Genomic DNA, 115343 nt, shown 5'->3' on the forward strand with positions numbered 1-115343 from the left:
AGGGGTGGTGCCGGCCATGGAAGCTTTAGGCATCACCTCCCGGACCATCCATCTGAACGAACAGCACGGGGTTGCCGTGGTCCTTTCCCTCATCAACAGGAAACTTGAGGATAAATACGGCCCTGCCTATGAAAACAAAGCGACGGATGCCGATATCCTTCAGGCAGCGGAAGAGGTTTCCGACCGGTTTGTCTTCACCATCCATACCCCGGTTAAAGCAGGCCATGACCGCTTTGGAGTTTCCATATATAAAGATCTGGTAAATCCGTTCTGTGAACGGATTTTGAACCTTCTGGCACTGGAAGAGGAAAATCGTTTTGTCTATAATTTCACCGCGATGGCCATGAAGCTGAACCGGGCCACCAACAGCGTCAGCCGTCTGCACAAGGAAGTAACCCAAAAACAGTTCCCCCAGTATGCGAAGAAAATTACCGCCATCACCAACGGCGTACACCACCTTACCTGGACCAGTGACGCCAAGGCGGAGCTGTACGACACTTTTCCGGAACTGAACAACTGGCGGCTCGACCCGAGCGTTTTCGCCGGGGCAAAATCATTGCTGGGCAACAAAAAATTCCGTACCTACTTCGAACAGGCCGGTTTTGAAGACACCAAAAAACTCATCGATTACGTAAATCAGATGCTTGTCGCCCACCGCAACCAGCGGCTGCAAACCTGGATAGACCCTCCGAATTATCTTTCCTATCTGGACGAGCGGGAAAGCACACTGACCCCAAAGGTCTTTACCCTTGGCTTTGCCAGAAGATTTTCGACCTACAAACGGGCGGACCTTATTTTTGAAAATCTGGAGCGGCTCGCCACCATTGTCAAAGAAAACAACTGGCCGGTGAATTTTATTTATGCCGGCAAAGCCCACCCCTCTGATGAACCTGGAAAAGATCTGATCAAAAACATTCTTGCCGTGCAGGAAGAGCTGTACAAAAAAAGCAATGGCCTTGCCAAGCTTGTTTTTATTCCCGGCTACGACATGCACATAGCCAAGATGATGGTGGCGGGAGTACACGCCTGGCTGAACAGCCCAAAACGTCCCTTGGAGGCAAGCGGAACCAGCGGCATGAAGGCCGCGATGAACGGGATTCCCAACCTCAGCATCATGGACGGTTGGTGGGTCGAAGGGTATCACGATGGCCAGACCGGGTGGAAGTTCGGCTACGAAGATCCCATCAGCCATGAGCATCTCAGCGAGCTACGGACCTCCCTGCTCTATGCCGAGGACTCCGCCTCTTTTTATGAGCTGCTCCCGGAAATTCTCCGTTCCTATTATGATCCTGCCATGCATGACCATTACCTAGACAAATGTATCGCCAACCTCATCCTGAACTGCCCGATCTTCAATACCCATCGCATGGCCGCAGAGTATGTCGACCGCTATCGCCTGGATCTTTCTGCGGCGGTTCTCCAGAAAATCAAAAAATTCCGCGCTCTCTACAACAGCGAACCGGCACACTGAGTCCTTTTTTTTGCCGACATCGTTTGTTGCGATGCCACAAATCTTTTTTCCGCCGGAGAATTCTTTAGTTAAGTTACAGACCTTCCTGCCGATGAGGTTATCAGGGAAGTACGTAACCAATGCGGGCGACCATCGCCTGACGCCTTAAGGTAGCGTAGACAGCAGCCCTGAGTAAATGGGGGAAGGACATGCCAAACACCATCAATCCAGGCCTTTTGCACACAGCCTGTCCCGCCTCACGTTGCACGGTCGGCAGAGGGGATGGGAGAGTGGCGCTGAGCAGCAGCATCCAGCAATCCACCCGCATCACCATCCAGACCGATGAAGGGGATATTGTCACCTTTTCCGGGATGCTGCAAAACCACCAGGGATTGCAGGCCAGGGAATGGTTGACCCCGATGAGTTCGGGGCAGTCCATGAGTTCTTTTTCTTCCCGCAGTGAGACAATGGCAGTCTCGCTGAAAGGGGATCTCAACCCACAAGAGCTTGCCGATATCGCGAATCTGATCACGGACCTCACCGCCATCGCCTCCTCTTTTTTTACCGGGGATTATGGAAAAGCCATGCAGGATGCCCTGGAGATCGGCGACATGGGCTCTCTCTCGGCCATGTCCGCCTCATTCAGTCAGCGGATAAGCCAACAAACGCGCATAACCGGCACACACCCGATCCCTGCTTCTTTCGACGACATGGCAGAGAGCCTGCGGCGGGAACTCCCGCAAACGGAGACAGATGGGGAGGGCGGGCGGACAAGTTACTCTGCGCAGATGAAGGCACGCTGGCAACAAATACTGACAGCCCTTGCCGAGGGCGAACCTGAAAAACCGCCCCCCACGAAAGAGGCCTCCGCTGTGGGTACAAAGGAAGAAGCCGCCCTGCGCATGTTCAGCCGCTGGCAGCAGGCATTGGAAAACAACCCTGGCCTAAGCCCATTCATCGGGCCATTGACGGAAAAGGCCATGGTCAGGGCATCGGCGCACCAGCCTGCGGGACAGCATCCGGCAACGGCAAAGGGATACAGTGACTTACGTCAGGCCTTTCAGCGGCAGCATGACAACTGGCTGCATGCCAACACGCTGCCCGAGAAGCCTGGGCAGACCGTGAACATTTGAGCAGATCCGGCGATCTTTAAAAATCCTGAAATTCCTCATCCTCAAAGGGGATAACCTGTTCCGGCTTGACCTTGCCGGTCTCTCGCGGAGCGGTCTTCCCTTTCCCCTTGCCTGAGGGAAGCTTCTTTTGCCCTTCATCCTCCGCGAGATCAGGGCTTTTTGTCGGTCGAACCAGCAGATTCGCGCCCTTGCCCTCCGAAGCCGGCAGAGCGCCGGCGCTTGCCCGCTTTGTCCCGCCCACCATCCGGAGAAGTTCGTTGACCGTCGCCTTCATCACCTCAGCCTGGGCATTCAGCTCCTCCGAGGCCGAGGCCGTTTCTTCGGCATTGGCGGCATTCTGCTGCGTCACGCTGTCAATATGGCTGATGGCCTTATTCACCTGACCGATGGCCCTGGACTGCTCGCTGGTGGAGCCGGCTATTTCGCTCACCAGGGCGCTCATCCGCTGCACGGACCGGGTGGCCGCGGTAAATGAGTCGCTGGTTTCCGAAACCAGATCCGAACCGGCATTGATCTTCTGCACCGTGCCGTCGATGAGGCTTGAGGTGTTTTTGGCAGCTTCCGCGGCGCGCATGGCCAGATTGCGAACCTCGTCGGCAACCACGGCAAACCCCGCTCCGGCCTCGCCGGCCCTGGCCGCCTCAACCGCGGCGTTCAAGGCGAGAAGATTGGTCTGAAAAGCAATTTCATCAATGGTTTTCACAATCTTCTGGGTCTGGGTGCTGGCAAAGGAAATTTCCTCCATGGAGGCGGTCAACTTTTTCATGGAGGCATCGGCAGCCAGCAGTACCTGGTTCGCCTCCTTCATGAGGATATCCGCCTGACCGGCATTTTCCGCATCCTGCTTGGTCATTGCCGCCACTTCTTCGATCGAGGCCGAAGTCTCTTCCACCGAGGCGGCCTGTTCCGATGCCCCCTCGGCCAAAACCTGGCTGGATGAGGATATCTGGCCGGCCGCGGCGGCAACCTGTTCAGCGCCATCGGCCATCCGGTTGGCAACCATCGTCAAAACCGAGGTAATGGCCCGGGCCAGAAAAAAAGAAAGAAACAGCCCGAACCCGACGGTGACGAAACCGAAGACCGAAACCAGGAAACGGGTCCTCTGGGCGGCGTTTACCATGACCTCGTCGGTCATGATATTGTTGCGGGCCTCGGCGCGGATTTTCCCCAGAAGTTCCTGCACGGCCAGCACGGAGGGCACGGTCTGTGCCGCATAGATATCCTTGGCCTTCTGCATGCCGGCAATCTGATTTTCCGCCTCGGTCTGCAGATCCCAAAGGACTTCGATGGTGGCGTTGAGATGCTTGAGCGTTTCATTTTTCAAGAGCGCGCCGGCATCATCAAAACGCTTGGCCGCGAGCAGCTCCTTGAGCCTGGCGCCGGAGGCATGCATGGCATCGTGGCTTTCATGAATCGAATCAACCGATTCCCGGTAGTGGGCGCTGCCGTTTTTATAAGCCTTCCTGGCCTGCTCGGACCCCAGCCACTTGCCGAGCATGCACTTGGCGGGATCGGTCTCGAAATTCCCGATGGTGGTGCTGCGGGCGAGCAGCGCATCCATTGCCTTGCCGGCCCAGCCCAGGTGGGCCGCCTCGATGGCGACCAGTTTCGCCGGGAGCATCAGGTCTCCCTGGACAAAAACCTCTTTGATGGCGCTGGCCGAATCGTGAAGATCCTTGTGGGGTTTTTCAATACTCTTCAGCAGCGGAGCAATGCTGGGCACCAGAATTTCCGCCCGTTGCCGCTCCTCGCCGTAAAGCCATTTGCCGAAGCCGCATTGAGTGTGGTCGGTTTCCACATGCAACTCGGTGACATTGTCATCATTCAAAAGCGCATTGACGCCAGACACCCAGTTGAGGTGGTCCACCTCCTTCTGGGCAAGCAGGCCATCGAGTTTGTTGCCGAGAATCACATCCTCGGCATTGCCGACGATCCTGCCCACGCCGAAATAATTCGCCGTCACGATAACGACCAGGAGAGCCAGAATCACCGCAAACCCCGCGGTTATTTTTTTGGCAATTGTCATCTCTTTCCAGTTCATCGCACACCCCTTCCATTGAATAACGCCGCCAGTGGCCGTGGCAATCAGCCTGCACATATGGCAGCCGCAACCATGGGCGGCAAGCCGCTCATTCCCTCCCCCCATCCTGACCGACGGCAAGAATACCCATTAAAACCCATTTGTTTTCAGCCGGTATTTGGGTATTTTATATACCATACCCCCTTCACTTTCTACAGGAGATTTCCGCATGTGGTCTTCAAAAGACGTCTACTATATTTCGGACAGCACCGGTATTTTAGCCACCAATCTTGGCCAGGCCCTCATCTGCCAGTTTCCGGAGATCAACTTTCACGAAGAAAAATTCCCCTTTGTCCTCAACATCGAAGAGGCGCAAAAAACCCTGGCTTACATCCTGAAACAGTCAACCGGCAGACGCCCCCTGATCTTCAGCACCATCATGAACCAGGAGGTTCGCGCCATCTTCGATTCCCCCGAGGTGGAACTTTTCGATGCCTTTGAAATCTTCATGGAACGGATGGAAAACTGCCTCGAAGCCAAGGCGTTGCGGGTGCCGGGCTTTTCGCGGCATATCGACAACCTGACCATGGCCAAGCGGGTTGAAGCGATCCACTATTGCCTGGAGCATGACGATGGCGTCAAGACCCATGAACTGGATGAGGCGGATGTCATTCTCCTTGGCGTCTCCCGTTCAGGCAAAACCCCGGTCAGCGTCTACCTGGCCACTCAGATGGGCCTCAAAGCGGCCAATTTCCCGCTCACCTCGGAATACCTCGATGAGTACCGGCTGCCGGACGGGGTCGCGCGCAACAAAAAACGGGCCGTCGCCCTCACCACCACCCCGGAACTCTTGCACAGCGTCAGGGAAAAACGCTACTCCGACAGCAATTACGCCAAGCTCTCCACCTGTATTGAGGAACTGGAAAAAGCGGAAACCATATACCGAAGCTACAAAATCCCGGTTGTCTCAACGGCCGGGAAGTCCATCGAGGAGATCGCCACCCAGGTTTCTCAGGAATTGGGCCTTTCCAAAAAGCCGGCCTCGCTGAACAGCAAATCGTGAAGAGGTTTACAAAAAAGCGAAGGCCGCGGAAAAAATCGCCGCCTCAGCCGATACTCCCGGCGCGACCAGCAAGGGCTGCGCAAACTCCCGGAGCCCGGAACTGAAACGGCCGAGTCTGTAGAGTTCGCCAAAAAGAAAGGAAGGGACGCCGGCGCCGAAGCCGCCGACCCGCTCCGCCCCGCGCCGGACATTATCGATGAGGCGGGCCGGTTGAAAAAGGTGGTAGGGGTGACGTTTCACCTCTCCCCCATGGGCCGCCAGGGCGGAGAGCAATCTTGCCACGTCATGCGCGGCAAGACCCAGGAGACAATTCGGCGCGGCAAGGGGGTGCCAATACTCGCTTTCCGCCGTAATGACAACCCCATCCTCCTGCTCGGAATATCTTCGCAACGCCGCCAGCACGAGATGATGCACCCCCACATGGGTCGGATGCATATCGTCGTTATGGGGAAAAACAACAAGGTCCGGCCGAAGACGGCAAAAAAGAGCGCAGAGCTGCTCCACCATCCCCTGCCAGCGGGCGGGCTCCTGCCCCCTGGTCCAGGGGGTTACGCCGGTAAACCCAGTCCCTCCTCCGGCCAGCTCAAGGGCAAACCCCAGGATTTCACAGGATCTGCGAAGCTCGGCCAGACGCCTCTCCGCGGCGCTCGTATCACTGCCAAGGGTGACCGCCACATTGGTGACCCGCGCCCCGGTCTCTTTCAGCATGCGCAATGGCAGGCCGCCCACCAGGGCCTCATCGTCGGGGTGCGGGGAACAGAGGAGGATCCGCCGCGGCTTTACGTCCGTCCTTGGCGATCCGGCTCTCTTATCCGCCCCGCCGGCAACTCGACCCTCCTCGCCCAGCCTTTCCAGAAACGGGGCTGCAAAGCGGTTGACATAGTCAAGCCATCCTGAAAATTCCTCGCTGTTTTTCATCCCCTTACCCACAGTCAATGATGTGCAGAGGCTCTGCCCTGCCCAGCTCCCCGTGCCCCGAACGGATATGCCCGATATCGCGCCAGTCCCGGCCTAGCAGACCGGCGCCGTATGCATCCACACTCACAGGATCGTAACCGGCAACCAGCTTGTTCACCGGCGGATTGCAGGTCGGCCCCCAGAGATGCGCCTCGCTCATGCCCACGGTCGCATCAAGGATGGTGAAGTCCGGCTTGCGGTAGCGATTCAGGTCGCAGATCGCCTCCTGAATCCTCGTATGGAATGCCGCTTTCTTCCAATGGCCTCCCTGTTGATAATGGGAGGGAGGCGCCAGGCCCATCATGTTCTTCATGGTCAGAGTGACCCCTGCCAGGCTGTGTGCCTTCAACACCGGCACCGAGAGCAGAAAACCATCCAAGGCGAGACGGGGAAGATACATCCGCGGGAAACGACGGTAACCTGGCCTTTCCAGACAGAGCAAATCCTCGCTGTTCAAATCGACAAGGCCGACCCCAAGTTCTTTCGCCATCCGGGTATAACCAAGGGCGGAAAAAACCTGCCAGCTGTCCTCGTCCTTGGCGCCAACCCCTTCGGCCACCACAATGTTCAGGCCCGGGAGATGTTTCCGCAGAAAGACGATGATGGCGGCCACCAGGGCCACGGGCGTGGTGATGGGCGGCGGCAACGCCTCGACCAGATTGGGCTTGATCAGAAGCAGGTCCCGGCCCACCAAACGCGCACAGAAATCGGCGGCGGCAAGAAGAGCGGCAACGGAAGCTGACCAGTCCCGGTATTCACGGACAAAGACCTTGCCCGCATCACCTTCCAGCATCACCATTCCCTCCCCGGCCCAATCCGCCCCGCCCTGGAGCAGGGGTTCCGGCCGTGAGCGCCGTTTTACAAATTATTCTTTGCATGGACGGCGGTTAATTCTGTATGATCAAATTTTGGCGGACGTTACAAGTACCCTTGCCGGTCACAATAAATCAAAGATTTATACCGCAATCCTGGTTGTAATCGCGCCCTGTTGCGATTTCAACCAATTTGAACACTTGCTTCCGGATAAAAACAACTTCATGAATTGGCGAATAAAGATCCTGGCTGATATTCCCTTGGAAATTCGCCATAAACCCAAAAAGCGCGCCGGAGTCTGTTGTGTCTAAACCACTTTCCAGCCTGCTCCTTTTCCTGGTGGCAATCCTCTGCCCTGGCCGTGCGCTTGCCTTCCAGCCCCACGAATATTCAGGACTCTATATCCACCAGCTTGCCCATTTTTTCCTGATCGCCTCCCTGTTCTTTTTCGCGGTAAAAGCCCAGCACAGCCGGCACGCCTCGTCAAAGGGGTGGCACTCCATACTGATCGGCGCCTGGCTCCTCATCATCTGGAACATGGCAACCATGGGGGGGCATTTTCTTGACCTCTACATCTCCGAGGACTCGCTGGTCCGCCTCCCCGGGGAGAAGGTGCCTTCGATTCAGCTTGCCAGCTGGAAGGAGGTGCTGTTCTATCTCCTGAAGATGGACAACTTCATTGCCGTACCGGCCATGCTCTTCATTTATCGGGGATTGAGCATGTTCAGAGAGAGCCGGCCCGCCCAGAGCGCCGGATGAGTGAAGCCCCATGACCACCTTGAGCCTGCTCCCCATCTGGATCGTCGATTTTTTGGGCGCCGTTGCCCTGATCGTCATTTCCGGCCTCTGCCTGCGGAAGGCCCTGGCTCTTGTCAACGCCGAACGGGAAAACCCCTTGGCCATCTTTCTCCTCTGGTTTTGCGGCGCCATATTCACCCTGGCCCTCTCCCGTTCCGTCGGCCATATCCTGAAGCACCTCCTTTCCATGTCGGGCAACCTGGATATCTGGCTGTCGCTGGAACCATACAGCGGCTCCATCAACACCATGGCGTTCATTGTAATTGCCTCGGTGACCCTCTTTTTTGACCGCATCGAAACCATCATGTCCCGCATGGCCCGCGACAAGGAAAAAATAGAAAAAAACAGCCAGGCGCTCCTCCACCTCAACAAAGACATCGAGGCGGTCATCGCCGAGCGCACCAGGGCAAGCATGGCGTTGCGCATCGCCCACGAGGTTCGCAACCCCATCACCATCATCGGCGGCATGGTGCGCCGCCTTCTCAATACTTACCCGGATGAAAAGGAAGGCAAATTGAAGCTGATCCACATCCTGGACCAGTCCCGCAAGCTGGAAAACCTGGTCAGCAAGTTTGAAACGGTACGACCCGAGGCCAGAAAAATCTTTGCCCCCCTTGAGCTGAACCCCATTGTCGCGGATTCCGTTGAATCGTTGCAGAAAGACGCCACGAGCAAGGATGTCGGCCTGCTGTTCTTTCCAAGCCCCACCCCGCTTTTCTTTCATGGCAATGCCTCTCTCATTAAGATGGCGATTCTCCATCTGCTGCGCAATGCCCTTGAAGCCTGCGGCAAAGGGTGCGCCATCCGGGTCCGCACGAAGATGACCCCCGAAGGAGGGCAACTTGCCATCAGCGACAACGGCCCCGGTATCCACAAAGACCTCCTGGAGGTCATCTTCGACCCCTACCTGCGCCTGCACCGTCAGGCCACCGGCCTGGGCCTGCCATATGTCAAGCAGATCATCAACGAACACATGGGCACCATCGAACTGAGCAGCGAAGAGGGCAAGGGTACCACCGTGGTCATTGTCCTGCCCAGTCACCTGGGCGAACTGGCCGGTTCCTCCGGCGGGAACTACCACATCTGACCGGATCTCCCCCCCCGGACGCCTTCGTATCGCACCTCCTTACAATGAGCAACCGGCGGGCCGTGAATACTCAGCCCCTCGCACAGCGGTCTGTCCGGTGGGAACAGCGCGGGCCGCCTATTTTTTTCTTGCGTCTTTGCGCCTCCGCGTTAAACTCTCCGGCTCCACGGCCCCAGTAACTTTCATTCCAGACCGTACTCGGAAAAACATGCTTGCCATCAACCAGCTTTCCATCCAGTTCGGCACAAAACATCTTTTCAGGGATGTTTCCGTCCGTGTCCACCCCAATGAAAAAATCGGTCTGGCAGGGGTGAACGGCGCCGGCAAATCCACCCTGCTCAAGATCATGGCCGGCGTGCAGCATGTGGACGACCGGGTTATGACCCGGGCCAAAAACATAACCCTCGGCTATCTCCCCCAGGAAATCACTTCCTTTCCGCCGGGCCGGACCCTGTTCGCCGAAGCGGAAACCGCCTTTGCCGATGCCCTGGCCGTACAGAAGGAACTGGAGCAGGTGAACATACGTCTGGGGCAGATCGCGGCGGAAAGCAGCGAATTTGCCGAAATCCTCCGCAGGCAGGGCGAACTGCAGCATCGCCTGGATGAGTCCGACATCTTTGTCATGCAGTCCCAGATCGAGAAGGTGCTCCTTGGTCTGGGCTTTTCCCAGGCGGATTTCAGCAAGGAGAGCAACTCCTTTTCCGGCGGCTGGCTCATGCGCCTGATGCTTGCCAAGATCCTTCTCGCCAAACCCGACCTGCTGCTGCTGGACGAACCCACCAACCATCTGGACATCGAGTCGCTGACCTGGCTTGAAGATTTTCTCAGGAACCACCGGGGCGCCATGGTGATCATCTCCCACGACCGCGCCTTTCTCGACAACCTTACCACCATAACCTGGGAGCTTTCCCTGGGCGAGCTGACCGTCTACAAGGGCAACTATTCGCAGTATCTGGTGGAAAAGGAAAACCGGATGGCCATCAAGCGGGCGGCCTATGAAAACCAGCAGGCGAAAATCCAGCAGACCATGCGTTTTGTCGATCGTTTCCGCTCGAAATCCACCAAGGCAAGTCAGGTGCAGAGCCGTCTCAAACAGCTTGAGAAGATGGAGATCATCGAACTCGACGCCACCGAGAGCACCATTTCCTTCCGCTTCCCGCCCTCGCCCGCCAGCGGCAGAACCGTCCTGGAGGTGGAAAAACTCAACAAAAGCTTCGGGGCGCTCAAGGTTCTTGCCGATCTTTCCTTTGTCCTGCAACGCGGCGAAAAGATGGCTGTGGTCGGCGTCAACGGCGCCGGCAAGTCAACCCTGGTCAAGATGCTGGCGGGACTTGTCAAACCCGATGACGGCGTTATCCGTTTCGGCCACAATGTGACTGTTTCCTACTTCGGCCAACACCAGGCCCAGGAGCTTGACCCGCGCTTCACCATCCTGGAAACCCTGAGCCATGTAAGCAATGAGCTGACCGTGACCCAGAGCCGCTCCCTGCTCGGCGCCTTTCTCTTTCGCGGGGATGATGTGGACAAAAAGGTCGGCGTGCTTTCGGGCGGGGAAAAATCAAGGGTGGCCCTGGCCAAGATGATCGCCACCCCGGCCAACCTCCTGATCCTGGACGAGCCCACCAACCACCTGGACATCGTTTCCCAGGAGGTGCTGCAGGAGGCGATGCGCCAGTATGACGGCTCCATCATCGTGGTTTCCCACAACCGCTATTTCGCCAACTCCTTTGTCGGCAAGGTGCTCGAAATCAAACAGAGCCACGGCACCATCTTCGACGGCAACATCGATTATTACCTGCACAAGACGCACAGCGAAGCCCCCCCTCCGGTGCCGGCCAAAGGCCAGGCAGTCGCCGCTGCCTGGCCGGAACCTGACCGGCAGCCGAAAAAGGGCAAGGAGGCCCGCCGGCAACAGGCGGAAATGCGTCAGCAGAAAACCAGGGAGCTTGCCCCCTTCAAAAAAACGGCAACTCGCTGCGAACAGGAGATCGACTCTCTGGAATCCCGCAAAAACCAGTTGGAACAGGCCTTGGCCGACCCGGAGTTATACAGGGATCAGGAGAGATTCGCCGAACTGAGCAGTGAGTACGGTTCCCTTGCCAGGAAGCTGGAAAGAACCTACGGCGAATGGGAACAGGCCCAGGCCAGGATCGAAGAGATCGAAGAGCGCTATGGATTGGAGCAAGACGCCTGATAAAACGCCCGCCGAAACCTGAATATCAGCGGACGGCAAAAAGGTCGATTCCTCCGCCCTTTCATCCTTCGGCCTTCTTCCTTGGCGCATGCAGCGAATCTCAATGCCACGAGTCCCCATTCCCCTTCTTTTTTCGGCTGGAAAAAACACGCAACTCTCTTGACCACCGCTTCAAATCCCAGTATCTTCAGCGCTTGCTTGCAGGTGATTACCCCCTCCACCTCTCCATCCGCGTGGCTTCTTCCATCTGCGACGCAATGCCCACAATGATGCAATCCATTCTTTTTATTATTTTTTTCATCTTTCGGAGGAGCAGTATGAAAAAAATGTACACCGCTTTAAAAATGATGATGGCCCTTGGACTTGTCACCTCTCTCACCATGAGCTCGCCGGCCTTTGCCTCCGGCGGCGGACATGGCGACGCCCCGGCCGCCCCGGCCAAGAGCGGCGAAGAAACCATCAAGGCAGCCATTGCCGGCAACGATCAGTTCAAGACGCACAACGACAGCCATCATTTCGACGCCTTCCAGACCGGGCAGGCCCCCAATCTGACCGTCATCACCTGCTCGGACTCCCGGGTGCATACGCAGCTCTTCGGCATGCAGCCGGATAATAACGTCTTCGTCATCCGCAACATCGGCAACCAGATCAAGAACTCCGAGGGCTCCGTGGATTACGGGGTACGCCACCTGCCCACCAAGGTGCTTCTCGTCATGGGCCACTCCAGCTGCGGCGCGGTCAAGGCCGCCATGGGCGATTACTCTGGAGAAACTCCCGGCATCAAGGCCGAGCTTGATGCCTTGAAACCGGTGATCGCCGCCGAGGACAAGTCCGGTGACGCCAACACCCGCTGGGGCAAGAATGTCGAGCGCAACGTCGATTTCCAGGTCAAGACCGCCATGGAACTCTACAAGGACAAGATCGCCAGCGGCGAACTGACCGTGGTCGGCGGGGTTTACGACTTCAACGACCTCTACGGCAAGGGCCGCGGCACCCTGGTGGTCACCAACATCAACGGCGAGAGCGACCCCAACAGGATCATGGCCCACCCGGTGCTCAAGGAACTCGCCAAGGGAGAGGTTGTCAACCATGTGGGGAGCCTTGCCCCGGGGCTCTAACAGTGACCGACCATTCCATACGGCAGCAGATTGAGGAGCGCGAGGCCGCAAGCCTCGCGCCCTATGCGGCGTTGAGCCGCGACAGTAAAGGCCGGATGCGGCAGGAAGAGGAATGCCCGATCCGCGGCGCTTTTCAGCGTGACCGCGACCGCATCATTCATTCAAAATCCTTCCGCCGCCTCAAGCACAAGACCCAGGTCTTCCTGGCCCCCACCGGCGACCATTACCGCACCCGGCTCACCCACGTGCTCGAAGTGAGCCAGATCGCCAGGACCATCTCCGTGGCCCTGCGCCTGAACGGCCATCTCACCGAGGCCATCGCCCTGGGCCACGATCTCGGGCACACTCCCTTCGGCCACGCGGGTGAATCCGTCTTGAACCAGCTCTACCCACGGGGGTTCCGCCACTACGACCAGAGCCTGCGCGTGGTGGACATCCTGGAAAACAAGGGCAAGGGTCTGAACCTCACCTTCGAGGTCCGCGACGGCATTGCCAAGCATTCCAAGGGCAGAAGCGAAATCCTCCCCGCCGATCTCTCGGAGCTGCCCGCCACCATGGAGGGCCGGGTGGTACGCATGGCGGACATCATCGCCTACGTGAACCACGACCTGGACGATGCCGCCCGGGCCGGGGTGATCAGCGAAACGCAGATCCCGGCCAACCTGCAAAAACTCTTCGGCACCAGCCATTCCCAGCGGATCTGCACCATGGTCAACGATCTGGTCGTGCAGACCGCAAAGGCCGGAGGTGAACGGCTGACCATGAGCCCGCACATCATGGAGGGCATCACCGAACTGCGCGGTTTTCTCTATGAGAACGTCTACGAAACCAACCGGGTGCACGACGATTTCGTCAAGGCCATGAAGGTGCTGCGCGAACTGTACGAGTATTTCATCAGCACCGACGAACACTGGGAAAGGGTCATCGATTACGACGAAACAACCCCGCGCGAACAGATGGTCTGCGACTTCATCGCCGGCATGACCGACCGCTATGCCCTGGATCTCTACACCAACATTTTTCTTCCCAAACCATGGAGCGTGATGTAACCGATGAGCATGAACGGTTCCGAAAATACCCCGGCAAGCCATGAACTGGCCAAGGCCTACGAGTTCAAGGAGGTTGAGGCCAGGTGGTACAAACGCTGGCTTGAGCAGAAAAATTTCCAGGCCACCATGGAAGAAGGCAGACCCTCCTTTTCCATCGTCATCCCGCCGCCCAACGTCACCGGCGTCCTCCATGTCGGCCATGCCCTGAACAACACCATGCAGGATGTCCTGGTCCGCTACAAGCGGATGGACGGTTACAATACCCTCTGGATACCCGGCACGGACCACGCCGGCATCGCCACCCAGAACGTGGTGGAGCGGCAGCTTGCCACCGAGGGCAAAAGCCGCCACGATCTCGGCCGCGAACAGTTCATCGAACGGGTCTGGCAGTGGCGCGAGGAGAAAGGCGGCACCATCATCAATCAGCTCAAACGCCTGGGCTGCTCCTGCGATTGGGAACGGGAACGCTTCACCATGGACGAGGGGCTCTCCCGGGCGGTGCGCACCGTCTTCGTCCGCCTCTTCAAAGAGGGGCTCATCTACAAGGGCGACTACATCGTCAACTGGTGTCCCCGCTGCCATACCGCCCTGGCCGATGACGAGGTGGAGCACGAGGACAAGGCCGGCAAGCTCTACCATATCCGCTACCCCTATGCCGACGGCTCGGGCCACGTGGTGGTGGCCACCACCCGGCCGGAAACCATGCTGGGCGACACCGCCGTGGCCGTGCATCCGGACGACGAGCGCTACAGCCATCTGAAGGAAATCGGCATCCGCCTGCCGCTCACCGACCGCATCATCCCGGTGGTCTATGACCATCATGTCGAACGGGAGTTCGGCACCGGCGCGCTGAAGGTCACCCCATCCCACGACCGCAACGACTACGAGATCGGCCTCCGCCACAACCTCGAACGGATCAAGGTCATGGACGACTCCGGGTTCATGAACCAGGCGGCCGGCCCTTACGCGGGCCTGGACCGCTTCGCCTGCCGGGAGAAGGTCGTCGCCGATCTCGCGGCCCAGGGCTTTCTGGAGAAGATCGAGGATTACGACCATGCCGTGGGCCAGTGCTACCGCTGCAAGACCGTGGTCGAGCCCACCACCTCCCTGCAGTGGTTCGTTTCCGTGCGTCCCCTGGCCGATAAAGCGGTGGCCGCGGTGCGCGACGGCCGCATCGCCATTCATCCCAAGACCTGGTACAACACCTTCTACGCCTGGATGGACAATATCCGCGACTGGTGCATCTCCCGTCAGATCTGGTGGGGCCATCAGATCCCGGCCTGGACCTGCGAGGCGTGCGGCCAGCTCATGGTCGAGGAGGAGGCCCCGGATCTCTGCAGCCAGTGCGGGTCGAACCGACTCAGTCAGGAAAGCGACGTGCTGGACACCTGGTTCAGCTCCGCGCTCTGGCCTTTCTCCACCCTGGGCTGGCCGGAAAAGACCAGGGAGCTGCGGTTCTTCTACCCCACCTCGGTGCTGATCACCAGCTTCGACATCCTCTTCTTCTGGGTGGCCCGGATGATGATGATGGGCATCCACTTCATGGGCGAAGTACCCTTCAAGGACGTCTACCTGCACGCCCTGGTCCGGGACAAGCACGGCAAGAAGATGAGCAAGTCCACCGGCAACGTCATCGATCCGCTGGTGGTCATGGCCGAGTACGGCACCGACGCCCTGCGCTACACCCTCACCGCCTTTGCCGCCCAGGGCCGGGAGATCAAGCTGGCCGAGGAGCGCATCGAGGGTTACCGCCACTTCATCAACAAGGTCTGGAACGCCTCCCGTTTCGCTCTCATGCACATCAGCGAATGCGATTCCGCCATCGGCAGGGATCTCGATCCCGCGGGACTTTCCCTCCCGCACCGCTGGATCCTCCACCGCCTGAACCAGGCGATCCGCGAGGTGCGGCAGGCCTTGGACGACTACCGTTTCAACGATGCCGCCTCCGCCATTTATCAGTTTGTCTGGAGCGAGTTCTGCGACTGGTACCTGGAATGGATCAAGGGCGATCTCTATGGCGGCGACGAAACGCGCAAGGCCGCCGGCCGGGCGGTGCTGCTGACGGTGCTGGAGCATATTCTCAGACTTCTGCACCCCATCACCCCCTTTGTCACCGAAGAGATCTGGCATGTCCTGCCCGGCAACCGGACCAGCATCATGGTCGAACCCTTCCCCGTCGCCGATCCGGCCTGGGAGGACCAGGCAGCGGCCGCCTCGGCCGAACTCTTCATGGGCATGGTGGGCGGTCTCCGCAATATCCGCAGCGAGATGATGCTCCACCCCTCCGCCGAGATCGAGGCCCAGATCATCTGCCACGACCCGGCCAGGGCCGCGAGCCTCGCCGCCACCCTCGACTCGTTGCAAAGCCTGACCCGGGCCAAGGCCATCGAGATCAAAAACAAGGGCGACCGCCCAAGGGGCGCGGCCTCCTTCCTCTACACCGACATCGAGATCTACGTGCCGCTGGCCGGCCTGGTGGACGTGGACAAGGAGCTTGCCAAACTCCTGAAGGAACAGGCCAAGGTCGAGGCGGATCTGGCCCGTGCGCAGGGCAAGCTCAGAAATGAAAAGTTCATGGCCAACGCCCCTGAAGAGGTGAAGGCCAAGGAGCGCGAAAAGGTGGCGGAGCAGGAAGGAAAGCTGGAGAAGATTAAGGCCGGCATGGCCCGGCTGGCTGAGCTCAGGGCCTGAAATTCAAGGCCGGCGAACAGCCGATCCAGGAAATACAACGCGCGGAAGGCGACCGGAACATGAGGCAGCAGTCATTGCGGAATATTGCCCACCCGGCGGAGCAAATCCTGGAAGCCGTCAATCAGGGGCTCTATGTCACCGATCTCGAACGGCGCATCGTCTACTGGAACGAAGCGGCGGAACGGATCACCGGCTGGGCGGCGGCGGAGGTGGTGGGCCGGGCCTGCAAAGACAGCATCCTCGTCCATACCGACAAGGACGGCCGACAGCTCTGCGGAAAGGAGAGCTGTCCCCTGCACCGGGCCATGGTCACAGGCAACCGTTCCACCGTGCCTTCCCTGGTTTTTGCCCAGAAAAAAGATGGAAGCCGCCTGCCGGTGCAGGTCAGCGTCGCCCCCATTCGCGATGGACTGGGCACGATCATCGGCGGGGTGGAGGTTTTTCAGGATCTGTCCCACCAGGCGCGCGATCTTGAACGGGCGCGGCAGATCCAGGCGCTTTCCATGACTCTGCCGGTCAACGATGATCCGCGCCTGCGCTGGACCTGCCATTACGCGGCCCACGATATCGTGGGAGGCGATTACTTCACGGTGGAACGGCTGGCCCCGGACCGCTATGCCTTTTTGCTCGCCGATATGATGGGACACGGAGTGGCGGCGGCTCTCTACGCCATGCATCTCCATTCCCTTTGGGAAAGCAACCGCGAGTTGCTCAACCGGCCGGCCGCCTTTCTCGCCGCCCTGAACCGCAACCTCTGCCAGCTGGTTCGGGACGGAGAGTCCTTCGCCACCTGTCTTTTCGGCCTGCTTGACCCGGAAGCCAGGCAACTTTCCCTTTGCGCGGCGGGCGGTCCCGCCGCCCTGCTGACGCGGGGAAGGGAAACCCGGCAGCTCAAAACGGCGGGGCTGCCCCTTGGCGTGATGCCGGAGGCCGCCTATGAGGAGACCCATATTGCCCTCCAACCGGACGACGGGCTGCTCTTCTGCACCGATGGCGCCCTTGAAATTTCCGGAACAGACGGCAGATTACTCGGCAGCCACGGGCTGGCGAATCTGATCGGCCTCCACGGTTTTCCGGATACCGAAGTGAAGATGCTGCACCTCACCGAGGAAATGCTGCGATTTTCAGGCAATATCCGTTTCCCTGACGACCTGGCCATCCTGGCCGTCCGCTGCCTCACCCCGAGCCCGTAAGCCTTTCCGGCCCGCCTCATGTCCACGGAAGCAAACTCCTCTCCCCCGCCCCGCCCCTGCCGTGAGCACACGATCCGCACCTCGGATCACGCCCGGATCGACCGTTTTCTGGCCGAGATCTATGCCGCGATGGAGCCCGCCCTCCTCGCGCAGAACTTCGTCGATCCGGAATTCCGCATCTCCATGGTTCTGCGCGAGGCCGTGGTCAATGCCTGGCTCCACGGCAACCGGAAAAACCGCGCCAAAAAGGTCACCGTCCGCTGGCAGATCAAAAAAGAGGAGCTGACTCTTGAAGTTATTGACCAAGGGAAAGGCTTTCCCCTCCAGAGCATCCCGGACCCACGCGCCTGCGAAAATATCGGCAGGAGCCGCGGCCGTGGCATCGCCATCATCACCTGTCTTGCGGATCGGGCATCCTGGCAAGATCGGGGCCGGCACCTGACCGCCGTCTTCGCAAGGCTGCCCGCCGCCATGAATAAGCACTGAATCGAACCACTGCTTCCCGGCGAATCAGGGAAGAGGATTTGATAAAGAGAATTCTTCACAACTTTCCCCCGGTGTGCTTAAATGGGAGAGACCAGCATAAATTTCAGGCCTTGCGCAACCCGATGTTACCGTCAGCAAATCCCCTTGGCCGGCCAAACAAAATCCAATAAGAAGCGGAGAAAGACCATGCCCATGACCTGCGAAATCAGCCAGCAGGGAGAGACCGTGTTATTCACCCTGTCCGGAATCATTGACGAGGAGGGCGCCATGACCCTCAAACGGCAATTCAATGCCCTCAAGCACGCCGAGGTCAGGGAGCTGGTCATCGACCTGGCCGGGGTCAGCCAGATCGGCAGTTCCGGCATCGGCAAACTGCTCCTGTTCTACAAAAACATGGCGGCCCGTAAAGGGACAGTCCGCTTGGCCAGGGTGCCAAGGCCCATTCATGAGCTGTTCACGGAACTGCGGTTGGATACCCTTTTTCCCATGAGTGCCGGCACCTGAAGCGTCCGGACCGCATGCGGCATCCCATTCGAGAAGGAGAAAAACATGGGTTGGAAGAAGTTGAGCGTCAACCAGAAGATCACCCTTGCCTTCGGTCTTGTTCTGTCTCTGTTCGTGGCCACCGGCGTGGTCACCTACCTGGGCGTCAACCATATCATCGGCGATGCCGAGGAGGTCATCATCAGCAACCAGTTGGACGGGATCCTGGCCCAGCGCGAGGTGGACCACCTGAACTGGGTCAATCAGGTCAATGCCCTGATCGTCGATGACAGCGTCACCACCCTGCAGGCGGAAACCGATGACCACAAATGCGGCTTCGGCGCCTGGCTCTTCGGTGAAGGACGCAAGCAGACGGAACAACAGTTCCCGGCCCTGGCGCCTCTCCTGCAGAGCATCGAAAAACCCCACCGCGAACTGCACCGGACCGCGGTCGCCATCAAGGAGCGGTTCCGCCCCGAGGATCGCGGCGCGGCCAGGGAAATCTTCCTCACCCGGACCCTGCCGGCCCTGCGTGAAGTACAGAGACTGCTGAGGGAAATCCGCGCCACGGCCAGGGAGAATGTCCTCACCGACCAGGACATGCTTGCCGCCGCTGCCGTTACCAAGTACAGCGTTGCCGCCCTCACCCTGGTCTCGCTGCTCGCGGGCATGTTCCTCTCCTACCTCACCGCTTCCGGGTTGAGCCGGCTCCTTTCCCGCCTCACCGGCATTATTTACGAAAACTCTCAACGGGTGGCAGCGGCAGCGGCCCAGATATCACTCACCAGCGGCGCCCTGTCCGAGGATGCGTCGAAACAGGCCGCCGTGGCGGAAGAGACTTCGGCAGCCCTGGTTTCCATGTCTTCGGGAAGTCAACAGACGGCGGAACTGACCGCCGGCAGTGAAAAACTGATGAATGAAAACATCGAAAAATCCGGGCAGTCTCTTCGCGCCCTGGTCGACCTCACCCACAACATGGACCTCATCGAGCAGGACAGCGACAAAATCGGCCAGATCATCACCACCATCGGCAGTATCGCCTTCCAGACCAACCTGCTGGCCCTGAACGCAGCGGTTGAAGCGGCCAGGGCCGGCGAGGCAGGCGCAGGCTTCGCGGTGGTTGCGGACGAAGTGAAAAATCTGGCCATGCGCGCGGCCGCAGCGGCCAAGGACACCCAACTGCTGCTGGAAGGGACCATGCAGCGCCTCGCCCAGAGCACCAATGCCCTGAAAAATGTGAACAACGACTTTGAAGGCATTATCGAATCCGCCACGGGGATCGGCGATAAAAACACCGCCATCACCTCGGCCACCCGGAATCTCGCCGAGCAGATCGGACAAATGCAGGAAGCGACAAACTCCCTGAGCAGCGCCACCCAGCGGGTGGCCGCCTCTTCCGAGGAAACGGCCGCGTCCTCGGAAGAGTTGTCAGCCCAGGCAAAGGAACTGGAAGCAGTGGTCGGAGAGCTGACCCAGGTTGTTTTCGGCGCCGGAACTTCGCGGCGGAACCCCGCCGTTGCCGGTTAAAACGCTGCCGCCTCCGGCCATGGAAATGGCGAGCGCCCATGTGGGAGACACAATGTTCCCGACCGGAGCAGCCGCTTCAGTCGTTGCGCTCATCCACCTTTGGCGTCTCAATGGGGAAGGTGATGGTAAAAGTCACCCCCTGCCCTTCCGGATTATTGGCGACGACGATGCGACCGCCGTTATGCTGCTCCACCAGCCGTTTGGTGATGGCAAGCCCCAGACCGGTCCCTTGGGATTTGGTGGTGAAAAACGGGTTGAATATTTTCGCGAGCGACTCGCTCTCGATCCCCTTCCCATTATCAACAATGGAAACTTGCACGAACCCCTCGGGCGCCGGCCCGGTCCGTACGGATATAACGCCTTGTCGCCCGGGCACCGCCGAGATGGCATCCGCGGCGTTGAGGATCAGGTTGAGAAAAACCTGCTGCAACTGGGACGGATCCGCGACGATGCGCGGCAGATCGGCACAGAGGTCCTTGGTGATTTCGATCTTCCGTTCCGCTTCTTCCTTGCCATTGCCCCGGGGACTTCGCAGGGCGTACCGCGCGGATTTGATGGTTGCTTCCAGCACCTGATTGACATCCAGAGACACCATCGCGGGCTTCGGCGGACGGGCATAGTTGAGCAGCCCTTTAAGCAGAGCGGTGATTCTGTCGATCTCATCCATGACCCGGCCAAGAACCTCTTTGTCTTCCGGGTCAAGGGGAGCCTCTCTCCTGAGCACCTCCATGGATACTTTAATCCCGGCCATGGGATTTTTTATTTCATGGGCCATGCCGGCTGCAAGTTCGCCCACCACGGCCAGCCGTTCCGTTTCCTGCAATTTGTTGCACTGTTCTTTCAAGGAGGCTGCCATCTCATTGAACGAAGCAGCCAGCTCCCCGAACTCGTCCTTCAGGTTTTCCTCTATCCGGTACTGCATTTCCCCGCATTTTATTTTTCGGGTCGCCAGTAAAAGTTCCGCCACAGGACCGGTAATGCTTCTGATGAAATAAAAAGAGATGAGAATTCCCACCAGAAAGGAACAGGCAAGGGTGGCGATCAGGATCTTTTCGGAGTTGCTCACCTCCGACATCGCTGCCGTTGTTTTCTGCCGCAGGGCCTCGTTGGCCGACATGGTCATCCATTGCGACCTTTCAATGATCCGGTCCCCGATCTCGGCCGCAAAGGTCTGAAGCCTGCGTATCCGCTCGGTGTCCGCCGTGGAGGTTATGAAATAACTGAGCGCTTCTTTATACTGCTCCGTCAGTTCCTGCAGGTGAAGAATCTCTTTTTCCACCTCAGGTTCATGGTGACAGTCGGTGCATGTTCTGGCCCTGGCGCGAAGTTTGAGGACATTATCGACGATGATGTCCAACTCCTTGCCGAAGGAGGTTCCGGTCGTATAAAGATTTGACTGCACGGTCTGCACGTTGATGACCAGATCCTGCCGGATCACCTCCACCTTGTGCAGGAGAAGCAGGGCGGTAAGATTCGCGGTCGTTTTGTTGATGATATGCAGCGTTGTCGCGACACCTGCGAGAAACAGCAGAAATAACAAGAGAAAGGAGATGATGATTTTTTTCTTCATCAGTTATTTTCCCTGTTCCGCGATGACACCACGGGCTTCCTGCTCCATCTCCTCCACCTTGGCAAAGTCCGCATTGGTCGACTTGACGAAGCGAAGAGCGTTGAATTGGGCAAGCACCTCCTTCCCCAGCGGAGTTTTGTCCATATTCACAAGTACAGTCCCCAGCTTTTCCCGCAGATCCCGGGCAATATCATTTTTTATGCACAGGGTGACCTCCGGGACTTTGGGGGATTGGGCGATGATCTCCAGTTCCTGGTCAATGGAGGGATCATTGCGGGCCAGTTTATGGAAAATCGTGTTTTTCGCCGAACCGACTTCAGCCCTGCCGTCCAGAACCGCGAATATTGCCGAGGCATGGCTGCCGGAAAAAAAATACCTGCTGAAAGAGCTGTTCAGATCCGTAACGCCGTGTTGCCTGAGATACGCCAGGGGAAAAAGGTACCCCTCCATTGTCGCCGGATCCACCAGGACGATGCTTTTCCCCCGCATATCCCTGACCTCGCGTATTCCGCTGTCTTTGCGGACAAAAATATACCCCTGCGAAGTCAGTTCGCCGCTCAGGTTGACAGGATGGACGATCGGCGTCAATCCCAACTGCCTGATTCCCATGGCCGCGGTGTAGGAGGAAAGAAACGCCCCATCGAGTTTGAGGGATTTGAACCGTTCCAGAACCTCGCCATAGCGGCTCATTATGGTGAGATCCACCTTCACCCCCAACTGCTCGGAAAGATACCCAGCCAAAAATCGATGGCGTTCCATCTGGTCAAAAATATTGTGCTCGGGCTCGATGCCGATCAGCAATCGTTCCGGTTGCTCAGCCCCGGCAGCGGGGAATGGGATCAGCAAAAGGGACCATGCGAGGAGGAGGTGGAAAATCCCGCCGGCAAGGCGTGGTTGTCTCCAGGATTTCCGGCTCATTGCACCACCCTTGTCGCTTCGATCAACAGGTGGATGGGGAAAGTGATACCCAGCTGCCGGGCTTCCACCAGATTAAAGACCAGCTCTGTATCCCGAAGTGTTTGCGGGCTGAGGTTCGCGGCCTTTTCGCCCCGGAGGATCCGCGCCGCCATTTCCGCGGCCAGTTGCCCCTGGGAACGGGGAGGATGGAACAGGGTCATCAACATTCCCGAATCCGAATCGTACGGAAAAATATCCGCGGCCGGGATCTGTTCCTTTTGGAGGATTGCGAGGATATCGGCCAGCCAGAGATGCACGAGGGAACTCCCCGTAATGAGGACGGCGTCCGGCTTCATTGGCTTCAGCATGTCAAGATCCTCCCGCGAGCGGATATCGATTTTGACGGCCATTATATTCTGCTGGGCGGCAAGGGACCGCACCGTTTCGAATTGACGGACGGAATCTTCTTCAACGCTGCTGAAGACTATCCCCAAGGTCTTGACAGCCTTAAGCTGTTTGAAATAGCGCATGATGCTCGACATGGGGATCTTGAAGCCGCAGCCGGTCACGTTCCCGTCGGCGGCGACGGTCTGTTCCGGTTCATAGTAACCGGCAAACAGCACCGGAATACGGCTCTTCTCGTGAATAACGGCCAGGGTCGCCGGTGCGCCGTAAGTCACGATGAGGTCCACATCAAAAGCGATGAGTTTTCTGGCGGCATTGCTCCAGGAGATGGGATTGGGGAAGGGTTTCTGCAGGATGAACTCAATTTTTTCGTTGCCGGCAATACGCTGACTGAGCTCGGAAACAAAGGTCTCGTGTATGGCCCCGTAATACGAGACATCGCCGGTCATGATAACACCGATACGTTTTTCGGCATGCAGGTCCGGCGCCGCCGCAAGGGCAAAGAAAACCGCAAGCAGTATTCTCGGCAGGAACCTGGATAAATTCTTCAAGTCAAAAATGCCTTTTTATGTTGATGGTCGTGGTCACGACGTTGCCGTCGAGAACGTCGTACGCTCTGTCGTTGTAAATATCCAGGTAGGACCTGAGCCCGACCTCCCATTCCTTGGAAATTTTTTTGCCGATCTCCAGGGAAAAAATCGTTTCCGACCCCTTCAGGGCGGAATAGGAGGCAAGGGAAAACTGCTGCCCTGTCACGACATCCTCATAGCCGCTTTCCCCTTCGATGACGGTATAGGTCACGCCGGCGGTGCAGGTTATGTCTTCCCTGGGCAGATAGTGAAGCGAGACGACGTAGGAGTGGGCCTCGTCGCTATAGGGGACGGCGAAGTCAACATAGGGCATGTCGCCGGCGCCGGGGCCGAGCCATTTGCCGTAGGCCAGATCCTGATCAACGTCCCAACGCTGATAAAACCAGCTGAAGGTAAGGTTCAACTTGGCGGAAAGCTCCGTTGAAACGCTGGCGAGAAACTGGTCTCGCCGGCCGTCCCGCTCCCCGAATTCCAGGATCAGGGCGGGATCGCTGTTGAGGTAACGCAGAGAATCCCGCTCCGTCAGGGCCAGCAGATATTGCAGATAGACATTCAGCCAGGGCCGCGGCGTGTAGGTGGTTGTCAGGCGCAACTTGTTTGAGTTGTCCGGCGTGTTGTTGTAGGAGGGATCGTCGTAGGCCTTGTAGTCATAGCTTGCCTTTACCTTGACCTTGTCGGCCGGTCTGAGATGGGCCCCGAAATTGATGCCGTGGATATTGGTTTGCCCGGGAAGCACCTCCCACGCCGCCACATCCTTTCTCTCGAGATGGGAAAACTCATAGCCGGCGAACAGGGTCAAAAGGTTGAGGGGCCGGTAGCGTGATGAGAGGGAGAACAGATCCTCGTTGTAGGAAATGCCCTCCCGGACCGAATAATCCAGGGAGCTGCCCAGCAGTCCGAGCAGGGTCACGTCGTCGGCCGTGTCCATGTCCACGGTTTTGTGGCGGTATTTGAAAAAGAGGCCGATCAGCGGATCAGGGAGCCAGCTGAAATCAAAGGCTCCCTTCCAGGTGGTGGCTTCCGTCCGGCTGTAGTTGTTTTTCTCCTGGAGATTGCCGAGGCTTGCGGCAGTGACCAGGCCGCCGGTGTAGGAGGAATGAAGCTTGACGGAGTGGGCCGACGATTCGGTTTCCGGCACGACGTTGTGGGGATAGATGTCGCCCGGCCTGGCAAAATCGACCGAGGCAGGATAGGAGTCATAAAGGACGCTGTGAGGGCCCGGGGAGAACCTGGCCCGGTCAAAGGCGTATTCGATCTCCACCGGCCCCGCGTGGCTGTTGGCGCCAAGGGTCACCGCATTGGACTTCCAATCGATGTCCCGCGCCTCGGAAACCTTGTTGAGGGCGCTGAAATCTCCCAGGAGGAAACGCTGCTGGATCCTGCCGTCCCGCTCGATGTGACGATGGCGCAGAAAAGTGTGAAAGGGAAAATCCGGGGCTTTGAGCCTGAGGGTCAGGAGGTTGCTGGTGAAGTCGGTATAATAATTTTCGCCGGCATTCCCGTCGGTGTAGACAAGCCCGGGCGGCTCTCCAGGATGGCGGTAGTCGAAATGCTCAAGATTGTGATGCGCGCCGACCAGGATGTCACGAAACAGCACCAGATCCTTATAGGCAAACCCGGCATCAGCGTAAAAATCATAGGCGCTTAAGTACTCGGCATTGACATGATACCGGTAAGGAAGGGGACAGGAGAGCAGATCCAGGCCAAAAGTGGCCGAGGAATGAGGATAAATGTATTCTGCCGCCTTCGGGGAATCCTCGGTTGACAGAAAACGGTATCCCCAAAAAAAGGCCCCGTTTGTTTCGTAAGAAACGGCCGCCTCCTCCGGGGGCGGGGAAAAACCCGCTCCGGCAGCCTGCTGGGGCGCCTGCTCCTCCGACGCCCTGGCCCAGGACGGCCCGCAGCAGAATGCCGGCAGGAAAACGGAAACCATCAAGACACAATGGATTGAGTTGTATCTCATTGCGTAAACCTCCCCCTCCCCGAGGTTGACGGCACGTCCGAGCCATGGATGGTGGAGTGGCAATCCGAGCAGCGCGTATAAAAAGCCCTGGCCCTCTCGGCGCTGACACTATTCCCCGTCGCCGGGTCGTTCAAGCGGTGCCCCTCATGGCACTGAAGACACAGAAAAGGCTCCCGGGCATTGAGAAGCCTGCTGTTGACCGAACCATGCGGGCTGTGACAGTTGAGGCAATTCTCCATCACGTCGGCATGGGCATAGCGGAACGGCCCCCGCTTATCGGGGTGGCACTGTATACAGGCTTCCTTGACGTTGTCCTGAAGCAGCCCCTGATTGGCGAATCCCCCATGGGGAGAGTGGCAGTCGACGCAGAATACCCGCCCTTCCTTGAGAGGATGATGGCTGGGCAGGGAAAATTGGGCCTGGGCCGCCTGATGGCAGGAGAAACAGAGCTTTCCCGAGGCAAGGGGAGTGACCTTGAGATCCGGGCCGGCGTGGACATCATGACAGTCAAAACAGGAAACATCGTTGACGGCATGGATCCCGGCGTTCCAGTTATGCAAGTTGAAGGTCGCGTTGAGGGTATGGCATTTGAGGCAGATGAGGGACTTGGCGGGGGCGGGAAGAGTTTTCAGATCGATCAACATCTTGAAATCACATGCGGTTTTAATCCCCTGCGCGGCGTTCTTCTCCACCAGTTCCTTGCTCAGCCCCTTGATGGCAAGGCTGCCCGGGCCATGGCAGGTTTCGCAATCCACCAGGGGCATGCCGGATTCTTTTTTCAGCTGGGCACCCATGGTGCTGGCGTCAAAATAGAGCTTCAGCCTGTCGTGCTCATGACAGGCGGCCAGGCAATTCCGGGTGCCGACGTAATCGGCATTGAGGTTGCCGACAATCATCTTTTCGTATTCGCGGATCGGCAGAATCGGCTTTGATTCCTTCATTCCGCTGCAACCGCCGCCGAGCGCGATGAAAATCAGCACGGACAGACATGAGTTGAGCAATCGGTGACATCTGATGAACATTTCGCCTCCTTGGCAGGGCACGGTTAATTCCCACCATCTCATTCTCCTATCACAGCCGGCTGTTCTTTGTAAATTTTTTATGCAATAAAAACGGCAACTCCCTGGCAAGTGGTTCTTCCGAAAGAGAGCAGATCCCTCGGCAAGCTTCCGCGCCTTTCCTTTCCCTGCCCGAACATACCTGATTTCCGCCAGGAATTCGCCGCCGGACCGATTAGGAAACCGAACCGAACAAACTTGTGGATATTGTCGCCGATGCGGTTATCATCATTTCATGACAAAGATACGAGTGAAGGCATTTGCAAACCGGGTCGAAGAATTCCTGCGCAACCCCTCTTCCTATGATGAAAAACGGTTTGACTCCTCCCTGTTCACCATCGTCAAAAAAAGCAGGCCGCCGACAGCCCCCTTGCCGGACGGCACGCCAACCGTTGAAACCGAGCTGCACGGCTTATGCTTCGGGCCGCACATTGAACTGGTGATGATTTTATTGCGCCATGCCTACAAAGGCTTGCGCGACAGGACAACAAGCAGGCAGTACTCAGAGGCCATCGCCGCGGCCATGCAGACCTTCGCCGAGCCCATTGCCGTTGGCGGCCGCGCCTCTTTCCCGGATCCCAATTTCTTATTGCATGGCATCAACAGACCTGCTCTTGCCGACGTGATCGAACGATTTGAGAGCAATGGCCGGATCATCCATGAAACCATCGCCCGCAAGGATGCATTCATCAAAAAATACGGCGACCAGACCCATCTGGATCAGAGCCTGAAAATGCTTGTCGAAGAGGGGATTGTCGAGGATTGTTTCGGGCTCTGCTGCTATATCACCAGAGAAGACGAATCACAGCCCCACGGCACGGACAAGAGCTACATCGCCAAGGTAAGCTTCTTTCTGGATGACTCGAACAAGGAGATCTACGTTATCACCATTCAGGGACAACGGGTCCATGCCGAAGACAAAAACAGGAGCAGAAACTACGCCCGCCTTACCTCGGCACTTGGCATGGACCCCAGGACTTTTGTCCTGAAAAAGGTCTGCGAACTGGGAAAAGCCGAAGCCTATAAAACAATAAAGGTGATCAGACCGGCGCACCATCCGATGTTTTTGGACAACCACGCGGGCTTCATGGCGCGGTATGAACCGATCATCAGGCAGGCCGCCATCAACGACGAAAACGGCTGCTATCTGCAAAGCGCCCTGTAGCGGTCCGGCCAACCTCCCGAATTCCCTGGCGCCCACAGGGCCGGCGGAAATCGGCTGCCCTTCCCGTGCCCACGAAAGGACGACAATGCGGGCAACACCGTGAACAACCACGGCGTTTCCTCCGGAAATCCGGTTTGAAAGGGATTTTCCCAAACTCGGCAATGGCGCAAAGACAAACATGAGACTCTGGTCGATCCATCCCGCCTACCTGGATGCGAAGGGGCTGGTTGCCCTCTGGCGGGAAGGGCTCCTGGCCCAAAATGTCCTGCTGGGCAAAACGAAAGGATATAAAAACCATCCTCAGATGCTGCGCTTCAGGAATACCATGGCGCCGATTGACGCCCTGGCGGCTTATTTACATCATGTTGCCGACGAAGCGGAACAACGGGGCTACAACTTCGATCGCGGCAAAATACCAACCAGGGGGGTTCAGGAGAAAATACCTGTCACCACCGGCCAGATCGAATACGAGTTCAGACATCTTTTAAACAAACTGCAGACCAGAAATCATGAATTGTATTGCCGGCTGCACATGGTGACAACGATAGAACCGCATCCTCTGTTTACGAAAATAATCGGCCCTGTCGAAGGATGGGAAATTGTCACCCCCCCTGCCCCAAACGGCAACAGCGGGATCTCGTGAACGGATCGCCCCACCAACCTTCTCCGGGCAAGGATTTTCCCTCGCACAGCCGGCAAAAGCATGGAGGCTGTGCGGGCTGCGGCATCATGGCGGTTGACGCGGCCAAAAACATGGCGGTAGTATTTAAGCCAGAAGAGAGAAACGCCATGCCAGCCATGGTGAAGCGACATCTCCCGCCCATGCCTTAGTCGCGCGGGCCACCACCTCTGACTGTGCGAAGGTAGCATGATCTTTTTACGCAAACAGTGGAGAAAGGTTGCGGAACTGACCAGCGAGGTTGACCTCACCTTTCTGTTGCTGCGGGTTTTCAGCTTGGTCGGCGGGATTGCCTGGCTCCTGATCGTGCCGCTTAACCCTCCGGAAGAGGCCATCCTGGTCCAGGCCCTCATCTCTTTTTCCGTTTACAGCGCTCTTTGCTATCTGGTGATTTTTTTCAAGCCCGCTTTTCTGAAAAAGGTCTACCTGGCGTCCCTGTTCCTCGACCTGACCTTCCTGTCCGTCCTGGTCCATGCGGAAACAAGCTTCGAAAGCAGCTTCTTCCTCGGCTATTACCTGCTCATCTGCCTGCACACCATTTACTTCGGTTTCTCCTTCGGCCTGTCGGTCGCGGTTCTTTCCGCGCTTTGCTACCTCCTCAGCGTTCTGCCTATGCTCGCCCATATCGAGTGGACCGACCTTGCCATGCGGATCGGCTTTCTTTTTTTCATCGCCGTGCCGGTGGGGTTGCTGACGGAAAAGGTCAAGCGCGACAAGGAAAAGGTGGAACATTTCAACCAAACCCTGGAAATCAGGGTGGCCGAACGCACGGAAAAGATCGCCACCCTCCTCGACCAGGAACGCTATCTCCGCGAGATTCTGGATACGGTTGCCCAGATCAACAAACTGCTGATCACCACCCCGGACACCACAAGCCTGCTGACAAGCGCCTGCGCCCGATTCGTGCGGCACGGCCATTACGGGTTTTGCTGGATCGGCCTGCTGGAAAATGGGGAGATCCGGACCACCCACACCTCCGACCCCCTTGCCAGTCCGCTGGTTGATCCCCCCTTTGCGGTGCATGATAGGGAGGGCTTCTTTTCCCGGACCGCCGCGGCCGCATGCCTCCTTGAAAACCGCGCCGTGATCCGCGCAAACGACCGGGAAAGACCGGATCCCGCCCTGTGGCGCACCCCTGAGACGGTGCAAGGATTCCAGGCGGTCATCAGCCTCCCCCTGCGCGCCCATCAGGGTGCCGAGCCCCTTGGTGTTTTGTCCATCTATACCTGGCGCAAGGAGGGCTTTGAGCCGGAAGAGAAGGAGATGCTCGACGAGCTTGCCGGCGACATCGGCTTTGCCATCCATTCCTTCAGGCAGCGGGAGGCCGTGGCAAAACTTACGGCCGAACGCACCGCCAACTACGAAGAGACGATTTTCTCCTTTGTCGACATGATCGAACAGAGGGACACCTATACGGCCGGGCACACTGAACGCGTGGCGCATTATTGCGAACTGATCGCCAAGGGAATGGGCCTTGCCCACGAGCAGATCAAGAAGCTTTACAAGGCCGCCACCCTCCATGACATCGGAAAAATCGCCACTCCGGATTCCGTTCTCCTCAAGCCCGGCAAGCTCACCAGCCTGGATTATGACCTGATCAAGCTCCATGCCAACGCCGGCTACGAGATGCTTTCCAATATCGAGATGTACAAGGACCTGGCCGTGATCATCCTCCACCATCACGAGCGGCACGATGGCTCAGGCTATCCGGACGGCCTGCGGGGCGAGGATATCCCTCTCCTCTCCCGGATCATGGCCGTGGGCGACGCCTTTGACGCCATGACCACCAACCGCATCTACAAGGCGAGAAAGAAAATACCCGAAGCCCTGGCAGAGCTTGCACACTGCAGCGGCACACAGTTCCATCCCGAGGTGGTCAGGGCGGCGGGCAAGGTACTGGCGAAGGTTACAATCTCCACAGCCATCAACCAGCTCCCGATGAGCGACCTTGAAAAAAAGAGATTCTCCTATTTCTTCAACGATAACCTGACAGGGCTTTACAACGAGGATTACCTGAAGATCATCCTCAACAACCTGGATCTGAACCAATACCGCTGCCTCCACATGCTGCACATGCAGAATCTGCCCGAATACAACAAGCGATACGGCTGGGCCAAGGGAAATATGCTTTTCCGGCAGTTTGCCGCCGAGCTGCTGGCGGGCTTTCCCGACTCCCTTGTCTTCCGGGCCTATGGAAACGACTTTGCCATCGTTTCCAAAGAGCACCTCGCCATCGACGGCAAAACACTCAATGCCTTTCCGAGCATCGTTGCCACCGAGGTCGAGGCCGAGATTCATCACATTGATCTCTCGGCGGAAAAGTCCTACACCGTCGATAAGCTGGAAAAACTGGAAATCCTGCCCCTGAACTCCTCCGGGCCGATTATCGGCGATCCCTGGACTGCGCATTTTGGGCGTGTAAAGAATTTTGTGTAAATGTTTTTTGTGATCAAAATTCCGGCAGCCTGTCTTCAAACATGATGCTGAATTGATTCAGCGCCGATTTCCAGTTTTTGATCGGCATCGTCCATCGTTTCGAAATATTCGTCAGCGCCAGATAGAGCAGCTTGAACATCGACTCGTCATTCGGAAAAGAGCCCCGGTTCTTAGTGACCTTGCGCAGGGACATGTTCAACGATTCGATGGTGTTGGTCGTATAGATCACCCTGCGGATCTCCGGAGGATAGGCAAAATACGGGATGATTCGCTGCCAGTTGTTCTGCCAGGACTGACTTATCCGAGGATGGGTAGCATCCCATTTTTCCCCGAAGCTGATCAGGTTTGCCTCGGCCTGTTCTACGGTCGGGGCGCTGTAAATCTCCTTCAGGTCGTCCGCCATTTCCTTGCGCTGTTTCCAGGAAACGAAATTCAGGCTGTGCCGCACCAGGTGCACGATGCATAACTGGACCTGGGCGGCGGGGTACGCCGCTTCGATGGCCTCCGGAAAACCCTTGAGCCCATCGACACAGGCGATCAGGATATCCTTCACGCCCCGATTTTTCAGCTCGGTCAGGATGGCCAACCAGAACTTGGCGCCCTCGGTCTCGGCGGCCCACATGCCGAGAACCTCCTTCACCCCAGTCATCGTCACGGCAATCGCCAGGTAGACGGCCTTCTTGATGATCTGGCCGTTGTGCTTGACCCTGATCCGCACCGCATCCAGATAGACGATGGGGTAAACATCTTCCAATGGCCGGTTCTGCCAGAGCCGGACCTCTTCCGTGACGGCGTCGGTCACTTGGGAGATCAGGGTCGGTGAAATCTCAACGCCGTAAATCTCCTCCAGATGGCTCTGGATATCACGGGTGGTCATCCCACGGGCATACATGGAGATGATCTTGTCATCAAACCCCTTGAAGCGGGTCTCTCCCTTGGGAACGATGATCGGCTCGAAGGAGCCGTTCCGGTCACGGGGAACCGCGACGTCAATCTCGCCAAAATCTCCCTTGAGCTTTTTCTTGTAGCTGCCGTTTCTGGAGTTGCCGCTGTTTTTCCCAGCCGGAGCGTTCCGGGGATAGCCGAGGTGATCGGTTATCTCGGCCTGCATGGCCCGCTCCAGCAGGGCCTTGGTCAGTTGTTTCAGTATGCCGTTCTCGCCGATCAGGTCTTCCGGCTTTTTGTAATCCGCAATTAATTGGTCAAGCAATTCTTTGGAAATGGCCATATCTCTCTCCTTGGTTGGGGGCGAACTTTTCTACCCCCGGAATGGCCATTTACACAATCCTTTTTACACCCTCCGCATTTTCGCTGAGTCCCCGCCTTATTCCCCATCCTGTCCGCCCGCCCAAAGGGATATTCCGACCTTTTGCGTTTTCCCTGGGGCACCGTTTCGCTCAAACCATTTGACAACAGACATGTTTCTGTCAGACTGATTGAGCAGGGACAAGGACGGATGGGCATGGAACCCTTGCGGAATTTCCCCTGCCCGGCCAAACACAACCCAGAGGACAAGGTATGAATTTTCAGAACCAGGGCCGACCACTGAACGAGGAAGGAATGGAGCAGGTATGCAAAACCCTGGAGGTCACCGAACCGGAGATATGGGCGGTTCTGACCGTCGAGACCCGCGGATTCGGCTTTCTCAAGGATCGCCGACCCCAGATCCTGTTCGAACGGCACATCTTCCAGCGGCTGACCAAGGGAAAGCACGCCCCCGGCAATGCCGAAATCAGCAATGCACGCCCAGGCGGCTATACGGGCGGATCCGGGGAATATGCCCGCCTGGAAATGGCGATGCGGCTCGACCGGAAGGCGGCGCTTGAGAGCGCCTCCTGGGGAATCGGCCAGATCATGGGATTCAATTACAAGGTGGCTGGTTTCGCCAGCATCGACGCCATGATTGCCGCCATGGTGGAGGACGAGAACAGCCAGCTTCTTGCCACGGCGAACTTCATATCCGGCAAAGGCTTGGCAGGTGCGCTGCAACGCCGGAACTGGGTGTCCTTTGCCCGCGGCTACAACGGCCCTGATTTCAAAAAGAACGAGTATGACACCCGGCTGGCCGCCGCCCATGCCAAAAACAAGACGATGCTGCCGGATCTTTCCCTCAGAGCCGCCCAGGTCTCCTTGATGTATCTTGGCTTCGATCCCGGGCCCATCGACGGCCTGCGCGGTCGACGTACCCGTTCGGCCCTGCTGCTGTTCCAGGAGCGCTGGGGGCTTCCGGCGACCGGGGATCTTGACCCTGACACCGAAAACACACTGCTTTCCCGAGCGTTCCCGAAAAAGAACAGCGGCAAGGCAAAACACTCGCGGAAAACCGTTTAACGCCCCCGGGTTCCCCTCCCAGCCGGCTCCTTTCGTTTATGCCGGATGCCGGCCAAGCCAGCAAGGCCTACGCCGAAAAGAAACAGGCTGGCAGGCTCCGGCACGGGGCATTCCGCGCAGGTTTTGGAACCCTTTTCCCAGAAGACCACCGGATCAATGAATTTTTTACTCGCGTACTCCATGACGCCTAAATGCAAGTGGTTTCCGTCCATCGTACCGATATCCTCTCCGGCATGAAACTTTTGCAGGAAACCGGCTTCGTTGACCGCGGTACTGGGATTGACATGGGCGTAATAATCACCCTGGGCGGGACTGGGGTCATGGGTCGCGTCAAAACGGACCGTGGCATCACTCTCCCCGCCAAGGGTTGTTTGATATTTGCCATCCCGGAAGAGCCGGACCGTGTAAGTCCCGTCTTCAAAAAGATGCAGGCCGCAATCCGTGTCAAACCAGCCAAAGATGTCCCAGCCGTCATGCAGGCCCTCCTTGAATCTCGCCCCGGTCAAGCCGGAAGGATGGGAATACGTTACAGGGGTACACTCTCCGTCTATGCATACGTCGTACATCTTGCCAAACTCAGGGATGAAAAAACCGAGAAAGTTATCGTCTGGTATTTTCACCGGTTTCTGGTACCCATCCTTAATGTTCCAGTATTCGACGGTGATTGGCATGCAATGGCCAACCTCCGCACACCCGGCGGCCAAGCAGAAAAAAAAGACAGTTACTTTCAAAATCCCTCCCCGCATGGCCTCCCCCTTTTCAAGTTCTCATTACACCATCCCACCGGTTGGGACGGTCCTGCGAAAAAACCTGAAGGAACAGTCAATCCTGAACATGGCACTTGTTGCAGAAACTTCTCTGGAATGTTGCAAAACTGCCGGCCAGCCTGTCGTAAAAGGTTTTCTGCGTTTCGGCGGCGGTCCGGCCCTGCGCGTATTGCGGTGGCGTGTCATTGTCGATGCCGGGATAAACCCCGTCATAGATGATAAACTCAGCCTGCATGTTCCAGCGCAACATGCTGTCCCAGCCCGAGGCGTGCGCCCGATGACAGGAAAGGCACATGACATTCACCCCGCCCCCTGGACCACTGCGGCCCAGGGTGATGGCCAGCGTTTTCAGCATGGCGTAATCCTTTACGCCGACTTCGTAGGGAACAAGGGAGGTATAGGAGAAAGAGTGGTCGCCCTTGAGATTGCCTGAAGAGATGTATCTGTTGTAGTTGTTGACTATTTCAGTGTTCAGGACGGCGCCGCTTCCCACCGGGTGCCTGCAGAAGCTGTCGAACTGGGGGTGACAGTTCTGACACCACTCGGACATGCCGCTGCCATAGACAACCCTGGTATCGCTGGAGGTTTCCGCCCTGTTGTACTGAGAGGGCGAAACGGCCACAGGCGGGTCCACATCGAAAACCGGCACACCGGGCATGCTTTTCGGCTGATACCCCTTGCCGGCCAACAGCCTGTATACGCCCACGGAACCGCGCGGGCCGGGGGCCGGACTGTCCGCATAGGAACCCGAGGCAATCACCGGCGGACCGGATGTGGTTACGGTGTTGTCCTCAAGCCTTCGGTAGTTGCCGTGCGGGTCATGGCAACTGACGCAGGAAAGGCTGGCGGCGGGATAAGTCCCACCCGGGGCAAAGGAAAAGGAGCTGTCCGGAGCAAACCCATAATCAACGGCCACGATATTATGGCCGTGGCTGTCGCCCGCGCTTCCCTGCGCCTCTCGCATGCCGGCAAGATCCCAGGTGTAGTTTTTTTTCAGCCAGCAGAAATCGCCCCCCGGAGAAAGCTGCACACAGAGCGGATACGTTGCCGTATCGGTGGCGACCTGATGTTGACGGCCCGGCATGATGCCAATCTCCGCCTGATGGCATCTGAGGCAGGTTGAACTTGCATCGGTGCCGAGCAGAGCGGGCGGCGTACTGTGACATTCCTTGCAGTCACCCGTGCCGCCGTTGTGGAAGGTCTCCTGGCAAAGTCCCGGGACGGTAGACAACAGAAACCCTGAAAAGACAAGCAGATATCCGCATACCCTTATTCTTCCCATGACGTGTCCCCCCTCCACTGTTCTGAAACGCAGTAAGCAAAAAACAATGTTCCCTGCGGCAAATAGAGAAGAACAACTTGAGTTATGCAAATTGCATGCATTACCAGCAATCAATTTAATTATTTGATTTTTTTCAACCAGTTAGTTTAAGTTATGGCTTGCAATCAGATTCGGACATGGGATTTTTTCCGGAATTCCCAAGGGTATGTCCATGATTTCGGAAACAACCATCCGGAGCCCAGAGCCGGCGCCTTTAGAAGAGGAGTGAAAAGCCCATGATCTACGATGCACTGGCACACTTTGCCACCTACAAGAACGCTCATCCCCTGTTTACCTTTGTCCACGACTATATCGGCAGCCATGACCTGACTCAGCTGCCGCTCGGCAAACAGGATATCGGAAACGGCATTTTTCTCATTTCCGCCAGATACCAGACAAAAAAACCGGCGGAAACCTTCATTGAATGCCACAGAAGGTACATTGACATCCAGATCATCACCAGCGGCGCCGAAAAGGTAGGGATCTGCCGGAGCGAACAGTGCAAGCCGTCTGCCTACAATGAAGAAAATGACTATCTGGAACTGCAGGGCTCCATGGAGTTCATCACCCTCCAGGCGGGATTTTTCGCAATCTTCTATCCCCAGGACGGGCACATGCCTCAGCTCAATACCGGAGCGATGCCCGCGGAGGTGAGCAAGATCGTCTTCAAGATTCCTGTCTGAGGCAGCCGTTTGCACCACTGCTTGACATGTCGCGCAAAGAAGAATATCTATCCTCGGAAGGACACCCCATCTTTTAATAATAGCTGACAGCGATGGCTGACAGCGCAAGGCGAATCACAGTGTATGACCTTCTCCTGTAAAAATTACGATTACAATGAAGACCAGTGCCTCAAACTCAAGGCAGATTGTGTGCCGGGCAGGCCCGGCTGCGTGCTGGAAGGGAAAGTCAAGGTCAGCGAGGACCTTGACAGGCGCCTGCGGGAACTTGAGGAAAAAACGGCGGCAAAGAAAAGAAAACGGTAACGCGCCCTGTGCCGGCCATGCCCCCCTCCCGCGAACATGAAGGCGGCCTTGGCGAGAGCCCCTTCCCCATGGAACTGCGCGGGGAGGAGGGAATGGCTGTTTCCCGCGCAGGGGATCCTGCCTTCGCCCCCGTCTTCCCCGCCGCCGGCATGAAACCCTCTTTTCGTTCATCATCCTCCATCCGTCAACAAGGCTGCCATGAATCCCCAAAAAAAGGTTGCCATCATCGGCTGTGGGCCTGCCGGGCTTATGGCTGCCACCCATCTTGCCGAGTCAGGACTCGGGGTGACTCTCTTTGACGCCATGCCTGCCGCCGGCCGCAAGTTTCTGGTTGCCGGCAAGGGGGGGCTGAACCTCACCAATGCCGAAGCAATGGAGCCCTTTCTTCTTCGTTACGGAACGGAATCCAGCCGTTTTGCCCGGTATCTCGCCTCTTTTTCTCCGGCCGATCTCCGCGCCTTCCTGAATCGCCTCGGGGTTGAAACCTTTGTCGGCAGCAGCGGCCGTATCTTCCCCAAGGAGGAAACGGCCGCCGCCATCCTGAAACGCTGGCTGAAGCGACTGGAACATCTGGGGGTTCGCCTCTGCTACGGACACCGCTGGCAGGCTCTTGACCACAACAACCAGCCTCTGTTCTCGACGGAATCGAACCGTGCCTTGCTCTTCCCCTGCGATGCGCTGCTCCTGGCCCTTGGCGGAGCGAGCTGGCCACAGACCGGTTCCGACGGTGGCTGGATTCCCATTCTTGCCGAACGCTCGATTACGATTCTCCCTTTTCAGCCGGCCAATTTCGGCGTCGAAGTGGAGTGGAGCGGGCACTTCCGCGGCAACTTCGCCGGCCAGCCCTTGAAGAACCTGCTGATCCGCTGCAAAGACAAAGAGGTCTGCGGCGAGGCGCTTATAACAAAATATGGCCTTGAGGGCGGGGCGATCTATCTTCTGGGGCCGGTCATCAGGGAAGCTCTGGAAAAGGAAGGGACCGTCATCCTCAACCTCGACCTGAAGCGTGATCTTTCCAGGCAGCGCATCAGGGAAAAGCTGGAAAAACGGAAGAAGAAGGAGAGCCTTGCCAACTTCCTTCGCAAGGGGCTGGGACTTGCCGGCCCTTACTACTCCCTGCTCCGCGAACTTTGCCCGGCAGAAGCGCTCAACGATCTGGACAGGCTCGCCCAATGCATCACGAACCTGCCCGTTCCAGTGAGGAGATCCAGGCCCCTTGCCGAGGCGATCTCGTCCGCCGGCGGCATCTCCTTTGCCGAGGTGGATGAATCCCTGATGCTTTGCAAACTGCCTGGGATCTTTGTGGCGGGAGAAATGCTCAATTGGGAGGCGCCGACCGGAGGCTATCTCCTCCAGGGCGCATTCTCCACCGGCTTTTCCGCGGCAGAGGGGGTGTTGCGCTGGCTTTCCGCCAGGGAAAGGCCTTGACGTGACCAGCTCCGCCCGCAAACCATGCCGAGCCATGCGGCTTGCCTGCCATACCATACGACAGCATGGTTTTTGGGACGGCGACAATTATGCGCTGGCGAAAAGAAAATCCAATATGGTATAATGGCTAAAAATTTATAAATCTCGTATAGTTAGACAAGACTGTTATCTACAGAACAATTCATTATTTTTTCGCAGGGCCGGTACTGCGCAAGGAGAACTGGAATGGCCGCCAAAACCGTTGAACAGAATCTTGAGAAGATGACCGTCAAAGAACTGAGGGAACTTGCCAAGGCAATTCCGGGGCTTACCGGTGTCTCCTCCATGAAGAAGGATGAGCTGCTTGCCGCCCTCCAGGGCGGAGGTTCGGAAGAACAGGCCGAGGCTCCGAAAAAAAACCCGGCCCAAAAAGCAAAAAAAGAGGCCGGGCCGAGCATAAAGAACCTCACCGCCAAAGAGGTGAAACAACGGATCAATGCCACTCGGGACAAAAAGGCCGCGGCCCTTGAGGAAAAAAATAAAAAGATGATCGCGGTCTTACGCCGCAAGTTGAGCCGGCTCAAGAAACAGAGCAGAAAAAAGAGCGCTCCCCCCGCCCAGGACGCTCCGGCCGCCTGATAAAACCCGGAGAGGATCCACCCAGGGTGCCTGCATGGGCACCCTTTTCTGCTCTCCGCCTCCTCTTCCCGGTGATCCTCCTTATTCTATCTGCAAAAAAACCGATTGTTTTGCCGAAACACTTCCCCTGGTGGGAAAAAAGTCATTCCATTCAGCCAACAAGAGAGCGGAGGGCTCCATGCAGGAATCACCATACCTTGAAGGCCGTGAGTTCTTAGTGGAAAAGCTGCAGAAGCTCCCCTTCCTCGGCACCATCAGCGAGAAATACATCAAGCAGATGTTGCGCCTGAGCAAAATCAGAAAATTTGACGACGGAGAAACAATTACCCCGGAAGGGGCATACGACAGTTGGGTTTATATCATTTTTTCCGGCGCGGTGAATATCGTCAAGAACGGCAAGATGATCGCAACCCTTGATCAGGTCGGCGACACCTTCGGCGAACTGGCGGTCATTGACGGCAAGGCACGCTCCGCGTCGGTCGAGTCCCTGGGCCCCACGGTCTGCCTGGCCATCGACGCCTCCTTCATGAACGAAACCACCGAACCCCTTGAGCAGGTTCTCTTTGTTTCCATCCTCTACCGGCTCTTTGCCGAAGTGATCGCCCAGCGGCTGCGGATGTCAAACGAGGAACTGCTCAGGACCAGAGCCGAACTGGAAAAACTCAAAAAAGAAAAAAAGAGAGGGGCACGCTCGCCCAGAACCTGACCTCATGCTGCAAGTCAGGCCATAAAAAAGCCGGCCCCGGAGGCCGGCTTTTTTATGGCACTTACTGGCCGGCCAGCGTTTAACAGCCTTCGATGGCCTTTTTCTTCTTGGCTTCGATCTTGCCGTCTTTCACGGTGACCTTGTCGCCGACCTTTGCGGTGCCTTCCACCTGGGAAATGGTGCCGTCACAATCAACGGTCACTTTATCGCCTTCCACCGCGGTCACGGTGCATTTGCCGGCAACGGATACCGCTGCGGTGCCCGCGACGAAAGCCAGCGCCAGTAAGGTTGCGATCAACTGTTTCTTCATGATGTTCCTCCTTTGGTTGGTTTGTGTTGGCCTTATTTACCAGCCTTAAAAATCCTGCTCGTTTAAAAGTATTATATGGGCCCGGGCCGACAAATCCTAGACGACATCGCCCCAAACAGCACCCGATGTCTACCCGGAATCCCCCTATATCTAGTGGAAAAATCGCGATTCCATGGAATGGTGAAAAAAACATAACAGATATATAACGTGATGACAACCCGCCTGGGTGAAAAATAAGCCGTTTTGCTTACGGCAAGGATTTGCTACTATGTTCTCCACACTCAATGCAAGCCATTCAACCTGCGGGAACAACAGCATGGATCCTGAAAAGCCACTGATCGGCGGCGCGCCAATCATCAATATAGACGGCCTGAAGATTCGTCAGATTCGCGAGGAAAAAGGCCTTACCCAGCTCTATGTCTCCACCGTGGTGGGAGTGACCACCGATACCATCTCCCGCTGGGAGAACCGCCGTTACCCCACGATAAAGAAGGAAAACGCCATCCGACTGGCCGAAGCCCTTGAGGTTCCGCTGGAGGCGATCATCGACGCCGGCCAGAAGGAAGAGGCCGAGGCCAACCGACCCGCCCAGCCGGAACCCGAGGCTGAGTCTGCCGCCCCTCTTCCGCCCTCTCCGGGGGAGCCTCCCGCTCCGCAGCGGGGAGCGGAATCTTCGCCGCGATCTTCATTGCACGGCATCTCCGCAAGGCATGTCGGCGTGATCTTGGGAGCCCTCTTTGTCATTGCCATCGGCCTTACGATCGCAAGCTGGTGGAATGGCAGACAGAATGCGGACAATCAGGTTGCGGCCCTCAGATCCCTTCCGGCCCATGTCCCGCCCGCCGGAATTTTTCCGGTGCTTATTGAAGTGACGACCAATTCCGCAAAGCCGTTTTCTCTCATTCTCAAGGAAACGCTGCCTCCCGGCTGTACGGCGGTCAGCGGCAGCCCGGCCTTTGTGGAACAGGAAAAAGACAGATCCGTGATCAAATGGATCGGCAAGGTAAGCGGCGACTACGCGGTTTTTTCCTATCTCGCCAAACTGGACGCGAAGGCGCCGCCGGACGGCATGCTCACCTTCAGCGGCGGCATCACCCTGCGCAGCGGCGACAAAACCGCGACCACCGTTTCCGGGGCCAATTCCGCCCGGATCAGCCCATACCACTGGGCTGACGGCAACAGCGACGGCAGGATAGACGACGAGGAAATCCTCTCTGTGTATGACACCTACGGCGCCATCGAGGGGTTTGAATTTGACCAGAAACGCATTGAGGACATCTGGTCGAGCAAGGGATACCGCTGGAATCCGGCCAGCCGCAATTTTGAAATCCTGCCATAACGAAACAGATGGAGAATCCAGCATGTTAACAGGAAAACTTCGCCACTGGCTGCCCACCGCTTTTTCTTTTTTCTTCCTCTTCGGCTGCCTGCTGCCCTTGCCTGCGCGCGCAGGCAAGGATCTGGTGGACTGCCGGTATCTCAGTTCCTCCGGCACGGAGATTCGGCTGCAGATCGCCGTCTCCTCACCGCCGCCCACAACCTTGATCATCATCCAGAACATTCCGGAGGGCAGGATCATCGCTTCGGCTTCCCCCGGCTACAACAAGTACAACGAGAAGCGCGGCGAGGCCAAGTGGTTGCTGAAAGGGGTCGCCCCCGGGAGTTTCGTCCTTGCCATACGCCTCGACCAACCCATCGGCGCCGGCGAGATCAACGGGGAAATCCGTTACAAAAATCCGGTCACCGGACAAATGGTGAGCATGCCGACCCGGCCGTAACAGCCGCTATCCCAGCGGGGAGTCGGGAGGATAAACGATCAGCATGGGCTTACCGCAGCCCTGCGCCACGCTTTCGGCCAGAGAGCCGAAAACCAACCGCTCAAGCCCCTGGCTGAACACACTGGCCATCACGACAAGATCATGCGCGGCCGCCGCCTCGACAATGGTCTTGAGCCGCGCCTCCGTCGCGTAAACCTCGGATTGCACACAGTCCCCCAGCCCCACGGCCCGACTCCAGCTTTCCATCCTTTCATGGGCCGCCTCAAGCTCCTTCTCCCCATCCTCCGGCGGCAACAAACGCAGCAGGGTTATGCGGTGCTCGCCCACCCCGGCAAGGGCGCAGATAATATCCTTCAGGACGATCAGATCCTCGCTGTCCGTAACCGGCACCAGGATGTGTTCCGTATGAAGCACCCCGGTAAAACGAACAATGATCACCGGGCATTTCGCCCGCCCCACCACCTGCTCGACAACCTTCTCAAACTCCTTGTGGGTGCCCTGCAGCGGATGTCCGATGACGATGGCAAAAGTCCTGGTCCGTTCGGCCTGGCCAAGGATACCGTCGGCCACGTTCTCCTCTTCCACCACCACCGTTTTCAGCGCATGGCCGATACTCCGCACCTCAGCCCTCTCCACGGCAAAGAGGAAATCCGTTGCCGCCGGCAGTTCGCCATAATACCTGCCGATCTTGCGCGGGATGACGCGAACCGCGCAGGGGCAGGCGCCGTGGTGGTGGGCGATGATGGTGGATATCCTGGCCAGCCCGGCGACGGTGGCCAGATGCGAGGCGCCGAAAACAACCTGCCCCACGGGCTCGGCGGCCGGTTCAAGTTTTTCCCATGTCCAGGGCACCAACTGCACGGATTCCGGGGCAGACAGACCTGCCTTCTGTTGTTGCCCCACCGGGTTCATCTGCTCGTCGCGCTCAAGGCCGCTTGCCTCACCGGCCTTGAGCACGGCGTGCCGGACCAGCGGCGGGCCGGATAGTTCGGCAAGAAAAACCCCGGCCAGCAGGATCGGCGTGATGAAGGATGTATACATTTTCAACTCAGGGATCCCCTGGGTGAGAAAGATGAGGGCGATTGCCACATCCGCCTGGGAAACCAGCGCTTGCCCCATGAAAAAACGGATGGAAGGCAGGGCGCCGGAAAGACGCGCCCCGAGGCGGGCCCCGAAATTCTTGCCACTTACCCGGCAAAGGAAATAGACCAACCCCATGCCGCCGGCGACCGCGAATTCCTTGAGGTCAAAATGCACCCCGGCCAGGGTGAAAAAGAGGACATAGATCGGGGTCTCGAACCCGTTCAAGGTCCGGAAAAACCGGACGTCCCTCCTGTCGCGGTTCACGATGGTGAAGCCGGTGGCCATTCCCGCCAGCAGCGGCGAAAAATCAAGAAGACGCGCCGTTTCCCCGCACAAGAGCAGAAGGGCGAGACCGGCGGTGAGCATTTCACTGCGCCTCGTTAACTTGGAGCCGATATAATCGATGGCAAGTCCGGTCAGCATCCCGAGAAACAAAGAGCCTGCGATCTCGAAAATACTGACCAGGCATCCGCCAAGCACCGTTCCGGAGCCTGTCCCGCCAAAGTTCCGGACCACGGAAACGGTGATACCGAAGGTCATGATGGCAAGGCCATTGTCGATGGCCACCACCTGCAGCAGGGTGGTGGTCCAGGGGCCTCTGGCCCGCATCTCCCGCAGCACGGAAAGGGTCGAGGCCGGCGCGGTGGCGATGGCGACGGAACCGAGGAGCAGGGCGAGGGAGAGGTAATTGCCCATGCCCCATCCATCGGCCCCCAATTCCAGAAAAAACGCGACCAGAAAAATGGCGGCCGAAACCAGAAAAAAGGCGAAAACCGCCTCCAGGAGGCCTATGCAAAAAACCGTCCGCGCTGTTTTTTTAAGCCGCTTCAGCTCAAGGTGCTCGCCGACGCCGAAAGCGATGAGCATCAAGGCGATCTGGTTGAAATGGGAGAGCCTGTCTCCGGTTATTTCCGGGGTGATGAGGGAAAAGCCCGAGGGCCCGAGAATGAGGCCGGCGCAGACATAGCCGGTCACCGACGGCAGCCGGATCAACTGGCCCAGTTTTGCCGCGGCAAACCCGACCCCGAGAAGTATGGCCAATGCCAGGGTGACTTCCATGAACTCCGTCGATGGACTGTTTTTTTATTGCTGAATCAACCTTTGGAGGAATCGAGCACGCTTCGGCAGGTCTGGGCAAGGTCATGGATCGAAAGCGGTTTCATGACATACCCCTTTATGCCCAGCGCCTTCGCCTTTTCCTCCGTAAACACCTCGCTGAAGCCGGTACAGAGGATGATGGGGATATCGGGTCTAATCGCCAGCATCTGCCTTGCCAGTTCTCCGCCGGTCATGTTGGGCATGGTGTAGTCGGTCACGATGAGATCAAAACTGTCCGGCTCATTGCGGAAAAGAGCAAGGGCGTCGACGCTGCTTGTTCTGGCGGTGACCTGATATCCCAGATAGGTGAGGATCCGCTCGCCGAGCTCGATCAGCGGCAGTTCATCATCGACAAAAAGCACCCTCTCCCTGCCACTGGGCGGAGCGTCGACCACAACCGCCTCCACGGTCTCGGTGACGGTTTCCAGGATCGGGAAATAGAGGCTGAAGGCGGTGCCGACTCCCGGTTCGCTGTCGAGCTCAATGGCGCCTCCGTGGCTGGTGACGATGCCATGCACCACGGAAAGCCCCATGCCGGTGCCCTCTCCACGATCCTTGGTGGTGAAGAAGGGATCAAAGATCTTATTCTGGATGGCAGGGTCGATGCCGATCCCGTTATCCCGTACGGACAACCTGAGATATTTGCCGGGTTCAATGCTGAAAAGACGCAGAATCGATTCATCGCGGAGCACGACCAGATCAAGACCGATCTCAAGAAGCCCCCCCTGCTCCCGCATGGCGTGCGCGGCATTGGTGCAGAGGTTCATGAGTACCTGATGAATCTGGGTAGGATCGGCCATGATTCTGCCGAGTTCGCTGCCGATGGTCTGCCTGATTTCGATGGTGGATGGCAGGGAGGCCCGCAACATCTTCAGGGTTTCCTTGATTATGGGCGAAACATCCACCGGCTTCCTCGCCATCTCGCTCTGCCGGCTGAACGCCAGGATATGGGCGACCAGATCCTTTGCCCTCCTGCTTGCCTTGCGCACCTCCTCGAGATTCTCCCGCGGCTTGCCCTCCCCGACCTCAAGCAGGGCAAGCTCGGTATAACCCATGATGGCCCCGAGGATGTTGTTGAAATCGTGGGCAATGCCGCCGGCAAGAGTGCCGATGGCTTCCATTTTCTGGGATTGGCGCAGTTGCGCCTGCAGCTCATCCCTCTCCCGCCGCGCCTGGACGCGTTCGCTGATATCACGGGCCACTCCCACCGCCCACCATGTGCCATCCTGTTCAAGGGCCGATACGGAAAGCTCCACCGGAAACTCGATATGCCCCTTGCGCATGCCGGTCAGCTCAAGAATCCTGCCCACCACTTCGCCGGTGCCGGTTTTTCTGAAACGGGCCATGCCGTCCTTCATATTGGCGACAAAACGCGCCGGCATGATAAGTTCGTGCAGATCCCTGCCCAGGGCCTCAACCGGCGTATACCCGAAAATCTTCTCCGCGGCCGGATTCCAATAGGCAATACGGCCCCGGTCATCCATGAGGATTATGGCGTCCTGGGCCGTATTGCTGATGGTCCGATAGCGATTCTCACTGACCTCAAGATCATGGAGCGCCTTTTTCCGGACGGCGATGTCCTTAAAGCTCACCACCGCGCCGGCGAGCCTGCCGTTTTCCCAGATCGGCGTCGAGGTGTAATCCACCGGGAACGAAGTTCCGTCCTTGCGCCAGAAGGCATCGTCCTCGACCCGGTGTAACTTGCCGTCACGGAGGGTGTGATGAATGGGGCACTCCTCCGCCGGGAAAGGCTCACCATTGGCGCGGCGATGATGCCAGAGAGGATGACTGGGCTGGCCGACGAGCTCCTGGACCTCATAACCAAGCATCCGAGCGGCCTGAGGGTTGACAAAGGTATGCCTTCCCTGGAGGTCGAGGCCAAAGATCCCCTCACCCACGGAGTCGAGGATCAGCTGGTTCTGCTGGCAGATCTTCCCGAACTCGCGTTCAACCTCCTGGCGCTTGGCAATATCATTCTGCAGGACAAGGGATGATTCGGACAGTTCCGAATCCCTGTCGGCAATGGCATCGTGGAGCGTTTCCTGGGTCGCGGCGATTTTACGGTCCATTCCGGCGATGTAGAAGGAGAAAAAAAGAAAGAGGACCACAATGCCGCCTCCCCCCACAATCCCGAGATAGAGGGCCATGGACCAGATGGAGACAACCTCGCTGGTGACATCTCTCAGAATAACCAGGGAGCCGACACGTTGCGGGCCGTCGACAAATATATCCACGATCCCGCCTCGAAAATGGCGGGAATCCTCCTGAAAATCAAAGACCCGCACCGACGGCGCCGAGTTGTCCACCACGAGATACCCGCAGAGGGCGCCGGGAACCGTGGCGGTGGTCTTGGCGGTGACCACGCAATCCTGCAGCGCTTTCCATTCTTCGGCCCGGGCTGAGGTGTTCTGCCGCGACAACCACTGGTTTCGGTCGACAAAGCTCTTCTGCGCCGTAAGCAGCACCTCGCAGTCAAGATACTCTTTGAGCTTCAGCACAAAAGGATCCATGTCCTGGGCGAGCGCCAGGTAGCCCAAAGGTTTGTCCTCGCGCAACCAGGGAAGGACAACACGCAGGATGAACCGGCCGCTCCTCTCAAGTTCGATACCATAGGCAATTTTTTGGGTTTGCACGGCGCGGGCCAGGGTGCTGCCCGTGGGGCTGTCTCCGGCAGAAGCGGATGTCGGCTGGCGAACAAAGAGATTTTTTTCAGCGTCAAGCAGGGTCAGGCGGCTCCCCTGGGGAAGGGGGATTGCCCTGCTCTCGTATCGGATGAGGGCAGCCAGATAATCTTGCCGATTCCCGGCCAGAAAGGCTGTCTGCAGGCCGGGATCTTCCAGATAGCCATGGAGAGAAAAGGTCGCGCGCTCCGCCTGCTCGCCCAGAAAGGAATGGAAGAAGCGCTGGGCACGAATGATTTCATCATGGAGCCGCTGGTTGGTATTCTGCTGCTGAACTCAGCGCATGCCGTAAAGGGAGGCGGAAAGGAGCAGAATCAGCACGACCCCGAGGGGAAAAAGCAGCGGCAGCTTGATACTCTCTATATTTTTCCGCATTCCGGCCATATCATATCTGATGAGAGCAGCCCAATCGGGCAGGGACAAGGTGCTTTAAAAGGGAAGGCGTGGGTTCCTCTTCAGGGGCAAAGCGCCGCCCCTTCTGTTACCATTAACCTCAAAAGCCCCACCTTCTGTCAAGGGCAAAGCATGCCATAACTCCTCCATGGTGAGGGGAAAAAGGAGCTTGAGATGACGACAACGGTAAAAAGCCGCAGGCAATTCCTCGCCGAGACCGGCAAACTCATGGCGGTGATTTCCGCCCTCACTCCGCTTGCCTGCGCCTGCCGAGCCGAAAAAGAAGAAGAGAGCGGGGCGGTTGCCCTGGTGATCGAAAAGGGGAGAATCCGGCTCGACCTGGACGATTCCAGGTACACAAGCCTCGGAACCATCGGCAGCGGCGTCAGGGTGGAATTTACCCACGCCGGAAAAGCGCTTATGGTGACCCGCGTTTCGGAGTCGGAAGTTGCCGCGTTTTCCTCGCAATGTCCCCATGCCGGCTATGAGGTTCTGCCCCCGGAGCAGGGCGTACTTCATTGCGCAAGCGGGCATGGCGGAAGCTTTGACCTGACCGGCAGGGTAAAAAGCGGCCCGGCCAGGAGCGATCTTGAACGCTATCCAGCGGAACTGCGGAACAATTCCGTATTTATCAGCTACCCGTTCTGAGACCTGGCCCCCCATTTTCTCGTTGCCCGGCGCTGAATATAGCAGGCGGTTTTCATGGGACAACCATATTGATCTTGCGTTTTTTTGTCCTGATCAGGTAAGGTGTTGCCCCAAACATTTGGCTAACACCCCTGTTGCCACGTTGGAAATATATACCTAGAGGATTTGCCCCATGAAAAAAATCGCAGTGCTGGCCGGTGATGGCATCGGCCCGGAAGTCATGCAGGAGGCCATCAAGGTTTTAAACGCCGCCCAGGACAAGTTCGGCTTCAGGCTCGAATACCACCCTGCCGATGTCGGCGGTTGCGCCATCGATAACCACGGCCATGCCCTGCCGGAACAGACCCTGAAAATCTGCGAGGCCGGCGACGCCATCCTCTTCGGCTCCGTGGGCGGGCCGAAGTGGGAATCGCTTCCCCCGGCCCAGCAACCCGAACGCGCGGCCCTGCTGCCCCTGCGCAAGCATTTCGAGCTGTTCTGCAACCTGCGGCCGGCCAAAGTGTTCAAATCCCTGGCCGCCGCAAGCCCGTTGCGCGCCGACATCGTCAAGGACGGTTTTGACATCCTTTGCGTGCGGGAGCTCACCGGCGGCATCTACTTCGGACAGCCAAAGGGCCGCGAGGGCGCCGGCCCGAACGAGAAGGGCTTCGACACCATGGTCTACCATCGCTGGGAGATCGAGCGCATTGCCCGGCGCGCCTTTGAGGCGGCCAGGATGCGCAGGAAGATCGTCACCTCGGTGGACAAGGCCAATGTCCTCACCACCATGGTGCTGTGGCGGGAGGTCGTTATCGAGATCGGCAAGGAGTATCCGGACGTCACCTTAAACCACATCTATGTCGACAATGCCACCATGCAGCTCGTCCGCAACCCCCAGCAGTTTGATGTCATGCTCTGCGGCAACATGTTCGGCGACATCATCTCCGATGAGTGCGCAATGATCACCGGCTCCATGGGCCTGCTCGCCTCGGCAAGCCTCAACGAAAAGGGTTTCGGCCTTTACGAGCCGGCGGGCGGCTCGGCGCCGGACATCGCGGGAAAAGGCATCGCCAACCCCATCGCCCAGATTCTTTCCGCAGCCATGATGCTGCGCTTCAGCCTGGGTCAGGGGGCTGCGGCGGACGCCATAGAGCAGGCGATCACCAAGGTGCTCGAAAGTGGCATCCACACCCCGGACATAGCCATCGACAAGAGCAGGGCCATCGGCACGGCGGCCATGGGCGACGCCATTGTCGCTGCCCTTTTGAAGTAAAATCAAATACCCAAGGAAGCTATCATGAGTGACTTAAGCGCAAAAATAGAAACCAGCAAAGGCACCATCAATCTCATCCTGTTTGCCGACAGGGTTCCCTACACCGTGGCAAATTTCGTGAACCTCGCCCGCAGAGGATTTTACAACGGCAACAAATTTCACCGGGTCATTTCCGACTTCATGATCCAGGGCGGTTGCCCCCGCGGCAACGGCACCGGTGGGCCGGGATACGACTTCAGCGACGAGTTTGACTCCTCTCTCAGACACAGCAAGCCGGGCATCCTCTCCATGGCCAATGCCGGTCCGAACACCAACGGCAGCCAGTTCTTCATCACCCATGTTCCCTGCCCCTGGCTCGACGGCAAGCATGCGGTTTTCGGGGAGATCGTTGGCGAAAAGGATCAGGAGGTCGTGGACAGCATCCGCCAGGGTGACGTGATCTCCGCGGTAACCATTGAAGGGGATACGGCAGTACTCATGGAAAGAACCAGCGACAAGGTATCCCTTTGGAACAAAACCTTAAATCAGCGTTTTCCGAATCTGACGCCTGCGGAGTAACCCGCCTCACCTGCGCTTTATAAAACAAAACCCCTCCAGACGGGCCGTCGGGAGGGGTTTTTCCTTGCTCGCCGCTTTAGCTTTTACGCAAACAGATCCCATCCGTACATCACTCCCAGACAGATCACGATCAGGGAACTGTAGCGAAGCAGAGTTTGCCGCACCGGATAATTGAAATCGATCCTCTGCATACTGAAGGCGGCCCCGTACAACCAGGCATAAAGAACAACCACCAGCGGCATGCCACCTTCAAGCCAGAAATTCACGTCGATATCCAGCCAGAAAATCACCGCCCCCAGGACCATGGCGCAGATCAGGACCTTGGCCAATTCATAAAAAATCCTGGCAACGGCGAACATCAGGGTAAAGGAGCCGATTGAGCTGAAAACAAAGGAGAATCCGACAAAACCAAGACCGGTCAGCAGGCCGCTGCCCATGAAGAAAATCCTGTTGGCCGCAAGATACCCGACAAGGGTATCATGAAGATCCGCGGAAGAAAATCCTGCCAGATGGAGAAAGAGATATATGAATGCGGAAAAGGTGAAGTAATTGCGCATTGCCGGCCTTGCGAATAAAAAGGGTGGGATTAACGGATCAATCAATCCGTGATAAAGCCGACCGCACGGTCAAGTTTGTGCAGAAATGCAAACCCCTGCCCCTTCTTCTCCAGTTGCGCAGCCTTGACCACGGCATTAAAAACGGCATCGGTCTGCTCATCCTTGGTAATGATCAGGATGATCTCCTTTTCCGGTTTGATGAACATTCCGGAAAATCCCAGCTTCTCGCGGATGCCGGTCCCCCGGCCGTAATACATCGTCGCCCCCTGGGCGCCAGCCGCCATGGCGGCGGCCACAACCTTGTCGGCCTCGCCCCGCTGGACGATGCAGGTTATCAAGTTCGGATTGACTGATTCCATATTCTGCTCCCTTTTCAAGGCACCTGGCACATGGTGTAAACATATTCATCGACACTGCTTCAGCTTGGAATGTTACATTGAAGAATTATCAAGCCGGGGCAAGGCATTGTCAAGCATTGAATCGTGATGATCTCGCAAAAAACACCCCCTGCAGGCAGCGAACTCCGGCTCATGAAAATCCAAAGCAATGCCTGTTCGCACCGCACGGCGCCAGCCGACCAGTCGCGGCACCTCCATTTTCTTCCCTTGCCAGATGTCCGGTTTTTCGGGTATAGAAAGCAGTCAATCCGGTCGTCTCCGACCTTCCTGTCCTGCCCATGCCGTTACCCGTTGACCACTGTCCGCAACTGCGATATCCTTAAATAAACAAAAAACATTTATTGACCAACTTTGGAGAATAACCATGCGTGAAGAAGATAAGGGCTGGAGCCCCTATGTTGCCGGGGCGCTCACCGGAGTACTCGCGGTGGGATCCGTACTGGTCGCCGACAAATTTATTGGCGCCTCAACAACCTTTGCGACCTCGGCCGGCATGATCGAAAGACTTTTCGCCCCGGACCATGTGGCTGGGGTTGATTATTTCAAAAAACACCTGCCCCGGATCGACTGGCAGTTCATGTTCGTCTTTGGCATCATCATCGGCGCCTTTCTTTCGGCGCTCACCTCGAAAAGCTTCAAGCTGCAGGGCGCGCCCGACATGTGGGCAGCGCGTTTCGGAGCTGATCCGGCAAAACGCGGCATCGTCGCCTTTGTCGGCGGCGCCATCGCCCTGTTCGGAGCCAGACTCGCCGGCGGCTGCCCCAGCGGCCATGGCCTGAGCGGCTTCATGCAGCTTTCCGTCAGCGGCATTATCTCCATCGCCTTCTTCTTCGCAGGCGGGCTTGTGGTCGCCAACCTGCTCTACAAGGGAGGGGAATAACCATGACGCTCATCTACGGATTCATCACCGGGATTCTTTTCGGATTCTTCATGCAGAAAGGGCGGGTGCTGCGCTATGACAAGCAACTGGGCACCCTGCGCCTTCTAGATATGACCATTCTCAAGTTCATGCTCACCGCCATTGTCGTCGGCATGGCGGGCATTCAGCTCTTTTATGATCTGGGCATGATCACCAAGCTCGACATCAAAAGCACCCAGGTCGGGGCCAACGTCCTGGGCGGCCTGATATTCGGAGTCGGCTGGGCACTGCTCGGCTACTGCCCCGGAACCCAGGCAGGCGCCCTGGGCGAAGGCCGCTGGGATGCGGTCTGGGGCATCTGCGGCTCCCTGCTGGGCGGCGGCATCTACGCCGAGGTCTATCCTTTCATGAAGGAAACCGTCCTCACCTGGGGAGACTTCGGGAAGATCACGCTGCCGCAGGTCCTCGGCATCAGCCCCTGGCTGGTGATTCCCGTTTTTGCCGTGGCCGTGGTCCTCCTGTTCCGCTGGTTTGAACAGAAAGGACTGTAAAGCAACTGGCTTTTAGAATACAAACAGCCTCCACATTCCAACCCTGCCGGACACAGGGCCATTGCCAATGGCAATGGCCCTGTTGTATCGTAGAATCTCCGCCCATGGAAAATTTCATTCTCACCTTTTCTTTCCTGCTCATCGGCATATCTCTGCGCCGCCTCCGTCAATTCCCAAAGGAAACAGCCCAGGTTCTGAATCTTTTTGTCATCTATGTTTCCCTGCCTGCCCTGGTTTTGCTGAAGGTTCCCCAGCTTACCTTTACCAGGGACCTGCTCGTTCCGGCCCTGATGCCCTGGGGCATGCTTGCGGTCATGGCGCTGCTGATTCTGCTGGTGGCGAAATGGCAGGCGTGGCCGCGGGAAATTGTCGGCTCGCTTCTGCTCCTGGTGCCCCTGGGCAACACCTCTTTTCTGGGCATCCCCATGGTTCGGGCCTTTTTCGGAGAGGCCGGCATTCCCTATGCCGTTCTCTATGATCAGTTGGGTTCTTTCCTGGCCCTGGCCACCTATGGCTCGGTGGTCCTTGCCTTCTATGGCAGCGGAAACAGCCCGCGGCCAGAAGCGGTGCTGAAAAAAATCTTCACCTTCCCCCCCTTCCTGGCTCTGCTCCTCGCCTTTGCCTGCCGCTCTTTCGCCTTCCCCGCGCCGGTTATCGCCCTGCTGAAGACCCTGGCCGCCACCCTGGTGCCGGTGGTCATGATCGCCGTGGGTTTTCAGCTCACCCTGCGCCTCAGCCCCGAAGTCCTAAAACCCCTGCTCGCCGGCATCGTCATGAAACTCGCCATCGCCCCGGCGGCGGCTCTCCTCCTCTGCCGGCTGTTCGAATTGAACAGTCTTGCCGCCCGCGTTTCCGTTTTTGAGGCAGGCATGCCGCCCATGGTCTCGGCCGGCGCCCTGGCCATCATGGCCAACCTTTCCCCCCAGCTGACCGCGGCCCTGGTGGGCTTGGGCATTCTCGTCTCCTTTCTGACCCTGCCGCTGCTCTTCCAATTTTTATAGCAGAACTCGCGCGGGATGCGGAAAAAGCCTTCCCGGATTTTCTCCATCACGCACCCGGGAAAATGGATTCTTCGCGTACTCACCTGACTTTTGTTTCGGACTGATAAATGCTGAACAGCCGCTAGCGTCTCCCTTTTCGCCCCTTGCCCTGCGATCGTTGCCCTTTCCCGGACAAACCGGCTGCGGTCGCATGTTTTTCCCGCGCTCCTCCTTTTTCCGCCCCCGCCTTTTTCCCATCTTCGAGAACCTGCCGCTGTCTGCGCCGCTCAAGGATTGTCCGGGCGACGAAAAGGGGCTTGCCGTTCTCACGATCCAGGCCGGTCACATACATGGCCGTGGCAATGGTGCCAGGGGTGGGTGTAAAATCCTGAAACTGCCTCACCCGCAACCGCAGATCGCGCAGACGCGCGACCAGGGTCTCCATCTCCCGCAGCCCGCAACCGGGGTGGGCGGAAATGAAATAGGGGCTGAAATGAACTTCCTTCCCGTGCGTTCGGGCAATCTCCCGGCATTTCGCAAGAAATTCCGTCAACACAGCGGGGCCTGGCTTATGCATCAGGCGCAGAATCTCGGGCTCGGTGTGTTCCGGAGCGATCTTCATCGCCCCCGGCGTATGCTCAAGAAGAATCCGTTTCAGTAACGCCGGCGTTTTCAGAAGCAACTCCATCCGCAACCCCGAAGAGACGAAAAGATGCTTGACCCCGCCCAGGCGGGAAACTTCCTCAAGCAGGCCCAGAAAGGCATTTTCATTGATGATGAAAAACCGGCAGAGCTCCGGATACAGACAATCATGCCTCTTGCAGGGAATGGGGGAAGCGCAGCCGCTTCCATACAGATTCGCCGTGGGCCCGCCAAGGTCGCTGATGGTGCCGGAAAAACCTTTTTGCGAGGCAATGGTTTTCGCCTCCGCGACAATGGACTCGGCGCTTCGGCTGATGACAATGGGCCCCTGATGCCTGGTGATGGCGCAGAAGGAACAGTTGCCGCAGCAGCCACGGACAATGGTGAGCGAGTCCTTGATCATTCTGAAAGCCGGAACCTCGCCCATTGCCGGATGGGGCGCCCGCAGGAATGGCAGGGCGGAAAGGGCATCCAGCTCGTGGGAAGTGAGCGGTGCCGCCGGTCTGTGTTGCAAGACCCAGGCGGCCTGCTGCTTTTGCAGCACAGGCCTCTGCGAATATGCCCGCGCCTGCCGGTCCACCGCCAGCTCCGCGTCAAGAAAGAGCCGGGGAGTTTCCTGTATCTCCTGCCAGGCAGGGAGAACCACCGGCTCGACAAGGCGCCGGGCCGACAATTCCCTGGGGGTGAGCCGTTCACAGGTGCCGGCGATACCGGCAAGACCAAAGCCGCCGTCAAGCCCGGCCGCCACCTCGATAACCGCCCGTTCGCCCATGCCGTAGACAAGAAGATCGGCCTTGGCGTCGGTGAGGATGGAGGCGCGCAGCCGCTGCTGTTGATAATCGTAATGAACAAAACGTCGCAAGGAGGCCTCAACGCCGCCGAGCACCACCGGTACCTCGGGATAGGCGGCCTTGGCCAGGTTGGTATAGAGAATGGAGGCGCGATCCGGACGGCGACGCATCTTCTTTTCCGCCACCGCGCCGAAATAGGGGTTGCCGCCCGGCGAATACTCGTCGCTGTCGCGAACCTTGGCATTGCCGCTGTAGTTGGCGACAACGGAATCGAGATTTCCGGCGGTGATACCGAAAAAAAGCCGTGGCCTGCCGAACTGCCTGAACGCCTCGGCATTATCGTGGCGGGGTTGGGAAAGGATGGCCACCCTGTAGCCTTTGCTTTCAAGAAGCCTGCCGATCAGGGCGACGCCGAAGGAGGGATGATCCACATAGGCGTCGCCGGTAACCAGAACGACATCGACATAATCCCATCGCCGTTGCCGCATCTCTGCAGCGGAAATCGGCAAAAAATTTCCTGGACCCTGTTGAGCCACGCTGCCCCCGGTTGTTGAATTTCTTGCAAGAGAAATCATTTCCTCTCCATCAGTGGTTTATAAACCAATACCGTTATGGTATAAAGAAAATACCTTTGGGGCCAACGATCAATAATCTCCCTGAATTATTCAAACAATGGCAGCTTCTCCCCGGTGAAACCAATGAAAATCACGATTACCTATTGTTCGCAATGAAACTACCTGCCACGGGCCTCCAGGCTGGAGGCTGAATTGAAGAAAAATTTTCCCGCCGCCATCGAGCTTATTGCCGCCTCCGGAGGCGTTTACGACATCATGGTGGACGACAAGCTCCTTTTCTCCAAACAGCAGGCCGGCCGCTTCGCCGAACCGGAAGAAATAATCAGCCTCATCCGAGCTCGGCTCTAACCCAGTTCCCTTATCACGGAAAAAATGACCGACAGTCAGAACTTCAGCGCCACCCTGAAACTCCTCTCCGACAAGGAAGGCGACGGACAGATGTGGACGCTGCGCGGCAAGAACACCTACACCCTGGGCCGCGTCACGACCAACGACATTCCGTTGCCATACTCCTGGGTGTCGCGCAAACATGCCATGATTCAGACCGAGGAAAACGGCCGGCTCAACCTCATCGACCTCGGCAGTTCCAACGGCACCTTTGTCAACGGCAGGCGGATCTACACTCCCGTCAACCTGCAAAACGGCGACTGCATCGGCATAGGAAACACCCGCCTTCTTTTTTTCCAGGAAAACACGCGGGAGCAGCAGCCAGCCGCGCCGGAAGCGGATCTCGACGAGATGACAGTGGCCTTTGTCCAGAAGGAAATCATTACCATCCTGATCTGCGACATCCATGATTTCACGAGACTTTCCGAGGTGATGGGCGACCAGCGTCTTTCCCAGCTTCTGCAATTCTGGACGGGTGGGGTGAGCAAGCTGGTGCACCGATACGACGGCATAGTCGACAAGTTCATCGGCGACGCGGTCATGGCCCTCTGGGCAGGGCCGGATCTGGGCACCAACATCCATCAGGCACTGAAGACCGCCCTGGCCATCAACGCCTTCACCAACAGCCTGAGCAAAACAGTACCGGACCTGCCCTGGATGCTGAGTATCGGAGCCGCGCTCAACACCGGCGAGGCCATGCTCGGCAATCTCGCCCAGAACGGTCAGCATAATTACACGGTGGTGGGAGATGTGGTGAATGTCGCCTTCCGGCTCGAAGACATGACCGGCAGCCAGAGCGGCCTTGACGTGGTCATGGGGAGCGAGGCCGCCACCCATCTGGTCGATCCCGCGAAGTTCTATACGAAATATTCCTTTCAGCTCAAGGGCAAACATGAGCCTGTCGAGGCTTACGGCTGCAGCTTCAGCCAGCTCTGGAACTACCTCAAGCAGAACACGACACTCTTCGGCGCCATGTAGCCGTTGGGCGCGGACCCTTCCCTTCCATGAACCAGACAAACCGGAAAATCGGCTACATCATTGTCACCCATGGCGAAATCGGCGCGGCCCTTTTGAGCGTGGCCCGTTACATTCTCGACAAGCCGCTTGAACACTTCACCTCGGTGCATGTGCCCTTCATGAGCGAGCTGCCGCACCTGCGGGAAAACGGTTGCAAGACCCCTTTCGCCACGCGCCAGCAGCTGATCAGGGAAAAAATTCTGGCGGCGAAAAAACAGGTCGATGGAGGCGGGGGGGTCATCGTCCTCACCGATGTGGTCGGCGGCACCAGCTTCAGCGTGGCCCGCGAATTACTCGGGCCGGAGGAGGGGGTGCTTATCGCCGGGGTGAATCTGCCCATGGTGCTCAAGGCCGGCGAACTCAAGGACAGAAGCCTTGCCGAGGCGGCGACTGAACTGGTGGAACGCTCGCGCAAGGCGATCATCAAGCGGACTCCCGGCGCTGGCGGCTGAGGAATTGCGGATGCCGCCGCAATCGGAAGGGTGGAAATGTCAGGCCCTTTCACCAAAAAGAGCTGTCCCGACCCGAACCAGGGTTGCCCCCTCCTCGACAGCCACCTCAAAGTCGCCGGACATCCCCATGGAGAGCTCTGGGCGCCGCCCGTCGCGAAAAAGCCCCTTTCCGGCAAGCTCTTCCGCAAGAAGGCGCAGCTCTCTAAAATAGGGGCGACTTGCCTCCGGGGCTTCCCCAAGAGGGGGCATGGTCATGAGTCCCGTGAGGACGAGATGCGGAAAGCGGCCCAGCTCCCGGCAGAGCTGCTCGGCCTCCTCGGGGAAAACCCCGGCCTTCTGCGCCTCTCTCCCCACGTTGACCTGGACGAGAACCGTTAGCTCCCGGTCGAGCTCGGCAAGGCGCTTTTCCAACGCCTTTGCCAACTTGAGACTGTCCAGGGTTTCCAGGCAGGCGAAGAGTTCCGCCGCCACCTTGGCCTTGTTGCTCTGCAGATGGCCGATGAAATGCCAGCCGGCTCCCCTTCCCGCCAATTCCGGGGCAAAAATTTTCTCCTGTGCCTCCTGGAGATAGTTCTCCCCGAAAAGCCGCTGGCCGGCAGACAGGGCCTCGGCCACGACGGCCACGGATTTACGCTTGGTCACCGCGACAAGCCGCACGGAGTCAGGGTCTCGGCCCGCCCGGCGGGCCGCTTCGGCAATGCGATCCTTGATTGCACGGATATTGTCGGCAATAACTCCCATCATCGTCATTCATCCTTGAGAGAAAAAAGCTTCAGCGCGTTGCCGGTGGTCTGCCTTGCCACCTCCTCCAGGGAGACCCCCTTCAATTCGGCGACATACTGGGCGGTATAAAGCAGATACTGCGGCTCGTTGCGCTTTCCCCGATACGGGACAGGCGCCAGATACGGGCCATCTGTTTCCAGAAGCAGGGCGGAGAGCGGGAGGCCGCGCACGGCTTCCCGCAGCATTCCCGCCTTGTTGAAGGTGACAACCCCGGGAATGGAGATATGGAAACCCAGGCCAAACACCTGCAAGGCAAAAGCGGCGTCTCCCGAGAAGCAATGCATGATGCCGCCGGCGGGAAAAGGGGCGGCGGCCCGGAGGATGGCGAGGACATCTTCATGGGCCTCGCGGTCATGGATGATGACCGGCAGGTTCATCTCCCTGGCCAGGGCCACCTGTTTGACGAAATGTTCTTTCTGCACCGGGATCGGCGCATACTCCTTGACATAGTCGAGCCCGATCTCGCCGCAGGCGACAACCTTTTCATGCCGGCAGAGTTCTCGCAGCCTGTCATAGGCCTGCCCGGCGGCGAGCTCTTGGGCATGGTGGGGATGCACTCCCACGGTGGCGAAAACACCCTCATGTCTTTCCGCCAGGGCAATGGCTTTTTGAGAACTTGCCAGGTCGATACCAACCGTGATGATCCTGCTCACCCCGGCCCCACGGGCCCTGGCAAGCACATCGGCAAGATCGTCTTCGTAGTCGGCCATGTCCAGATGACAGTGGCTGTCCAGCAAGGAAACACCATTGCCAAGGCAAGGCAATGGCCTGTTTTTCTTTTTTTTCGACACGACAATCCTCCCTGGCCGCTGTTTCTAACAGTTTTTCCCTCTCCGCGCAAGAGCGGGCTGCCGCGCGGCGGCAGGGACGAAACTGTTTGACAAACGCGACAAGAACAGACTATTGTTTGTTAGAAATTCCAATACCTTCCGTAACAGTATCCGAAACGACTCAACTTTTTTCACAGCAGAACCATGCCTTCACCGGTTTTTGATGCCATTTTCAGCAGACGCAGCATCCGTGAGTTCACCGGCCAGGAGGTCGCCGCCCCTCTCCTGCACGAGATCATCACGGCGGGGATCTGGGCTCCTTCCGGCCTCAACAACCAACCGTGGCGTTTCGTGATCATCCGGGATGCCGGCGTACGCGCGCAACTGGCCGGGCAGACCCATTACAGCCACATCGTTCTTGCCGCGCCGGCCCTGATTGCCGTCTATCTGGATCAAAACGCCATGTACGACCCCGTGAAAGACGCCCAGTCAGCCGGGGCCTGCATCCAGAACATGCTGCTCGCCGCGGAGGCTCTGGGGCTCGGCGCGGTCTGGCTCGGCCAGATCCTGAAAAACAAGGAAGAGGTGCGGCGGATTCTCGGTCTTGCTGAAACCCTCGACCTGATGGCGGTCATTGCCGTTGGCTACCCGAGCCGCCGCGATCAGCGATCCCGACGCAACCCCATTGCGGACTTTATCGTTAAAGAGTTATAAGCAAGATATTTTCTTTTAATTTTTAGTTTTCAGGAGGATTTCCCATGACCATGCCACGTATTCGACTCATCCCCCTTCTCCTTGGCGCCGCCCTGACCATGACAGGCCTGGTCGGCCTGTCCGGTTGCGCGGAATTGGGCCTGGGCGGAGGCAGCGACCAGGAAATGGCCAGCGCCCCCCTGGGAGGGCCGGCCGAAAGCCAGCCTTACTATGCGAACGAGTTCAGTGATCTTCTGATCCCCAACGAACTGAGCTGGGATCGGGAAAAAAGCATGCTCATCCGCACCGATTCCTTTGCCGGCGGGGTGCTGCATTATTCCGGCCGGGTGGAGATCACCTCCGTATCGGACTTTTTCATCAACACCATGCCCAAAAACGGCTGGAAGCTTGTCGGCTCTGCAAAATACCGGAAGGTGCTCCTCGCCTTCGTGAAACCGAACAAGACCTGCACCGTCCAGGTGAGCGAAAATGAGTTCGGCCTCAAGACCGATGTTGCCGTGTATATCACCGAGGATCTGACCGCGACCGGCTCCGGCCAGACGGCGCCTTCCTCAAGCCCCTTTATCCCCGGTCTGTGATGGGATTGGATAAGGCATGTCCTTTCTGACGGAAAAAAGAATCCTCCTCGGCATCACCGGCAGCATTGCCGCCTACAAGGTCGCCGACTGGATCCGCGCCCTGCGCCGGGAAGGCTGCGAGGTGACGGTGGTGATGACCGAAGCGGCCTGCCGGTTCATCAGTCCCCTCACCATGGCGGCCCTTTCCGGCAATCAGGTCCACACCGGCATGTTTGCCGGGGAGGGCGCGGAAAAGATTCCCCATATCAACCTGGCCAGGCAGGCCGCCTTGAACCTGATTGCGCCGGCCTCGGCCCAAACCATTGCCAAGCTGGCACATGGCCTGGCGGAAGATCTGCTTTCAACCGTGATCCTGGCCTCCACGTCACCAACCCTGGTCTGCCCGGCCATGAACAGCAACATGTATCAGCATCCGGCCACCCAGGCGAACCTGGCCACCCTGCGCACTTACGGCTATCATCTTCTCGCCCCGGCCTGCGGCCCGATGGCCTGCGGGGAAGAAGGCCCGGGCCGCCTGGCGGAATGGGACGAAGCCAGGCAAGCCATCCTGAAAATCCTTGCGCCCCAGGACCTGGCCGGGGAACGGATCCTCATCACCGCCGGACCGACCAGAGAAGACATCGACCCGGCCCGTTTTCTGAGCAACCGCTCCACCGGGAAAATGGGCTATGCCCTGGCCGCGGCCGCTGTCCAGCGCGGGGCCAGGGTCAGCCTTGTGAGCGGGCCCACCGATCTTTGCCCGCCGCCAGGCGTTGTTCTCACCAGGGTTATCAGTGCCGCGGAAATGCACCGGGCGGTCATGGAGCGGAGCGGAGATGCCTCCATTATCATCAAGTCTGCCGCCGTTGCCGATTACAGGCCAGCGGAACCCACGGATCACAAGATAAAAAAGGGCCGGATATCGCCCAATCTTCCTCTCCTTGCCAACCCCGACATTCTCCTTGAATTGGGGGAGCGCAAGCGGCAGAGCGGGAAATTCCCTCTTTTGGTGGGCTTTGCCGCGGAAAGTCGCGATCATCTCGCGGAAGGGGCAAAGAAATTGAAAGAAAAAAATCTCGACCTCATTGTCATCAACGATATCGGCGGAAGTGAAACAGGATTTGCCGCGGACACCAACCGGGTGACACTTCTTGACGCAAATTGCACCCGCGAGGAGCTGCCGCTTTTGAGCAAGGAGGAAACCGCCCACCGGATTCTGGACAAGGTGGTCGGCCTTTGCGGCGAAAAGCGCTAGACTACTTCTTTTTCAACCGACGCAAAATCGCGTCGTGTATTTCCGGATAGAGTTTTTTTGAACAATCCGGGCAGATCCCATGGCTGAATTCAGCCTGGGAATGTTTGCTGATATACTCCTCGATCTGACTCCAGTAGCCTTTGTCATCCCGAATTTTCTTGCAGGAGGCGCAGATGGGCAGAAAGCCGCTGAGCACCTTCACCTCCTGCAGGGCTTTGCGCAGTTCCTGAATCAGGGTTTCCTTTTCCGCCTCGGCCTTTTTCCGCTCCTCTATCTCGGCAAGCAGCCTTTCGTTTGTCGCATCGAGCTGATCCGTGCGTTCCCGGATCTTTTTTTCCAGGTTGAAATAGATATCCAGGTACTTGTGGGTTGCCTCATCATATTCCTCCCTGGTCAGACGCAATTCATTGCCGAGGTGACGCACCTTGGTTTCAAGCTCGACTATCTGCCGGGTTAATCCTTTCTCTGGAATACTCATGCCACCAGAAATCCTTTTGCTTCAATTTTCGCAATCTCATCCCTGGCAACTCCAACGATGCAATCAAGGGCAAAGGGTTGCAAGCCCAAATCATCGGCATACCTGGTGACGATCTCCCTGTCGGCAAGGGTCAGAGCAACGTAACCGTATCCCTGTTCAAACATCAGGTAATCGGCGATGAAGATGGTTTTCGCAAACCGCCGATGTTCGGGATGGGCTTTTTCGGGATTGTGGTGGAATCCGATTCCTTCCATGAGTTCCGCTGGGAAATTCCACCGCTCGGCCAATGCCTTGCCGATCAGGGCGTGATCGTAGCCAAGAGCGGAAAGCTCGGAAGCCGTTAGGGGTTGCCGCTTTTCCTCGGTGTCATGGATGAGCCGCAGGAAATCCTGGTGCAACAACTGGTCCTCGACAATGACCCCGATGTCGTGCATGAGTCCAGCGGCATAGGCGTTGTTGCCCTTCTCCCCGAACTCACGGCGGTAGATGGACTTCGCCAGAATGGCGACCGCCAGGCTGTGCCGCCAGAGGTGCGATCGGGAATAGCCGCAAACCGGCTTGTTGCCGCCGCTGTATAGTTCACTCATCTTCTGGGTGAGAACGATCTCCTTGAGCGCGTCAAATCCGATCCAGATCAGGGCCTGGTCGATATCACTGATAGTTCGCGAGGATGCATAATAGGATGAATTGGCAACGCGAAGGATTTTCGCGGCCAACGGGGGATCGACCTGGATAAGCCGCTTCAGATCATTGGGACTGGCGGCGGGATCGTTGATCAGCGAAAGAATGCCGCTGACCGTTCCCTTGATGGAGGCAATGGTGGAGGACTCAACGAGATCAAGCAATCCAGACAAGGTCACGGTAGATTTCTGTTCGAGATCCATGCTTGGCCCGTTATCTCCGGAAGAGGTCAGCAGAGAGAGCCGCCGACGACGCCGCTGCTCTCCCTGCGAAAAGAAGGTTTCACCACCGGCGATTCTCCCACACGGTTAGAGGATGGGTCCCACCTTGTCGCCGCGCCGGACGTCATGGGAACTTTTGCCGGTCACCACCCCGGCCGCCGTGGTCGGAGTCACCCGCAGAACAATCAACTCAGCGGAATTCCGCCGTTCGGTCGAGTCTTCCGCATCCCTGACAAAAAGCCGATCTCCCGGGGAAAGCCCCTGGTTCTTGCCGATGTCCATATAGACGATGTCATCCGCCCCGGCAATCTGCCGCATGAGGTGCACCGCCACCACAGATCCCTTTGCGGAGACGGGTCCGTTTTGCGCATACCTGGCCACGATGGTGGGCCGCTCAGGCACGGGCCCCAGGACATCACCCTCCCGGAGTTCGGCAAAGGAACGTTTGACAACCGCCTGCTGTTGCAGAGAGTCCACGGAAACGATCTCGATGATGGCGATGTCGGCCAGGAGATGGCCCGGACTTTTTCCGGTATAGGTCAGGGCATCGACCTTGCCCATGTCCCGGTACACGCCAAACTGCTGGCCGACCCGCGCCCCGAGCGCGGCGATGACGATTGACTCCCCGTAACCGGAGTGCTGCCATCCCTGCTTGGTGTCAAGAACCTTGCCGTCCTTCGGGATATCGTTGCTGACAATGCCAATGCCACGGTCATAGTATTTACCCAGCTCATCGGGGGCAGCGACCTCCTCATCGACGGCGGGAAGATCCTTTTGCACGATCTTGACCGGCAGGGGCTCAATGGCGGAAAGGTCGATGCCAGTCCTTTCTTCAGGCCTGGCCACCATGGTGTCGCTGCTCACCGGAGGGGTCTCGACGTCGGGCGCACCGCCGAGCATGGGGATTTTCACGATCTGGCCGGGAGCAATCCGGTGCGGATTTTCAATATCAGGATTGATCTTCCAAATTTTCGGCCAGAGCAGAGGATCTTTCAGGTAGCCGTCGCTCAAATCCCAAAGAGTGTCGCCTCGTTTCACCTGATGGGTGGTTGCATCTTCCGCCAGTACGACCCGGCTGTTCCCCACGGATAAGGCGCATGCAATAGCCACAGCAGTTGCAACAACTTTTTTCATGTTCTGCTCCTAAGTAAAAGAGTACAGCAGTAAGCGTCTGCATACCAACAACAAATCATAACGACAATGCAATATTGCAGTTTAATAACAAATACGCCATGTTATTATGAATTGTCAACAAGATGATATGTTTTTCGCTTCACCATGCCCCGATACTTGGCAAATCGCCCATCTCCAAGGCCTGGTCAGGACGGTCAGCCCTGGCAGGGAAAGCTCTCTCTCACCGTGGCGGCTGAAACCCTCGCAGCCGGAGGGCGTTGGTGACCACGGACACGGAACTCATGGCCATGGCACCGCCGGCAAGCATGGGGTTGAGGGTGGGCCCACCGAAAATGAAGAGAAGCCCCGCCGCCACCGGAATGCCGATGATATTGTAGGCAAAGGCCCAGAAGAGATTCTGTTTGATGTTGCGCATGGTCGCCCTGCTCAGGGCGATGGCCGTGAGCAGGGCTTCAAGATTCCCCTGCATGAGAACGATGTCGCCGGATTCGATGGCAACATCAATGCCGGTCCCCATGGCTATGCCGAGATCGGCCTTGGCCAGGGCGGGCGCATCGTTGATGCCGTCTCCCACCATGGCCACCACCTGGCCTTCCGCCTGCAGGGCAGCGACGGTTTCTGCCTTGTGATCCGGCAGCACCTGGGCGACCACATCGCTGATCCCGGCCTGGGCGGCAATGGCCCTGGCGGTGGCTTCGTTGTCACCTGTCAGCATCACCACCTTGAGCCGCATCCCTTTCAGCCTTTGGACAATAGTCGCGGCTTCTGGCTTGATGCGATCGGCAATGGCGAGAACAGCGAGCAACCGGCCATCTTCGGCGGCGTAGAGGGCGGTTTTCCCAGCGGCGGAAAGACGGCTCGCCACCGGATCAACCAGCTGGGCGTCAAAGGCAATCCCTTCCTCAGCCATGAATTCCCTATTGCCGAGCAGGATTCTTTTTCCCTGACAAAGGGCGCGAACTCCGCGGCCGGAAACGGCCTCGAACTCCTCGGGCATCTGCGGGTCAAGGCCGCGTTCCTCCGCCGCCTTGACGATTGCCTCGGCCAGAGGGTGCTCGGAACCGCTTTCAACACTGGCCAAGAGTCGCAAAACAGCATGCTCGTCGAAATCGGCAACCATGGGAACGATATCCGTCAAGGCGGGCTGGCCATGGGTAAGGGTGCCGGTCTTGTCAAAAACCACGGCCGTGACCCGCTGCCCGATCTCCAGGGCCTCGCCGCTTTTAATCAGAACCCCGAGCTGCGCGCCCCTGCCGGTGCCGACCATGATGGAGGTGGGAGTAGCAAGGCCCATGGCGCATGGGCAGGCGATGACAAGCACGGCGATGAAAATGCGCAGGGCAAATGAGAAATCCGCCTGCCCCAGGAAATACCAGGCAAGCCCGGAAACAACGGCAATGGCCATGACGATGGGCACAAAATAAAGGCTGATCCGGTCGGCCAGATTGGCGATGGGGGCCTTGGAGCCCTGCGCTTCGCGAACCATTCTGACGATCCTGGCAAGCATGGTGTCCTGCCCAACCCTCTGGGCCTGCAGATGGAGAACCCCATTTTTATTGAGGGTTGCTCCGACCAGCGCATCCCCTTCCGCCTTGCCCACCGGCAGACTCTCGCCGGTGAGCATGGACTCGTCGACGCTGGAGCGCCCTTTCACCACCAGACCATCCACCGGAATCCTTTCACCTGGACGCACCAGCAGGATATCGCCCGGCTTGATCTGTTCAACCGGAATCTCCACCTGTTCACCGTCCCTGAGCAAGGTGGCCGTCTCGGGGGCAAGCTCCATCAATTGTCGGATCGCGTCGGATGTCTTGACCTTGGAGCGGGCTTCCAGATATTTCCCCAGGGAAACAAGGGCGATCAGAACCCCGGCGGATTCAAAATAGAGATCCATCACCCGCACCATGGCATCGATGCCAAGGTATATTTCCACAAGGTTCCAGGTGCTGTAGACGAATGCGGCGCCCGTGCCAACGGCGATGAGGGAATCCATATTTGGCACCCCCCGGAACAAACTCGGAAATCCGACAAGATAAAAATTACGCCCCAGCCAGAGGACCGGCAGAACCATAAGAAACTGGATCAGGGCGAAGTTGAACGGAGCATGGTGCGGGGCAAGAAAAGGGGGCAGAGGCATGCCCAGCATCTCCCCCATGGAAAAAATCAGCAGGAGCCCGGCCAGTACCAGGGATGGAACAAGCCGTCTGCGCATGGCGGCAAGCCTGGCAAGGGCTTCCTCCTGCTGCCCGGAAAAATCGGAGCGTCCGTGCCCGCCGCGCATCTCAGCGGTAAACCCCAGCCTGGCGATGGCCGCAAGGATCTCGACCTCGCCAATCGTCTCCGGGGCATAAACCACCACCCCGGTTTCGGAAGCGAGGTTCACGGAAATTTCCGCCACACCCGGCAGTTCCGAAACCACCTTTTCAATCCGGGCGGCACAGGCGGCGCAATGCATCCCCTTGATGGCAAAATCCGCGCGCATTGCCGTGGAAGGCGCCACAAGCTCAAAGCCCAAGGATTTCACCTTTTCGGTAATCTCGGCAAGGGTAATCTGAAGCGGGTCCCAGCTAAGGTCCATGCTCTCAGTGGCCAGATTCACGGAGGCCCTCTTGACGCCGACAAGGGCGGAAACCACCTTTTCGATTCGTGCGGAACAGGCGGCGCAATGCATGCCTTTCACGGCAAGTCGTAAATCCCTGGTAGACTCTTCCATGATTTTCTCCTGAAAAATTATTCAGTTCTGCACTTCCATGGGTTATAGATAATTTAGGGTTGCGCGCAAAGTATTTCGGTATACAATCTTTTGCTTACACATCAGTCAACCGTCGCAAACACAAGCAAATTCGATGCAAGGAGAAGTCCATGCCGACCGTAAAAATCAAGGGAATGCGTTGTGGCCACTGTGTAGCCTCCGTGACAGAAGCGCTGGAAAAAATTGCCGGAGTCAGCGGAGTGACGGTCAGTCTTGAAAAGGGCGAAGTCACCTACGCGACAACCGCGGCCGTCAGCCAGGAAGAGATAAAAAGTGCCATCAAGGCCATCGGTTTTGAGGCGGAATAGCGGGAAGTTTCAGGGATTGCGGACCGGGTGCGTCCGCTATCCCTGCCTTTCCGGAACTTACCGCGCCATTGACTGAATCCGTTGCCGTAACCTCGCCACAGAGGGCGGAATCCTTACCGACTGCCCGCTGATGGTTTCGGCAGCCTGGCCGTAAAGATTCTCCGTCGCCCGCCGGTCTGCCTGTAAAACCGAACCCTCCAGAGCCGCGCCGACGAAGACCCCTTTGCTGCGGGAATAGGAATAGATTTCCGCATTGAGCTGAAGATCCGTTGCCGCCTCAAGATGGCGGCCCACCGGGCCGGCCGCCACCGAAGCGTCGACGCCCAGGGTGAATTTGCCGTCGCGCACCGCGTAAAGCCCCCTCCTGTTCTTGAAGACAAGGACCACATCGGTGGACTGCAGGCCGAACTGCCAGCCAAGGCTGCCGCTCAGGAAATTGACCAGGAACGGCAGACCCCATTCGCCGTTTTCATCGCGACCGACCATGATTCCTGTTCCATGCCGGCCCGCCACCATGAAACCGATTTTCACCGCTGCCGGGATGACGACCAGGGCCTGGGCCTCACGCAAGAGCACGGGGGGGATGCTCTGCTCGGGGATTACGGACAAGGCATCGAGAACGGCGCTGGCCGCCTCCACTTTCTCGACCTCGACCTCATGGCTCCACCCCGGGACGGGCAGCAACAGAGCCGTCACAGCAAGGGCTGCGCAAATCAACATTCTCGGGATTTTCATAGCGGTTCGTCCGACGATTGTTTATAAGACCATGGTTATGGAGGGATGCCTCTTAAATGCCTCATAATTCGCGGTTCTATCATCTTCACTGTGCACGATCAATTCCACATTGAGGCAATGGTACCTGCCTGTTTTGCTCACATTGGAAAAGGTGATCAGGCACTCCCGATCCTGGAGCACGGCCCTGACGGCCCCGCGGATCTCCTCCTGGGTAACGCCGATCAGCTTATAGACCCAGCGGCAGGGATACTCCAGCTCCAGTCTCTGCTGACAGGCGTTGCGTATGAGTTTTTCCATTCTATTGCCCGTTACAGCCCTCGTTTTGGGCCACTCCTTGTTGCTTATCGTATTTTCGCTTTTTTTAGCGAATATTTTCCGCCGGCAAGGGGATTATCCCGCAAGCCGGAAAGACAGGAACCGGATAGAATCTTCGTGATCCCCTTTTTCCGTTTCGCGCCCCCCATTGGCGGGGTACTGTTTTTTCTGTTCAATTTGCCTCGGATTCCCGTTATATAAGATTATGTGTCCGTAATTTAAAAATTCCGACAGGAAAAGGAAATGCGCAAAACACGATCTTTTTACTGCTCCCTGCTCCTTCTCTGGGCCGTGCTGACTCCTCCCGCGTTGGCAGCGGAGACGACCGACCATTTTGCCTTGGGTCAACAGTACTTCGGCGCTGAAAAATATGATAATGCCTACAAGGAATTTTACCAGGCCTTTCTTGAGGACCCGGCAAACACTGAGATAAGTTTCCACCTCGGCCGCGCCGCCTTTGAGTCCGGTCGTTTCGAGGAGGCGATCATGGCCTACGACCGCGTCCTCATCATGAATCCGGAGGCGCCCCGGGTAAAGCTGGAACTGGCCCGCGCCTACCTTGGCCTGGGGGCCAAAGAGGTCGCCAAGCGCTATTTCAAAGAGGTTCAGGCCACCAACCCTCCGCCCCAGGTATGGAGCAACATCGAAAAATTCCTGCAGGCAATCGAAGCGTCTGAAAAACGTCACTTTGTAAACGGTACCTTCAGCCTGGGCATGAACTGGGACGACAATGTCCGCCTTGCTCCGGTGGATGACCGTCTTTCCATCGGCCTCTTCGAGTTCCAGCTCACCGGGCCGTCCGCCATCCCGCAGGATGACCATATCTACGACACCACCCTGCTGCTGAACCATATCTACAAACCGGAAGAGAAGCCGTATACCTGGAAAACGACCGGCGTCAATTACAATGCTTTCTACGAGCGGCAGTACGATCTCGACATCAACTATTTCGGTCTCAACTCCGGCCCGGTTTTCCAGGGAGAGCGCTACCTGTTCGACGTTCAGGCCCTGGCAACCCATATCGATGTCGAGCACGACCGCTACTTGAGCTCCTGCGGATTCTCCAGCAACGCCACCCTTATCGCCCTGCAGAATTTTCTGCTGACCGCTGGCCTCAAGGTGGAAGAAAAAAACAACTACACCGACGACGGTCGCGACGGCACCAATGTCGTCTTCAATGCCGGCCCCATTCTCCTTCTCGGCAAGAACCGTTTCAGCCTGGACTTTGCCAGGGAAACCGAACGCACGGAAAACGAATTCAACAGCTATGGCCGTTTCAGCTGGAAACTCCGCTACGACCGGGAATTGCCGAAAGAAATGGCCTTGTTCGCCAGCCTGCGCTTTCTGCTCACCGACTATGAAAGAATGGACCCCCTGTTCAATGTATTCCGCTCCGACGAGGTGCAGGAGCTGGGCCTTGGCCTCTCAAAACTGCTCTGGCAGGATCCGGCCAAAAACCGGGCCCTGATCGCCCAGCTTTCCCATGCATATACTGATTCACAATCCAACATGGATCTGTATACGTACAAGAAAAACGTCACCACGCTCAACCTCACCATTGCCTTTTAAGCGCCCCCACAAGGAAACTGCCATGAGACACCACCGCCTCTTTTTGCTCTTCCTCATCAGCGCTGGTTTTTTCTTTTCCCCCTGGGACTCCGTCCAGGCCCAGAGTGAAGACGCCGTGGCCACCGTTGTTGCCTTGCGCGGAGAAGTGCTTGCCGTCAACAAGGCAGGCAAATCCAGGAAACTTGCCATGAAAAACCCCATCTATCAGGATGACACCATCAATACCGGGGAAAGAGGGCGGGTTCAACTGATGTTTACGGACAGCACCCTGATCAGCCTGGGCAACGCCAGCAAGATGAAAATAGCTGAATTTTCCTGGCAACCGGAGAAAAACAGAGGCGCCCTCAAGACCCAGATCCAGGAAGGTGCTTTTCGGGTGATGGGCGGCGCCATCACCAAGGCTTCCCCGCAAAACTTCAAAACCGAAACCCCCAGCGCCACCATCGGCATTCGAGGCTCCATGTATTCCGGCGTGGCAAGCCCTGAGAAACTTTCCGTGGTCTTCCAGGGCGGCAAGGGCATCGAGGTGTCCAACGCCCTGGGCACGGTGGTCATCACCAAACCCGGCTGGGGCACCCATGTGACAGGCAACCAGCAACCCCAACCGCCGACCAAGTTCACCTCAGCGGATCTTGAAACCCTCGATCAAGCCCTGGCCGGAACCGGTGTTAACGGCGATGAGCAGACCGCGGCTGATGGGGAGACAGCAGCGCCCGAAGCGGAGGGCGAGGAGGAGGGGCAGGCAACCGATGGGGATGCGGCCGCCAGCGAAGAGCAACAGACCGACGAGGCCGCCCCCGCTGAAGAAGGAGCAGCGCCGGCCGAAGAAGAAGCTGCCCCTGCAGAAGATGACGGCACTTCTGCCCCCATTGACGATACCGTGGCCACGCCCGAGGAGAGCGCCCCGCCGGCCACGGAAACGGTGAGCACGGACAGCGTCGCCACGGATACCACCACCACGACCACTCTCACCACCACGGTGACAACGGTGACTCCCCCCCCATCCCTGCCGCCCACCAACGAACTGCCCTCGGCTCCGACCACCACCACGACCACGACCAGCCTGCCCACGGAGGGGATTGCCATCTTTAGCGGCGGCCTTTCCGGTACCGGCACGAATTATTTCGACGGCACCACAGAAACCATTGTCGGCGATATGCACATGGAGGTGAACTGGTACAACAAGAAAGCCTTTGGCGCAGTTTTTGACCCCAGCACAACATCCGGCGAGCTGGAGGGACCTCCGGTCTTCTTCTTCGGCACCGTGACCGGCACAGGGCTTTCCGGCATCAAAATCTTCGGTTCCGGCGGAGACCCGGACCTCTATGAAATCTCTTTCATCGAGGGCAGCGGTTCAGGACTTTTCGTCGGTACCTCCTTCGAGTATTCCAATCTCACGGCCAGCGGCTACGACTACCTGATTAAACCGCTGGACCAACCGGTCATCAGCTCCTGGCAGGTGCAGGCTGCAACCACCAAACAGCCGCAGGACCCCGTCGATGTCACCTCCCCGAGGGGCAGTGCTCTCTGGCAGGGCTTCGTGGTCGGGATCAGCGAGGACATGAGCGACCCGAACAATGCCAGAAGGATTTTCATGAATTCGGCGCCCGATCAATTTTCCATGACCGTGAACAAGGATGCCGGCACCCTCAGCGGCACCATCAACACGGACTATGACATGAACGGTTACCCCAACCAGAGGATCACCGGCCTTACGGTGGGCGGGGCTTACGGCTCAGCCTACATTACCGATGACATGATGGCGGCGATCCTCGGCTGCTCAGGCGGTTGCGTGGACAGCGCCACCCTCAAGCCGCACGGCAACTACCTCGTCATCGAGGATCCCGCCAACCAGTTCTCCCCCTATTTCACCTGGGGTTACTGGGAAATAGCCTACACAGACCCGAACGACTCGACCCCACGTCACGTGCATGTTCCTCATTCCATGTGGCTCTCCGGCAAACCAGCGACCGATGCCGTGATCAGGTCCGGATTCGCCGGCACGTACAGCGGTTATGCCGTGGGCAGCAAAATTGACGTCAATGGAGTCCAGCATCTGAAGGGGACCTGCAACCTGACGGCAGACTTCAACAGCAGCACCGTGAGCGGCAACATCTCCTTTCCCGATATCGCCACCCTGACCCTTGGGCCGACCTATGTCTTTGATTCCAGCCCGACCGGCAACTCCTTTACGGCCTATCTGGGTGGCGACGGCACCTCCGGCAACGTCAACGGCACCTTTTACGGCGATCTTGCCCAGGCCGTGGGCGGCAACTTCTATTCAGCCGGCAGCGGCAAACAATATGTGGGCATCTTCGGCGGGAACCGGAAGTGAACCCTTGCCGGCAACCCCCATGCTTTCCCGCCGGAGTGCCGGCAAGTCGCTGAATGAACCCAAACAGACTCCATAAACTTCTCACACCCTCGCCCTTCAAGATCGGCTGCCTGGTCGTCCTGGCAGCCGTCCTGCTCTTCTACTCCTTTGACCAGCAGAAACCGGCCCTGCTTTCCACCTTTGACAACCGGCTCACCGATGCCATGTTCCGCTGGCGGGGCGTCACCCCCCCCAACGAACCCATCGTGATTATAGATATCGACGAAAAAAGCTTGCGGACCCTGGGCCAATGGCCATGGCCCCGCCATCAGGTCGCCAGAATGGTCGAATGCATCGGTTCCGCCGGTCCCAGGGCCATCGGGCTGGATATCGTCTTTGCCGAATCGGACCGCACCTCGCCGAAGAATTTCCTGACCGAGCTGCAGCAATTTCTCCCCCGGCCCATCCCGGCGCAAACCCTTACGGAGCTCAAGGGCAACCCCAACCTGGACCACGACATCACCCTGGGCAATGCCCTGGCCAACACCCCCTCGGTTCTGGGGTATGTTTTTCAAACCAGGAATGACGGTCTCAAAAACGAAGAGGAAACGCCCTTTCCCTCCAGCCTGATCCGACTGGAACCGAGCAGCTACCGCTACGAAGACCTCTTTCTGCTTCCGGCATACCGGGCCATCATCAATGTACTCGAGGTGGCCCAGGGACGGAGCGAGGGATTTTTCAACGTCTTTCCTGATGCGGCCGGCACCGTGCGACGGGTGCCGCTGCTCATGGAGATGGATGGAGTGCCCTATCCATCCCTCGCCCTGGAAATGGTGCGCATCGGCCTTGGCCTTGAGGAGATCACCATCCATGTTTCGCAAAAGGTGCAAACCGCAAAGAAAGGAATCCTGGGGGTACAGATCGGCGACAAATTCGTGCCCACCGATGAACAGGGCCAGATCGCCGTCAACTTCCGCGGCCCGGAACGCACCTACTCCTACATCTCCGCCCTCGATGTCCTGGAGGGGAGAAATCTTGATGCCATCAAAGGCAAATATGTGCTGATCGGCACCTCGGCCGCCGGCCTCCTCGACCTCCGGGCCACCCCTTTTTCCAATGTTTTCCCCGGAGTCGAGGTGCATGCCAACATCATCGGCAACATCCTGACCGGCGACCCCTTCACCTACGACATCTTTACCGAAAGAGGCCTGACCCTGACCCTCATCATGGTCGGCGGCCTGTTTCTCACCGCTCTTCTCGCCTACAGCAGCCCACTGGCCGGCGGCCTTGCCGGCCTGCTGGTAATCGAAGCGACCATTGCCGGCAACTACTTTATCTTTTTTAAAAACCATACGATCATCGGCCTTACCTACCCGCTGCTCACCATCTTTGTCGTCTTTCTCCTCGTCACCCTCTTTAATTTCTTTTTCGAGGGCCGGGAAAAACGCTTCATCAGCAAGGCCTTTGGCCGCTATGTCTCGCCCCAGGTCGTGCGTCAGCTCACCGAACATCCGGAAAGGCTCTCCCTGCGCGGCGAGCAGAAAACCCTTACCGTTTTATTCAGCGATATCCGGGGGTTTACCACGATTTCCGAAAAGATGGATTCTGAGGAACTCGGTCAGTTCATGAACGAGTACCTGACCGCCATGAGCCAGATCGTCATGGCCCATGGCGGCACGGTGGATAAATTCATCGGCGACGCGGTCATGGCCATCTGGGGTGCGCCCCTTGATGATGCGGAGCATGCGGCCAACTGCGTGCGCGCTTCCTTCAAGATGCTGGCCAGACTCGATGAACTGCGGCCGCATTGGCGGAAACGGCAGCTGCCCCCCATCGACATCGGGGTCGGCATCAACACCGGCGTCATGAGCGTGGGCAATTTCGGCAGCGACCAGCGTTTCGACTATACGGTCATGGGCGACAACGTCAACCTTGCCTCCAGGCTCGAAGGCTCCAACAAGACATACGGCACCAACATCGTCATCTCCGAATTCACCAGGCTGGCCCTGGGCGACGATTTCTTTTGCCGCTATCTCGATCAGGTCCGGGTCAAGGGCAAGGACCGGCCGGTGAAGATCTATGAACCCATCTGCGAGGGCGAGCCGCCCCCTGCCATCCGCCGCGAGGTCGAGGAGTTTGAGGCCGCCCTGCGACTATACAGGCAACGCTCCTTTTCCGAGGCCAGGGAGCTGCTCCTGGGCCTGAACAAAACCTCCCCCCGCAAGCTCCATGACCTCTATCTTTCGCGCATTGAGCATTTTCAAGGAAATCCGCCGCCGGAGGAGTGGGACGGCAGCTTCACTTTCACCAGCAAGTAGCCGCGGCAAGGGCTTTCCCAGGCCATTCTTTTCCGGCAGGCGTCGCAACTTGCTTTTTTTCCCATGCAACCTCAGGTATATTGGTAAAAACATTCTTCCTTCATTAGGTAAGTCCGGGAGCATCACCATGGCTGAAACACCGATCTACGATCTTGTCATCATCGGCGGCGGCCCCGGCGGCTACACTGCCGGGATCTATGCAAAACGCGCGGCCCTAAACACCATCCTCATCGAAAAGGGGGCGCCGGGCGGCCAACTCAACAACACCGACGAGGTGGAAAACTGGCCCGGCACCGTAAAAATCAACGGCGCCGACCTGGCTGTCCGGTTTGCCGAGCATGCCGCCTCCTACGGCCTGGAAACCCTGACCCGGGAAGTGGTCGCCCTTGAGCCGGGACTCGCGCACCATACCGTCAAACTCGACAACGACGAGCAGATCAAGGCCCATGCCGTGATCCTCGGCACCGGCGGCAGTCCGCGCAAGCTCAACATTCCCGGCGAGGACAGGAACTACGGCCGCGGGGTTTCCTATTGCGCCGTCTGCGACGGCTTTTTTTTCCGCGACAAAACCGTGGTGGTGGTGGGCGGCGGCGACTCCGCCCTGGAAGAGTCTCTCTACCTCGCCAAACTCGCCAGACGGGTCTATATCGCTCATCGGCGCGATGCCTTCCGGGCCGGCATGATTCTGCAGGAACGGGTAAAAAAGGAGGAGCGGATCACGGTTCTCTGGAATACCGTCATCAACGAGATTGTTGCCGATGAAACCGGGGTGAACTCCGTGATCAGCGAGGATACCGGAACCGGCGAACGGAAAACCGTCGCCACCGACGGCGTTTTCATCTTTATCGGCTTTGAGCCGAACAACACCCTGGTCCCGGCGGGGACCAGGATGAACGCCAACGGCTATGTGGTGACCGACGAGAAATGCGAGACGAACAACGCCGGGATCTTCGCCATTGGAGACTTGAAGGAAAAGTATTTCAAGCAGATCATCACCGCCGCCGCGGATGGCTGCACGGCGGCCCTTGCCGCCGCCCATTACGTGGAGAGCAAAAAGGCGACCCTGTAGTTGCCTGGTCCAGAAAAACGATATTTCTTATGCGGAACCGAACCGTTAGGGGAGAAGTGCAATGAGCGACGGCATCAAACTTGAGACCATGGGCAAAAAAATCACCGTCAAGCTGGTGGACGGTACCATCATCCGGGGCTTGGTGAATCTCAACAGCGACACCATGCCCGTGGACCGGGTGAGCGATCTGCTGACCAAGGGCCAGTATCCCTTCATCGTGGTCTATGGCACCACGGTGGGCGGCAAGAAGGATCAGGTCTTCATCATCAACAAAACCCAGATCCTCTGGGCGGCTCCGGCCGAAGACGAAGGCAACTTTGTCTTTTAGCCCCATCTCGCCCCCTCACCGCCCTGCCTGCCCCTGGCCGCAGACCATGACCTTGACTCCGGCACGAAAGATCACCTCGATCCTGCTGGCGCTGATTTTCTTTGTCACCAGGCCCAGTCCGAAATCGGGATGCTCGATGAGGTCCCCCTGGGCGAAGGTGGCGGTCATGGCATAGGGCAGCGCCCCTTCCGGGCTTCTGCCGGCAAGGACCTCTTCATAATGAGCGGCTGCCTTCATCTCGGGGCTCACCCTGCCGCCGCCCTTGCCGCCGCTCACCTTTCCCCCCCCCCCGCGACGCAGTACGCCGCTTTTCTCCGCCGCGGGCGGCCGGTAGTTATGCCGGCCGTGGCAGGTATTGCACTCAACCTTGGCCACCCTTCCGCCCAGCATGGCGACGATGGTGTGGTTGGTGATGGTCTTGCACTTGAGACAGCGGGAATCGATTTCGTCGCCTGCGGAATGGGTCTTGTCACTACTCACGGGAAATACTCCTCGAAAAAGCCAGCACGCGAAAAACTCACCTTGCGCGGAATTGACGGAACAGGGGCGCAAAAGCAGAGAGATCCCCTGCTTCCGCGCCCCGACGAGGCTCCTATATAGTATGAAATCGACCGGAAGGCCAGCGGGATTTTCCAGCCAGAGGCCAACGCCTTGACTCTTCAATTTTATTTCATTGCATTAACCGAACAATCGGGTATAGTGATTGAAATAGTATATCAAGTAGAAGCAAATTCCTCATAGGTTATCCTCGCTGACTCTCGTTGTTTCACATACATCGTTCGTTACCGACGAAGTTTCTGCTGACAGCCAAACCGGAGAACAGATGAAACTTTATGTCGGAAACCTTTGTTACACCATGACGGAAAGAGAGCTTCGCGCCCTATTCAGCCGCCACGGCTCGGTCCAGAAAGTAAACCTCATCAGTGATCTTTTCACCCGGCAGTCAAAATGCTTCGGCTATGTGCAGATGGCGAACAGAACAGAAGGTGACACCGCCATGCAGACCTTGCACGGGACAATGATCAACGACCGTCTTCTTGTGGTCAAGGAGGCGCGGCCCAGGGACGACCGCTTCGGCCATCCCTGGTGACAGGAAGGTCCGCCGCCCCTTGCGCCGACAACCTCACCAGCCCAACCACTTGATGAAACAAAAAAACAAACCGCGGAGCACGTAGCCTCCACGGATCGAGAAACCAGGGACAAGCCCTGGCGGATCACCACGAAATACAGCGAATATCAAATGATTTCGCGAAGGAGCATTAATGAGTTTTACAGAGTTTCAGTTTCACCCCAAGGTAACTGCCGGCATCACCGCCTGTGGCTATACCGCCCCCACCCCGATTCAGAAAGAGGCCATTCCGCCGGTTCTCGCCGGCAGGGACATCCTCGGCCTGGCCCAGACCGGCACCGGCAAAACCGCGGCGTTTGTCCTTCCCCTTCTTCAGCGACTGCTCGACGGCCCCCGTCGGAAAGTACGGGCACTGATCGTTGCCCCCACCAGAGAACTGGCCGAACAGATCCACGAAAATATCAGCAGGATGGCGAAAGAGACCGGCCTTACAAGCGTGGTCATCTATGGCGGCGTCGGCAAGATGCCGCAGGTCAAGGCAGTCCGTAATGGCGCGGAAATCATCGTCGCCTGCCCTGGCCGCCTGCTCGACCTGCTCAACGAAAAAGCCTTCTCCATCAGCGGAGTTGAGGTTCTGGTTCTTGACGAGGCCGACCACATGTTCGACAAGGGTTTTCTTCCGGACATCAAACGGATCATCAAACAGCTGCCCAAGGAACGGCAGTCCCTGGTGTTTTCCGCGACCATGCCCTCGGAGATCCGACACCTGGCCGAAGAGATCCTCAAGAACCCGGTAACGGTGCAGATCAACCACACCCTGCCCGCCCCGACCATCTCCCACGTCCTCTTCCAGGTGGCCAAGGAGCAGAAGACCTCCCTGCTGAAAAGCATCATCAGCGAAAGGGAAATGGCGAGCACCCTCATCTTCACCCGCACCAAGCACAAGGCCAAAAGCCTGGCCCTGCATCTGCAGAAGGCCGGCTACAGCGCCGCCTCCCTGCAGGGCAATCTCTCCCAGCAGAAACGGCAGCAGGCCATGGACGGTTTCCGGGACGGCACCTTCAAGATTCTGGTCGCCACTGATATTGCGGCCCGCGGCATCGACGTGCTTGGCATCTCCCACGTCATCAATTATGATGTACCTGACACCGCTGAAACCTATACGCATCGCACCGGCCGCACCGGCCGTGCCACCCGGACCGGCGAGGCCTTCACCTTTGCCAGCCGGGAAGACGGCAAGATGATCTCCCTCATCGAGAGCATTCTCGGCAAAAAGATGCAGCGCGAGGCAACCCCTGCTTTTGCCATTGAGGCGGAGGATGAGGTTCGCGAAGAAAAAAGGGAAAGATTTCCCAGGCAAATGCCGAGAAGCAAGAAACCGGCCTCTTCAGCCGGTCGTGGCAAAAGCCAGCGCAGCAGGGCCTGCACCTTTGATTTTGGCATAAGCAAGCCTGCGCAACGATAATCTATTTTGTCCGGACACCCGGACTTTCAGTCGAAGTATCATACGATGCCTCGGCTCTATAACAAAGTGGTTCCGCTTTGGAACCAAGCACAAAGGAGTAGTACAAGATGGCTGAAGGCACAGTAAAATGGTTCAACGATTCTAAGGGTTTTGGTTTTATCGAGCAGGATGGTGGCAAGGATGTATTCGTACATCACTCCGCAATTCAGGCCCAGGGCTTCAAGTCCCTGCAGGAAGGCGCCCGGGTGACCTTCGACGTTGTCGACGGTCCCAAAGGTCCTTCTGCGGCAAATGTTGTCCAGAAGTAATTCCTGACCCGTCTCCGAAAAAGCCCCGTGAAAACGGGGCTTTTTTTTGTCTTCAAGTTCTTTCCCGGCCGGAAAAACCCTGGTTTCACCTTTTTTTCCCGGGAAAAGACAATTCCAAAACCACACAGCCGATATCGGTCCTGAACGGTCCGTGTCTTTCCCCTGCGGGCCTGCTCGCATAATGACCGGCTTCGAGCCACATGCCGAATGCCGCATCATAAAGGCGCCCGCTTACGATCAAAACTTCCTCAGGGTACTCATGACTCCTGCCGCCGAACAAAGCCGTGTCGGCGCCGGGATGGAAACGGGTTAACCGGGTATATTCCCCGGTTGCCGCATCGACGCTCAGGGTAAGCTCTTCGGCGACTCCCTCAAGGCCCCTGATGGGCTGCCATTTATCGCTGTTCTCCGGGGCCAACGGATTCCAGTAACTGATCGTGGTTTTCGCCATTGCCCTTTCCCCCTTGATCGAAATGCAAAATCCGTCCTGGTCTTGTTCGGCGGCGGATCACAGAGGCGCCCCCCCCTGCCCCCCCTCACAATGTGAAGAACCCGATGCGTCGTGTCGAAATTGGGGTTCACCAGCGCCACAGGGCCAGGATGAAGCAGATGACAAAAACAAAACCCAGGTTCATATGCGCCATGAAATAAAAAATTTTCTCGGGCGCCACCGCCCCGGCCCCGGCCTGTTCCCGGGCAAGCCGGCCGACCACGGGCAGGGCCAGAATTTTATCCTCCCCATGCGGAGCCTGGGAGAGAATCTCGGTCAGATCCACTCCCGCCTGATGCCTCTTCATGTGGCTTCCATTTTTCCACAGCCGGCTCCGGCTCGCATCGTAGATGTTATCCCGGTAGGCAAAATAGGCTGGCCGCCCGTCTTCGCCGTCAAAATTCGCCAATTCCGCCAGGGTCAATTGCCCGGCAGGCGACGGCTGAATCATTTTTTTTCTTTTCAGCCTGGGTCCGATGACGACGACGACGAACAGAGCGGAAGACACCATGGTAATAAAAATGCAGATCTTCACCAAGAGCAGGATGCCGAATTTCGAAGAGACAAAAAAACCGAAGGCGGGAACCTTGTAATAGGTCAAAACCGCGCCGCTTAAGGCCATGATGACCATTGAGACGAGACCAACCCTGACCTCCCCGCGGGGCAACCCCTTCGAGGCATAGGCCGGCTTCAGGACCAGATGAACATAAAGAATTGTCCCAAACCACAGGAACGCTGTCATTATATGGATATAGAGGGCCATGAATCTTATGATCCGCGCGGCCAGGCCGGAGGCGGCCCCCTTTGATGCGGCAGCCGGGCTGATGGCAAGAAAATATCCTTCTCCCGCTGCTGTCAGTTCTCCGCCCCCCAGCGGGTCAAGATGACAGACCTCACACGCTGTCCCGGTTTTCGCGGCATATTCTTCGGTCGCCGTTGCCGGTCCGGCCAAAAGAAGCGTCACAATGGCGATCAACAGGAACATGAAGTGATTACGCCTCTGCATGTTCATTCCCTGGCCCTGCAGTCGTCCCCCTGAAAAGACCAGGAGATGATCTTGGTACCCTCGATTTCAAAGGTGGTTCTGCACGATCTGTCGATGCTCCTGGCAGGACTGCCGCCGTAACCGGTGATGTAAGCGGTATCGCCCCGAACCGTGGTCTGATAAGTCGGAGGGGTGCCGGGATAGTAGACCTCACGCTGGGAAACGTAGACGATGAACTTGTGGCCGTCCAGCTCGTAGGTCTGCATGGGTGCTCCCCAGGTGCGGACAAGATCGATTTCCTGCATCCCGACCCAGGAACTGAGAAGTTTCTCGTAACCTGCGGTGGTGGCGCAGCCGGAGAGTGCCGGGACAAGGAGAAAAAGAAGGAGACTGCGGCGCACGATGTTGCCTCCATGGGGTGGATCTTTATAACGCCAGACAGGCTGGAGTGAGGGACCGTTACCGTGTATAGTGTATCAGATAGTGAAAAAAAGATGCAGCAGCAGGAAGAAAAAATCGCCCTCTTTTTCCATTAAAGGCTCTCTCATATCTTTTCAGCGGCGGTGATGGCGAAATTGTAGAGCCGCCAATGGCAGGCCATTTTTGAAAACCCGGCCCTTCGCAGCCAGGTGAAATGATCTGTCAGGGTGAGGGGGTGGTCTTTCTCCGTGTGCTTGGCATACCAGAATTCGGGATCTTCGCCCCGGGATTTCATGAACTGCTTCCAATGGGCGTATTGGTCCTGGGCGACCCGCTGATCCTCGTCGATAATGATGTCCCGGGCCAAAAACAGCCCACCAGGGTTCAAGGCGGCGCAGAGGGTTTGATAGAACTTCTCTCTTTCCGCCCAGGTCAGATGGTGCAAGGTGAGCCCGGCGATGATTATGTCGTACCCGGTGCCGATGGAGTCGGTACGATAGTCACCCTGCCTGAGTTCAAATCGGCCCGCATGGGGTGCCAATTTCTTCGCAAAGGCATCCAGCATCTTTTCCGTCAGATCAAAGCCGACCACAAATGCGCGGGGCAGCTTCCGGAAAACCACCTCGGACAATACGCCATTCCCGCAACCCAGGTCGAGAACGCGGTACTCCCGATCCTCTCGGGGCAGCAGATCGGAAATGATCGCATGCTGCGCGAGATACCGGGGAACGAGTCTGACCATTAATTGCTCATACGCATCGGCCTGAACGGCAAAGTGCTCTTGAACCTGTTCTTGCTTCATGATCTTTTCAACTGAAATCCCCCCCCGCATGACTGCGGAGTATTCACTTTTCCATGTGCGGTCCCTGACTCACTCAAATGCACTCTCCTCACCCATTCCCCGGGCAAATCCTTGTCAGGCACATCATAAAAAAAAACCCTCACGTCACGGAGAGGGTCGTATTTTTCGCACGGCTGTGTGTATTTCCATGGAGCCAACGAGGAGAATCGAACTCCTGACCTACTGATTACGAATCCGATTTTTGCACTTTACCACACCTTCACACAAAATCACAAACATCTTGATTTATCAAAGCGTTATCGGATATTCTGTTTACCAGGCCATCACTCAGAATCACCCCCTTTCAGTAAAAAAATGGGGAGAGAGTGGGGAGAAAATTGGCGGCCGAGATCAACTGAGTTCATTCTTTTCGGCCAGAAAAAAGTTCTCCCAACTTTGCGGCCTAGTCAACTGATTACCGAAAAAAGGTACATGATGTCCAAGTGGAAGGCAAGCGGAACCAGAGGGGTAAGATACTACGAGCATGAAACCCGGCGCCACGGCGTCCGGAAGGATCGGTATTTTGCGATCCGCTTCCAGGCCGGAGGCGTTCGCCGCGAAGAGGCTTTGGGATGGGCCTCCGAGGGATGGACTGAACGAAAAGCGGCTGCGGTCCTTGCCGAACTGCAGGAGAACAACCGGCTGGGCAGTGGCCCCAGGACGCTGGCAGAAAAACGCGAAATTGCCGAAGCCCAACGCCGGGAACAGGATGCCCAAGAGCGACTAGCCGCAAAAGCGGCAATCACCTTCCACGAGATGTTCACGGAACATTACCTACCGCACATCAAAGCGAATCGCAGAAGCGAAAGGGCCATTAATACCGAAATCGGGCTTTTTCGGCGATGGATCGAACCAGCCATCGGCCATAAAACTTTTGGCACCATTGCCGCCCTCGACATGGAACGGATCAAACGTGACATGGCCAAGGCCGGTCGCGCTCCTCGCAGCATTGAATATGCCCTGGCCGTGGTTCGGCAGGTTTTTAATCACGCGATCAACCATGATTTCCATGCTGGCAAAAATCCTGCCGGCGGTGGCGGTAAAGTAAAAAGGCCAAAAATAGATAACCGGCGGATGCGCTTTCTGACCAAAAAGGAAGCCGATGATTTGCTGTCGCTGCTGGCAACCGTCAGCCAGGACGTGCACCACATGAGCCTTTTTGCGCTTCACACAGGAGCCCGGGCAAGCGAAATTTTCGCTTTAACCTGGGCGGATGTAGACCTGAACAGCGGAATCATCACCATCAAAGACACCAAAAACAACCGCAACCGACCCGCCTTCATGACTGAAGCAGTCAAAGCCATGCTGCAGGCCCGCACAAAAGGCCAACCGTCAGAACTCGTTTTCCCTGGCCGGGGCGGCAAGCGGATCGCTCAGATATCACATAGCTTCGACAGGGTTGTTGCTCAACTGGGCCTCAACGAGGGAATCAGCGACAGACGGCAGCGGATCACCTTCCATTCGCTACGCCATACTTATGCCAGCTGGCTTGTTGCCAACGGTACCGATATTTATACGGTCAAGGAGCTAATGGGGCATTCCGATCTAAAATTGACAGCCCGCTATGCTCATGTGGGAGAAAACGCCATGCGGAGTGCGGTGGAAGAATTGGGCCAGGCGATAAACAGATAGCCCCCTTGTCAATATTCCATAAATGATATATTATTATGTGGCAGGTAAATTTATCCAATAAGGCAAAGAAGCAAAAAGATCGGCTCTCGAAAACGATTCAGGAGCAGCTGATTTTCTTGATGCGCGACATTGAAAAACATGGCCCGGTGCGCGGCGATTGGCCGAATTATGGCAAGCTGGGCCATGATCAACACCACTGCCACCTGAAGAAAGGCAAGCCCACCTATGTGGCCGTGTGGGCGGAACGTGACCGGGAAATACGACTCATAGAGGTGACATATGTTGGAACGCACGAAAAAGCGCCATACTGATACCGTGGAGCTCCGTTTCCGGGGGCCTGCGGCCCGGCAGGAAGAAGCGGCCCGGCTGCTGAAAAAGTTGGGCTTTGAAAACGCCAGTGCTGAAGATTCCGTGCCTTGGCGTGATGCCTTTCCTGAATATACAGAAGAGGATATGCCCGCCGTTTGCCTTCGGGCTGCAAGGCGGCGGGAAGGGTTGACGCAAAAGGAACTGGCCGCCCTAGCCGGGATCTCCCAGGCGCATATTTCCCTGATGGAGCGCGGCAAGATGCCTATAGGGGTGACACGGGCAAAACGGCTGGCCAAAGCCCTGAATACTGGCTACAAGGTCTTTCTCTAGTGTATTCGTGTTATGCTCTGTATTGTTCGCTGGTAAAAAATGACCATTCCCCGATTTCCACAAAATCAGCGGATGATCAGTAATCATAAAATTGAAGGAAATGCCGCATGATAACAAAAGAACAGATTGCAAAAGCCAAAAAGGAAGTTGTTCTGAAAGACGAGGCTCCCCATGCGCATGACGAATGCATTCGCATAGCATATGAGTGGTTGGACGCACAGAAGAAAACAAAAAAATCGAGCTCAATATCTCGCCCCCTGAAACACTTAATAGAGAATTGGGCTGGCCGTTATATCTCACAAAGTGATGTGGAGATCGCGGCTCATCTGCACCCGGATATCTTTGGCAAATATTCGCGCTACAACATCAGTTCGCGACTGACAGAGCCGTCTTTGGATCGGCTCAAACATATTGAAAATATTGGCGCACCTCTTACCCAAGAAGGGTACAGAGAATTTCATCGCCCAGACGACTATAAACTGCAGGAATAGAAATAAAAGCGTATCAATTAACTTGGTGCCTAAAACACCCTATGCGCTATCCGCGCTTGCACCAGCTGTGCAGGTTCGCCAGATTAGCAAAACGGCTTCTTTGAAAGGGGGGAAATCGATAGGGGCAAAAGCAAACGGAAAGGCCCCAAGAGACGTTTTCCCTTTCTGGCCACTTTTCCCCTGCCTTCTAACCAGCAGCGGCCTTCACGCGCCCCTGTCGGGTCACGAGCAGCCGCCCCCTTCTTGCACTCTTCCCGGCCGCCTTCGCCGGGAGACCGAACCTTCGGTTTTCAATTTTGAGGAATCTTATGCATAAGCCGAAGATCATCACTCAAGACGGCCAATACCGCCGCATCCTCGCCGTCGGTGATATCCACGGCTGCACTGATCACCTGCGCCGGCTTCTTGAAGAAGTGAAGCCGACGAGGGAGGATCTGATCGTCACCCTCGGCGACTACATCGATCGTGGCCCGGATTCCCGCGGCGTCATAGATACACTGATCAGCCTGCACAGAGATCCTGAGATCAACATCATTTCATTGCGCGGCAACCATGACGCGCTCATGCTTATGTTTCTTGAGAGAATTCAGGGGGCATGTCAACTCTACTATGGCCGACCGCCCCAAGGGTTAAAATGCGAATCAGAAACAATTGATGCTTGGTGGATGGTGGGTGCGCGAGATCCAAGTGACCTCTGGATGGACAACCAGGCCAAAACCACCCTTTCCTCGTACTGCAAGGGAATGGGGCGCCTGAATGATATAGACCAGCGCTACCGTAAGGGCCTCCGTGATATTTCCGGTGAAGTACAGGATTTAACTATCGAACTGATCCCCGATGAGCACATTGAATTCCTGCGGGATACTTGTGTCGATGCCCTAGAGACAGACAACTATATCTTCGTGCACGGAGGCCTCTGCCCTGATCTATCCCTAGCCGATCAACCACTTTTCCCACTGCACTGGGCAAGGTTCGACAAGGAATGGAAACCGCATGCTTCCGGAAAAAAGATTGTCTGCGGCCATACCCCGCAACGTGATCTCCTGGTCCATGATCTCGGCCATGCCGCCTGCCTGGATACAGGCGTCTATATGAAAAAAGGTGCGCTGACTTGCATGGACATTTTGAACGGCCAGGCCTGGCAGATTGGCGAGGATCTGCAACCTGCTAAACAGCCGATTGTTCATTATGAAGACGGACGGATCCCTTATGTACGGATCTCCGAACTGCCTGTGGATGACCATGGAGCTTTCAAAAAATGGCTTATCGGTCAAAATGCCCCGCTGATCGAAGGGGAACCAAATGACAACTGCGCTTGGCCGTGGGACTATAAACGCTGGAGGGGATGGAAAGAAACAGGCGTTGACCCCGAAAACAGGCAAGAGGCGCTCGACATGATCGATCTGAGGGTGGCGTTTGGGAGAAAGCAAAAGGGAGAAGCCTTGAACGTCTCCAAGGAAGACTATGCTGCATTTCCGATCAAGAACGTGCCCGTGCACGAACTGAATGCGTTGCTCAAATTTATTGATCAGCATGGCACCCTGCCCGCACCGCCAGACGATCCGCCCGGCACCCAAAGGATATGGCTGCGTGACTATCGCCGGTGGTGGGATCAACAGCCGGGGAATTTGCAAAGGTACTTTGAAGTTGATTTCTTATCCTACTGGACACCGCGGCAAGATGAGCTGAAAAAAGGCTTGTTCCGCCACATGCCCGAGGATGCTTGCCGGCGCCCGAAACGCGAAGACTACAAAAGTGTTTCCCCAGCAACTAAAGCGTAAACGACCACACCGGGAGTTGTTCGCGTGATATCGGGATTAAATCCTGGCCGCAAACATGCACAAACTATATTACAAGAGGTCTACACATGCCCAAAATATGCCGGAAATGCGGAGGGAAAGGCCATTACTCTTACGACCACTCCCACTCCAAACCTTGCGAAGAATGTTGTCCACACGATGAAGGATGGTGGGAATTGACGCCACTCTATGCCGGCTACAAAGAAGGCGAGGACAACGCTTGCTGCTTGAAGGGCTGCGGGATGATGCGGCGCGATTTGAAACGTTAGTCGAGCCCAGAATGCTTTGGGTTGCTTGCGTGTTATTGGGATTAAGTTTGCGTGATATTGGCCTTAAATCCAGACCACAAGCCTTTAATTTGCAAGGGTTTAGCAAATCATCCATCTCGGATAAAAACAGCGTGTTATCGGGATTAAATCCAGGCAGCAATCCTGCATGGCAAAAGGTTTTACGCGGATCAACAACAAAAAAGGCGACAGCGTGATATTGGCCTTAAGAATTGCCAGCAAACCCTTTCCACGTAACGGTTTCAGACGAAAAAAGGAAAATTGAAAGAACATTACTGAGAAGGGATCCGAATTAAAAAATTAAGGGGCGGTTCGGGATCCTCCCTATCCGCCCCTCTTGCATTTTATGTTCTCCGCCACTCCGGGCCGCTCTCAACACATTGCAGCGCCTCGTGCATACTCTTGAAACACCCCCACCAAGTAGAACGATCCCAGGCACCACCATCCAGGCAACGGACGGTATACCGAACCCCTTCAGGCCATTCTTTTTGATCAACCTCAACTTCGATATATGGCCGATGCCACCACTTTTCTATTTGCGCGGCCGGACGTTTCCTGTTGTCCGTGAAGTCGAAATTCCGCGGCAGCTTGGGGTTGATCAGCACGCCATCAATGCAGTTTTCAGCCTGGAACTTGATCTTGTCGAGGATGAAAGTTTTCATCATGGTTGTCAATTCCAAAAGTTACTGAGACTCTACAATAATTATTGGGACTGGCCTTCCCTCTCACCCCGCTTTTCAACCTCTCTTTTTCGATCTCGACAACCAAAACCATCTCTTCGGAAGCCGGCACCTCTTGATTACTGGGGTGCTTTGTGATCAAGAACCTCCGCGACATCGCCATTCTTCCAAGGATGGCCGAGAAAAAGGGGCGCACCTATACACTGATCTGGGCCACGGACCTTCATTATCTTCCCGGCCGTTGCAGCATTTCCCTTCTGTTCAAGAACACTGAGGGTGATTTTTACATCACAGACAGCATTCCTCCTGAACTCTTGTCGTATTGCACTATCGGCTCTTTCTTCAAGGAAGGGAAAAAGCTGGAGAATATGCCTCCGACAGGAGACATATTGAGGTTCACCATCTCCTCCACAGCCAATAACCGTATCGTTCTTGCCAAAAATGCCATAACCGATGCCGAATACCCACTCACGTTCCCTACCACCGAAAATAACGCGACTTTCCTTTTTAACATCACAGAATTTTGCAAACACCAACATTGCCTGGTGTTTCAGAACGAGGGTTTGAAAATCGTAATTCCCAGCTTCGTCATAGGCGGGACCTACTATTTCAAGTCCACATCCATGCGGGAGCAGGTCTTTAGCCAAAAGCTAGAAGGTCTGTACGAATGGATCAAGATAGATCCTGAGACCAGGAATGCGGAGATTCTTCTGAAACCCGGCGCCAGCGACCACGATGCCTCCGATATTGTGCGGTTTGCAAAGAACGGCTTCGCCCGTAATCGTTGGAACATGATTATGCACCATATCAGAAGTAGAAATGGACAATTCAATCCGCTCAAGGTCGATTTTCCCGTGGAACAAAATCTTTCCATCCTTGCCCGGGGAAACCTTTCCGATAACCCCGAAGGCGGGAGAACCTTCGTTGTGTTCGAGATCATGGAGGAGAACAGCCGATTCCCATTCGACACCATCAGCCTCCTTAGAAGGAGATATGACTCTTCAGGAAGGGACTTGATGACGATATCCGTGTCCGATTCCAAGGACTCAGACAGAATGACCCACTCCAGCCCCGCCGCTCGGGAGATACAGAAAATACTGAAAGAGCGGGTTCGGATATCCAACCCCAACGAGAAGGCGATTGTTAAAACCAAGGCTTATATAGAGCCAGATCCGAGAGGCAAGAAAGAGTACCTGATTGTCGGCGTAAAGCGGGAGGGGGAAGTAGATCTCAGTGCCCAACAAGAAAAAAACTCGGCCAAAAAGATTTCCAAGGCCAAAATTGAGCGGAATCCAGAAGAGACAGTTGCCGGTTATGAAATGCCCCTCGACGAATTCGTTCAAATGGCCTCAGAACTCAAGGAGATGCAAGGAATAACAGACTGGTCGTACTCCGAGCAACTCGTTTGGCAGAAACCGAGATATAAGGGAAGGAAGCGGCTTTCTCAAAAAGAAAGCTACGATGGCACGGATGGCAACAGGCGTCGATGCGGATATGTTTCGTTTCAGCATCAATGGAAACAAGTCTGCCTTGTCGAGATCGACCAGAGAGCTCTCACGAATGGATGTTCCACCTTCGTTCTCTGCTCAACAGAACACGAGGCCTCAGCCGAGGCGGACAAGGTTGTGAAGTGGTACGTTGAGGCGGTTACTCAGGAAAAAATGTCCGACCGATTGGCCAGGTTGGGAGTTGTATTCCAGGTCAAACATCACCCGTCGAGCAACTCAGAGGCAGACAGAGCGAGTTGGATTTCGAGGCTCATCACGATACTCGGGTGACCCCTATCAATATAATTCATTTGTTTCTGTGGATGCACAACCCATCTCACCCCATCATCCCGATGGTTTTGCGGAAGCGGGTCAGCGTGATGCCGAAAAAACCCAGACCAATCAGGATAAGGATAATGAATTGCGACCACACCACATCCAGGCCCGCGCCCCGATAGAGAATTGCCTGGGCAAGTGAGACAAAATGGGTGGTCGGTGCCACCTGCATCACGGCCTGAACAAAGGCAGGCATACTTTCGCGCGGCGTGACCCCGCCGGAGAGCATCTCCAGCGGCAGCAGCACCAGCATCAGCAGCAGCCCGAATTGCGGCATCGAGCGCGCGATGGTGCCCAGGAAAATCCCCATGGAGGTCGTGGCGAACAGGTGCAGCGCGGTGCCGAGCAGAAAAAGGGCGAGTGAACCTTCAATGGGCACCGAAAGGAGGCCCTGGACCACAAAGAGAAGGGAAAAAGCACAGGCGACAAGGACCACGAGCCCCATGGACCAGACCTTGCTCGTCATGATCTCAAAGGGTGTAACCGGCATGACCAGAAGATGTTCGATGGTGCCATGCTCCCGCTCCCGGATCAGCGCGGCGCCGGTTAGCACGATGGAAAGCATGGTGACGTTGTTGATGAGTTCCATCAAAGCCCCGAACCAGGTTTGGGTCAAAGTAGGATTGAAGCGCGCCCGCAGTTCGAGCACGACCGGCGGCGGTGCAATCCCGCGATAACGCTGGGCGAATTCGGCTACCTCGCTGCTGATCATGGTCTGGATATAGCCGCTGCCGCTGAAGGCTTGGGTCATGCGGGTCGCATCCACATTCAGTTGAATGGTGGGTTGTCTTCCCGCCAGGAGATCCCGCTGAAACCCGGGCGGGATGTTCAGGGCGAAGGTGTCGAGGCCGCCATCCATCCGGCTGTCCATTTCGGCCCGGGTAATCAGCACCGGCGGCAGAAAATGCGGCGGATAAAAGGTGTCGACGATCCGCGCCGACAGCGGCGATTGATCTTCATCAACGATGCCGATCGGCGCCTTGTTGAGGGTTTCCGGCATTGCCGTGGCGCCCGAGTAGATTGCCACCGTGAAGGCAAAGAGGATCAAGCCCATCATGATCGGATCACGGGCTAGGCTGTGCAGTTCCTTGATCCCCAGTTGGCGAATGTTGTCGAGCCGCATGTTCAACGCTCCTGTTTGCGCAACAACAGCACACAGAGTCCGGTCAGCAACGGGACGGCCAGGATGAGCGGCAGGAAGGAGGCCTGCAGATCCGCGAAACCGAGGGCCTTGGAGAAGGTTCCCCGGGCAATGGTCAGGAAATAGGTGGTGGGATAGACGTTACCGATCATCCTGCCCAACCCCTCTAGGGCGGAAACCGGGGAGGTCATGCCGCAGAACTGCACGGCAGGCAAGAGGGTGAGAATGGCCGTGCCGAAGATGGCTGCAATCTGGCTGCGGACAAAGGTGGAGAATAACAGGCCCATGGCGGTGGCCGAAATTACATAGAGCAGGGCCGCAACGGATAAGGCAAGAAAGCTCCCCTTCATCGGCACCCCGAAAACGGTCACCGCCAGCAAGGACATGAGCAAGAAGTTCACCATTGCCAGGCCGATGTAGGGCAGTTGTTTGCCGAGCAGAAACTCAAACCGTGTCACCGGCGTGACATAGAGGTTGACGATGGAGCCCAGCTCTTTTTCCCGCACCACACTGAGCGCCGTGAGCATTGCCGGAATCATCAAGAGTAAGAGGGGAATCACCGCCGGTACCATTGCGATCAGACTCTTGACCTCGGGGTTGTAGCGAAATCGGGTCTCGATCTTGATCAGACCGGCGGAGCGGGACTGGCCAAGCGTGCGCGCCGCCATCTCGGCCAGCCAGTGGGCATGCATCCCGCGCACATATCCCTGAATGGTTTCGGCCCGTTGCGGCATGGCGCCGTCGATCCAGGCCCCGATCGCCACCGGGGTGCCGCGCCCCAGGTCGCGGGCAAAGCCCGGGGGTATTTCCAGGGCCAGGCTGATCTCGCCTGCCCGCATGCGTCGGTCCAGATCGGCGTAATCGGTAATGGGCGCGTGTTCGATGAAGTAATAATGGGAGCCGGCAAGGTTGAGGGCATAATCGCGGCTGGTCGCGGTCTGGTCGCGATCGAGCACGGCAAAGGAAAGACCTTCCACATCCAGGGTGATCCCGTAGCCCATGATCAGCATGAGCATTACGCTGCCGAGCAGCGCCAGGGTGGCCCGAATCGGATCCCGCTGGAGCTCCAGCCCTTCGCGCCGGCTGTAGCTGAGCAGACGGCGAAGATCGAAGCGGATTTTTGTCATTGCGGCGGGCGGGTCATGGGCTGGCGGCGGGTGAGGGACCGGTGCCGCAGCTGCTGATGCCTCAGGACTTTTGTTGTCGGGCGCGGCGTCTTCCAGGTAGGCGATAAATGCCTCTTCCAGGGTTGTTGCCCCGCGTTTCTGCATCAAGGCGGCGGGCGTATCGCTGACCAGCACCTGCCCGGCGTGCATCAGGGAGATGCGGTCGCACCGTTCGGCTTCGTTCATGAAATGGGTGGAGATGAAGATGGTGACCCGGTCATGGCGGGCGAGGTCGATCAACATTTGCCAGAACCCATCCCGGGCGATCGGGTCCACCCCCGAAGTGGGCTCATCGAGGATCAGCATCTCCGGCCGATGGATCATCGCTACCGCCAGGGAGAGGCGTTGGCGTTGCCCCAGGGGGAGACTGTCGGGCAGCGCCGCCATGATCCCTGTCAGGCCGAAGCGGCGGGCCATTTCGTTTACGCGGTCCGGAATCTGCTCGGCGGGGACGCTGAAAAGTCGGGCGTGCAAGGTGAGGTTCTGCTCCACGCTCAGCTCGGAATAGAGCGAGAAAGACTGGGTCATATAGCCGACCCGGCGCCGGGTTTCAAGATCCTTGGGGTTTATCGTCTGGCCGAAGAGCCACGCCTCCCCCTCGCTGGCCGTCAGCAATCCGGTGAGCATCTTCATGGTCGTGGTCTTGCCGCAGCCGTTGGAGCCTAAGAAACCGAAGATCTCGCCGCGGGCGATGCGGAAGCTCACCCGGTCCACCGCCGTGAAGTCGCCGAAACGCATGGTCAGATCCTTCGCCTCGATGGCGATCTCCTCGCCATCGGTTTGGCGTGGCGGGATGCGGATCGCTCGGTGGCCGGCGCGCTTTTCTTCCGGCAGCAAGGCAATGAAGGCCCCCTCCAGGGTCTCGCTGGCGGTGCGCTCTAGCAGCTGCCGGAGGGTACCGGTGGTCAGCACCCGCCCGCCATCCATGGCCACCAGCCAGTCGAAGCGGGCGGCCTCTTCCATATAAGCGGTGGCCACCAGGACGCTTATCCCGGGTTGCCGGGTCCGGATGCGGCCGATCAGCTCCCAGAACTGTCGGCGCGAGAGCGGATCCACTCCGGTGGTGGGTTCATCGAGGATCAGCAGATCGGGATCGTGGATGAGCGCGCAGCAGAGGCCGAGTTTTTGCTTCATCCCGCCGGAAAGCTTGCCCGCCGGACGGTCCCGGAAAGGAGCCAGGCCGGTGCTGACGAGCAGCTCGGCGATGCGGCGTTCTCGTTCGTCGCGCTCTTGGGAGAAGAGCCGGCCGAAAAAATCGATGTTTTCGTATACCGACAGGGTTGCGTAAAGATTTTTGCCCAGTCCTTGGGGCATGTAGGCAATGCGCGGGCAGACAGATTTCCGGTGGTGCGCGTTGGCTATATCCCCGGACAGCACCTCGATCCGGCCGTTCTGGATGATGCGGGCGCCGGCGATCAGCGAGAAGAGCGTAGATTTTCCTACCCCGTCCGGGCCGATCAGGCCGACCATTTGTCCGGCCGGCAGATCAAGGGTGACTCCATCCAAGGCCAGGGTCTTGCCGTAGTGCAGGCTGACCTCGGTTAACGATGCAACCGGGGGTGTTTCTGCTGCAACCGATGGGAAGGGCGACTCGACACCGCTCATTGCGGGAGCCTTACCTGCAGGGCGGGTGGCCACTTCATCTGCGGATCGAGCCGGACATGGGCCACACCCGGCAGGCCGGTCTTGACCTGACGGATATGTTTCTTGAGCAACTCCGGAGCGATTTGCGCCTTGACTCGAAACATCAGCTTCTGTCGTTCGCTGGCCGTTTCCACGGTCTTGGGGGTAAACTGGGCAACATCGGCGACGAAGGAAATCGTTGCCGGGATGACATACTCCGGTGCGGCATCGAACACCAGGCGCGCTTCGGAGCCGATTGCGATTTGGCCGGCCAGCGCGGTGGGGAGAAAGAAGGTCATATAAACATCGGTCAGATCGAGCAGGTTGAGGATCTTGCCTCCGCCGGCGACCACCTCGCCGGGCTGGGCGAGGCGATACTGCACGCGTCCTTCGCGGGTCGCCTTCAACGCACTGTCATCAATGTCTGCCTGGAGTCGTTCGATCGTAGCCCGTGTCGCCTCAACAACCGAGCGCGCTTCAACCTCCTGGGATTGTGCCGTGGCAATCGCGGCTTCGGTCGCGGCTATCTGAGCTTTTGCCGCCCGGATTGCCGCTTGGCTGCTCAGGGCTTGGGCGCGATCATCGTCGAGTTCCTGGGTGGAGACGGCACCCATGCCAGCCAGGGGTTCCGAACGCGATAGACGTTTTTGAGCCGCATCAAGTTCGGCCTCGCGTTGCGCGAGCAACGCCAGAGCGGCGGCCTTCTCACTCTGGCGTTGCACCACTTGGTTCTGCACGGTTTTAACAGCGCTTTCTGCCTTACGAAGATATGCTTCGGCCTCGCGGCGCTGGGCATCGAGCACCTCGGTATCCATGTGTGCGACAATCTGCCCGACGGTGACGAAGTCGCCTTCATTCACCAGAATGGCCTTGATCCGGCCGGCTGATTTGGCGGCGATGTCGATCTCAACCGACTCAATACGGCCATTGCCGCTGGCAATTCCCTCATTCTTTTCATTACCACCGTACCGTTGCCATGCGACTACAGCCAAAATGCCAATTGCCATAGACCCCACGATTCTGATCAACCATTTTTTCCGCTGTTCGATCATTGTTCTTCCTCAACCAGCCAAAGCGTGCCTGACGCCTTTCATTTCAACACCACCGAGTTTCCCCGAATCAAATGATGGAGCATATTGCCCATGACCCGAAACCACTATGAAAAGAAGAGACCCACGTCTATTATGACAACAGGCTATTTTGTCTCTCCAAGCTCTTTCTGAATCTTAAGAATAATTTTTGGTAGAAATCCATCCCTTCCTGGTTGTTTTCTGCATCAATCAAGACAGCCAATTTCTCCACATACCGCGTTGCGTCTTGCTCTATCACTATCTTTCACCCCTTTCTATTTTTCATTTTTTGCCAAATACTGCTTGCAAGTGACCTTCTCGGGCTTTCGGTTGTGAACGTGAGTTGAGTCGTTTGATCGAAAGATCTTCCCCCGAAAGAAAGTTTTTGAGGAAAGCTATCCATATTCCCTGGCACGGTCATAGCACTTTCCTTTGCTCTCTATCTATAAATTTCAGGGGTTCTGCCGTATTAGAAATACGGGCAATCTCGGCCATTGAAAATGTTTCTCGGTGCTTCTCGTAAAAGTCAAGCAACGGAAGAAGTTGAGGGCTATACAATTTAGCCAGGTTCTTGTAATAATCCGAAAAAATCCTCTGTTCTAGTCATGACCCTTTTATTATATTATCCCTCAAAGCTGATCACGTGTCCATCTAGAAACGAGAATGGGCCCTGCAAGATTTTTCAATTCACTGGCAAGAAATTCTTCGGGTGCGGCGGCGTAACTTTGATACAGTTTTGGGGCCAACGACAAAAACGATTGGAGATACTCCGGATCAAAGGCTTTTCCTGACTCTTCCGTCATTAGCCTAAGGCTTTCTTCCAAGGAGTAAGGCTGTTTGTAAGGACGCCCGGAGGTCAAGGCGTCAAAAACATCAGCAATAGAGAACAGACGAGCAATAGGCGGAATTGCCTTACCGGCTAAGCCGTTTGGATATCCCGTGCCGAGATAGTGTTCATGATGCCCTTCTACAACCGCCTCAGCCCCGCGCAGAAAAATGCTGTGGCGGAGGATATCAAGGCCTTGCGCAACATGCGTCCGCATAATTCTGGTTTCTTCTTCATCAAGCGGACCCGGCTTAAGCAGAATTTTATCGGGAATTGCGATTTTCCCAATGTCGTGAAGAAAGGCGCCGACAACCAGATCGTGCATCTCGGCCTCAGGAATACGAAGCGTTCCGGCCAAATGAATTGCGTACAAAGTGACCCTGTAATTATGCACGCTGGTGTCGCTGTCCCTTTTTGCTATCAAACTCCCTAGCATGATCAAGGTCTCGCCCCTGGCTCTCATATTGTCCAAAGCTTGTCGTTTCAACGCTTTCTGATGCAGGCGCAAAACAGGATAGAGAAGTATCGTTGTGGCATAAACAAGAAGATAAAAAGCAATAATCATCCCCAGCAAGTCATAATGAACTTGCCCTGAAAGCTGATACGCATAGCGAACCAGCGCATAATGATCAGTAACATCGACTTGCCGCAAATGAGCCTCGGTTAACAACCGCAGGATACCAAGCATAAACGCAAAGTTTGTTCCCACTAGGGTCGCCGCCAGAAATAGCTTTAACCCAAGTCCATCGGCCATAAACAGTTTTCGCAACCATCTATACATTACATTGGGACTGATCGGGTTGGAGGGGGAAATAGGGGAAGAATGAGACCACGATGGCAAATTAGCATCATTCATTTTTTGGAACTCCGTTCTATGACGCTTGGAGCTAGATCGTCCCACACCCTAGTCAACGAACAATTGAGAAACCTACCCTCGCCTGTGTGCCACGATCTAGATTGTAGTCTAACAGGCTTTCTCCGTATCCAGTGAATAGCTGAAAATGCAGAAAACCTCCTGTACGGGCAAAAAAAGCCTTACGTAACGGATAGGAAAGATCCAGCTGGGCACTGCCATACCCGGCGGTACCGCTGCGCAATTGTGTAGCCATCATCCAGCCATCCTCATGTCCATAGCGGAAATTCCAGTCCACATACCCTCGATAGCGCTGGATATCTGGGTTTTCTTCTTTATCCAGATATCCATAAATTTTGGGCGCGAAGATCAACGCGCGTTCATTCATAAATTTGATGCGCCAGACAGGCTGCGCAAAGAGGGTGTTAATGCTGCGAGAACTCACGTCATCCTTACCGTTCGATTCGTGTTCAAAGCCAGTGCGAAGCAGGTCGGGCATCAGACCATTGCCGATGATAGCGCCCTGCCAGAAAAGACTGGGACGATAGGTGCTGTCATGAAAGGGTGCCGAATCTTCCCCAAGATCCCAGAGCGAAGTCTGCGTATAGCCGAAATGCAGACGGGAAAGCAGTGGAACCCACGCCACTAGACGACTGCCAGAATCAAAAATCCGGTATTTAAAACTCAGTTGAAAGCGTGCATTGATGCCGCCGTTGTCGCCCACGGCAAAGTATATGGGCTCATTGACCGACAAGGCAGGTTCGTTTGCAGGGAACAATATGTCACCGACAGCACTAGGCTGCATAACTGGCGATGCTGCTGTCACTAAAGGCGCCGGGGTCTGCTTGATGGGATCAGGAAGGGTGACCAGCAGAGCCAACCGGTTCGATTCGACTCCCGCCAGCTCAACCCGCACCATCCCTGTGAGATAATTCGGCAATACCCCGTAATACGTTCGTCGGGTATCCCCCATAGCGGCCGTCCCTGCAGCGGCAACCTCCACTTCCAGTGTCCTGCCGTCATGCACCACCTTGAGCCTGAGCCTTGTCGGCCAATCAACCTGCGCCGAGGGCTTAACGACATCAAACGCAATCGGCGCGCCTGCAAACGCGGTCTCGTCCTGAGTCACAATTAACCAGGACGGAATTACCGCCCAGGCTAACGGCACAACGGTTAAAAGAACCAACAGTAGCAAAGAACAAATCGCTATCAAGCGATTCAACGATTTCGTCCTCCCTTGCAGCTTCCGTCCTGTCCAACGCCCCATAATATGTCCCAGAGTAAGGCAAAAAGTTGTTTCTACACACTCTCATAGCCGACCCCAGCGCGTCCAAAATTCAGGAAGCGTATGGGGCACAACGCCTGACCAGAACTTGACGTAATGATGACAAGTCTAGATCGCAACAGTTCTTGCCTTGTAACTCCTTAAGATTGTGTAGTGGAATTTTTGAGTTTCAGGGGGATCCGCGCCACATGTCCTCCTTGAAACCGGGCTCCGGCCAGTTCATTGTCACTTGGCATTCGTTCTCCTTGGCCTCCGACGATGGTCGATGCGCCATAAGGTGACCCGCCGCAGACTTCGCTAATCCCCATCTGACCAACAAAGGTATAGGGCAGGCCAACTACCACCATGCCATGGTGCAGTAATGTGATGTGAAAACTGAGAATGGTCGATTCCTGACCACCATGCTGCGTGGCAGAGCTGGTAAACACGCTGCCTGGCTTTCCAACCAGAGCACCCTTTTGCCAAAGACCGCCGCTGGCATCCAAAACTGGCGCATCTGGCCGCACATGTTGCCGAAGCGGGTCGGAGTGCCAAAAATAATTGCATCTGCCTTAACCAAATCATCCATCGTGGCAGTCGGGATATGTTGCATTCCTTTCTGGGTATCAAGTGCTCCCATCTTCTCCATCACTGTCGAGGGAAGGGTCTCCGGAACTTTTTTTATCACCGCCCCGCACCCGGCTACCGCCCGAACACCTTCCGCCACAGCTTCGGCCATCTTGTAAATGTGCCCATACATACTGTAATGAACGATTAACACTTTACACATGTTTTGCTTCTCCTTTTATCAACCTACAGCAGAAATTAGTCTGTGACCTGAATCAGGCCCTAAGCAGAGGAACGAATATATGTCGAAATTCCTGATCGGTGGGCGACAGGCGGCCGGTGATAAAAATTCCTGAATCTTGGCAGCTTTCGTCATGTGTGCAAAATCGTGATGCTTGATTGCCCCTCCTTGACTAATTTTCTCGTCTTTCCCTTGACTGTATTTTTTTGTTATTCGCACTTATAAGGAGCAAACATTATAGAGTTCTTAGTCAGTAGGGTTGCACGTTATCTTTACGATAAAGCGAGAGGTAACTATATTCACCAACTTCAATCTCTCGAGGTTTCACTGAAGTGAACCCGTGAAAACGGAGCGTCTCGTCCAGCTCCGCCGATTTGATACGAATATTGATCGGCAGTCCGAGGTGACCGGATATTTTCTTGAATTCAATCACAGCCAGAACGCCGCTTGGCTTCAAGACTCTCTTAATTTCCTCCAATGCTTTCTGATCGTCGCCCTGCGGCACCAAGTCATGGAATGCTATGACCATGAGGCAAATATCTATTGTGTTGTTACCCAAAGGAAGCGAAAGCGGGCCAGCGACCCTGGGAACGATATTGGTGATACCTTCAGCCACAATTTTATCAATCAACCGATCAATTATCCCCTCCTGCAAATCAAAGGCATATATCCGTCCCTGCTCCCCAATACGGCTGGCCGCAGCCAGGGCATAGTCGCCGCAACCACAGACAGCATCAAGAAAAATTGCGTCCTCCTTGATTTCTAGTTCTCGAAAAAACTTTTCCTGGTCGATTAAATCGAAACGGCTCTTACCAGTGGGAATATTCTTTTGCTTACTCATCCAGACACCTCTTCAGTCCCATGTCATACGTTTCCAGAATTCAATCCTCTCTCTTCTGTCCTCCACTCAATGTTTATGACCTTATGGAGACGCGCTCCATATTGGTGAGCATGAAGGATGCCCTCGTGGCGACAGTATGCATTGAGCGCCAGTCCGCGAGAGCAACCCCTTCCCAAGCACCTTGCAGAGAGCTTCATTGTTAGTTAACCGGTAAAGCTAGGCTAAGACCAACATCTGAAAAATCAGTGTTTGAAAAGCAGGTGAATCAGATTGATCGGCCAGCCCGGCGGTGGTTCCTTGGCCAAAACGTAAAATGCCCCAGCAAGAGAGAGTAATGCTATCGCGATATACAAAGCCAACCTGGATGGTTTCATAACGCCCTCCGGTTAAGTGTTTGGTGCTTCACCTCAGCAGCGGATCACGGAGTTTGTGGCGCAGACGCGATTTCTCCGCCGCCACCCAACACTTTATATAATGTCACCAAGTTCTGTAGCCGCGTTAACCGGGTGGCAATCAACCCCTTTTGGGCATCATAGAGCGAACGCTGGGAATCCAACGCATTCAGATAGCTGTCCACCCCTTTTTCATAGCGAGCTTGAGAGAGACGGTAACTCATGGCGGTGGCATCGGTGAGCGACTGCTGCGCAGCCACCTGGTCGTTGATGGTTCCCCGCTGGGCAAGGGCGTCGGCCACTTCTCGGAAGGCCGTCTGAATCGCCTTCTCATACCGGGCAACAGCGATGTCTCGATCCACCTCCGCCACCTTTAAACTAGCCCATCTGCTGCCGGCATCGAAGATTGGAAGAACTATTTGTGGTGCGAAAGCCCAGGCACCCGATCCGGATTTGAAGAGACCGGATAACTCATCGCTTCCGACTCCAACAGAGCTGACCAGAGTAATGCGTGGAAAAAACGCCGCTCTTGCCGCGCCGATATTGGCGTTGAACCCCTTGAGCTGATTCTCAGCCTGTAGGACATCGGGACGCCGCAGCAGTACCTCGGACGGCAAACCGGGGGAAATATCCTTCATAGCTGTAAGTGTTTCGGATAATGTCTGGGGAAGTAATTCGGCTGGGACCGTCGAGCCGACTACCAAGTTGAGACCGTTTTCGTCTTGAGCCACCAAAGTAACGTAGCGGGCGATATCCACCCGCGCCGCATCCACCCTGGTTTGCGCCTGTCGCAGATCCAACTCTGAAGAGGCGCCCAATTCAAAGCGACGCTGAATTAGTTGGTAGGTGCTCTGCTGGGCCTCCAGAGTATTTTTGGCCAGCGCAAGCAGTTCGCGGTCGGCAGCCAGGGTCAAGTATTGCGTAGCTACCTCTGCGACCAAGCTGATCTGGACAGTACGCCGCGCCTGCTCGGTAGCAAGATACTGTTCTAACGCCTGATCCTTCAGGCTTTGCACGCGACCGAACAAATCAAGTTCGTAAGCGCTGACCCCAACACCTACGTTATATTGATGAACGGTTTCGGCCTGACCTGTGGTCGAGAGGGTCTCAGGGATCCGTTGTTTGCTGCCGGCAGCGGTGGCGTCGATCTGCGGAAACAGCTCGGCACGTTGGATTCGGTACTGAGCCCGTGACCTCTCTATATTGAGAGCGGCGATGCGCAGGTCGCGGTTATTTTCCAGTGCGAGAATAATCAATTTCTGCAATTGCTGATCAAAAAAGAATTCCTGCCAGGGGATATCGGCCACTTCTTTGACGGATTGGTTTTCTCCTCGCTCTTGATATGCCGAGCCGCTTGGCCAGACGGCCGCCGTCGGTGCCTCGGGGCGGACATACCTGGGGGCCATGGTACAGCCCTCCAGGCAAAGCAATGCTGCCAAAGGCAAATACAGGACTACGGTCTTCGATTTCATATCAATGCACCTCTTGAACGTTGGGATCAGCCGAGGACTGTGGTGTCGGTTTTTTTCCTGCAAAGCGTCGAGAAATCAGGACAAAGAAAAACGGGATAAAAATCAAGTCGATGAAAGTAGCCGAAAGCAGCCCGCCGGTGACAGCGGTGCCGATGGCGTTCTGAGCCCCGGCGCCTGCCCCGCGGGTCAAAGCCAGCGGCAGGGTGCCGAAGAAGAAAGCCAGGGAGGTCATGATGACCGGACGCAATCTGATCTTAACCGCTGCCAGAGTGGCCTCAACCAGCTCATGGCCCTGATGCATCTGCTCCTTGATGAATTGAATGATCAGGATGGCGTTTTTGGTGGAAAGCCCCACAGTGGTGAGCAGACCTATCTGAAGATAGACATCGTTGGGCAACCCCCGCATTGTAACTGCCACAACTGCACCCACCAATCCTAACGGAAGCATCAACAAATTAACAAAGGGGACGGTCCAGCTCTCATACAGTGCCGCCACACTAAGAAATACCACCAGGAGTGAAATGGCATACAGGGCGGGAGCCTGTTTGCCCGATTGTTTTTCCTCATAGGAGAGACCGGTCCACTCGTAACCGATCCCCGACGGCAGCCCAGCAGCCATTTTCTCCATTTCGTCCATTGCCTCCCCGGTACTCACGCCAGGGGCTGCCTGCCCCATAATCTCCACGGATGGAATCCCGTTATATCGTTCCAGGCGGGGCGATCCATACTGCCAGTGGGCGGTCGCAAAGGCTGAGAATGGCACCATCTCGCCCCGTTCGTTTCGGACATACCAGCTTTTAATATCCTCCGGTAGCATTCGATACTTGGCGTCGGCCTGGAGATAGACCTTCTTGACCCGACCGTTCTGAATGAAGTCGTTAACGTAGGAACTGCCCCAGGCTGTTGTCAGAATATTATTGATGTCGGCCGGGGGGATCCCCAGGACTCCTGCCCGGACATCATCAATATCGAGCTTGAACTGGGGTGAGTCATCCTGACCGTTCGGGCGCACCGCAATCAGCTTGGGATTTTTCATGGCCAGACCCAACAACTGGTTGCGTGCCTCCATCAGCTTATCGTGTCCCAAGCCGCCACGATCCTGCAACTGAAAGTCAAAACCATTGGCTTGTCCCAACTCCACCACCGCCGGTGGTGAGAAGGCAAAAACCATACCGTCACGAACCTTTGAGAAGGCCTGCATAGCCCGGCCGGCAATGGCCGGGGCCTTCAACTCAGTGGACTTACGCAGATTCCAGTCCTTGAGCTTGACAAAAGCCAGTCCCATGTTCTGCCCTCGACCGGCAAAACTGAATCCGGCCACGGTAATTATGGATTCAACTGCTTTGGACTCCCGCTCCAAAAAATGCTGCTCCATCTGTCGTATCACCTGAATCGTCCGTTCCTCGGTGGCGCCAGCAGGCAGTTGCACCTGGCAAATAATGAATCCCTGGTCCTCGTCCGGCAGGAAGGCGGTAGGAAGCCGCATGAAAAAGAAAACCATAGCCGCCACAATAGAGCCATAGACAACCAGGTAACGTACCGGTTTACCAAAGGAGCGACCGACGATCCCTTCATACTGCTCCCTGCCGCGGTCGAACAACGTATTGAACCAATGGAAAAACCTCCTGAACCAACCCGATTCCCCAGGCTTGTGTCCTTTTTCAACCGGTTTGAGCAGGGTGGCACACAGGGCTGGTGTAAGAATCATAGCTACCAGCACCGACAGAATCATAGAGGAAACGATGGTGATAGAAAACTGGCGGTAGATGACACCTGTAGATCCACCAAAGAAGGCCATAGGCACAAAAACCGCTGCCAGCACTGTGGCGATACCCCAGAGTGCGCCGGTGATCTGGCCCATGGATTTGATGGTCGCCTCCCGTGGCGACAACCCCTCCTCAGACATGATTCGCTCCACGTTCTCTACAACCACAATTGCGTCATCTACGAGTAAACCGATGGCGATAACCAAGGCGAACATGGTCAGCGTGTTTATAGAAAAACCGCTGACCGATAGCACTCCGAAGGTGCCAAGCAAAACGACCGGTACCGCAATGGTGGGTATCAATGTGGCCCTGAAGTTCTGCAGGAAAAGAAACATGATGATAAAAACAAGAAGAACCGCCTCAAACAGGGTCTGAACCACCTCTTCTATAGATATTTTGACAAAAGGAGTGGTGTCGTAGGGATAGACCACCTTCATGCCGGCAGGGAAGTATTTCGACAATTCCTCCAACTTGGCCTTGACGCGATTGCCCGTATCCAGGGCATTGGCGCCGGCTGCCAGACGGATTGCCATACCACCCACCGGCTTCCCGTTGTAGAACGACTGAATATCGTAGTTTTCGGTGCCTATCTTGCTTTCGGCTACATCCTTCAACCTGACAGTAGAGCCATCGCTGTTGGTCCGCAGGATGATTGCATCGAACTGCGCCGGAGTCTGGAGTAAGGTCCGGGCCGTGATAGTGGCGTTGAGTTGTTGTCCCTGCGCAGCAGGGGTTCCGCCGAACTGACCGGCTGAGACCTGAGCGTTCTGGGCCTGTAGCGCCACAATTACATCGTTGGTGGTCAAGTGGAAGTTGTTCAGCTTAACCGGGTTCAGCCATATTCGCATGGCATTCTGGGTGCCGAACACCTGCAATTCTCCTACTCCCTCCACCCTACTGATGATGTCCTGAAGATTGGAGACCATGTAGTCAGTCAAGGTATTACGGTCCATGGAACCATCTTCCGAAACCAACCCGAAGATCAGCAGGAAGTTCTTGGTGGATTTAACCACCGAAACCCCTTGTCGCTGCACGATTTGGGGCAGAAGCGGAGTGGCCAGTTGCAGCTTGTTCTGCACCTGCACCTGGGCGATGTTCGGATCGGTACCGGCTTTGAAGGTCAGATTGATGGCCACCGCTCCGGCTGAATCGCTGGTGGAAGACATATAAATCAGATTATCGATGCCATTCAGCTTCTGTTCGATGACCTGGGTGACGGTATCCTGCACGGTCTGAGCGGAAGCGCCCGGATACACGGCATTGATGGTTATCTGGGGCGGCGCGATGGGCGGATACTGGGAGACCGGCAAAGTCTTGATCGCTAGCAATCCGGCCAGCATGACCATGATGGCGATCACCCAGGCAAAGATAGGGCGATTGATGAAAAACCTAGACATGGAGCGTCTCCTTTACTTTTTAGCTGCTGCTGACGTTGGAATGCCATCTGGGGGTGCATCCGTCTTGCTGCTGAACGGTACGGCTTTGACTGGAGTTCCAGGACGCGCCTTTTGTATTCCTTCCAAGATTACGCGGTCTCCATCCTTCACCCCTTCAGTCACCAGCCAGTTTTCGCCAACCGTTCTGGAAACCTTGATGACACGCGGCTCCACCTTCTCCTCGTCGCCGACCACCATGACCATGGCCTCGCCTTTGGGATTACGGCTCACCCCGCGCTGCGGCACAAGGATCGCCTGTTCACTGACCCCCTCTTGCACGATGCCACGGACAAACATGCCGGGCAGCAACAGTTGCTCCGGGTTGGGGAAAAGCGCCCGCAGAGTAACGGAACCGGTACTCTGGTCGACAGTCACTTCGCTGAATTTCAGGGTTCCCTCTTGCGGATAAGAGCTACCGTCTTCCAGCAGCAGCTTGACTTTTGCCTTGCCGGCATCTTTCCCTGTAATTTCACCATTAGCGAGATTCCGCTTCAGACGGAGCAACTCAGCGCTGGACTGTGTCACATCCACGTAGACTGGATCAAGTTGCTGAATCGTGGCCATCGGAGCCGCTTGACTCGCTGTTACCAATGCACCATCGGTCACGGTCGAGCGGCCGATCCGACCCGATATCGGTGCCTTCACACTGGTGTAATCCAGATTGATGCGAGCGGACTCGACGACCGCCTGATTGGCTGCAACATCTGCTTCGGCCTGTTTGAGCATTGAACTTGCATCATCGTAATCCTGTCGGCTCACGGCATTTATAGCTACCAACTCCCGAAAACGTTCCGCCTTGAGTCGGATCGGGATAAGGTTGGCCTCGGCTCGGGCCAGGGCTGCTTTGGCATTGGCGTGGGCGGCCAGATAGGTTGCGGGATCAATCTGATAAAGCACCTGCCCGGCCTTCACGTCTGCTCCCTCGGTAAACAGCCTTTTCTGGATAATACCCCCCACCTGGGGGCGCACCTCGGCAATCATATAGGGCGATGTCCGGCCTGATAGTTCCATGGTCAAGGTGATTGGCGAACTAGTTATGGCCACGATCCCTACCTCAGGAGGACCGCTGGTTGGCGGTCCTCCTGAGGTATTTTGCTTGCAACCGGTTATCGCGAACGTGCCGATTAAGAGTCCCGTCAAAGCGATCAGTTTGACTTTGTCAGTGGTATCCATCAAATTTACCTCAAAGAAGTTAAGCGACTTCCTAGCTTGATCGCTGGGGCATCAAGCTTATGCCCCAGCACCGGGAAGAAATTTACACCCAAAACCTGGAATGAACATTCACTCCGCAACAAGCAATTAAAAAACCCTGTATCCCCAGCAGCACTTCGTTTCACCTTTTGACACCATCCCAGCAGGCCTGAACGGTCTGCACAAGCAAAGCATCATCAAGTTCGACAAACCCAAGTATATGGTCGCGAGCCACCATCAAAAGAGGACCAAACGCCAGGGCGAAAAGCACGACCACAGGGAGATTCTTCACAATCTGCTGGGCGACTCCCTCCTCAAGAAGCATGCGGAACAAATCGCCATCCCCCCCTTTTCCCAGGATCCGGTCCCGACGAAACGCCACGCCATAGGGCGAGTTAAAATACTGTTCCAAGAAGCGAAACTCCAGAGGGTTAGTAATAAAATATCTGAGTAACTCCGTACTGACCCGGATAAACCTCTCACTGAGTGACATGTGCGACTTATACCCATCCATAAGCCCTCTATGGAATTTGTCGTGGAGTTCCTGGAACAAAACAGTAATAAGCACATCTTTGTTTTCGAAATAACGATAGATGGTCCCCGCCCCCACGCCAGCTTGATCAGCGATGCTGGCGATTGGCGCACCATGAAATCCATGCTCGGCGATCAGTTCCAATGCCGCTTGCAGTATCTCTTGTCGTTTTTCAGAAGTCGCCATACCGGACCACCTATCTTGGGAGTGAACGTTCACTCCCAAGATAGGTGGTTATCCATTTCTTGTCAAATTGTTTTTTACAGACCTATGTAATTCATGAGCTAACCTAGTCTGTTGATTATTGCGTATCTCGGAGGCGAAACACTGGATACCGGAAAGGCTAAAACGAGTAATATGGTCAACCAACTGCTCCACATCTTCGACCAGCGGCTTAAGACCGTTTTGAGAGGGATCCTGTACACTCTTGCGGCGACGGGCATAAAGCAATGGGCCTAAACACTGGAATCGGATACTCATAGAGCAGAGTTGCACCTCTTGCTCGTTTGGCTCTTTGTCCAGTAGTTCACTGACCAGAAGGTCAAAACCGCGAACGATTGGTTCCACCGATTCCCACATGACTTTGGTCAGCAAGCCGGAAGGGTTTGCCGCTTCCTTATAAAAGATGTCAAAAGCATGACTTTTCGGATTGGTGATCCTCTGCATAATTGAAAATATCAAACCGCGCATCCGCACTTCCGCCGGAGCTTCTGCCGGAATTCCGCCATTAAGGGGACAGACATTCGATGACTGAGCGAAAGCGTAACGCCAGCACTCCACATACAAGTCCTCCTTGCTGCCGAAATGATAACTGACCGCGGCGTTATTGACCTTGGCCTTTTTGCAAATCTCGGCGATTGTCGCCTGGCGAAAACCTTTGCTTGCAAAAACCTTGCATGCGGACCCCAACAGGTTTCGACGTGTTTGCTGCCCGTCGCTTCGTTGCCTTCTCATGATTCACCCCCATTCCGAATAAGTTAAATTTACATTTTACTTATTTACAAAGTCGCGTCAATGGAGTCTTGGGCCTGAATTTCAGAAAGAAGACTTGGGACATTCGAAGGAAAGCTAATTTATTATGCTTCCGAGCATAATAAAAATCCAATTGGCAGCGTTACACTCCGAGGGATAACGCTGCCAATCGTCATATTTTTTTCTGGCCTTCCCCCGATGTCCACTAAACCGGAGGAAGGCCATCTCGCCGTTGACGGACTTTTAGTGAAAATAGTAGCGTAAGCTTCCCCGTCGTCTCTCTTCTATCCTGCATACTATCCCTTAGGTGGATAAGGGTCGTTCCCATGGCTGTCCGATCCAGAAATTTTGCCATCCTTATTATGGATGACTAGCTCTGTTTCTTGATTTTTGCTGACCTGCCTTGCAAAATCTATCGCGTCTTGTTTCGTTTCGAGGTGACGTGACGCCCTTTCGCAACCACTCCGCTTCACATCCCAACCGCCCTCTGAATTTGGAACCACATGGTGCTCATCTCTTGCCATTCTCTTGACTCCTCTATAAGTTGTTTATAATAAACAAATGCCCAGGAAAATGGGTAAGCATGATCCATCTGTTTGTCAAAACCAATTCAAGGAGGACTCTAATGAAACCGGCCATCGCGATCAGGATTGTGCTCATGCTCCTCATGCTCCCTTCCCTGGCCCTTGCCCATGGCGGAGGACTCGATGGTTACGGCGGCCACAACAATCGAAAACAGGGAGGATACCACTTCCACAGAGGGCCGCTCGCAGGCAACCATTATACCTCCAAAAGTGAGGCGTTGAATGCGCTCTCCTCGGGCAGCGACAATAAAGCAAACGTGGCGCCAGTGCCTCGCCCCAGAAAGGCGAAAGAAGGCCTGAAAAATGAAAAATAGCTTCTTCGTATTGCTTTTGACCTTCTTGGTTCTCGCATCAGCTTCAGCTCATGCCTGGACTGGCCAGGTCGTCGCCGTCACCGATGGCGACACAATCAAGGTTCGGCAGGATGGCCGCGAGACGAAGATCCGCCTATACGGGGTGGACACCCCTGAGAAAAAACAGGCTTTCGGCCAGAAGGCCAGAGACTTCACCGCTTCCATGGTTGCCGGAAAAATGGTGGATGTAGAGCCGGTTGACCAGGATCGTTATGGTCGGACAGTTGGGCTTGTGACCGTGGCCGGGCGAAGTTTAAATGAAGAATTGGTAAAAAACGGCTTTGCGTGGGTGTACCGCCAATATTGCCATCGCGGGGAGTGTACCGCCTGGATAAAGGAAGAATCGCAAGCCAGAGCAGCGCAAATCGGCCTATGGGTTGATCCGGCTCCTGTGCCGCCGTGGGAGTGGAGACGCATAAAAAAATGACTGGCTATCATTATCTATGGATAGATTATACATCCACAGATAATTTTTATACATAAACAGATAATATTTCGATTTTGACCATGAACCGAGACCGATGTCTGTCGAAAGACATTGGAGGCTAACTCAGCCTGTCGGCCAAAATCAATGTCATTTCAGCAGCACAGAAAACAAAACATGCTTGTGTAGCGTTATACTTCGAAGCGTAACGCTGCCAATCGTAAATTTATTATGCTCCGAAGCATAATAAAAATGAGCCGCCTTTTTTTTCGAATCCTCCTGATTTTTTCCTGGAAATTTAAAAATCCGTACCCTACCTCCCCACTATTAGTATTTTTCACGTATTGATTTTTTGATGCAAAAAGGCCTAACCTTGAAATTGCATAAACGGGACCACCCAAAAATGCAAAAAAGTTTATCAGGCTCATCCCAACCAAGGAGGATATATGCCATTGTTACAAAGATCAGACTTGAAATTTGAATACTCTTGGACGGCAATTACTCCTGATGATCCCAAAGTCACAGGAAAACCAGATAGCACATTGTTAAATCGAGGGGAAGGCTATGAGGTTCTTGCGTTCATAAACAGTTTTGCCGCCACAAATAATTTAAAGCAAAAAGCATCGGGATTAAAAATAGAACGGTTGATACACAAAAATCTGCCTGGCAACATCCGAAGCCATGCCAATGTAAAAAAATGGTTAGTTGATAACTGGAAGAAATACGACTAAAAATTAACCCATCATTTTACCGGACTAATACGATCGGGCACCTTCATCCTTGTAGCTAACTGAACTGGCATTGCACAAATTGCCTAACCTTCGGAGACACCCTCGAATTTTGGCTCTTTTGTACAAGTAACGCACGGAGAACGCAACGTGGTCAATTTCAAAAAACGATTGGCAGGAAAAAAGGCTGAAAAACCAACCGATCCTGTAAAGCTTTACGACACTCTTGATCGCGCTCATGACAAAGGTCCGTTACGGCCTGCTCAACTGTCCGTCCTCACAGAATGGTTTTCTCATCATCAAGCATCCCGCGACACTATTGTGAAATTGCACACGGGCCAAGGAAAAACGTTGATCGGCCTGCTCATGCTCCAATCGAAGCTGAACAATTCAAAAGGTCCTGCACTCTACCTGTGTCCCGACAATTTCCTCATCGCCCAAACATGCGAACAGGCAAAACAGTTCGGCATTTCGACATGCATGGCCGACCCGGACCTCCCTGAAGACTTTTTGAATGGTGAAAAAATTCTTGTCACATCGGTACAAAAGCTATTCAACGGACTTACACGCTTTAAACTTCATCGGCAATCATTCAACGTGGGCACGCTACTGATGGACGACGCTCACGCGTGTGCCGATACGATTCGTGAAGCATGTCGCATTCGTATTCCCAGCACTGAACCAGCTTACGACAGCTTGAAAACCCTCTTTGCCGAAGACCTTGAACAACAAGGCGTTGGGACTTATGCAGATATCTGCAACGGCAAGCGTGACACCCTGCTACCAGTACCCTATTGGGCCTGGGTTCAACGCGAAACTGATATTGCCAGCGTTCTTTCCGCCAATACAGATCGAGCTTCAATCAAGTACGCTTGGCCCTTATTGAAGGACATGCTTGGACTCTGCCAATGCGTAATTTCAGGTGTGGCTATCGAGATCGAACCTTATATCCCTCCCCTTTCTGCATTTGGGAGTTACTGGAAGGCGCCTAACAGAATATTCATGTCTGCTACCGTCACCGATGATGCCTTCCTCGTGAAAGGATTACAACTCGCACCTGAAACAATAACCAAGCCAATCACCTACGCTAAAGAAAGCTGGTCCGGCGAAAAAATGGTTTTGCTGCCCTCACTAATCCATGAGGAACTTGACCGGGATAGAATTGTCAAGGGCTTCGGCCCTTCAAATTCCAAGAGGCAATACGGCCTTGTGGCGCTAGCGCCTAGCTTCTCAAAAACGAAAGATTGGGAAGCGTACGGGGCGGTGGTTGCCGGTAAAGAAACCGTATCTGAAGTCATAGAGGATCTTCGCAAAGGTAACTACGAAAAAACCGTAGTTCTTGCGAATCGGTACGATGGCATTGATCTTCCAGACGACACTTGCCGCATCCTGATTTTTGACAGGAAGCCTTTTTCTGAAAGTCTTATCGATCTTTACCAAGAATCTTGTCGACCAAACAGCGAAGCGACTCTTGTACGTACTATCCGCACAGTCGAACAAGGAATGGGGCGAAGTGTTCGTGGAGAAAAAGATTACTCCGTTGTGGTGATCATCGGCACGGATATCACTCGACTGCTTCGGGACAAGGAATCCCGGAAATATCTATCACCACAAATGTCAGCCCAGATTGAAATCGGACTGGAGCTTGCGGAAATGGCACAACAGGAAATAGAAGAAGGGCAGGAGCCATCCGCAGCGTTTAACGGCTTGATCCGCCAGTGCCTAACTCGCGACGAGGACTGGAAAGCTTTCTACATTGAACAAATGGCGAAAGTCAAACCTGCCGGTGCTAACGAGCGCATTTTGCGAGCATATGCTGCTGAACTCGAAGCGGAGCAGGCATACAGCACTGGTGACTATCCCAGTGCCAGCGAGAAACTCCAAAGCCTTCTCGACAGCGGTGCAGTCCATCCGGAAGATAGAGCATGGTATCTACAGGAAATGGCTCGTTACCACTACCAATCTAACCGAACCGAGTCTGAGCGTTTGCAGATTGCTGCACATAAGGGTAACCGTTTGCTTTTGAGACCAGCCTCGGGTATTACCGTTGCAAAACTAACCGTAGTGAGTCAAGGACGGGTCGATAGAATCGCTGCATGGGTCGGCGAGTTTGAGAACTACAGCCAGCTCGATGTGAATCTCTCCGATATTCTCGGAAGGCTTGTCTTCGGCACTAAGGCAGACCGGTTCGAGCAGGCCCTAGACGAAGTCAGCCGCGCACTAGGGTTTGCTGGAGAGCGGCCGGACAAGGAATGGAAGGAAGGCCCGGACAACCTCTGGGCGCTAGACGATACGCACTACATCGTATGGGAATGTAAAAACGAAGTAACAGTCTCCCGCGCAGAAATCAACAAACGGGAAGCCGAGCAGATGAATCGTTCGAGTGCTTGGTTTGAGAAACACTATCCAGGTTTAAAAGCAAAACGGATAATTATTCATCCCGCGCATGCTGTGTCAAGTGCAGCGGCATTCACCCATGACGTAGAAGTGATGAAAGCAAGTGAACTCAAGCGGTTCGTTAAATCGATAAAGGATTTTTTCAAGTCATTTGAGTCTCTCAACTTCAGAGATATATCTGCGGCACATATCCAAAAACTAATAAATTCACACAAGCTTTCAGTTACAGATATATTGAGTGATTACACAAAGAAGCCCAAGAGCCTGAAACGATAAGTTCAGTTTCCACACGTCAAAAATATGTGAGCAAGCGTTGTAGTGCCGTTCTGCGCCGCTTTTTCTAAGGGGCGCAGGTGCTCCGTATCAAACTCAGCAATCGTTGGAATTGCCTCGGAAGGTCGACGAATACACCGATCATTGCTGTCTTCTACCATCATGAGCTTGATACGCATCTTTTCTTTCGACAGAGAATTACACAATGCGTCTATTGCAGCATTATCCTTACCATTGAGAATCCCCACCATAACCGCAAGAGGCCTATTAATGGCATAATTGCCATCAACGAAACGACACATGCCGTTTTTCCCACGATATTCGGCAAGTGATGAACGCGAAAACTTTTTAAATTCAAAAATCAGTTCCAACCGTTTTTCTGATGCGTTGGAGAAATATGTGATATCTTTTTTGATCCGATCAAGCAACTCACCTTCTTCCGATAAAAGAACATTCTGTGCTTCATTAACCCAAGCCCCGGTTAACCCAGAATCCGCACTAAACAGCACGAGGTAATAACACAGCTTTTCCGTAAGTTTTGGCTCATCCTCTGCATATCGAACCTTGATGGGCTGTGCTTGCGCGATCCGATTCCACGTTGTTACTAGAAACAGTGCGGCGCTTTTTGTTTCTTCGGCCGGAAACAACTCTTCCCAAGAATACCGCTGGCTCACCGGTTCGCCTCCACTTCTGGCTTGGTCAAAAGTACGTGGCGGACTATACGCTCCGCATCGCGATATGCCTCGGAGCTCAACCAAAAACGAGTGATAAGCGGCTTTACCAAATATATCGTATTCCCCGTGCGAATCACCACATCCGTGGCCAGATACAGATTGTTCTGAATTTCTAGCGGTAGCAACTGTTGTTCCGTTAAGTGCTGCAATAGATGATTGACTGCTTGATCATTTGCAGTCGCGTGAATAATTCCAGAATCACCTTTTTGTTTTTTCATCGCAGGGTCCACCCGCACCACACCTAAAGGCCCACAAATCTTACTTGAATTAACGCTGATCGCCACTGTGACGTCGCCAAGACCGCCTCTGGCTTTCCGCCATGCATGGATTTCGGCGTGGAGCGCTTGGGCGTATTCATTGAGATGGGATCGATTCGGCCTTTTTTGCAATGGGGTCTCCAAGCCCACTATCGAACTGGGTTGAAGATTCGGGGCAATCTTGCCTGCGGCCTCGCGCACTCGCGCCTGTTGCGTGGAATTCAGATTGAAGTATTCAAAAATTAATGGCTCTAATATACGGGAATCATATTGCCGAAGAAAAAAATTATTGCATTCATCAAGCGTGCGCATGTGTTCTGCAACTTCACCGACGATGCTCCAGGCACGAGTAGGATTGGCATGCCGATCAGGATGAATGAACGGTAGTTGCCTAATATCACCGAGAGTGACGCGCTCCCGCTCAAAATTGATCTGATAGGCTGTAAGGAGTAGCACATACTGTGCGAGACTCGAATGCAAGTAAGCTGCCACGAACTGCAAAAGGGCCTCATCCTTTTTCGGGCCAGCAATAACACCGATACTGCTACTGAAAGAAAAAGCCCTCCTAGAAAACGCCGCCCGAATGCTCCGGTGGCTTGTAATCCCGTCTGTAAAAACGATCTTCGGCCCTTCAAAAATCTCCAAAAGGTCCTCGGGTAAGCGAGCGACTGTCTCGATATTGTCAGGAAAAGCCGACAGTAACCGTTGATCGAACACAGGTCCATCGACGACAAAACGCTTGGCATCGAGGTATGGCAGTTCTTGTAGCGGATGGGATGAGACAGGATCAAGAATGGATTTGTCGTGCTTATGGAAACCCTTGCGCGTGAGCCACGATTCGTTACTGTCAATAAAATTGCCAAGTGTGCCCTGTAAACGGAGGCTGGCAATGGTAGAAACATCGCGCCCCGTTCCCCAGAAAAGCGTTGTCAGCAGTTCGTTGTTCTGGCGGACGGTCCAGGTTGATAAAAAATGTCGATCAGAGCCGTGGAGGGTAAGACGACCGAACGCGAAGCTGATATCAGCCTTCGGCACCCAATACTCAAAAGTTTCCGTCCTTGGAATTTTCCCAAGCAAAGGTTCGGGCCGAGGCGTAGCGATCGCTACGACACAAGGTTGTTTTGCTGTACTAAACAGCAGTTTCCGCAGATCTCCGAAATTAATGAGTGTTTCAAGCTGGTAGTTATCCAGCCAAGTCTTGAAAAAAGCAGCGCTGGTCGGAGCTGCCACAACACTGGCAGGCAAAATCAAACATACGCGGCCGCCTTGTGCGAGACTATCACGCGCCCGCAGCATAAACGCACTTGCCATTTGTCGGCGAGGAATCTGGATGCCTTTATCCTTGGCCCATTGGTCGCTGCTGAGAAATTCGCCTTTTTTAGGCTCAACCCATGGTGGATTTGACAGGAAAATCGTGAATCTTCCTGCGCAAGCATGGGGATTCTTTTCAGAAAAGAAATCACCGACATCTGGTCCTCCCGAAATATTCTTCTCGCGCAAGGACGGCAGTTTGACATTTTCATTATCTTGTAGTTCTGCAATATCCGCCGGTTGCAACCCTTCCAGGATCGACAAATAAAGACTGAAAGCGGTGACGCGACAGGCCGAAACATTAATATCAGAGCCAAAGATATGCTCTTCCAAGAGTTTGCGACGGTCCCGAAACGGAAGGGGATGCTTATTTTGAGCCTCGGCGTAGGCAAGCATCCTACGATATGCCGTTGTCAGAAGAATTCCAGACCCGCATGCGCCATCATAGATACGTTCCCCGAGAATATCTGGAGAGCCAGCAAACGCTTGGTCGACGACCAGATTTGCAAGATGGCGGGGGGTGTAATAAGCACCGACATCCCGCTTTTCTTCCGACAAAAAAGTCTCATAAATACCGGAGATGAGCTCAACTGGAATATAGCGAAAATCGTAATGCCATAGACTCCGCTGACCCGACTCTAAATCCATACGACTTAGAAATTCATTCAGCCGAACGAGTGCCTCGTCGGGAAGCGTCTTCCACAACACCGAACCTTTAGTCCCCGGCTCGAGAAAGTCACCGTTAAAATCTCGTTTAAGCTGCGAGAACAACCGTGCGATACCGGGACGATCTCTCGCAGCCACCAGATCTTTGAGACAACCAAGCACATGTTTGGTGCGATATGTTTCTCCGATGATTTCCCGGTGCTCAAGGTAGGAGACGAACAAAACCTGCGCCACAAGGTATTGGGCATCCACCTTTTTGAGGCCATATCTCTCAAGATCCAGAACAATAAGAGAGAGATTGCGCAACAAGACACAATCCACGCGGGATTCAGCCGTAAACCAGTCGGGGTGACGACGAAATGCACCACCTGATTGAACATCGCGGAGGGAATAAGGACCTGCCTCATGAGCCTGCCCCCGTAAAAGTTCTTCGCCAACAAAGTCGCGCCGATTGACTGGCACAGCCAAGGCATCGCCTTCGCGCACCACCAGGACGATGGAAATTAAATTTTGATTCCAGATTTTCTCCCGGATGCGATCAAGTGCATCCGGATCCTGCGCGAAACGACCATCATCCTCAATGAAACAGATCGTAGGAACCCCATCCACATCGAAAACTGCGGCTGCATGAATGATCCCTGTAGAACCAAAGAGCTCTTCGATCTCACCGCGATAAGCATGAGTAGCTGGCACAGGAGTGCCACGATGATAAAGGCCTTCCGGGGAGCCAGAGTACCCCAGAGCGTTGAGCCAGTCTGTTGTTGTTGAGTGGGTCACAGGAACACACCTTTCTCTTCTGTTGACTTTTGTTAAACATTATCATAATAATTGACAAAATCAATATATTTATTGTAATCATGACGAGCAATATACTCGTCATGATTAGCACGGACACCCAATATGACCACCAACATAACTAAAAGCCGGCGAGTCGATCAGCCAGCCAAATCTGACTGGCCGGCATCGCTGAGTTACGCCCAACAACAACGACTACGTTTTTTTGAAGCTCGGCTGTTATGGGAGGGACAAGTCAATCGGCAGGATGTGTGCGCCCAATTCAGAGTAACCCCGAACCACTTCACCCGCGAAGTGCGGGACTACCAGCATTATTTCCCCGACAATATCTGGTACGATATTTCTAGGCGCACATACCGACCCCGCAAAAAATTCCAAGCGAGATTCTCCACCGGACGCCCAGAGGAATATCTCGCACTTCTCAAACTCTATACGCACAACCCTTCGCCGATTATTATGACCGAGATGGGCTCGCCTGTGGCGTGCGAGGTGCTGGGAGAACCGCAAGGCCAAGTGGGCCGCGAGGTATTACAGGAAATACTTGCAGCCATTCACGGGCAGTGTGGGTGCCAAATCAAATATCAATCGTTTTCTGCTCCAAGTGTCACAACACGCACTGTCTGGCCGCACGCCTTGGCGTGGGCAGGCTACCGCTGGCACGTGCGCGCCTACGACGCTAAACGGAAGGCATACGTTGATCTTGTTCTTGTGCGGATTAGTTCTGCTTCCTCTGGCGATATTCCACTACCCGATGATGCTGGCGAAGATGCAGATTGGCTGGAAACTGAAATGATCGAAATCGTCCCGAATCCCGATCTCTCGATATCCCAACAAGGGGTTATTGCCAAAGAATATGGTATGAAAAAAAGACCAAATGGATATGTGTGGCCCGTGACCTTGCGGCGTTGCCTAATTCCTTATTTCCTCTATCGCTACAGACTTGATGAGGATAGGAGAGAACAAACTACTCGACGCGCTTTTTCCACTCAGCGAATCGTCGTTAGAGATCAATCAATTATCGCGAAGTATATATTCCCTGCCGACTAGTTACTCTTCGTCAAAGCCAGCGAATAAACTTCCGCATACCAAAACGGCACATCCCTCATATCTCTTGCCAGCTCAGTTTTTCCAATCCCGTTCTCCACACAAAAAGCTATAACCTCTGACGGATATGCTTGAAATAGTCGCCCTAACCCGGCATAAGCAAAATACTGTGCTTCTATCGGCGCCTTGTCCCAACATTTCATCACATCACCAATAAAAGGGTTCCCCTCGGCCCCAAAAAACCCGATATCCCTTCCCCAAACGCAAACCACCTTCCAAAAGTGGCGCAACACCCTAAAAAAAAGAAACGAGTATACTGGCACCCCATCCAGCATGACGTAACCAGAGTCAACGATCCCATAAAGCCACCGGATAGCCTCCATTCCCTCTCCTCGAGCTGGCAACCTTTTGAAGGAATTGCACCGCCTCAAGTCGTACCCGCATCTGCTACATCTCGAAGAATGTCCCTGCCTACATCCCTTGTAAAGACTTACCGGCGCACCGCAACGACCACATTCATCGAGCAGAAAACATTCATGCGTCAGGCAGACAGTTGAGAATGACAGCCGCCATTTCTTCCTGAAATACGGTCCCCTATCTTCCCGCAAGCAGTACGGGCAAAACCGCAGACCATGGCTCTTTGGATATCGCCCTCGCATCCGCAAAGGCAGGACAAAGGGTGTTCCCCCGCTTTTCGCGTACAAACGCTCAAACAGCATGCTTTCATAGCTCCGCAGGGTCATACCATGGAGTTCTTCCACCGAAAGGGCACTCTTACGGGACAAGTTCTCCAGAAGAGGCCTGTCCGCATGAAGATCCAGGTCTGAGGCCCAAAGCTTGTTTCTGGTTTCGGGGAGATAAAGATTGGTAAAGGTGGTAGGCATCGTCCGGTGCGCAAGAGCAACCCGAATGAGCCAGGAACTGAGCAATTCATCGTCTTGAGGCCGGACTTTGATCGGAAACACGGCCTCGGCGTATTTCCTCTGCCGGATTTTGTAGACGATCCTAGACAACTTCCAATTCGGCCAGCGTCCTCCGCTGGGAAGGAAGGATGAACTCGCAGGCCTTGATCTCCTTCATGGTTATTCGTTCCGAACCGTTCTTGATGGCCATTACCGCGGCTTCGGAGACAACACTGACGATTTCCCCTATCTGTCCCTCGGAAAGCCGATGGATCTCAGGCGCAAGCTCCTTGGATGCAA

At 56.0% G+C, this 115343-nt stretch carries 105 protein-coding genes and 2 pseudogenes (2 of these 107 running past the window's edge); 58 read left to right on the forward strand and 49 right to left on the reverse strand.

All coding sequences use genetic code 11. From position 1 onward, the window contains the following. On the forward strand, nt 1–1471 hold the 3' portion of the coding sequence (gene glgP / locus ACUUL3_RS06605; RefSeq protein ID WP_448555749.1) for an alpha-glucan family phosphorylase. It extends 689 nt beyond the left edge of the window; the window shows 1471 of its 2160 coding nt (coding positions 690–2160); its start codon lies off the left edge, out of view; it ends in the stop codon at nt 1469–1471. Nucleotides 1472–1740: 269 nt separating this feature from the next. After that, complete coding sequence (locus ACUUL3_RS06610; RefSeq protein ID WP_448555751.1) at nt 1741–2583, forward strand: hypothetical protein; 843 nt, start codon at nt 1741–1743, stop codon at nt 2581–2583. Nucleotides 2584–2599: 16 nt separating this feature from the next. Here the strand turns inward: ACUUL3_RS06610 and ACUUL3_RS06615 are convergent, their stop codons facing one another. Beyond that, complete coding sequence (locus ACUUL3_RS06615) at nt 2600–4624, reverse strand: methyl-accepting chemotaxis protein (RefSeq protein WP_448555752.1); 2025 nt, start codon at nt 4622–4624, stop codon at nt 2600–2602. 208 nt (nt 4625–4832) lie between these two features. Between ACUUL3_RS06615 and ACUUL3_RS06620 the strand changes: the two genes are divergently transcribed. Beyond that, nucleotides 4833–5666 (forward strand): pyruvate, water dikinase regulatory protein, encoded by an 834-nt coding sequence (locus ACUUL3_RS06620; protein ID WP_448555754.1) that lies wholly within the window; start codon nt 4833–4835, stop codon nt 5664–5666. Nucleotides 5667–5672: 6 nt separating this feature from the next. Here the strand turns inward: ACUUL3_RS06620 and ACUUL3_RS06625 are convergent, their stop codons facing one another. Further along, nucleotides 5673–6584 carry a PIG-L deacetylase family protein gene (locus ACUUL3_RS06625; protein ID WP_448555756.1) on the reverse strand — a complete coding sequence of 304 codons (912 nt, stop codon included), beginning with the start codon at nt 6582–6584 and terminating at the stop codon, nt 5673–5675. Nucleotides 6585–6588: 4 nt separating this feature from the next. Then, the gene (locus ACUUL3_RS06630) at nt 6589–7416 is read right to left on the reverse strand and encodes a DUF362 domain-containing protein (protein ID WP_448555758.1); all 828 of its coding nucleotides are present in this window, start codon (nt 7414–7416) and stop codon (nt 6589–6591) included. A gap of 323 nt (nt 7417–7739) precedes the next feature. Here ACUUL3_RS06630 and ACUUL3_RS06635 point away from each other — a divergent pair, with 323 nt between their 5' ends. The 10 genes from ACUUL3_RS06635 (at nt 7740) to ACUUL3_RS06680 (ending at nt 20062) form a co-directional block, all read left to right on the forward strand. Further along, nucleotides 7740–8195: a hypothetical protein gene (locus ACUUL3_RS06635; RefSeq protein ID WP_448555760.1), complete on the forward strand. Its 456-nt coding sequence runs from the start codon at nt 7740–7742 to the stop codon at nt 8193–8195. Nucleotides 8196–8205: 10 nt separating this feature from the next. Beyond that, the gene (locus ACUUL3_RS06640; protein ID WP_448555762.1) at nt 8206–9321 is read left to right on the forward strand and encodes a sensor histidine kinase; all 1116 of its coding nucleotides are present in this window, start codon (nt 8206–8208) and stop codon (nt 9319–9321) included. A gap of 208 nt (nt 9322–9529) precedes the next feature. After that, nucleotides 9530–11515: an ATP-binding cassette domain-containing protein gene (locus ACUUL3_RS06645; RefSeq protein ID WP_448555764.1), complete on the forward strand. Its 1986-nt coding sequence runs from the start codon at nt 9530–9532 to the stop codon at nt 11513–11515. A 317-nt stretch (nt 11516–11832) separates the two neighbouring features. Beyond that, nucleotides 11833–12633 carry a carbonic anhydrase gene (locus ACUUL3_RS06650; protein WP_448555766.1) on the forward strand — a complete coding sequence of 267 codons (801 nt, stop codon included), beginning with the start codon at nt 11833–11835 and terminating at the stop codon, nt 12631–12633. A gap of 2 nt (nt 12634–12635) precedes the next feature. After that, the gene (locus ACUUL3_RS06655) at nt 12636–13682 is read left to right on the forward strand and encodes a deoxyguanosinetriphosphate triphosphohydrolase (protein ID WP_448555768.1); all 1047 of its coding nucleotides are present in this window, start codon (nt 12636–12638) and stop codon (nt 13680–13682) included. 9 nt (nt 13683–13691) lie between these two features. Then, nucleotides 13692–16373: a valine--tRNA ligase gene (locus ACUUL3_RS06660; RefSeq protein WP_448555770.1), complete on the forward strand. Its 2682-nt coding sequence runs from the start codon at nt 13692–13694 to the stop codon at nt 16371–16373. Between the two features lie 59 nt (nt 16374–16432). Beyond that, nucleotides 16433–17566 (forward strand): SpoIIE family protein phosphatase, encoded by a 1134-nt coding sequence (locus ACUUL3_RS06665; RefSeq protein WP_448555771.1) that lies wholly within the window; start codon nt 16433–16435, stop codon nt 17564–17566. An 18-nt stretch (nt 17567–17584) separates the two neighbouring features. Then, the gene (locus tag ACUUL3_RS06670) at nt 17585–18052 is read left to right on the forward strand and encodes an ATP-binding protein (protein WP_448555773.1); all 468 of its coding nucleotides are present in this window, start codon (nt 17585–17587) and stop codon (nt 18050–18052) included. 186 nt (nt 18053–18238) lie between these two features. Further along, nucleotides 18239–18556 (forward strand): STAS domain-containing protein, encoded by a 318-nt coding sequence (locus ACUUL3_RS06675; RefSeq protein WP_448555775.1) that lies wholly within the window; start codon nt 18239–18241, stop codon nt 18554–18556. 45 nt (nt 18557–18601) lie between these two features. Further along, a complete protein-coding gene (locus ACUUL3_RS06680) occupies nt 18602–20062 on the forward strand; it encodes a methyl-accepting chemotaxis protein (protein ID WP_448555777.1) in 1461 nt (486 codons plus the stop codon). Between the two features lie 76 nt (nt 20063–20138). Here the strand turns inward: ACUUL3_RS06680 and ACUUL3_RS06685 are convergent, their stop codons facing one another. From ACUUL3_RS06685 to ACUUL3_RS06705, 5 genes are read right to left on the reverse strand one after another with little or no spacing between them, the layout of a single operon-like run. Then, complete coding sequence (locus tag ACUUL3_RS06685) at nt 20139–21632, reverse strand: ATP-binding protein (protein ID WP_448555779.1); 1494 nt, start codon at nt 21630–21632, stop codon at nt 20139–20141. Nucleotides 21633–21635: 3 nt separating this feature from the next. Further along, nucleotides 21636–22550 (reverse strand): phosphate/phosphite/phosphonate ABC transporter substrate-binding protein, encoded by a 915-nt coding sequence (locus tag ACUUL3_RS06690; RefSeq protein WP_448555780.1) that lies wholly within the window; start codon nt 22548–22550, stop codon nt 21636–21638. Continuing rightward, a complete protein-coding gene (locus tag ACUUL3_RS06695) occupies nt 22547–23485 on the reverse strand; it encodes an ABC transporter substrate-binding protein (RefSeq protein WP_448555782.1) in 939 nt (312 codons plus the stop codon). Before ACUUL3_RS06695 ends, ACUUL3_RS06690 begins: the two co-directional genes overlap by 4 nt. A gap of 1 nt (nt 23486) precedes the next feature. After that, on the reverse strand, nt 23487–25487 hold the full coding sequence (locus tag ACUUL3_RS06700) for a hypothetical protein (RefSeq protein WP_448555784.1): 2001 nt from the start codon (nt 25485–25487) through the stop codon (nt 23487–23489). Continuing rightward, nucleotides 25484–26509: a DmsE family decaheme c-type cytochrome gene (locus ACUUL3_RS06705; protein WP_448555786.1), complete on the reverse strand. Its 1026-nt coding sequence runs from the start codon at nt 26507–26509 to the stop codon at nt 25484–25486. Before ACUUL3_RS06705 ends, ACUUL3_RS06700 begins: the two co-directional genes overlap by 4 nt. A 271-nt stretch (nt 26510–26780) precedes the next feature. Here ACUUL3_RS06705 and ACUUL3_RS06710 point away from each other — a divergent pair, with 271 nt between their 5' ends. The 3 genes from ACUUL3_RS06710 (at nt 26781) to ACUUL3_RS06720 (ending at nt 30825) form a co-directional block, all read left to right on the forward strand. Continuing rightward, nucleotides 26781–27710 (forward strand): hypothetical protein, encoded by a 930-nt coding sequence (locus ACUUL3_RS06710; protein ID WP_448555787.1) that lies wholly within the window; start codon nt 26781–26783, stop codon nt 27708–27710. Between the two features lie 178 nt (nt 27711–27888). Then, a complete protein-coding gene (locus ACUUL3_RS06715) occupies nt 27889–28353 on the forward strand; it encodes a pyrimidine dimer DNA glycosylase/endonuclease V (RefSeq protein WP_448555789.1) in 465 nt (154 codons plus the stop codon). Nucleotides 28354–28578: 225 nt separating this feature from the next. Next, nucleotides 28579–30825 (forward strand): HD domain-containing phosphohydrolase, encoded by a 2247-nt coding sequence (locus ACUUL3_RS06720; RefSeq protein WP_448555791.1) that lies wholly within the window; start codon nt 28579–28581, stop codon nt 30823–30825. A gap of 13 nt (nt 30826–30838) precedes the next feature. On the opposite strand, the gene ACUUL3_RS06725 is transcribed toward ACUUL3_RS06720, so the two are convergent. Then, nucleotides 30839–32053 (reverse strand): IS256 family transposase, encoded by a 1215-nt coding sequence (locus ACUUL3_RS06725; RefSeq protein ID WP_448550836.1) that lies wholly within the window; start codon nt 32051–32053, stop codon nt 30839–30841. 290 nt (nt 32054–32343) lie between these two features. Between ACUUL3_RS06725 and ACUUL3_RS06730 the strand changes: the two genes are divergently transcribed. Next, on the forward strand, nt 32344–33156 hold the full coding sequence (locus ACUUL3_RS06730) for an N-acetylmuramidase domain-containing protein (protein ID WP_448555793.1): 813 nt from the start codon (nt 32344–32346) through the stop codon (nt 33154–33156). Here the strand turns inward: ACUUL3_RS06730 and ACUUL3_RS06735 are convergent. After that, on the reverse strand, nt 33153–33827 hold the full coding sequence (locus ACUUL3_RS06735; protein ID WP_448555795.1) for a PEP-CTERM sorting domain-containing protein: 675 nt from the start codon (nt 33825–33827) through the stop codon (nt 33153–33155). The two genes, ACUUL3_RS06730 and ACUUL3_RS06735, sit on opposite strands and share 4 nt — an antisense overlap. A gap of 151 nt (nt 33828–33978) precedes the next feature. Next, the gene (locus tag ACUUL3_RS06740) at nt 33979–35154 is read right to left on the reverse strand and encodes a cytochrome C (RefSeq protein WP_448555797.1); all 1176 of its coding nucleotides are present in this window, start codon (nt 35152–35154) and stop codon (nt 33979–33981) included. Nucleotides 35155–35480: 326 nt separating this feature from the next. On the opposite strand from ACUUL3_RS06740, the gene ACUUL3_RS06745 reads away from it, so the two are divergent. The 5 genes from ACUUL3_RS06745 to ACUUL3_RS06765 all read left to right on the forward strand — a co-directional run bounded on the left by ACUUL3_RS06745 (nt 35481) and on the right by ACUUL3_RS06765 (nt 38982). Continuing rightward, complete coding sequence (locus ACUUL3_RS06745) at nt 35481–35927, forward strand: YhcH/YjgK/YiaL family protein (RefSeq protein WP_448555799.1); 447 nt, start codon at nt 35481–35483, stop codon at nt 35925–35927. Between the two features lie 123 nt (nt 35928–36050). Further along, nucleotides 36051–36230 (forward strand): hypothetical protein, encoded by a 180-nt coding sequence (locus ACUUL3_RS06750; RefSeq protein WP_448555801.1) that lies wholly within the window; start codon nt 36051–36053, stop codon nt 36228–36230. A gap of 198 nt (nt 36231–36428) precedes the next feature. Continuing rightward, nucleotides 36429–37658 carry an NAD(P)/FAD-dependent oxidoreductase gene (locus tag ACUUL3_RS06755; protein WP_448555803.1) on the forward strand — a complete coding sequence of 410 codons (1230 nt, stop codon included), beginning with the start codon at nt 36429–36431 and terminating at the stop codon, nt 37656–37658. 225 nt (nt 37659–37883) lie between these two features. After that, on the forward strand, nt 37884–38276 hold the full coding sequence (locus ACUUL3_RS06760; RefSeq protein ID WP_448555805.1) for a Rho termination factor N-terminal domain-containing protein: 393 nt from the start codon (nt 37884–37886) through the stop codon (nt 38274–38276). A gap of 178 nt (nt 38277–38454) precedes the next feature. Beyond that, a complete protein-coding gene (locus tag ACUUL3_RS06765) occupies nt 38455–38982 on the forward strand; it encodes a Crp/Fnr family transcriptional regulator (RefSeq protein WP_448555807.1) in 528 nt (175 codons plus the stop codon). A 79-nt stretch (nt 38983–39061) separates the two neighbouring features. Here the strand turns inward: ACUUL3_RS06765 and extJ are convergent, their stop codons facing one another. Next, nucleotides 39062–39292, reverse strand: a complete 231-nt coding sequence (gene extJ, locus ACUUL3_RS06770; protein WP_448555809.1) for a selenite/tellurite reduction operon protein ExtJ — start codon at nt 39290–39292, stop codon at nt 39062–39064. Between the two features lie 316 nt (nt 39293–39608). On the opposite strand from extJ, the gene ACUUL3_RS06775 reads away from it, so the two are divergent. Further along, nucleotides 39609–40631 (forward strand): helix-turn-helix domain-containing protein, encoded by a 1023-nt coding sequence (locus tag ACUUL3_RS06775; protein WP_448555811.1) that lies wholly within the window; start codon nt 39609–39611, stop codon nt 40629–40631. A gap of 22 nt (nt 40632–40653) precedes the next feature. Further along, complete coding sequence (locus tag ACUUL3_RS06780) at nt 40654–41070, forward strand: hypothetical protein (protein WP_448555813.1); 417 nt, start codon at nt 40654–40656, stop codon at nt 41068–41070. Nucleotides 41071–41076: 6 nt separating this feature from the next. On the opposite strand, the gene ACUUL3_RS06785 is transcribed toward ACUUL3_RS06780, so the two are convergent. Both ACUUL3_RS06785 and ACUUL3_RS06790 read right to left on the reverse strand, forming a co-directional pair. Further along, complete coding sequence (locus ACUUL3_RS06785; RefSeq protein WP_448555815.1) at nt 41077–43212, reverse strand: cation:proton antiporter domain-containing protein; 2136 nt, start codon at nt 43210–43212, stop codon at nt 41077–41079. 35 nt (nt 43213–43247) lie between these two features. Continuing rightward, nucleotides 43248–45884 carry a PAS domain S-box protein gene (locus ACUUL3_RS06790; protein ID WP_448555817.1) on the reverse strand — a complete coding sequence of 879 codons (2637 nt, stop codon included), beginning with the start codon at nt 45882–45884 and terminating at the stop codon, nt 43248–43250. On the opposite strand from ACUUL3_RS06790, the gene ACUUL3_RS06795 reads away from it, so the two are divergent. From ACUUL3_RS06795 to ACUUL3_RS06810, 4 genes are all read left to right on the forward strand, one after another. After that, entirely contained in the window at nt 45873–46466 is a 594-nt protein-coding gene (locus ACUUL3_RS06795) for a hypothetical protein (RefSeq protein WP_448555818.1), read from the forward strand. The two genes, ACUUL3_RS06790 and ACUUL3_RS06795, sit on opposite strands and share 12 nt — an antisense overlap. 33 nt (nt 46467–46499) lie before the next feature. After that, nucleotides 46500–46973: a QcrA and Rieske domain-containing protein gene (locus tag ACUUL3_RS06800; RefSeq protein WP_448555820.1), complete on the forward strand. Its 474-nt coding sequence runs from the start codon at nt 46500–46502 to the stop codon at nt 46971–46973. Nucleotides 46974–47145: 172 nt separating this feature from the next. Next, entirely contained in the window at nt 47146–48225 is a 1080-nt protein-coding gene (gene leuB, locus ACUUL3_RS06805) for a 3-isopropylmalate dehydrogenase (protein ID WP_448555822.1), read from the forward strand. A gap of 24 nt (nt 48226–48249) precedes the next feature. Next, complete coding sequence (locus ACUUL3_RS06810) at nt 48250–48783, forward strand: peptidylprolyl isomerase (protein WP_448555823.1); 534 nt, start codon at nt 48250–48252, stop codon at nt 48781–48783. A gap of 83 nt (nt 48784–48866) precedes the next feature. On the opposite strand, the gene ACUUL3_RS06815 is transcribed toward ACUUL3_RS06810, so the two are convergent. Beyond that, on the reverse strand, nt 48867–49340 hold the full coding sequence (locus ACUUL3_RS06815; RefSeq protein ID WP_448555825.1) for a hypothetical protein: 474 nt from the start codon (nt 49338–49340) through the stop codon (nt 48867–48869). Between the two features lie 41 nt (nt 49341–49381). Then, complete coding sequence (locus ACUUL3_RS06820) at nt 49382–49699, reverse strand: P-II family nitrogen regulator (protein ID WP_448555827.1); 318 nt, start codon at nt 49697–49699, stop codon at nt 49382–49384. Between the two features lie 403 nt (nt 49700–50102). On the opposite strand from ACUUL3_RS06820, the gene ACUUL3_RS06825 reads away from it, so the two are divergent. The 3 genes from ACUUL3_RS06825 (at nt 50103) to ACUUL3_RS06835 (ending at nt 52149) form a co-directional block, all read left to right on the forward strand. Beyond that, the gene (locus ACUUL3_RS06825; RefSeq protein ID WP_448555829.1) at nt 50103–50618 is read left to right on the forward strand and encodes a YeeE/YedE thiosulfate transporter family protein; all 516 of its coding nucleotides are present in this window, start codon (nt 50103–50105) and stop codon (nt 50616–50618) included. A 2-nt stretch (nt 50619–50620) separates the two neighbouring features. Further along, nucleotides 50621–51148, forward strand: a complete 528-nt coding sequence (locus ACUUL3_RS06830; RefSeq protein ID WP_448555831.1) for a DUF6691 family protein — start codon at nt 50621–50623, stop codon at nt 51146–51148. A gap of 104 nt (nt 51149–51252) precedes the next feature. After that, nucleotides 51253–52149 carry an AEC family transporter gene (locus tag ACUUL3_RS06835; RefSeq protein ID WP_448555833.1) on the forward strand — a complete coding sequence of 299 codons (897 nt, stop codon included), beginning with the start codon at nt 51253–51255 and terminating at the stop codon, nt 52147–52149. Between the two features lie 121 nt (nt 52150–52270). On the opposite strand, the gene ACUUL3_RS06840 is transcribed toward ACUUL3_RS06835, so the two are convergent. Next, on the reverse strand, nt 52271–54070 hold the full coding sequence (locus ACUUL3_RS06840; protein ID WP_448555834.1) for a YgiQ family radical SAM protein: 1800 nt from the start codon (nt 54068–54070) through the stop codon (nt 52271–52273). A 189-nt stretch (nt 54071–54259) separates the two neighbouring features. On the opposite strand from ACUUL3_RS06840, the gene ACUUL3_RS06845 reads away from it, so the two are divergent. Genes ACUUL3_RS06845 through ACUUL3_RS06855 form a run of 3 tightly spaced genes read left to right on the forward strand, consistent with a single transcriptional unit; the run spans nt 54260 to nt 55992 of the window. Continuing rightward, complete coding sequence (locus tag ACUUL3_RS06845) at nt 54260–54484, forward strand: SelT/SelW/SelH family (seleno)protein (RefSeq protein WP_448555836.1); 225 nt, start codon at nt 54260–54262, stop codon at nt 54482–54484. 24 nt (nt 54485–54508) lie between these two features. After that, entirely contained in the window at nt 54509–55501 is a 993-nt protein-coding gene (locus ACUUL3_RS06850) for an FHA domain-containing protein (RefSeq protein ID WP_448555838.1), read from the forward strand. A 26-nt stretch (nt 55502–55527) separates the two neighbouring features. Beyond that, a complete protein-coding gene (locus tag ACUUL3_RS06855; protein WP_448555840.1) occupies nt 55528–55992 on the forward strand; it encodes a PTS sugar transporter subunit IIA in 465 nt (154 codons plus the stop codon). 39 nt (nt 55993–56031) lie between these two features. Here the strand turns inward: ACUUL3_RS06855 and ACUUL3_RS06860 are convergent, their stop codons facing one another. Next, nucleotides 56032–56742 (reverse strand): YggS family pyridoxal phosphate-dependent enzyme, encoded by a 711-nt coding sequence (locus ACUUL3_RS06860; protein WP_448555842.1) that lies wholly within the window; start codon nt 56740–56742, stop codon nt 56032–56034. Continuing rightward, entirely contained in the window at nt 56739–57566 is an 828-nt protein-coding gene (locus ACUUL3_RS06865; RefSeq protein ID WP_448555844.1) for a TatD family hydrolase, read from the reverse strand. Before ACUUL3_RS06865 ends, ACUUL3_RS06860 begins: the two co-directional genes overlap by 4 nt. Nucleotides 57567–57749: 183 nt before the next feature. Between ACUUL3_RS06865 and ACUUL3_RS06870 the strand changes: the two genes are divergently transcribed. Genes ACUUL3_RS06870 through coaBC form a run of 3 tightly spaced genes read left to right on the forward strand, consistent with a single transcriptional unit; the run spans nt 57750 to nt 60071 of the window. Then, nucleotides 57750–58259 carry a nitroreductase family protein gene (locus tag ACUUL3_RS06870; RefSeq protein ID WP_448555846.1) on the forward strand — a complete coding sequence of 170 codons (510 nt, stop codon included), beginning with the start codon at nt 57750–57752 and terminating at the stop codon, nt 58257–58259. A gap of 44 nt (nt 58260–58303) precedes the next feature. Beyond that, nucleotides 58304–58837, forward strand: a complete 534-nt coding sequence (locus ACUUL3_RS06875) for a hypothetical protein (protein WP_448555847.1) — start codon at nt 58304–58306, stop codon at nt 58835–58837. A gap of 16 nt (nt 58838–58853) precedes the next feature. After that, the gene (gene coaBC / locus ACUUL3_RS06880; RefSeq protein ID WP_448555849.1) at nt 58854–60071 is read left to right on the forward strand and encodes a bifunctional phosphopantothenoylcysteine decarboxylase/phosphopantothenate--cysteine ligase CoaBC; all 1218 of its coding nucleotides are present in this window, start codon (nt 58854–58856) and stop codon (nt 60069–60071) included. 1 nt (nt 60072) lies between these two features. On the opposite strand, the gene ACUUL3_RS06885 is transcribed toward coaBC, so the two are convergent. The 4 genes from ACUUL3_RS06885 to ACUUL3_RS06900 form a co-directional block, all read right to left on the reverse strand. After that, a complete protein-coding gene (locus tag ACUUL3_RS06885) occupies nt 60073–60549 on the reverse strand; it encodes a hypothetical protein (protein ID WP_448555851.1) in 477 nt (158 codons plus the stop codon). Continuing rightward, nucleotides 60546–61433 carry an HDOD domain-containing protein gene (locus ACUUL3_RS06890; protein ID WP_448555853.1) on the reverse strand — a complete coding sequence of 296 codons (888 nt, stop codon included), beginning with the start codon at nt 61431–61433 and terminating at the stop codon, nt 60546–60548. Before ACUUL3_RS06890 ends, ACUUL3_RS06885 begins: the two co-directional genes overlap by 4 nt. A 105-nt stretch (nt 61434–61538) precedes the next feature. Then, nucleotides 61539–62585, reverse strand: coding sequence for a LysM peptidoglycan-binding domain-containing protein (locus ACUUL3_RS06895; RefSeq protein ID WP_448555855.1), 1047 nt, complete (start codon nt 62583–62585; stop codon nt 61539–61541). Nucleotides 62586–62805: 220 nt separating this feature from the next. Continuing rightward, entirely contained in the window at nt 62806–65298 is a 2493-nt protein-coding gene (locus ACUUL3_RS06900) for a heavy metal translocating P-type ATPase (RefSeq protein ID WP_448555857.1), read from the reverse strand. A gap of 149 nt (nt 65299–65447) precedes the next feature. Here ACUUL3_RS06900 and ACUUL3_RS06905 point away from each other — a divergent pair, with 149 nt between their 5' ends. Continuing rightward, on the forward strand, nt 65448–65645 hold the full coding sequence (locus ACUUL3_RS06905) for a heavy-metal-associated domain-containing protein (protein WP_448555859.1): 198 nt from the start codon (nt 65448–65450) through the stop codon (nt 65643–65645). 57 nt (nt 65646–65702) lie between these two features. On the opposite strand, the gene ACUUL3_RS06910 is transcribed toward ACUUL3_RS06905, so the two are convergent. Beyond that, nucleotides 65703–66341 (reverse strand): lipid-binding SYLF domain-containing protein, encoded by a 639-nt coding sequence (locus ACUUL3_RS06910; protein WP_448555861.1) that lies wholly within the window; start codon nt 66339–66341, stop codon nt 65703–65705. Nucleotides 66342–66401: 60 nt separating this feature from the next. Beyond that, a complete protein-coding gene (locus ACUUL3_RS06915; protein ID WP_448555863.1) occupies nt 66402–66677 on the reverse strand; it encodes an HP0495 family protein in 276 nt (91 codons plus the stop codon). A 261-nt stretch (nt 66678–66938) separates the two neighbouring features. Here ACUUL3_RS06915 and ACUUL3_RS06920 point away from each other — a divergent pair, with 261 nt between their 5' ends. From ACUUL3_RS06920 to ACUUL3_RS06940, 5 genes are all read left to right on the forward strand, one after another. Then, a complete protein-coding gene (locus ACUUL3_RS06920; protein ID WP_448555865.1) occupies nt 66939–68264 on the forward strand; it encodes a surface lipoprotein assembly modifier in 1326 nt (441 codons plus the stop codon). A 22-nt stretch (nt 68265–68286) separates the two neighbouring features. Then, nucleotides 68287–70599, forward strand: coding sequence for a transferrin-binding protein-like solute binding protein (locus tag ACUUL3_RS06925; RefSeq protein ID WP_448555867.1), 2313 nt, complete (start codon nt 68287–68289; stop codon nt 70597–70599). A gap of 53 nt (nt 70600–70652) precedes the next feature. After that, nucleotides 70653–72896, forward strand: coding sequence for a CHASE2 domain-containing protein (locus tag ACUUL3_RS06930; protein WP_448555869.1), 2244 nt, complete (start codon nt 70653–70655; stop codon nt 72894–72896). A gap of 127 nt (nt 72897–73023) precedes the next feature. Then, entirely contained in the window at nt 73024–73965 is a 942-nt protein-coding gene (gene trxB, locus ACUUL3_RS06935; RefSeq protein ID WP_448555871.1) for a thioredoxin-disulfide reductase, read from the forward strand. Nucleotides 73966–74026: 61 nt separating this feature from the next. After that, nucleotides 74027–74293 carry a hypothetical protein gene (locus ACUUL3_RS06940; RefSeq protein ID WP_448555873.1) on the forward strand — a complete coding sequence of 89 codons (267 nt, stop codon included), beginning with the start codon at nt 74027–74029 and terminating at the stop codon, nt 74291–74293. Nucleotides 74294–74308: 15 nt separating this feature from the next. On the opposite strand, the gene ACUUL3_RS06945 is transcribed toward ACUUL3_RS06940, so the two are convergent. Continuing rightward, nucleotides 74309–74773, reverse strand: coding sequence for a hypothetical protein (locus ACUUL3_RS06945; RefSeq protein ID WP_448555875.1), 465 nt, complete (start codon nt 74771–74773; stop codon nt 74309–74311). A gap of 343 nt (nt 74774–75116) precedes the next feature. Between ACUUL3_RS06945 and ACUUL3_RS06950 the strand changes: the two genes are divergently transcribed. From ACUUL3_RS06950 to ACUUL3_RS06960, 3 genes are all read left to right on the forward strand, one after another. Next, nucleotides 75117–75383 carry an RNA recognition motif domain-containing protein gene (locus ACUUL3_RS06950; RefSeq protein ID WP_448555877.1) on the forward strand — a complete coding sequence of 89 codons (267 nt, stop codon included), beginning with the start codon at nt 75117–75119 and terminating at the stop codon, nt 75381–75383. 172 nt (nt 75384–75555) lie between these two features. Beyond that, entirely contained in the window at nt 75556–76827 is a 1272-nt protein-coding gene (locus ACUUL3_RS06955; protein WP_448555879.1) for a DEAD/DEAH box helicase, read from the forward strand. 107 nt (nt 76828–76934) lie between these two features. Further along, nucleotides 76935–77135 carry a cold-shock protein gene (locus ACUUL3_RS06960; RefSeq protein ID WP_448555881.1) on the forward strand — a complete coding sequence of 67 codons (201 nt, stop codon included), beginning with the start codon at nt 76935–76937 and terminating at the stop codon, nt 77133–77135. Nucleotides 77136–77220: 85 nt separating this feature from the next. On the opposite strand, the gene ACUUL3_RS06965 is transcribed toward ACUUL3_RS06960, so the two are convergent. From ACUUL3_RS06965 to ACUUL3_RS06980, 4 genes are all read right to left on the reverse strand, one after another. After that, nucleotides 77221–77586 (reverse strand): cupin domain-containing protein, encoded by a 366-nt coding sequence (locus ACUUL3_RS06965; protein ID WP_448555883.1) that lies wholly within the window; start codon nt 77584–77586, stop codon nt 77221–77223. 127 nt (nt 77587–77713) lie between these two features. Next, on the reverse strand, nt 77714–78631 hold the full coding sequence (locus ACUUL3_RS06970) for a cytochrome b5 domain-containing protein (protein WP_448555884.1): 918 nt from the start codon (nt 78629–78631) through the stop codon (nt 77714–77716). A 2-nt stretch (nt 78632–78633) separates the two neighbouring features. Further along, nucleotides 78634–79011, reverse strand: coding sequence for a hypothetical protein (locus ACUUL3_RS06975; RefSeq protein ID WP_448555886.1), 378 nt, complete (start codon nt 79009–79011; stop codon nt 78634–78636). Nucleotides 79012–79154: 143 nt separating this feature from the next. Continuing rightward, nucleotides 79155–79772, reverse strand: coding sequence for a class I SAM-dependent methyltransferase (locus tag ACUUL3_RS06980; RefSeq protein ID WP_448555888.1), 618 nt, complete (start codon nt 79770–79772; stop codon nt 79155–79157). 531 nt (nt 79773–80303) lie between these two features. On the opposite strand from ACUUL3_RS06980, the gene ACUUL3_RS06985 reads away from it, so the two are divergent. The 6 genes from ACUUL3_RS06985 (at nt 80304) to ACUUL3_RS07010 (ending at nt 84916) form a co-directional block, all read left to right on the forward strand. Further along, nucleotides 80304–81503 (forward strand): tyrosine-type recombinase/integrase, encoded by a 1200-nt coding sequence (locus ACUUL3_RS06985; protein WP_448555890.1) that lies wholly within the window; start codon nt 80304–80306, stop codon nt 81501–81503. Between the two features lie 35 nt (nt 81504–81538). After that, on the forward strand, nt 81539–81814 hold the full coding sequence (locus ACUUL3_RS06990; protein ID WP_448555891.1) for a cytotoxic translational repressor of toxin-antitoxin stability system: 276 nt from the start codon (nt 81539–81541) through the stop codon (nt 81812–81814). Beyond that, on the forward strand, nt 81783–82142 hold the full coding sequence (locus ACUUL3_RS06995) for a helix-turn-helix domain-containing protein (RefSeq protein ID WP_448555893.1): 360 nt from the start codon (nt 81783–81785) through the stop codon (nt 82140–82142). The genes ACUUL3_RS06990 and ACUUL3_RS06995 overlap by 32 nt, the downstream gene beginning before the upstream one ends. 107 nt (nt 82143–82249) lie before the next feature. Then, nucleotides 82250–82633: a hypothetical protein gene (locus ACUUL3_RS07000; RefSeq protein WP_448555895.1), complete on the forward strand. Its 384-nt coding sequence runs from the start codon at nt 82250–82252 to the stop codon at nt 82631–82633. Nucleotides 82634–82941: 308 nt separating this feature from the next. Then, nucleotides 82942–84414: a metallophosphoesterase family protein gene (locus tag ACUUL3_RS07005; protein WP_448555897.1), complete on the forward strand. Its 1473-nt coding sequence runs from the start codon at nt 82942–82944 to the stop codon at nt 84412–84414. 238 nt (nt 84415–84652) lie between these two features. Continuing rightward, on the forward strand, nt 84653–84916 hold the full coding sequence (locus ACUUL3_RS07010) for a hypothetical protein (protein ID WP_448555898.1): 264 nt from the start codon (nt 84653–84655) through the stop codon (nt 84914–84916). Between the two features lie 147 nt (nt 84917–85063). Here ACUUL3_RS07010 and ACUUL3_RS07015 read toward each other — a convergent pair whose 3' ends face one another. Further along, nucleotides 85064–85384, reverse strand: coding sequence for a hypothetical protein (locus tag ACUUL3_RS07015; protein WP_448555900.1), 321 nt, complete (start codon nt 85382–85384; stop codon nt 85064–85066). Between the two features lie 149 nt (nt 85385–85533). Between ACUUL3_RS07015 and ACUUL3_RS07020 the strand changes: the two genes are divergently transcribed. Next, nucleotides 85534–87177 carry a hypothetical protein gene (locus ACUUL3_RS07020; RefSeq protein ID WP_448554759.1) on the forward strand — a complete coding sequence of 548 codons (1644 nt, stop codon included), beginning with the start codon at nt 85534–85536 and terminating at the stop codon, nt 87175–87177. A gap of 46 nt (nt 87178–87223) precedes the next feature. Here ACUUL3_RS07020 and ACUUL3_RS07025 read toward each other — a convergent pair whose 3' ends face one another. The 13 genes and pseudogenes from ACUUL3_RS07025 to ACUUL3_RS07085 form a co-directional block, all read right to left on the reverse strand. Further along, complete coding sequence (locus ACUUL3_RS07025) at nt 87224–88345, reverse strand: ABC transporter permease (RefSeq protein WP_448554757.1); 1122 nt, start codon at nt 88343–88345, stop codon at nt 87224–87226. A 2-nt stretch (nt 88346–88347) separates the two neighbouring features. Then, nucleotides 88348–91134, reverse strand: coding sequence for a ribosome-associated ATPase/putative transporter RbbA (gene rbbA, locus ACUUL3_RS07030; protein WP_448554755.1), 2787 nt, complete (start codon nt 91132–91134; stop codon nt 88348–88350). After that, nucleotides 91131–92204, reverse strand: coding sequence for an HlyD family secretion protein (locus tag ACUUL3_RS07035; protein ID WP_448554753.1), 1074 nt, complete (start codon nt 92202–92204; stop codon nt 91131–91133). Before ACUUL3_RS07035 ends, rbbA begins: the two co-directional genes overlap by 4 nt. Nucleotides 92205–92851: 647 nt before the next feature. After that, nucleotides 92852–93904, reverse strand: a complete 1053-nt coding sequence (locus tag ACUUL3_RS07040; RefSeq protein WP_448554752.1) for an HD-GYP domain-containing protein — start codon at nt 93902–93904, stop codon at nt 92852–92854. Nucleotides 93905–93956: 52 nt separating this feature from the next. Beyond that, a complete protein-coding gene (locus tag ACUUL3_RS07045; RefSeq protein ID WP_448554750.1) occupies nt 93957–95123 on the reverse strand; it encodes a phospholipase A in 1167 nt (388 codons plus the stop codon). 203 nt (nt 95124–95326) lie between these two features. Next, nucleotides 95327–95955: pseudogene (gene wrbA, locus ACUUL3_RS07050) on the reverse strand (NAD(P)H:quinone oxidoreductase). Between the two features lie 268 nt (nt 95956–96223). Continuing rightward, nucleotides 96224–96814, reverse strand: a complete 591-nt coding sequence (locus ACUUL3_RS07055; protein ID WP_448554748.1) for a class I SAM-dependent methyltransferase — start codon at nt 96812–96814, stop codon at nt 96224–96226. A gap of 418 nt (nt 96815–97232) precedes the next feature. Further along, nucleotides 97233–98678: an AdeC/AdeK/OprM family multidrug efflux complex outer membrane factor gene (adeC, locus tag ACUUL3_RS07060; protein WP_448554746.1), complete on the reverse strand. Its 1446-nt coding sequence runs from the start codon at nt 98676–98678 to the stop codon at nt 97233–97235. A 1-nt stretch (nt 98679) separates the two neighbouring features. Further along, complete coding sequence (locus tag ACUUL3_RS07065; RefSeq protein ID WP_448554744.1) at nt 98680–101841, reverse strand: efflux RND transporter permease subunit; 3162 nt, start codon at nt 101839–101841, stop codon at nt 98680–98682. Between the two features lie 12 nt (nt 101842–101853). Beyond that, nucleotides 101854–103053, reverse strand: coding sequence for an efflux RND transporter periplasmic adaptor subunit (locus ACUUL3_RS07070; RefSeq protein WP_448554742.1), 1200 nt, complete (start codon nt 103051–103053; stop codon nt 101854–101856). Between the two features lie 160 nt (nt 103054–103213). Then, nucleotides 103214–103789: a TetR/AcrR family transcriptional regulator gene (locus ACUUL3_RS07075; protein ID WP_448554740.1), complete on the reverse strand. Its 576-nt coding sequence runs from the start codon at nt 103787–103789 to the stop codon at nt 103214–103216. 48 nt (nt 103790–103837) lie between these two features. After that, the gene (locus ACUUL3_RS07080; protein WP_448554738.1) at nt 103838–104557 is read right to left on the reverse strand and encodes a CerR family C-terminal domain-containing protein; all 720 of its coding nucleotides are present in this window, start codon (nt 104555–104557) and stop codon (nt 103838–103840) included. 314 nt (nt 104558–104871) lie between these two features. After that, nucleotides 104872–105099: a DUF2188 domain-containing protein gene (locus ACUUL3_RS07085; RefSeq protein WP_448554736.1), complete on the reverse strand. Its 228-nt coding sequence runs from the start codon at nt 105097–105099 to the stop codon at nt 104872–104874. A gap of 101 nt (nt 105100–105200) precedes the next feature. Here ACUUL3_RS07085 and ACUUL3_RS07090 point away from each other — a divergent pair, with 101 nt between their 5' ends. From ACUUL3_RS07090 to ACUUL3_RS07105, 4 genes are all read left to right on the forward strand, one after another. Continuing rightward, the gene (locus ACUUL3_RS07090) at nt 105201–105473 is read left to right on the forward strand and encodes a YHYH domain-containing protein (RefSeq protein WP_448554735.1); all 273 of its coding nucleotides are present in this window, start codon (nt 105201–105203) and stop codon (nt 105471–105473) included. Then, nucleotides 105463–105939, forward strand: a complete 477-nt coding sequence (locus tag ACUUL3_RS07095; RefSeq protein WP_448554733.1) for a thermonuclease family protein — start codon at nt 105463–105465, stop codon at nt 105937–105939. The genes ACUUL3_RS07090 and ACUUL3_RS07095 overlap by 11 nt, the downstream gene beginning before the upstream one ends. A 443-nt stretch (nt 105940–106382) precedes the next feature. After that, nucleotides 106383–106667 carry a hypothetical protein gene (locus ACUUL3_RS07100; protein ID WP_448554731.1) on the forward strand — a complete coding sequence of 95 codons (285 nt, stop codon included), beginning with the start codon at nt 106383–106385 and terminating at the stop codon, nt 106665–106667. A gap of 147 nt (nt 106668–106814) precedes the next feature. Beyond that, on the forward strand, nt 106815–109337 hold the full coding sequence (locus tag ACUUL3_RS07105) for a DEAD/DEAH box helicase (RefSeq protein ID WP_448554729.1): 2523 nt from the start codon (nt 106815–106817) through the stop codon (nt 109335–109337). Nucleotides 109338–109339: 2 nt separating this feature from the next. On the opposite strand, the gene ACUUL3_RS07110 is transcribed toward ACUUL3_RS07105, so the two are convergent. Together ACUUL3_RS07110 and ACUUL3_RS07115 are read right to left on the reverse strand one after the other, a co-directional pair. After that, the gene (locus tag ACUUL3_RS07110; RefSeq protein ID WP_448554727.1) at nt 109340–110008 is read right to left on the reverse strand and encodes a hypothetical protein; all 669 of its coding nucleotides are present in this window, start codon (nt 110006–110008) and stop codon (nt 109340–109342) included. Beyond that, nucleotides 110005–113079, reverse strand: a complete 3075-nt coding sequence (locus ACUUL3_RS07115) for an HsdM family class I SAM-dependent methyltransferase (protein ID WP_448554725.1) — start codon at nt 113077–113079, stop codon at nt 110005–110007. The genes ACUUL3_RS07110 and ACUUL3_RS07115 overlap by 4 nt, the downstream gene beginning before the upstream one ends. Nucleotides 113080–113202: 123 nt before the next feature. On the opposite strand from ACUUL3_RS07115, the gene ACUUL3_RS07120 reads away from it, so the two are divergent. Next, entirely contained in the window at nt 113203–114144 is a 942-nt protein-coding gene (locus ACUUL3_RS07120; protein WP_448554723.1) for a WYL domain-containing protein, read from the forward strand. On the opposite strand, the gene ACUUL3_RS07125 is transcribed toward ACUUL3_RS07120, so the two are convergent. The 3 genes and pseudogenes from ACUUL3_RS07125 to ACUUL3_RS07135 form a co-directional block, all read right to left on the reverse strand. After that, a complete protein-coding gene (locus ACUUL3_RS07125; protein WP_448556517.1) occupies nt 114141–114524 on the reverse strand; it encodes a hypothetical protein in 384 nt (127 codons plus the stop codon). The genes ACUUL3_RS07120 and ACUUL3_RS07125 overlap by 4 nt on opposite strands. Before the next feature lie 153 nt (nt 114525–114677). Next, nucleotides 114678–115106 (reverse strand): annotated as a pseudogene (locus ACUUL3_RS07130) (TniQ family protein); the annotation flags it as partial. Nucleotides 115107–115146: 40 nt separating this feature from the next. Next, nucleotides 115147–115343, reverse strand: partial view of a TniB family NTP-binding protein gene (locus ACUUL3_RS07135; RefSeq protein WP_448554721.1) — the 3' portion only. It continues 712 nt past the right edge of the window; 197 of the gene's 909 nt are visible here — the last part of the coding sequence; the start codon falls outside the window, past its right edge; it ends in the stop codon at nt 115147–115149.

The organism is Thiovibrio sp. JS02 (assembly GCF_053485635.1).

Coding starts and splice junctions, on each gene's coding strand:
- ACUUL3_RS06625 (WP_448555756.1), bottom strand. CDS start 6,584: ATGAAAAACAGCGAGGAATTTTCAGGATGGCTTGACTATGTCAACCGC.
- ACUUL3_RS07015 (WP_448555900.1), bottom strand. CDS start 85,384: ATGATGAAAACTTTCATCCTCGACAAGATCAAGTTCCAGGCTGAAAAC.
- extJ (WP_448555809.1), bottom strand. CDS start 39,292: ATGAAGAAACAGTTGATCGCAACCTTACTGGCGCTGGCTTTCGTCGCG.
- ACUUL3_RS06725 (WP_448550836.1), bottom strand. CDS start 32,053: ATGGCCATTTCCAAAGAATTGCTTGACCAATTAATTGCGGATTACAAA.
- ACUUL3_RS06680 (WP_448555777.1), top strand. CDS start 18,602: ATGGGTTGGAAGAAGTTGAGCGTCAACCAGAAGATCACCCTTGCCTTC.
- ACUUL3_RS07125 (WP_448556517.1), bottom strand. CDS start 114,524: ATGGAGGCTATCCGGTGGCTTTATGGGATCGTTGACTCTGGTTACGTC.
- ACUUL3_RS07075 (WP_448554740.1), bottom strand. CDS start 103,789: ATGGCGACTTCTGAAAAACGACAAGAGATACTGCAAGCGGCATTGGAA.
- ACUUL3_RS06985 (WP_448555890.1), top strand. CDS start 80,304: ATGATGTCCAAGTGGAAGGCAAGCGGAACCAGAGGGGTAAGATACTAC.
- ACUUL3_RS07005 (WP_448555897.1), top strand. CDS start 82,942: ATGCATAAGCCGAAGATCATCACTCAAGACGGCCAATACCGCCGCATC.
- ACUUL3_RS06815 (WP_448555825.1), bottom strand. CDS start 49,340: ATGCGCAATTACTTCACCTTTTCCGCATTCATATATCTCTTTCTCCAT.
- ACUUL3_RS06940 (WP_448555873.1), top strand. CDS start 74,027: ATGAGCGACGGCATCAAACTTGAGACCATGGGCAAAAAAATCACCGTC.
- ACUUL3_RS06900 (WP_448555857.1), bottom strand. CDS start 65,298: ATGGAAGAGTCTACCAGGGATTTACGACTTGCCGTGAAAGGCATGCAT.
- rbbA (WP_448554755.1), bottom strand. CDS start 91,134: ATGAGCGGTGTCGAGTCGCCCTTCCCATCGGTTGCAGCAGAAACACCC.
- ACUUL3_RS06965 (WP_448555883.1), bottom strand. CDS start 77,586: ATGGCGAAAACCACGATCAGTTACTGGAATCCGTTGGCCCCGGAGAAC.
- ACUUL3_RS06895 (WP_448555855.1), bottom strand. CDS start 62,585: ATGAAAAAAGTTGTTGCAACTGCTGTGGCTATTGCATGCGCCTTATCC.
- ACUUL3_RS06730 (WP_448555793.1), top strand. CDS start 32,344: ATGAATTTTCAGAACCAGGGCCGACCACTGAACGAGGAAGGAATGGAG.
- ACUUL3_RS06660 (WP_448555770.1), top strand. CDS start 13,692: ATGAACGGTTCCGAAAATACCCCGGCAAGCCATGAACTGGCCAAGGCC.
- ACUUL3_RS06955 (WP_448555879.1), top strand. CDS start 75,556: ATGAGTTTTACAGAGTTTCAGTTTCACCCCAAGGTAACTGCCGGCATC.
- ACUUL3_RS06925 (WP_448555867.1), top strand. CDS start 68,287: ATGAGACACCACCGCCTCTTTTTGCTCTTCCTCATCAGCGCTGGTTTT.
- coaBC (WP_448555849.1), top strand. CDS start 58,854: ATGTCCTTTCTGACGGAAAAAAGAATCCTCCTCGGCATCACCGGCAGC.
- ACUUL3_RS06780 (WP_448555813.1), top strand. CDS start 40,654: ATGTTAACAGGAAAACTTCGCCACTGGCTGCCCACCGCTTTTTCTTTT.
- ACUUL3_RS06850 (WP_448555838.1), top strand. CDS start 54,509: ATGACCGACAGTCAGAACTTCAGCGCCACCCTGAAACTCCTCTCCGAC.
- ACUUL3_RS06760 (WP_448555805.1), top strand. CDS start 37,884: ATGGCCGCCAAAACCGTTGAACAGAATCTTGAGAAGATGACCGTCAAA.
- ACUUL3_RS06615 (WP_448555752.1), bottom strand. CDS start 4,624: ATGAACTGGAAAGAGATGACAATTGCCAAAAAAATAACCGCGGGGTTT.
- ACUUL3_RS06855 (WP_448555840.1), top strand. CDS start 55,528: ATGAACCAGACAAACCGGAAAATCGGCTACATCATTGTCACCCATGGC.
- ACUUL3_RS06960 (WP_448555881.1), top strand. CDS start 76,935: ATGGCTGAAGGCACAGTAAAATGGTTCAACGATTCTAAGGGTTTTGGT.
- ACUUL3_RS07080 (WP_448554738.1), bottom strand. CDS start 104,557: ATGAGAAGGCAACGAAGCGACGGGCAGCAAACACGTCGAAACCTGTTG.
- ACUUL3_RS07000 (WP_448555895.1), top strand. CDS start 82,250: ATGATAACAAAAGAACAGATTGCAAAAGCCAAAAAGGAAGTTGTTCTG.
- ACUUL3_RS06640 (WP_448555762.1), top strand. CDS start 8,206: ATGACCACCTTGAGCCTGCTCCCCATCTGGATCGTCGATTTTTTGGGC.
- ACUUL3_RS06670 (WP_448555773.1), top strand. CDS start 17,585: ATGTCCACGGAAGCAAACTCCTCTCCCCCGCCCCGCCCCTGCCGTGAG.
- ACUUL3_RS06950 (WP_448555877.1), top strand. CDS start 75,117: ATGAAACTTTATGTCGGAAACCTTTGTTACACCATGACGGAAAGAGAG.
- ACUUL3_RS06875 (WP_448555847.1), top strand. CDS start 58,304: ATGACCATGCCACGTATTCGACTCATCCCCCTTCTCCTTGGCGCCGCC.
- trxB (WP_448555871.1), top strand. CDS start 73,024: ATGGCTGAAACACCGATCTACGATCTTGTCATCATCGGCGGCGGCCCC.
- ACUUL3_RS07055 (WP_448554748.1), bottom strand. CDS start 96,814: ATGAGTAAGCAAAAGAATATTCCCACTGGTAAGAGCCGTTTCGATTTA.
- ACUUL3_RS06785 (WP_448555815.1), bottom strand. CDS start 43,212: ATGGAAGTCACCCTGGCATTGGCCATACTTCTCGGGGTCGGGTTTGCC.
- ACUUL3_RS06830 (WP_448555831.1), top strand. CDS start 50,621: ATGACGCTCATCTACGGATTCATCACCGGGATTCTTTTCGGATTCTTC.
- ACUUL3_RS06820 (WP_448555827.1), bottom strand. CDS start 49,699: ATGGAATCAGTCAATCCGAACTTGATAACCTGCATCGTCCAGCGGGGC.
- ACUUL3_RS06620 (WP_448555754.1), top strand. CDS start 4,833: ATGTGGTCTTCAAAAGACGTCTACTATATTTCGGACAGCACCGGTATT.
- ACUUL3_RS06905 (WP_448555859.1), top strand. CDS start 65,448: ATGCCGACCGTAAAAATCAAGGGAATGCGTTGTGGCCACTGTGTAGCC.
- ACUUL3_RS06700 (WP_448555784.1), bottom strand. CDS start 25,487: ATGAGATACAACTCAATCCATTGTGTCTTGATGGTTTCCGTTTTCCTG.
- ACUUL3_RS06810 (WP_448555823.1), top strand. CDS start 48,250: ATGAGTGACTTAAGCGCAAAAATAGAAACCAGCAAAGGCACCATCAAT.
- ACUUL3_RS06720 (WP_448555791.1), top strand. CDS start 28,579: ATGATCTTTTTACGCAAACAGTGGAGAAAGGTTGCGGAACTGACCAGC.
- ACUUL3_RS06685 (WP_448555779.1), bottom strand. CDS start 21,632: ATGAAGAAAAAAATCATCATCTCCTTTCTCTTGTTATTTCTGCTGTTT.
- ACUUL3_RS06915 (WP_448555863.1), bottom strand. CDS start 66,677: ATGGAAAAACTCATACGCAACGCCTGTCAGCAGAGACTGGAGCTGGAG.
- ACUUL3_RS06735 (WP_448555795.1), bottom strand. CDS start 33,827: ATGCCAATCACCGTCGAATACTGGAACATTAAGGATGGGTACCAGAAA.
- ACUUL3_RS06930 (WP_448555869.1), top strand. CDS start 70,653: ATGAACCCAAACAGACTCCATAAACTTCTCACACCCTCGCCCTTCAAG.
- leuB (WP_448555822.1), top strand. CDS start 47,146: ATGAAAAAAATCGCAGTGCTGGCCGGTGATGGCATCGGCCCGGAAGTC.
- adeC (WP_448554746.1), bottom strand. CDS start 98,678: ATGAAATCGAAGACCGTAGTCCTGTATTTGCCTTTGGCAGCATTGCTT.
- ACUUL3_RS06665 (WP_448555771.1), top strand. CDS start 16,433: ATGAGGCAGCAGTCATTGCGGAATATTGCCCACCCGGCGGAGCAAATC.
- ACUUL3_RS06995 (WP_448555893.1), top strand. CDS start 81,783: ATGTTGGAACGCACGAAAAAGCGCCATACTGATACCGTGGAGCTCCGT.
- ACUUL3_RS06870 (WP_448555846.1), top strand. CDS start 57,750: ATGCCTTCACCGGTTTTTGATGCCATTTTCAGCAGACGCAGCATCCGT.
- ACUUL3_RS06990 (WP_448555891.1), top strand. CDS start 81,539: ATGTGGCAGGTAAATTTATCCAATAAGGCAAAGAAGCAAAAAGATCGG.
- ACUUL3_RS07095 (WP_448554733.1), top strand. CDS start 105,463: ATGAAAAATAGCTTCTTCGTATTGCTTTTGACCTTCTTGGTTCTCGCA.
- ACUUL3_RS07025 (WP_448554757.1), bottom strand. CDS start 88,345: ATGCGGCTCGACAACATTCGCCAACTGGGGATCAAGGAACTGCACAGC.
- ACUUL3_RS06885 (WP_448555851.1), bottom strand. CDS start 60,549: ATGAGTATTCCAGAGAAAGGATTAACCCGGCAGATAGTCGAGCTTGAA.
- ACUUL3_RS07090 (WP_448554735.1), top strand. CDS start 105,201: ATGAAACCGGCCATCGCGATCAGGATTGTGCTCATGCTCCTCATGCTC.
- ACUUL3_RS06645 (WP_448555764.1), top strand. CDS start 9,530: ATGCTTGCCATCAACCAGCTTTCCATCCAGTTCGGCACAAAACATCTT.
- ACUUL3_RS07035 (WP_448554753.1), bottom strand. CDS start 92,204: ATGATCGAACAGCGGAAAAAATGGTTGATCAGAATCGTGGGGTCTATG.
- ACUUL3_RS06920 (WP_448555865.1), top strand. CDS start 66,939: ATGCGCAAAACACGATCTTTTTACTGCTCCCTGCTCCTTCTCTGGGCC.
- ACUUL3_RS06715 (WP_448555789.1), top strand. CDS start 27,889: ATGAGACTCTGGTCGATCCATCCCGCCTACCTGGATGCGAAGGGGCTG.
- ACUUL3_RS06775 (WP_448555811.1), top strand. CDS start 39,609: ATGGATCCTGAAAAGCCACTGATCGGCGGCGCGCCAATCATCAATATA.
- ACUUL3_RS06835 (WP_448555833.1), top strand. CDS start 51,253: ATGGAAAATTTCATTCTCACCTTTTCTTTCCTGCTCATCGGCATATCT.
- ACUUL3_RS06675 (WP_448555775.1), top strand. CDS start 18,239: ATGCCCATGACCTGCGAAATCAGCCAGCAGGGAGAGACCGTGTTATTC.
- ACUUL3_RS07120 (WP_448554723.1), top strand. CDS start 113,203: ATGACCACCAACATAACTAAAAGCCGGCGAGTCGATCAGCCAGCCAAA.
- ACUUL3_RS06970 (WP_448555884.1), bottom strand. CDS start 78,631: ATGCAGAGGCGTAATCACTTCATGTTCCTGTTGATCGCCATTGTGACG.
- ACUUL3_RS06650 (WP_448555766.1), top strand. CDS start 11,833: ATGAAAAAAATGTACACCGCTTTAAAAATGATGATGGCCCTTGGACTT.
- ACUUL3_RS06750 (WP_448555801.1), top strand. CDS start 36,051: ATGACCTTCTCCTGTAAAAATTACGATTACAATGAAGACCAGTGCCTC.
- ACUUL3_RS06980 (WP_448555888.1), bottom strand. CDS start 79,772: ATGGTCAGACTCGTTCCCCGGTATCTCGCGCAGCATGCGATCATTTCC.
- ACUUL3_RS06860 (WP_448555842.1), bottom strand. CDS start 56,742: ATGACGATGATGGGAGTTATTGCCGACAATATCCGTGCAATCAAGGAT.
- ACUUL3_RS07040 (WP_448554752.1), bottom strand. CDS start 93,904: ATGAATGATGCTAATTTGCCATCGTGGTCTCATTCTTCCCCTATTTCC.
- ACUUL3_RS07070 (WP_448554742.1), bottom strand. CDS start 103,053: ATGGATACCACTGACAAAGTCAAACTGATCGCTTTGACGGGACTCTTA.
- ACUUL3_RS06705 (WP_448555786.1), bottom strand. CDS start 26,509: ATGTTCATCAGATGTCACCGATTGCTCAACTCATGTCTGTCCGTGCTG.
- ACUUL3_RS06690 (WP_448555780.1), bottom strand. CDS start 22,550: ATGAGCCGGAAATCCTGGAGACAACCACGCCTTGCCGGCGGGATTTTC.
- ACUUL3_RS06825 (WP_448555829.1), top strand. CDS start 50,103: ATGCGTGAAGAAGATAAGGGCTGGAGCCCCTATGTTGCCGGGGCGCTC.
- ACUUL3_RS07065 (WP_448554744.1), bottom strand. CDS start 101,841: ATGTCTAGGTTTTTCATCAATCGCCCTATCTTTGCCTGGGTGATCGCC.
- ACUUL3_RS06630 (WP_448555758.1), bottom strand. CDS start 7,416: ATGCTGGAAGGTGATGCGGGCAAGGTCTTTGTCCGTGAATACCGGGAC.
- ACUUL3_RS06765 (WP_448555807.1), top strand. CDS start 38,455: ATGCAGGAATCACCATACCTTGAAGGCCGTGAGTTCTTAGTGGAAAAG.
- ACUUL3_RS07100 (WP_448554731.1), top strand. CDS start 106,383: ATGCCATTGTTACAAAGATCAGACTTGAAATTTGAATACTCTTGGACG.
- ACUUL3_RS06710 (WP_448555787.1), top strand. CDS start 26,781: ATGACAAAGATACGAGTGAAGGCATTTGCAAACCGGGTCGAAGAATTC.
- ACUUL3_RS06800 (WP_448555820.1), top strand. CDS start 46,500: ATGACGACAACGGTAAAAAGCCGCAGGCAATTCCTCGCCGAGACCGGC.
- ACUUL3_RS07085 (WP_448554736.1), bottom strand. CDS start 105,099: ATGGCAAGAGATGAGCACCATGTGGTTCCAAATTCAGAGGGCGGTTGG.
- ACUUL3_RS06745 (WP_448555799.1), top strand. CDS start 35,481: ATGATCTACGATGCACTGGCACACTTTGCCACCTACAAGAACGCTCAT.
- ACUUL3_RS06890 (WP_448555853.1), bottom strand. CDS start 61,433: ATGGATCTCGAACAGAAATCTACCGTGACCTTGTCTGGATTGCTTGAT.
- ACUUL3_RS06755 (WP_448555803.1), top strand. CDS start 36,429: ATGAATCCCCAAAAAAAGGTTGCCATCATCGGCTGTGGGCCTGCCGGG.